97 protein-coding genes (1 of these 97 running past the window's edge) are annotated in these 115,343 nt (G+C 38.9%); 45 read left to right on the top strand and 52 right to left on the bottom strand.

Features of this window, described 5'->3' with window-relative positions:
* Positions 1–1,559 carry the 5' portion of a GMC family oxidoreductase gene (locus PGN18_RS00485; protein WP_293788491.1) on the bottom strand. It extends 178 nt beyond the left edge of the window, so 1,559 of the gene's 1,737 nt are visible here — the first part of the coding sequence; it begins with the start codon at positions 1,557–1,559; its stop codon lies beyond the left edge, outside the window.
* Positions 1,560–1,849: 290 nt separating this feature from the next.
* Between PGN18_RS00485 and PGN18_RS00480 the strand changes: the two genes are divergently transcribed.
* The gene (locus PGN18_RS00480; protein ID WP_335317391.1) at positions 1,850–3,031 is read left to right on the top strand and encodes a class I SAM-dependent methyltransferase; all 1,182 of its coding nucleotides are present in this window, start codon (positions 1,850–1,852) and stop codon (positions 3,029–3,031) included.
* Positions 3,032–3,232: 201 nt separating this feature from the next.
* Here the strand turns inward: PGN18_RS00480 and PGN18_RS00475 are convergent, their stop codons facing one another.
* The gene (locus tag PGN18_RS00475) at positions 3,233–3,592 is read right to left on the bottom strand and encodes a DUF1304 domain-containing protein (RefSeq protein WP_335317389.1); all 360 of its coding nucleotides are present in this window, start codon (positions 3,590–3,592) and stop codon (positions 3,233–3,235) included.
* 532 nt (positions 3,593–4,124) lie between these two features.
* On the opposite strand from PGN18_RS00475, the gene dnaK reads away from it, so the two are divergent.
* Positions 4,125–6,032, top strand: coding sequence for a molecular chaperone DnaK (gene dnaK / locus PGN18_RS00470; protein ID WP_335317388.1), 1,908 nt, complete (start codon positions 4,125–4,127; stop codon positions 6,030–6,032).
* 605 nt (positions 6,033–6,637) lie between these two features.
* Here dnaK and PGN18_RS00465 read toward each other — a convergent pair.
* The 6 genes from PGN18_RS00465 to PGN18_RS00440 form a co-directional block, all read right to left on the bottom strand.
* Positions 6,638–7,537: a nucleotidyltransferase family protein gene (locus tag PGN18_RS00465; RefSeq protein WP_335317387.1), complete on the bottom strand. Its 900-nt coding sequence runs from the start codon at positions 7,535–7,537 to the stop codon at positions 6,638–6,640.
* A gap of 118 nt (positions 7,538–7,655) precedes the next feature.
* Positions 7,656–9,230: a helicase HerA-like domain-containing protein gene (locus tag PGN18_RS00460; RefSeq protein WP_335317386.1), complete on the bottom strand. Its 1,575-nt coding sequence runs from the start codon at positions 9,228–9,230 to the stop codon at positions 7,656–7,658.
* Positions 9,231–9,330: 100 nt separating this feature from the next.
* Complete coding sequence (locus PGN18_RS00455; protein WP_335317385.1) at positions 9,331–9,630, bottom strand: chaperone modulator CbpM; 300 nt, start codon at positions 9,628–9,630, stop codon at positions 9,331–9,333.
* A 5-nt stretch (positions 9,631–9,635) separates the two neighbouring features.
* Complete coding sequence (locus PGN18_RS00450) at positions 9,636–10,529, bottom strand: J domain-containing protein (protein ID WP_335317384.1); 894 nt, start codon at positions 10,527–10,529, stop codon at positions 9,636–9,638.
* Positions 10,530–10,718: 189 nt separating this feature from the next.
* Positions 10,719–11,135, bottom strand: coding sequence for a DUF1801 domain-containing protein (locus tag PGN18_RS00445; protein ID WP_335317383.1), 417 nt, complete (start codon positions 11,133–11,135; stop codon positions 10,719–10,721).
* Between the two features lie 99 nt (positions 11,136–11,234).
* Entirely contained in the window at positions 11,235–11,360 is a 126-nt protein-coding gene (locus PGN18_RS00440; RefSeq protein ID WP_335317382.1) for a hypothetical protein, read from the bottom strand.
* A 225-nt stretch (positions 11,361–11,585) separates the two neighbouring features.
* Between PGN18_RS00440 and PGN18_RS00435 the strand changes: the two genes are divergently transcribed.
* The 4 genes from PGN18_RS00435 to PGN18_RS00420 all read left to right on the top strand — a co-directional run bounded on the left by PGN18_RS00435 (position 11,586) and on the right by PGN18_RS00420 (position 14,444).
* Complete coding sequence (locus tag PGN18_RS00435) at positions 11,586–12,662, top strand: PAS domain-containing sensor histidine kinase (protein ID WP_335317381.1); 1,077 nt, start codon at positions 11,586–11,588, stop codon at positions 12,660–12,662.
* A 40-nt stretch (positions 12,663–12,702) separates the two neighbouring features.
* The gene (locus PGN18_RS00430) at positions 12,703–13,353 is read left to right on the top strand and encodes a response regulator transcription factor (RefSeq protein ID WP_335317380.1); all 651 of its coding nucleotides are present in this window, start codon (positions 12,703–12,705) and stop codon (positions 13,351–13,353) included.
* 125 nt (positions 13,354–13,478) lie between these two features.
* A complete protein-coding gene (locus tag PGN18_RS00425) occupies positions 13,479–13,997 on the top strand; it encodes an RNA polymerase sigma factor (protein ID WP_335317379.1) in 519 nt (172 codons plus the stop codon).
* Between the two features lie 75 nt (positions 13,998–14,072).
* The gene (locus tag PGN18_RS00420) at positions 14,073–14,444 is read left to right on the top strand and encodes a response regulator (RefSeq protein ID WP_335317378.1); all 372 of its coding nucleotides are present in this window, start codon (positions 14,073–14,075) and stop codon (positions 14,442–14,444) included.
* 141 nt (positions 14,445–14,585) lie between these two features.
* On the opposite strand, the gene PGN18_RS00415 is transcribed toward PGN18_RS00420, so the two are convergent.
* Together PGN18_RS00415 and PGN18_RS00410 are read right to left on the bottom strand one after the other, a co-directional pair.
* On the bottom strand, positions 14,586–15,080 hold the full coding sequence (locus tag PGN18_RS00415) for a hypothetical protein (RefSeq protein ID WP_335317377.1): 495 nt from the start codon (positions 15,078–15,080) through the stop codon (positions 14,586–14,588).
* Entirely contained in the window at positions 15,070–15,528 is a 459-nt protein-coding gene (locus tag PGN18_RS00410) for a hypothetical protein (protein ID WP_335317376.1), read from the bottom strand. The genes PGN18_RS00415 and PGN18_RS00410 overlap by 11 nt, the downstream gene beginning before the upstream one ends.
* 151 nt (positions 15,529–15,679) lie before the next feature.
* Here PGN18_RS00410 and xth point away from each other — a divergent pair, with 151 nt between their 5' ends.
* A complete protein-coding gene (gene xth, locus PGN18_RS00405; RefSeq protein ID WP_335317374.1) occupies positions 15,680–16,456 on the top strand; it encodes an exodeoxyribonuclease III in 777 nt (258 codons plus the stop codon).
* On the opposite strand, the gene PGN18_RS00400 is transcribed toward xth, so the two are convergent.
* The 7 genes from PGN18_RS00400 to PGN18_RS00370 form a co-directional block, all read right to left on the bottom strand.
* Positions 16,457–16,867 (bottom strand): PAS domain-containing protein, encoded by a 411-nt coding sequence (locus PGN18_RS00400; RefSeq protein ID WP_335317373.1) that lies wholly within the window; start codon positions 16,865–16,867, stop codon positions 16,457–16,459.
* A gap of 225 nt (positions 16,868–17,092) precedes the next feature.
* Positions 17,093–17,359, bottom strand: a complete 267-nt coding sequence (locus PGN18_RS00395) for a hypothetical protein (RefSeq protein ID WP_335317372.1) — start codon at positions 17,357–17,359, stop codon at positions 17,093–17,095.
* A complete protein-coding gene (locus PGN18_RS00390; protein WP_335317371.1) occupies positions 17,359–18,474 on the bottom strand; it encodes a M42 family metallopeptidase in 1,116 nt (371 codons plus the stop codon). Before PGN18_RS00390 ends, PGN18_RS00395 begins: the two co-directional genes overlap by 1 nt.
* A gap of 64 nt (positions 18,475–18,538) precedes the next feature.
* Positions 18,539–18,952, bottom strand: a complete 414-nt coding sequence (locus tag PGN18_RS00385; RefSeq protein ID WP_335317370.1) for a GNAT family N-acetyltransferase — start codon at positions 18,950–18,952, stop codon at positions 18,539–18,541.
* A 2-nt stretch (positions 18,953–18,954) separates the two neighbouring features.
* On the bottom strand, positions 18,955–19,548 hold the full coding sequence (locus tag PGN18_RS00380; RefSeq protein WP_335317369.1) for a hypothetical protein: 594 nt from the start codon (positions 19,546–19,548) through the stop codon (positions 18,955–18,957).
* 14 nt (positions 19,549–19,562) lie between these two features.
* The gene (locus PGN18_RS00375; RefSeq protein WP_335317368.1) at positions 19,563–20,729 is read right to left on the bottom strand and encodes an MFS transporter; all 1,167 of its coding nucleotides are present in this window, start codon (positions 20,727–20,729) and stop codon (positions 19,563–19,565) included.
* 127 nt (positions 20,730–20,856) lie between these two features.
* The gene (locus tag PGN18_RS00370; RefSeq protein ID WP_335317367.1) at positions 20,857–22,398 is read right to left on the bottom strand and encodes an acyl-CoA carboxylase subunit beta; all 1,542 of its coding nucleotides are present in this window, start codon (positions 22,396–22,398) and stop codon (positions 20,857–20,859) included.
* Positions 22,399–23,550: 1,152 nt separating this feature from the next.
* Between PGN18_RS00370 and PGN18_RS00365 the strand changes: the two genes are divergently transcribed.
* The 3 genes from PGN18_RS00365 (at position 23,551) to can (ending at position 26,310) form a co-directional block, all read left to right on the top strand.
* The gene (locus PGN18_RS00365; RefSeq protein WP_335317366.1) at positions 23,551–23,901 is read left to right on the top strand and encodes a hypothetical protein; all 351 of its coding nucleotides are present in this window, start codon (positions 23,551–23,553) and stop codon (positions 23,899–23,901) included.
* Positions 23,902–24,043: 142 nt separating this feature from the next.
* Positions 24,044–25,651, top strand: a complete 1,608-nt coding sequence (locus PGN18_RS00360) for a SulP family inorganic anion transporter (RefSeq protein WP_335317365.1) — start codon at positions 24,044–24,046, stop codon at positions 25,649–25,651.
* Positions 25,652–25,653: 2 nt separating this feature from the next.
* Positions 25,654–26,310 carry a carbonate dehydratase gene (gene can, locus PGN18_RS00355; protein ID WP_335317364.1) on the top strand — a complete coding sequence of 219 codons (657 nt, stop codon included), beginning with the start codon at positions 25,654–25,656 and terminating at the stop codon, positions 26,308–26,310.
* A gap of 200 nt (positions 26,311–26,510) precedes the next feature.
* Here can and pruA read toward each other — a convergent pair whose 3' ends face one another.
* From pruA to PGN18_RS00310, 9 genes are all read right to left on the bottom strand, one after another.
* Positions 26,511–28,145, bottom strand: a complete 1,635-nt coding sequence (gene pruA, locus PGN18_RS00350; RefSeq protein ID WP_335317363.1) for an L-glutamate gamma-semialdehyde dehydrogenase — start codon at positions 28,143–28,145, stop codon at positions 26,511–26,513.
* 250 nt (positions 28,146–28,395) lie between these two features.
* Entirely contained in the window at positions 28,396–28,851 is a 456-nt protein-coding gene (locus PGN18_RS00345) for a 4'-phosphopantetheinyl transferase family protein (protein ID WP_335317362.1), read from the bottom strand.
* Entirely contained in the window at positions 28,841–29,101 is a 261-nt protein-coding gene (locus PGN18_RS00340; RefSeq protein WP_335317361.1) for an acyl carrier protein, read from the bottom strand. Before PGN18_RS00340 ends, PGN18_RS00345 begins: the two co-directional genes overlap by 11 nt.
* Positions 29,094–30,371 carry a beta-ketoacyl-[acyl-carrier-protein] synthase family protein gene (locus tag PGN18_RS00335; protein WP_335317360.1) on the bottom strand — a complete coding sequence of 426 codons (1,278 nt, stop codon included), beginning with the start codon at positions 30,369–30,371 and terminating at the stop codon, positions 29,094–29,096. Before PGN18_RS00335 ends, PGN18_RS00340 begins: the two co-directional genes overlap by 8 nt.
* On the bottom strand, positions 30,364–30,810 hold the full coding sequence (locus tag PGN18_RS00330; RefSeq protein WP_335317359.1) for a 3-hydroxyacyl-ACP dehydratase FabZ family protein: 447 nt from the start codon (positions 30,808–30,810) through the stop codon (positions 30,364–30,366). The genes PGN18_RS00335 and PGN18_RS00330 overlap by 8 nt, the downstream gene beginning before the upstream one ends.
* Before the next feature lie 24 nt (positions 30,811–30,834).
* On the bottom strand, positions 30,835–31,887 hold the full coding sequence (locus PGN18_RS00325) for a type III polyketide synthase (protein WP_335317358.1): 1,053 nt from the start codon (positions 31,885–31,887) through the stop codon (positions 30,835–30,837).
* Positions 31,884–32,597 carry a methyltransferase domain-containing protein gene (locus tag PGN18_RS00320; RefSeq protein ID WP_335317357.1) on the bottom strand — a complete coding sequence of 238 codons (714 nt, stop codon included), beginning with the start codon at positions 32,595–32,597 and terminating at the stop codon, positions 31,884–31,886. The genes PGN18_RS00325 and PGN18_RS00320 overlap by 4 nt, the downstream gene beginning before the upstream one ends.
* The gene (locus PGN18_RS00315) at positions 32,598–33,728 is read right to left on the bottom strand and encodes an NAD(P)/FAD-dependent oxidoreductase (protein ID WP_335317356.1); all 1,131 of its coding nucleotides are present in this window, start codon (positions 33,726–33,728) and stop codon (positions 32,598–32,600) included. It lies immediately after the preceding gene.
* A gap of 346 nt (positions 33,729–34,074) precedes the next feature.
* Complete coding sequence (locus PGN18_RS00310) at positions 34,075–35,214, bottom strand: sterol desaturase family protein (protein WP_335317355.1); 1,140 nt, start codon at positions 35,212–35,214, stop codon at positions 34,075–34,077.
* Positions 35,215–35,737: 523 nt separating this feature from the next.
* Between PGN18_RS00310 and PGN18_RS00305 the strand changes: the two genes are divergently transcribed.
* From PGN18_RS00305 to PGN18_RS00290, 4 genes are all read left to right on the top strand, one after another.
* Complete coding sequence (locus PGN18_RS00305; RefSeq protein WP_335317353.1) at positions 35,738–36,895, top strand: carboxypeptidase-like regulatory domain-containing protein; 1,158 nt, start codon at positions 35,738–35,740, stop codon at positions 36,893–36,895.
* 334 nt (positions 36,896–37,229) lie between these two features.
* Positions 37,230–38,291, top strand: coding sequence for a tetraacyldisaccharide 4'-kinase (gene lpxK, locus PGN18_RS00300; protein WP_335317352.1), 1,062 nt, complete (start codon positions 37,230–37,232; stop codon positions 38,289–38,291).
* The gene (locus PGN18_RS00295; protein WP_335317351.1) at positions 38,263–39,078 is read left to right on the top strand and encodes a purine-nucleoside phosphorylase; all 816 of its coding nucleotides are present in this window, start codon (positions 38,263–38,265) and stop codon (positions 39,076–39,078) included. Before lpxK ends, PGN18_RS00295 begins: the two co-directional genes overlap by 29 nt.
* Position 39,079: 1 nt before the next feature.
* Positions 39,080–41,086 carry a putative porin gene (locus PGN18_RS00290; protein WP_335317350.1) on the top strand — a complete coding sequence of 669 codons (2,007 nt, stop codon included), beginning with the start codon at positions 39,080–39,082 and terminating at the stop codon, positions 41,084–41,086.
* 74 nt (positions 41,087–41,160) lie between these two features.
* Here the strand turns inward: PGN18_RS00290 and PGN18_RS00285 are convergent, their stop codons facing one another.
* Positions 41,161–41,901, bottom strand: a complete 741-nt coding sequence (locus PGN18_RS00285) for a porin family protein (RefSeq protein ID WP_335317349.1) — start codon at positions 41,899–41,901, stop codon at positions 41,161–41,163.
* Positions 41,902–42,167: 266 nt separating this feature from the next.
* Complete coding sequence (locus PGN18_RS00280) at positions 42,168–43,349, bottom strand: asparagine synthetase B (protein ID WP_335317798.1); 1,182 nt, start codon at positions 43,347–43,349, stop codon at positions 42,168–42,170.
* A gap of 231 nt (positions 43,350–43,580) precedes the next feature.
* Between PGN18_RS00280 and PGN18_RS00275 the strand changes: the two genes are divergently transcribed.
* Positions 43,581–44,042, top strand: a complete 462-nt coding sequence (locus PGN18_RS00275; RefSeq protein ID WP_335317348.1) for a peptidylprolyl isomerase — start codon at positions 43,581–43,583, stop codon at positions 44,040–44,042.
* A 137-nt stretch (positions 44,043–44,179) separates the two neighbouring features.
* Positions 44,180–44,719: a DUF5606 family protein gene (locus tag PGN18_RS00270; protein ID WP_335317346.1), complete on the top strand. Its 540-nt coding sequence runs from the start codon at positions 44,180–44,182 to the stop codon at positions 44,717–44,719.
* 57 nt (positions 44,720–44,776) lie between these two features.
* Here the strand turns inward: PGN18_RS00270 and PGN18_RS00265 are convergent, their stop codons facing one another.
* Positions 44,777–44,902 (bottom strand): hypothetical protein, encoded by a 126-nt coding sequence (locus tag PGN18_RS00265; RefSeq protein WP_262502298.1) that lies wholly within the window; start codon positions 44,900–44,902, stop codon positions 44,777–44,779.
* Between the two features lie 85 nt (positions 44,903–44,987).
* The gene (gene rlmH / locus PGN18_RS00260; RefSeq protein ID WP_335317345.1) at positions 44,988–45,461 is read right to left on the bottom strand and encodes a 23S rRNA (pseudouridine(1915)-N(3))-methyltransferase RlmH; all 474 of its coding nucleotides are present in this window, start codon (positions 45,459–45,461) and stop codon (positions 44,988–44,990) included.
* A gap of 109 nt (positions 45,462–45,570) precedes the next feature.
* On the opposite strand from rlmH, the gene PGN18_RS00255 reads away from it, so the two are divergent.
* Complete coding sequence (locus PGN18_RS00255) at positions 45,571–47,385, top strand: MutS-related protein (protein ID WP_335317344.1); 1,815 nt, start codon at positions 45,571–45,573, stop codon at positions 47,383–47,385.
* Positions 47,386–47,473: 88 nt separating this feature from the next.
* Here PGN18_RS00255 and PGN18_RS00250 read toward each other — a convergent pair whose 3' ends face one another.
* Positions 47,474–50,014, bottom strand: a complete 2,541-nt coding sequence (locus PGN18_RS00250) for a PKD domain-containing protein (RefSeq protein ID WP_335317343.1) — start codon at positions 50,012–50,014, stop codon at positions 47,474–47,476.
* Between the two features lie 98 nt (positions 50,015–50,112).
* Here PGN18_RS00250 and PGN18_RS00245 point away from each other — a divergent pair, with 98 nt between their 5' ends.
* Together PGN18_RS00245 and PGN18_RS00240 are read left to right on the top strand one after the other, a co-directional pair.
* On the top strand, positions 50,113–51,450 hold the full coding sequence (locus PGN18_RS00245; protein ID WP_335317342.1) for a GH1 family beta-glucosidase: 1,338 nt from the start codon (positions 50,113–50,115) through the stop codon (positions 51,448–51,450).
* A gap of 51 nt (positions 51,451–51,501) precedes the next feature.
* Entirely contained in the window at positions 51,502–51,939 is a 438-nt protein-coding gene (locus tag PGN18_RS00240) for a putative signal transducing protein (protein ID WP_335317341.1), read from the top strand.
* A gap of 439 nt (positions 51,940–52,378) precedes the next feature.
* Here PGN18_RS00240 and PGN18_RS00235 read toward each other — a convergent pair whose 3' ends face one another.
* The 7 genes from PGN18_RS00235 to PGN18_RS00205 form a co-directional block, all read right to left on the bottom strand.
* Positions 52,379–54,658, bottom strand: coding sequence for an aconitate hydratase (locus tag PGN18_RS00235; RefSeq protein ID WP_335317340.1), 2,280 nt, complete (start codon positions 54,656–54,658; stop codon positions 52,379–52,381).
* Positions 54,659–54,850: 192 nt separating this feature from the next.
* Positions 54,851–57,616 carry a bifunctional aconitate hydratase 2/2-methylisocitrate dehydratase gene (locus PGN18_RS00230; protein WP_335317339.1) on the bottom strand — a complete coding sequence of 922 codons (2,766 nt, stop codon included), beginning with the start codon at positions 57,614–57,616 and terminating at the stop codon, positions 54,851–54,853.
* Between the two features lie 331 nt (positions 57,617–57,947).
* Positions 57,948–58,355: a hypothetical protein gene (locus PGN18_RS00225; protein ID WP_335317338.1), complete on the bottom strand. Its 408-nt coding sequence runs from the start codon at positions 58,353–58,355 to the stop codon at positions 57,948–57,950.
* A gap of 678 nt (positions 58,356–59,033) precedes the next feature.
* A complete protein-coding gene (locus tag PGN18_RS00220) occupies positions 59,034–60,491 on the bottom strand; it encodes a beta-1,6-N-acetylglucosaminyltransferase (protein ID WP_335317337.1) in 1,458 nt (485 codons plus the stop codon).
* Between the two features lie 21 nt (positions 60,492–60,512).
* A complete protein-coding gene (locus PGN18_RS00215) occupies positions 60,513–61,442 on the bottom strand; it encodes a glycosyltransferase family 2 protein (RefSeq protein ID WP_335317336.1) in 930 nt (309 codons plus the stop codon).
* 432 nt (positions 61,443–61,874) lie between these two features.
* A complete protein-coding gene (locus PGN18_RS00210; RefSeq protein WP_335317335.1) occupies positions 61,875–62,195 on the bottom strand; it encodes a hypothetical protein in 321 nt (106 codons plus the stop codon).
* Positions 62,186–62,686, bottom strand: a complete 501-nt coding sequence (locus tag PGN18_RS00205; RefSeq protein WP_335317333.1) for a hypothetical protein — start codon at positions 62,684–62,686, stop codon at positions 62,186–62,188. The genes PGN18_RS00210 and PGN18_RS00205 overlap by 10 nt, the downstream gene beginning before the upstream one ends.
* 180 nt (positions 62,687–62,866) lie before the next feature.
* Here PGN18_RS00205 and PGN18_RS00200 point away from each other — a divergent pair, with 180 nt between their 5' ends.
* The 3 genes from PGN18_RS00200 to PGN18_RS00190 are packed head-to-tail and all read left to right on the top strand — an operon-like array spanning position 62,867 to position 66,506.
* Positions 62,867–63,391: a cysteine peptidase family C39 domain-containing protein gene (locus tag PGN18_RS00200; RefSeq protein ID WP_335317332.1), complete on the top strand. Its 525-nt coding sequence runs from the start codon at positions 62,867–62,869 to the stop codon at positions 63,389–63,391.
* Positions 63,388–65,184 (top strand): peptidase domain-containing ABC transporter, encoded by a 1,797-nt coding sequence (locus PGN18_RS00195; protein ID WP_335317330.1) that lies wholly within the window; start codon positions 63,388–63,390, stop codon positions 65,182–65,184. Before PGN18_RS00200 ends, PGN18_RS00195 begins: the two co-directional genes overlap by 4 nt.
* On the top strand, positions 65,184–66,506 hold the full coding sequence (locus tag PGN18_RS00190) for an HlyD family secretion protein (RefSeq protein ID WP_335317329.1): 1,323 nt from the start codon (positions 65,184–65,186) through the stop codon (positions 66,504–66,506). Before PGN18_RS00195 ends, PGN18_RS00190 begins: the two co-directional genes overlap by 1 nt.
* A gap of 116 nt (positions 66,507–66,622) precedes the next feature.
* Here PGN18_RS00190 and PGN18_RS00185 read toward each other — a convergent pair whose 3' ends face one another.
* Positions 66,623–67,279, bottom strand: coding sequence for a polysaccharide deacetylase family protein (locus tag PGN18_RS00185; protein WP_335317328.1), 657 nt, complete (start codon positions 67,277–67,279; stop codon positions 66,623–66,625).
* An 81-nt stretch (positions 67,280–67,360) separates the two neighbouring features.
* On the opposite strand from PGN18_RS00185, the gene PGN18_RS00180 reads away from it, so the two are divergent.
* From PGN18_RS00180 to PGN18_RS00165, 4 genes are all read left to right on the top strand, one after another.
* The gene (locus tag PGN18_RS00180; RefSeq protein ID WP_335317327.1) at positions 67,361–68,701 is read left to right on the top strand and encodes a TolC family protein; all 1,341 of its coding nucleotides are present in this window, start codon (positions 67,361–67,363) and stop codon (positions 68,699–68,701) included.
* A 110-nt stretch (positions 68,702–68,811) separates the two neighbouring features.
* On the top strand, positions 68,812–70,152 hold the full coding sequence (locus tag PGN18_RS00175) for an efflux RND transporter periplasmic adaptor subunit (RefSeq protein ID WP_335317326.1): 1,341 nt from the start codon (positions 68,812–68,814) through the stop codon (positions 70,150–70,152).
* Positions 70,153–70,367: 215 nt separating this feature from the next.
* Positions 70,368–71,366: an NAD(P)H-dependent glycerol-3-phosphate dehydrogenase gene (locus PGN18_RS00170; protein ID WP_335317325.1), complete on the top strand. Its 999-nt coding sequence runs from the start codon at positions 70,368–70,370 to the stop codon at positions 71,364–71,366.
* A gap of 1,511 nt (positions 71,367–72,877) precedes the next feature.
* Positions 72,878–73,219 carry a hypothetical protein gene (locus PGN18_RS00165; RefSeq protein ID WP_335317324.1) on the top strand — a complete coding sequence of 114 codons (342 nt, stop codon included), beginning with the start codon at positions 72,878–72,880 and terminating at the stop codon, positions 73,217–73,219.
* Positions 73,220–73,282: 63 nt separating this feature from the next.
* Here PGN18_RS00165 and PGN18_RS00160 read toward each other — a convergent pair whose 3' ends face one another.
* The 7 genes from PGN18_RS00160 to rpmB all read right to left on the bottom strand — a co-directional run bounded on the left by PGN18_RS00160 (position 73,283) and on the right by rpmB (position 77,606).
* On the bottom strand, positions 73,283–73,789 hold the full coding sequence (locus PGN18_RS00160; RefSeq protein ID WP_335317322.1) for a hypothetical protein: 507 nt from the start codon (positions 73,787–73,789) through the stop codon (positions 73,283–73,285).
* Between the two features lie 228 nt (positions 73,790–74,017).
* On the bottom strand, positions 74,018–75,346 hold the full coding sequence (gene rimO / locus PGN18_RS00155) for a 30S ribosomal protein S12 methylthiotransferase RimO (RefSeq protein ID WP_335317321.1): 1,329 nt from the start codon (positions 75,344–75,346) through the stop codon (positions 74,018–74,020).
* Between the two features lie 63 nt (positions 75,347–75,409).
* The gene (locus PGN18_RS00150; protein WP_335317320.1) at positions 75,410–75,784 is read right to left on the bottom strand and encodes a GxxExxY protein; all 375 of its coding nucleotides are present in this window, start codon (positions 75,782–75,784) and stop codon (positions 75,410–75,412) included.
* A gap of 77 nt (positions 75,785–75,861) precedes the next feature.
* Positions 75,862–76,824: a signal recognition particle-docking protein FtsY gene (gene ftsY / locus PGN18_RS00145; RefSeq protein WP_335317319.1), complete on the bottom strand. Its 963-nt coding sequence runs from the start codon at positions 76,822–76,824 to the stop codon at positions 75,862–75,864.
* A gap of 83 nt (positions 76,825–76,907) precedes the next feature.
* Complete coding sequence (locus PGN18_RS00140) at positions 76,908–77,063, bottom strand: DUF4295 domain-containing protein (RefSeq protein ID WP_010599808.1); 156 nt, start codon at positions 77,061–77,063, stop codon at positions 76,908–76,910.
* Positions 77,064–77,145: 82 nt separating this feature from the next.
* Positions 77,146–77,328 carry a 50S ribosomal protein L33 gene (gene rpmG, locus PGN18_RS00135; protein WP_010599807.1) on the bottom strand — a complete coding sequence of 61 codons (183 nt, stop codon included), beginning with the start codon at positions 77,326–77,328 and terminating at the stop codon, positions 77,146–77,148.
* A gap of 44 nt (positions 77,329–77,372) precedes the next feature.
* Positions 77,373–77,606 carry a 50S ribosomal protein L28 gene (rpmB, locus tag PGN18_RS00130; RefSeq protein ID WP_025145121.1) on the bottom strand — a complete coding sequence of 78 codons (234 nt, stop codon included), beginning with the start codon at positions 77,604–77,606 and terminating at the stop codon, positions 77,373–77,375.
* 290 nt (positions 77,607–77,896) lie between these two features.
* Between rpmB and acs the strand changes: the two genes are divergently transcribed.
* Positions 77,897–79,792, top strand: a complete 1,896-nt coding sequence (acs, locus tag PGN18_RS00125) for an acetate--CoA ligase (protein WP_335317318.1) — start codon at positions 77,897–77,899, stop codon at positions 79,790–79,792.
* A 70-nt stretch (positions 79,793–79,862) separates the two neighbouring features.
* On the opposite strand, the gene PGN18_RS00120 is transcribed toward acs, so the two are convergent.
* Genes PGN18_RS00120 through PGN18_RS00110 form a run of 3 tightly spaced genes read right to left on the bottom strand, consistent with a single transcriptional unit; the run spans position 79,863 to position 84,347 of the window.
* Positions 79,863–80,570, bottom strand: coding sequence for a RagB/SusD family nutrient uptake outer membrane protein (locus PGN18_RS00120; protein ID WP_335317317.1), 708 nt, complete (start codon positions 80,568–80,570; stop codon positions 79,863–79,865).
* Positions 80,539–81,243, bottom strand: coding sequence for a RagB/SusD family nutrient uptake outer membrane protein (locus PGN18_RS00115; RefSeq protein ID WP_335317316.1), 705 nt, complete (start codon positions 81,241–81,243; stop codon positions 80,539–80,541). The genes PGN18_RS00120 and PGN18_RS00115 overlap by 32 nt, the downstream gene beginning before the upstream one ends.
* A gap of 14 nt (positions 81,244–81,257) precedes the next feature.
* Complete coding sequence (locus PGN18_RS00110; protein ID WP_335317315.1) at positions 81,258–84,347, bottom strand: SusC/RagA family TonB-linked outer membrane protein; 3,090 nt, start codon at positions 84,345–84,347, stop codon at positions 81,258–81,260.
* A gap of 200 nt (positions 84,348–84,547) precedes the next feature.
* Here PGN18_RS00110 and PGN18_RS00105 point away from each other — a divergent pair, with 200 nt between their 5' ends.
* Together PGN18_RS00105 and PGN18_RS00100 are read left to right on the top strand one after the other, a co-directional pair.
* The gene (locus PGN18_RS00105) at positions 84,548–84,733 is read left to right on the top strand and encodes a CsbD family protein (protein ID WP_090501239.1); all 186 of its coding nucleotides are present in this window, start codon (positions 84,548–84,550) and stop codon (positions 84,731–84,733) included.
* A 68-nt stretch (positions 84,734–84,801) separates the two neighbouring features.
* A complete protein-coding gene (locus PGN18_RS00100) occupies positions 84,802–85,851 on the top strand; it encodes a glycoside hydrolase family 130 protein (RefSeq protein ID WP_335317314.1) in 1,050 nt (349 codons plus the stop codon).
* Between the two features lie 374 nt (positions 85,852–86,225).
* Here PGN18_RS00100 and PGN18_RS00095 read toward each other — a convergent pair whose 3' ends face one another.
* Complete coding sequence (locus PGN18_RS00095; RefSeq protein WP_335317313.1) at positions 86,226–87,281, bottom strand: hypothetical protein; 1,056 nt, start codon at positions 87,279–87,281, stop codon at positions 86,226–86,228.
* A 313-nt stretch (positions 87,282–87,594) separates the two neighbouring features.
* Here PGN18_RS00095 and PGN18_RS00090 point away from each other — a divergent pair, with 313 nt between their 5' ends.
* From PGN18_RS00090 to PGN18_RS00060, 7 genes are all read left to right on the top strand, one after another.
* Positions 87,595–87,903 carry a hypothetical protein gene (locus tag PGN18_RS00090; protein WP_335317312.1) on the top strand — a complete coding sequence of 103 codons (309 nt, stop codon included), beginning with the start codon at positions 87,595–87,597 and terminating at the stop codon, positions 87,901–87,903.
* Between the two features lie 220 nt (positions 87,904–88,123).
* A complete protein-coding gene (locus PGN18_RS00085) occupies positions 88,124–89,101 on the top strand; it encodes an NmrA family NAD(P)-binding protein (RefSeq protein ID WP_335317311.1) in 978 nt (325 codons plus the stop codon).
* Complete coding sequence (locus tag PGN18_RS00080; RefSeq protein ID WP_335317310.1) at positions 89,098–89,553, top strand: DUF2147 domain-containing protein; 456 nt, start codon at positions 89,098–89,100, stop codon at positions 89,551–89,553. Before PGN18_RS00085 ends, PGN18_RS00080 begins: the two co-directional genes overlap by 4 nt.
* Positions 89,554–89,583: 30 nt before the next feature.
* A complete protein-coding gene (locus PGN18_RS00075) occupies positions 89,584–90,504 on the top strand; it encodes a helix-turn-helix domain-containing protein (protein ID WP_335317309.1) in 921 nt (306 codons plus the stop codon).
* Between the two features lie 979 nt (positions 90,505–91,483).
* Positions 91,484–94,795, top strand: a complete 3,312-nt coding sequence (locus tag PGN18_RS00070; protein WP_335317308.1) for a hypothetical protein — start codon at positions 91,484–91,486, stop codon at positions 94,793–94,795.
* Between the two features lie 6 nt (positions 94,796–94,801).
* On the top strand, positions 94,802–98,215 hold the full coding sequence (locus PGN18_RS00065; protein WP_335317307.1) for a DUF6443 domain-containing protein: 3,414 nt from the start codon (positions 94,802–94,804) through the stop codon (positions 98,213–98,215).
* 3 nt (positions 98,216–98,218) lie between these two features.
* Positions 98,219–98,683, top strand: coding sequence for a hypothetical protein (locus tag PGN18_RS00060; RefSeq protein WP_335317306.1), 465 nt, complete (start codon positions 98,219–98,221; stop codon positions 98,681–98,683).
* Between the two features lie 342 nt (positions 98,684–99,025).
* Here PGN18_RS00060 and PGN18_RS00055 read toward each other — a convergent pair whose 3' ends face one another.
* Positions 99,026–99,634 carry a hypothetical protein gene (locus PGN18_RS00055; RefSeq protein ID WP_335317305.1) on the bottom strand — a complete coding sequence of 203 codons (609 nt, stop codon included), beginning with the start codon at positions 99,632–99,634 and terminating at the stop codon, positions 99,026–99,028.
* A 601-nt stretch (positions 99,635–100,235) separates the two neighbouring features.
* Here PGN18_RS00055 and PGN18_RS00050 point away from each other — a divergent pair.
* Positions 100,236–100,592 carry a hypothetical protein gene (locus PGN18_RS00050; protein WP_335317304.1) on the top strand — a complete coding sequence of 119 codons (357 nt, stop codon included), beginning with the start codon at positions 100,236–100,238 and terminating at the stop codon, positions 100,590–100,592.
* Between the two features lie 118 nt (positions 100,593–100,710).
* The gene (locus PGN18_RS00045) at positions 100,711–100,944 is read left to right on the top strand and encodes a hypothetical protein (RefSeq protein ID WP_335317303.1); all 234 of its coding nucleotides are present in this window, start codon (positions 100,711–100,713) and stop codon (positions 100,942–100,944) included.
* Positions 100,945–102,098: 1,154 nt separating this feature from the next.
* Here PGN18_RS00045 and PGN18_RS00040 read toward each other — a convergent pair.
* On the bottom strand, positions 102,099–105,032 hold the full coding sequence (locus PGN18_RS00040) for a M16 family metallopeptidase (protein ID WP_335317302.1): 2,934 nt from the start codon (positions 105,030–105,032) through the stop codon (positions 102,099–102,101).
* A 222-nt stretch (positions 105,033–105,254) separates the two neighbouring features.
* Between PGN18_RS00040 and surE the strand changes: the two genes are divergently transcribed.
* From surE to PGN18_RS00005, 7 genes are all read left to right on the top strand, one after another.
* A complete protein-coding gene (gene surE / locus PGN18_RS00035) occupies positions 105,255–106,094 on the top strand; it encodes a 5'/3'-nucleotidase SurE (RefSeq protein ID WP_335317301.1) in 840 nt (279 codons plus the stop codon).
* Positions 106,095–106,102: 8 nt separating this feature from the next.
* The gene (locus PGN18_RS00030; protein ID WP_335317300.1) at positions 106,103–106,372 is read left to right on the top strand and encodes a stationary phase survival protein SurE; all 270 of its coding nucleotides are present in this window, start codon (positions 106,103–106,105) and stop codon (positions 106,370–106,372) included.
* An 81-nt stretch (positions 106,373–106,453) separates the two neighbouring features.
* Positions 106,454–107,557 carry a lipid-A-disaccharide synthase gene (gene lpxB / locus PGN18_RS00025; RefSeq protein WP_335317299.1) on the top strand — a complete coding sequence of 368 codons (1,104 nt, stop codon included), beginning with the start codon at positions 106,454–106,456 and terminating at the stop codon, positions 107,555–107,557.
* Between the two features lie 230 nt (positions 107,558–107,787).
* Positions 107,788–108,792, top strand: coding sequence for a LacI family DNA-binding transcriptional regulator (locus PGN18_RS00020; protein WP_335317298.1), 1,005 nt, complete (start codon positions 107,788–107,790; stop codon positions 108,790–108,792).
* Between the two features lie 345 nt (positions 108,793–109,137).
* Positions 109,138–112,176: a SusC/RagA family TonB-linked outer membrane protein gene (locus PGN18_RS00015; RefSeq protein ID WP_335317297.1), complete on the top strand. Its 3,039-nt coding sequence runs from the start codon at positions 109,138–109,140 to the stop codon at positions 112,174–112,176.
* A gap of 11 nt (positions 112,177–112,187) precedes the next feature.
* Positions 112,188–113,843 (top strand): RagB/SusD family nutrient uptake outer membrane protein, encoded by a 1,656-nt coding sequence (locus PGN18_RS00010; RefSeq protein ID WP_335317296.1) that lies wholly within the window; start codon positions 112,188–112,190, stop codon positions 113,841–113,843.
* Positions 113,844–114,296: 453 nt separating this feature from the next.
* A partial coding sequence (locus PGN18_RS00005) for a glycoside hydrolase domain-containing protein (protein ID WP_335317294.1) occupies positions 114,297–115,343 on the top strand: 1,047 nt, incomplete at its 3' end.

The following is a 115,343-nucleotide window of genomic DNA, read 5'->3' as shown; positions in this document are numbered from 1 at the left end:
TCATCGCCCATGCGTATGGTACCTACTTCATGGATGATTTTTCCAGGGTTGAGTAAACCGTAATTGGTATCTGCGCCTTGAATTTCTGATGTGACCACTGCACCCATTTCCTTCATAATCGAAAGAAAAGTTTCCTGCATGTGTTTCGCCTGTAGAATTTCATCTTTATCCCATTTGTAGTTAAACCTTAAAACCGGAATCCCATATTTATCTACCGTGTTTGGGTCAATTTCGCAATAGTTACTTTCTCTCGCAATGGCGGTACCGCGACCTGCCATACCCACACCAGTTCCATAAAAACGGCGGTAATCATCTTTTAGTGATTTTCCATAACCCCCGGCTTCTTTCATTTTGCCATCTCTGCCAGGTACCATACCATTCATTTGAGCCACGCCGCCGCCAAAACCATAAGCTGGCATTCCCATTCCGCCCCAATATTCGATGTGGTAACCACGCGGGAAGTTGAGTTTACGATTATCTAACCACCATGGCGAGTAAATGTGCACACTGCCAACACCATCCTCATTATAACGTTTCCGATCCATTAATTGCGGCAGAAAGCCCGAAACACTTGCCCCAGTAGAATCATGAAGGTATTTACCTACTACGCCACTGCTGTTGGCCAGGCCATTTGGGTGTGAAGTTGATTTTGAATTTAATAATATACGCGCTGATTCGCAGGCACTCGCACCTAAAATAACCAGCTTACCGTTTACCTGATATTCCTGCAGATCTTTTCGGTTTACATAAGAAACACCTTTTGCAGTCCCGTCCTTATCCGTGATCACCTCACGTACCATTGCATCTGTAATAACAGTGAGGTTTCCTGTTTTTACTGCAGGATTTACCAGGCAAGATGATGATGAAAAATCGCCATACACTTTACAGCTTCTGCCGCATTGGCCACAGTAAAAACAAGGTGCTCGGTCATTGTTATTCGGTAAGGCTTCTGTTAATACAGACCCACGACCAGTAATGACTTTTACTCCCGCTTTTTCAGCCCCTTTTTTAATGAAAAGCTCGTTTAACCTGGGTTTAGGTGGTTTCATAAAAATTCCATCAGGTTCATTTTCTAAACCTTCAGCTGTTCCATAAATACCAATCATGCGGTCAACTTTATCGTAAAATGGTTTTACATCGGCATAGGTTATGGGCCAGGCATCTGTTAAACCATCTTTAGGCTTAAAATCATCCGGACCCATGCGCAAAGAAATCCTGCCCCAGTGATTGGTACGGCCACCGAGCATGCGCGAACGGAACCATTCAAATTCACTTTTGTTTTTCTGGGTATATGGCTCGCCTTCTAATTCCCAGCCGCCATAAGAAGCATCAAAATCACCAAAGGGGCGAACGGTTCCTGCACCGCGACGTGGTGATTCCCAAGGCCATTTTAATTGATGTGAATCTAAGCGTGGATCAAAATTTTGACCGGCCTCAAGCATTAAAACCTTTTGACCTGCATGCGCCAGCACATAGGCTGCCATTCCACCACCTGCACCCGAGCCAACAATAATGGCGTCATAAACGGTAGGCGATTTTTTTATTTGAAAGTCACTCATGTATTGTGATTTGCTATTTAAATATCCTAATCTAAAGTTTAATTTTTTGAAAAAAAAGTGTTCAGCTACTTTGGAATCAATATAGATAATGATGTTACGGTGTGTTCCTAAATCGTATTATGTCAATTATTTATTTAAAATAGCATCAGCGATTTTTATGGTTGAAGATTGCAATCCATATTTACATTTTCCTTCTTCATCTTTTATAATGGTCGCTCTATTGTTACATTATTCATTGTATGTTCAGCTCCGGATAAACTTGATTATCTTTGCATTTCAAATCCATAACAGTGTCAGAATATATCAACCAGTTTATTACCGCGTTAGAAGCCAGTTTAAAAGAAGAAACTTTTGTGAAAGTTTCTTTAGGGAATTATAAAGGGGCGGAAGAAGCCTTAAAGCAATTGCTCATCCGCAAGGTGATCATCAAACGTGAAGATAAATTAGCCGTTACCTATCGTTACAATACACGCGATGTGGTGAAAAACTATACGATTGATGAGGCCCTCAATCTAATGGAGAATTATCTGATGACCGGATTTAAAATAGCTACCCTGTTTACAACAGAAAACGATCTGATATTGGAAGAACTGAATAATGGAAAAGTTGTATTACGTAAAGGTAAACCATCTAGTGCGGCAGCGCCATCTGCCAGTCATGACAAAGAAAAAGCCAGGCTGATCAGACCTGATTCTAAATCATACTTAGCTGAATTGAAGATCACTGATGCAGAAGGCAAGGTTTTTAAAAATGCACAGGATAAATTCAGGCAGATCAACCACTATATTGAAATTTTAAGCTCCCTGATAAAAGAATTACCTGAAGGCACGATTAAGAAGGTTGCCGATATGGGGTCTGGTAAAGGTTATTTAACTTTTGCACTTTACGATTACCTGCATGATGTTTTAAAATTGGAAAGCGAGGTGATAGGAGTAGAGTACAGGCAGGATATGGTTGAGTTGTGTAATCAGGTTGCAGCTAAATCTGCTTTCGATAAATTGAATTTTGTCCAGGGAACCATTGAAGATTTTAAGGCAGATGATGTTAACCTGTTAATTGCACTACATGCCTGTGATACCGCAACAGACGATGCCATTTATAAAGGAATTAAAGCCAATGCCGAACTGATTGTGGTTGCACCCTGTTGCCATAAACAGATTCGCAGGGAGATTGAACAAAACAAAGTAAAGAACGATGTTTCTTTTCTAACCAAATATGGAATCTTTTTGGAACGTCAGGCCGAAATGGTTACCGATGGTATACGCGCTATGATTTTGGAGTATTTTGGCTATAAAACCAAAGTTTTCGAGTTTATTTCTGATGCACATACGCCTAAAAATGTTCTTGTGGTGGGAGTGAAGGGCAAAGCAATAAGTGCAGAGCGAAAAGCCGAAGTTTTGATGAAAATTAAAGCCAGCAAAGAATACTTTGGAATTGGTTACCATCATTTGGAGAGATTGTTGGAGCTTTAATAATATTCGTCATTCCTAACTTGATCCGATAGCTAGCTATCGGACTTGTTTCAGAATCCTTCATGTCAAGACCCTGAAACGGGTTCAGGGTGACGATCGCCTTACTAAGTTGATCACGAAGAGTGGGAGCTTTATGCATACAATATCATGGCGCTAGTATTTATTATATTAGTCGGTGCGACACCGACCGATAGAGTTTAATTAAAGATGCAATAAAATCAGCGCCACTAAAGCCGGTATAGACTGCACATATAAAATTTTCTTACTTGCGGTTGCTGCACCATAAATACCTGCAATAATTACGCATACCAAAAAGAATATGGCTACGTATATTTTCCATTGATGATCGTTTATGCATAATGACCAGATTAGACCCGCTGCTAAAAATCCATTGTATAAGCCCTGATTAGCAGCTAATGTTTTTGTTGGTACAAATAAGTCTTTAGGAATGGTTTTAAATACCTTGGGCGCTTTGGTTGTCCAGGCGAACATTTCTAGCCAAAGGATATAAATGTGGATAAAGGCTACTAAGCCGATTACGATTTGTGCTGCTGTTTGCATTTTATAATGGATTACTCAGACGTAAATGATTACACCGATTGATTTAGCTTTTAAAGATATAAAACTTTAAGCTCTTTTAACCTAACTCCTGATTATTGCGGTAAGCGTTTTCGTCGTTTTGTTTTTATTCGCTTTGCCTGGCCAACCCTAAGTTTTTTGTACTAATTGCATTTGATAAACCCGATAGCAGCGGAAAACCCGGAGTGCCGATTCTTCATCGGCGCAAGGATTGGAGCAAATAGCGGGGCTGGTGCTCCCGACGAGATTCGAACGCTCATTTTTAGATCGCTTAAAATAACTTCTCTTTAAGCTTTAGTCTTTCTGCTTTCACATTTGGTCTTTAGCCTCCCTTATTTCCATCTTCCATCCCACCTATTTCAACATTCTCTGTCATGCTGTCAGTATCAAATCTGATTGTTTTTTACATTTTATCAGTCTTTTACTCATATTCTCTGCCAAAACTCAATTGGCACAAGCATTGTTTAACAAGAGGAGAAATTATAATACTTTAAAAAGAGAAAATAAAAATACAATGGGAAAAATTATTGGAATAGACTTAGGAACAACAAACTCTTGCGTGAGCGTAATGGAGGGCAATGAGCCTGTAGTTATCGCAAACAGTGAGGGTAAACGTACTACACCGTCTATTGTTGCTTTTGCAGAAAACGGTGAGCGTAAAGTTGGCGAGCCTGCTAAACGTCAGGCTATAACCAACCCAACAAAAACGATATATTCAATTAAACGCTTTATGGGTAGCAGCTACGACGAAAGTGCGAAAGAAGCTGGACGCGTACCTTATAAAGTAGTAAAAGGTGATAACAACACGCCACGTGTTGAAATCGACGACAGAAAATACACTCCACAAGAGATCTCTGCAATGATTTTGCAGAAAATGAAAAAAACTGCTGAAGATTTCTTGGGTCAGGAAGTTACTGAAGCGGTAATTACAGTACCAGCTTATTTTAACGATGCACAACGCCAGGCAACTAAAGAAGCTGGTGAGATTGCAGGTTTAGCTGTAAAACGTATCATTAACGAGCCAACTGCTGCTGCTTTAGCTTATGGTTTAGATAAAGCACACAAGGACATGAAAATTGTGGTGTTTGACTGTGGTGGTGGTACTCATGACGTTTCTGTATTGGAATTGGGCGATGGCGTGTTTGAAGTAAAATCTACTGATGGTGATACGCACCTAGGTGGTGATGACTTTGACCACATCATTATTGATTGGTTAACAGAAGAGTTTAAATCAGAAAACAACATGGACCTTTCTAAAGATCCAATGGCGTTACAACGTTTAAAAGAAGCTGCTGAGAAAGCTAAAATTGAGTTATCAAGCACAACTTCAACTGAAATTAACTTACCATACATTACCGCTGATGCTAGCGGCCCTAAACACTTGGTACGTACATTATCTCGTGCTAAATTTGAGCAATTAGCTGATAGCTTAATTAAACGTACTATCGATCCTTGTAAATCTGCTTTGAAAAACGCTGGTTTAAGCACAGGTGATATCGACGAAATTATCCTGGTAGGTGGTTCAACTCGTATTCCTGCAATCCAGGAAGCGGTTAAAGCTTTCTTCGGTAAAGAGCCAAGCAAAGGCGTTAACCCTGATGAGGTTGTAGCGATCGGTGCTGCTATTCAAGGTGGTGTATTAACCGGTGATGTGAAAGATGTATTGTTATTAGACGTTACTCCTTTATCATTAGGTATTGAAACTATGGGTGGTGTAATGACTAAATTAATTGAGTCTAACACCACAATCCCAACTAAAAAATCGGAAACTTTCTCCACTGCAGCTGATAACCAACCTTCAGTAGAAATTCACATTTTACAAGGTGAGCGTCCGATGGCTGCTCAAAACCGTACAATTGGCCGCTTCATTTTAGATGGTATTCCACCAGCACCTCGTGGTGTACCTCAGGTAGAAGTATCATTTGATATTGATGCCAATGGTATTTTACACGTAAGTGCAAAAGATAAAGCTACTGGTAAAGAGCAAAAAATCCGTATCGAAGCATCTTCTGGTTTAACTGATGCTGAGATCAAAAAAATGAAAGAAGAAGCTGAAGCTAATGCCGCAGATGATGCTAAGCAAAAAGAAGAAGCTGATAAAATCAACGGAGCTGATGCTTTAATTTTCTCAACTGAGAAACAGTTAAAAGAGTTTGGTGATAAATTGTCTGCTGATAAAAAAGCACCAATTGAAGCTGGTTTAGAGAAATTAAAAGCAGCACACTCATCACGTAACTTCGCAGATATCGATGCGGCTTCGGCTGAATTGCAAGCTGCATGGAACGTAGCATCGGAAGAAATGTATAAAGCTGGTGAGCAGCCTCAAGGTGGTGAACAACCACAAGCTGATGGTCAACCTCGAGGTGGCGATAACGTTACTGATGTTGATTTTGAAGAAGTAAAAGAAGACGATAAGAAATAGTCTGGAGTCTGAAGTCCTGAGTCTTAAGTCTTGGGAGCATAAAATAGAAAGCGTTTCTGATTAAGTTCAGGGACGCTTTTGTATTTTATCGTCATTGCGAGAAGGCTTTTTCAGCCGACGAAGCAATCTTTAGAGCAACGGACGCTAACATAATAGATTGCCAGCCTGTTGCCGGCAGGCTTCGTCGTTCCTCCTCGCAATGACGACCTTATTTTGGAGTCTATCAATGGTTGGTACGAAGCATCTTTTTCTCTGTGCATTTAATTGGTATTCAAGCTAATTTTTAAAAATCTAAATTAACCAAATGGCTTTGAGGTCTTCAGTAGATATTCCACTCAGGATCTCTCCTGGCAGAAAGGATTCCGAGACACCCGTCCGACTGGCCGGGCGGAAGTTCAGCATGACGATCGCGTTTGGAGAAAGAGGTAAAATTGATTGCAAATATAAGAGCTAATCGAATTAAAGTTAAAAAAAACCTGCTATTTGCTTCTTGAGGAGGACTTGTTACTATGTTAGTTTATTAAAACGCCGCAGGCTTTTATAAATCTGCGGCGTTTGCTTTTAGCGATCGTTTTAGTGATCTTCTAAAACTTCGGAATCTAAATTTAGCTCCATAGTTTTTCCGGATATGTACCATTCTTTACCAACTGGTTGATACTATCCTGAACGTAAGGTTTATCTTCTTTGTAAGTTACCCCGAACCATTTGTTTGAAGTAGGTATTACTTTAAAGGTTGCAGTATTGTTTTTAACGAGGGTTTCGCCAATTAATGGAATAAAAAATTCTGCTTTAGGTTTATCTTTATTTGCTTCCGCAAATTCCCTGAACATTTCTTCTGTAATTTTAAAAACAGCTGGTGTAAAACCCCAGAAATTCATTGAAACGGGTGTCTCGTAAGCTAAAGGAAACTCCTCTCCATTTTCTTCGTAAAAAATCTTGCCATCTTTAGGGTAAACCTTTGTACGTTCTATAATTTCTTCGAGGTTACCAGCGGCATCTACCTTACAAACACCACGGGAAACTGCGCCAAATTCTGATAAAGTTTTTCCGATCTGGTAACCGATGATCGAGTAATTGCTGTCCGTAACTTCCGTAGTTAAGAAATCGACCATTTTTTTAAAGGCGTCAAAGCCATAATAATCGTCAGCATTAATTACGCAGAATGGTTCTTTAACAACCTCTCTGCCTGATAAGATTGCATGTGCAGTACCCCAGGGCTTTTCTCTGTAAATTTCTTCTTCTATACCAAACTGCTTTAGATCGAAATTTTGAAAAACATAATCTACTTCAATTCTTCCAGCAAGTTTAGGTTCAAAAATGGCTTTAAAATTATCTACAAACTCTTCTTTGATGATAAATACAACTTTACCAAAACCGGCATTTATTGCATCATATATTGAATAATCGATAATTGTTTCTCCATTAGGGCCAAAACCGTCAATCTGTTTCATGCTTCCATAGCGGCTGGCCATACCAGCTGCCAATATCAATAGGGTTGGTTTCATTTACTGTTTATTATTTGATTTATAAGTTGAGAACTTGATGGTAAAATTAATTTATATACCATCTCAGTTGCAAACTGTGAAATTAGTTATTTAGCGCTTTGTTAATTAATAAGTTTTTTTAAAATCCGAAAAGTCCACCCCCGGTTTTTGAACGCGTTTTTTTACCGGTAAGCATGCCAAATATACCGCGGACAATCTCTTTACCAATTTGCCGCGTTATGGTGGCACCCATTACCTGTTCAACAAGGCTTTTTTCGCCTGGTTTTGGTTTGCTTTCTTTTTCGGTTTGTCTTTGTGCTTCAGCTTCTTGTTTCTCTTGTTCAGCTGCTGCCATTTGTTCATTAATCCGTTTAGTCAAAATTTCGTATGCACTCTCACGGTCGATAGGTTCTTTATATTTAGCATACATCGGGCTGGTACGTACAAGCTGATCGAAATCGGCCGCTGTAAGCGGTCCCATTACCGCTCTGGGTGGGGTAAGCATGGTTGCAGATACTTCAGTTGGAATACCTTTCTCATTTAATACAGTAACTAAAGCCTGTCCGGTACCTAAAGAAGTTAATACCTGATCGATCTGATAAAATTCTGATTTTGGGTAGGTATTAACCGTTTTTTTTAGGGCATCTACATCATTTGGAGTAAAAGCCCGAAGTGCATGTTGTACACGGTTACCAAGCTGTCCCAACACACTTTCCGGAACATCAGTAGGTGCCTGAGTACAGAAGAAAACACCAATGCCTTTAGAACGGATTAATCTGATAATAGTTTCTATCTGTTCTAAAAATGCCTTTGAAGAATTTTTAAATAATAAATGGGCTTCATCAAAAAAGAATACCAGCTTTGGTTTGTCTAAATCGCCAACCTCCGGCATGGTATTAAATAACTCCACCAATAAGCTTAATAAAAAGGTAGAGTATAAAACCGGCTGGTTTTGAACATCAGAAATGTTCAATAAGCTTATAGCACCTTTGCCATCAATCCGTTCAAAAAGATCTTCAGCATCAAACGATTTTTCGCCAAACATCCCACTCAAGCCCTGTTGTTCTATGGCCACTATTTTCCTCAGCATGGTCCCAGCTGTAGAGGTAGAAATGCTACCATAACTACTTTTAATTTCTACCGCACCAGGCCCTTCTGAAAGATATGATACCAATTTTTTTAAATCATTTAAATCAATTATGGGTAGTTTATTATCATCAGCGTATTTGAAGATAACGGCTAAAACACCCGCCTGTGTATCGTTTAAATCTAAAATTTTTGATAATAGTGTAGGCCCAAACTCTAAAACGGTTGCACGCATCTGCGCACCCATTTTGCCTGAAAGGGAGTAGATCTCAACGGGGAAACCTGTTGGTGAGAAAGCTTTGTTGAGTTGTTGTGCCCTTTCTTCTATCTTTGGATTAACCGAACCTGGTTGGTTTAGCCCGGACAAATCGCCTTTAACATCTAACATAAAAACAGGAACACCAGCGTCTGACAGTTGTTCTGCGAATAGCTGTAGCGTTCGTGTTTTACCTGTTCCAGTTGCCCCGGCAATCAAGCCGTGTCTGTTCATCATTTTTAGTGATAAATTAACTTCGGCTTCGCTATAAACCTGTCCATCTAAAATTCCGGCGCCTAAATAAATATACGAGCCCGAAGGAGCATAAGATGATTTTATTTTTTCGATGAATTTTGAAGAAAGATCGCTCATTTTTTAAAATTAGATTGCCAATTTAAGAAACATATCTTGTAATGGTTATGTTTTTTTGTTAGCATTTAATCTATACTAGTAGGCAAGGGGTTGTTTATTGTTATTGATTAAATTGCTTGTAATAATTTAGCTCGTTCTGCAATATTGTTATTTCCTGTTGCATATTTTGCAGTTGATTGAGGAGGTGCGAAACAGCATGAATGCCTTCCAAATTAATCTGAAGATCGTTCGCCAAACGCAGGTACTGCTCCAGTTTAGCCAGTTCGTCAACAGGCAAAAAGACAGACTGCTTTTTAACAGTTGTCTGGATCAGCCCAAAATCTTCCAGCGAATGGATAAAGTTGATTTCAACATGGTGATAAGAGCAAATATCTTCTACGGGTATTAGATAAGTTTCCATAATGGTTAGAATTTGGAAAGTTTTTCAAATAGTTCTTTTTGTTCAGCATTTAAATTGGTGGGTATTTTAACCTGCCATTTAATATATAGATCGCCAAATTGGTTATCTTTTTTGTAAACCGGAAAACCTTTGCCTTTCAATCTTAAAGTGGTATCAGGCTGGGTACCTTCAGGTACTTTAAGCTTAACTTTGCCATTTAAAGTTTCTACAATTTTTTCGCCCCCTAAAATGGCCGTATAGAGATCTATTTCTTCCTGAATATAAATATCGTTGCCTTTCCGTTTAAATTTAGGGTCATCGCTAATGTTGAATTTAATATACAGATCGCCAGGAGGACCATTATTAACTCCTGGAGCACCGTAACCGGGAAGTTTAATCTTTTGACCGTTTTCTACTCCTGCCGGAATGGTAATCCGAACCTGTTTGCCATTAACTGTCAAGGTTTGTTTGTGTGTATTATAGGCATCAAGCAAGTTCAATTGTAAATCGGCACTGTAATCCTGGCCTTTAAATGGCGAATTTCTGCTGCTTCTGCCACCACCACCACCAAACATGGAAGAAAAGAAATCAGAGAAGTCTTCGCCACCAAAACCTCCAGAATAGCTATTGCCACCATAACCTTGTCCTTGCGACTGGTACTGCCTTTGTTGTTGTTGAGCATCCAGTTGATCGGCATGCTGCCAATCTTTGCCATATTTATCGTATTTCTTTCTTTTTTCAGGATCGCTTAAAACTTCGTTAGCCTCATTAATTTGCTGAAACTTTTTGTTGGCTTCCTCATTATTAGGATTAAGGTCGGGATGGTGTTTTCGGGCTAATTTTCTATAAGCTTTTTTAATATCCTCTGTTGTTGCATCTTTTTTTAAATCGAGGATTTTATAATAGTCTATGTAGTCCATAATGGCTTAACAAATTAATAATGGGAATGTTCAATTTTATTGTATAAATGTAAGGTTTTAGTGTGGAATGGATATAGAGAAAGTAAGGGGTGGCAAAAAGATTGAGGGGTAAATGGTGTTTTAAATGATGTGTGGTTATCCATTTAACTAAGTTTAAGATCGCTGTTAATCCATCTTACATTTCCATTTTCAGGGATACAAACTGTTAATCTTCGCAACAGAATGCTCAATCATTTTTTTCAATACTTCCACATTAATATCACTCAATTTTTTAATGTACACGCAGGCTTTAGCTGTTTTGTGTTTGCCTAGTTTGGCTAGTAAGGCTTCACGATCTTTAAAATCTGACGATACGTATAAGGCTATGGTATCTTTCCTTGGTGAAAAACCAACCAAAGGCGCGTCGCCTGCTCTGCCACTATCATATTTATAATGGTAACTGCCAAAGCCAATAATGGCGGTTCCCCACATTTTTGCCGGAAATCCTGTGGTTTCAGCTATGATATTTAGGAGATTAAAACAATCGATCCTTTTATTTATATCAGGAACGGTATTTAAAAAATCATCAACGCTTAAATCGTTTTCTGTAGTTTTATTTTGTGCCATTTTTTTTGAATAAAGAGGTGTATGGTCGAATTTAGTGATGAATCTATTACCATATCAAACCAATTCAAGTAAACAAGCAGCTTGACAGGAAGATAATTTTTAATTCGCACAGATATAAATAAAATAGCCATCTTTTATGATGGCTATAGGTAAGAAGATCGTATCTTCCTTATGGTGTGCCTGCCCTCCGCGGATCTCCCGCTCACAGGACTTTTTTATCTTCATTTTATGTTTAACAATTTAGGTAATAGTTAGTTTTAGTAGTGCAAATAATTTTAAACAATATGTGGAAAATGTTAATATCTCTGGTATAAATAATCATTGTCCAGATCTTTAAACTTAAAATAGTTTTCGGCATTTATATATAAAACATTTTTTACTCGTATGCTGTTTGTGATGTGACTGCTGATTAATTATTATATTATTATAGGCAATTTCAAACCTTAAATCATGGTCGAATTGAATAAAGAACTTTTTTGTAATCTGGGTGACCGTTCTGTTGATGGATATTTTATTTTCAACTACACCGCGCAAAATTTTTTATATCTAAACAAACCTTTAACGAATATCTGGGAGCTTGAGTCCGATGAAGGGGTGAAAGATCCAAAGTTGTTTTTGGAACGGGTGCATCCTGAAGATTTGGCGCATGTAATGGCTTGTTATACCGAATGCGTCAATGAAGAAATGGAAAATAAATATGAATTCCGTTTACAGTTTCCCGGAAGGGAGAAATATGTTAGGGTTTCTGTATTTTCTATTACTGATGGAACAAATAAACTTTTGGTGGGTACGGTAGAGGATACCACCGCAATTCGACATAATAAAATCCACATTGAACAGATCAACGCCAGAAAAAACATAACACTGGAGGTACTGGCGCATGATTTAAAGGAACCGCTGGGTATGATGAAATTAATTGCTTCATCAATGAAAGAGGGCGTTGCACAAACAGGCGATGAGCGCATGATCAATTCGCTGGCTTTTATTCAGGACATGTGTGAGCGTAACCTGCTCTTGGTACGCAGCATGGTTAATAAAGAGTTTTTAAAATCATCTGTGGTCGAAATCCGCAAGGAGCGTGCTGATTTGGTTTGGGAACTTAGGGATGTTGTTCGTTTTTATAAGCGATCCAAACTGGGCAAAATGAAGCATATTAAATTTACAAGCGCTGCTGAACAGATCTATCTTCGTCTTGATAGCATGAAGTTTATACAGGTCATCAATAACCTCATTTCAAACTCCATAAAATTTACTGCTGATTACGGACACATTAACATACATGCCGAAGAACAGGAAAATACTGTTCTCATTACCGTATCCGATGATGGAATCGGGATTCCGGAAGAGCTGCATGCAGGTCTTTTTAACCATTTGCCTGAAACTTTGAGGCCAGGCCTTAAGGGCGAAGAATCGGGAGGATTTGGGATGGGGATCATCAAGGCTATTGTAGACTTGCATCAGGGAAAAATATGGTTTGAAAGCAAAACCGGTGTTGGAACAACCTTCTATATTGAGCTGCCTAAGTAGCCGTTTTTAATTTTAAAACGGCGTAAGTTATATTTGAATTATGATTAACATTATTCTTGCGGATGATCACCACATTATCCGGACCTCACTTAAAGCACTTATAGAAAAACACGAAGGCATCAATGTTGTTGCAGAAGTACCAGACGGTTCGGCGGTCTTGGAGCTTTTGGAAAAAGGAATTAAAGCTGATATCATTTTATCAGATCTTGTAATGCCGAAGCTTGACGGAATAGCCTTAGCCAATACGATTAAAGCGCGCGGGCACAAAACAAAGGTTGTGGTTTTGTCTATTTTAGAAGATGAAAAGTATGCCTCAAATGCTTTTATATCAGGAGCTTTTGCTTACCTGTCAAAAGATATTGAAGAGGATGAATTGCTGTTTTGCCTAAAGCATGTAATGAAAGGAAAACGGTACCTTTCTTCTAATTTATGCATCTCCATTTTAGAGCGTTTTAACATGGAGTTAAACATTCTTTCACGAAAAATGAATACCGAAATTAACTTTACAGAGCGCGAAATTAATGTGTTAAAACTTATCGCGGATGGATTAACGAACCAGGAAATAGCTGATAAATTGTACCTGAGCAGGCGAACCGTGGAGAGCCAAAGAGAAGCTCTAATCAGTAAAACCGGAACCAAAAACTCGGCATCTTTAGTTCGTTTTGCCATGCGAAATGGTTATGTAGACTAGCATTTTTGACCATTTTTTTGCCCTTTCCTGGGTGTTTAAAATAAACCGTAAAAAATCGGGTATTTCTACAAATAACATAAGGAGTTGTGGTTTGTTCAATATGGACATCAGCCTTAAAACGAATTATGGAAACATTAAATTTCAATTGCGACATTTATCAGTACAGACAACCACTTTTCGACCGAGCACTAGCGTATACACATGATGAAGATGATGCTGCTGATTTAGTTCAGGACACCTTTATGAAAGCGTTTAGGTTTTCGGCTAAATTTGAAATGGGCAGTAATGTGCGGGCATGGCTTTTTACCATTCTAAAAAATACCTTTCTTAATCATTATTACAAGGTAAAACGTAAAAACGAAATGATCCAGCAGGAAGAAGATTTAACTTCTGTTCAATTGGTTCCAAGTGCATCTTTAAATAACGGCGCTACAAAGTTTATAATGGAGGATATCCAACGATCGTTAAATGCTTTGCCAGAAGATTGTAGGTTTTGCTTTTGCCGTTACTTTGAAGGTTATAAATATCACGAAATTGCAGCCGAACTTGATATTCCTTTGGGCACTGTAAAAACTAAAATACATGTAGCGAGAGGATTGCTTAAAAAGATGCTCAAAAATTATAAATCGGGGCTAGCTGCCTAAAATTATTATTTCTTCGGGAAATTCAGGTATAAATACGCTGCATGAAATAACTCACTTGAACTAGATTTGTTGCATATGAGCAACGTGCTAGTTAAGAAGATTCTAATAGTTGATGATGATGAGAACATTCATGATATTATTAGGTTAATTTTTGAGGAGGAACATTATCATATAAAAGGTTTATTGAATGCTGATGATTTTGAATTAGGAGAAACGATCGATGATTTTAGGCCAGATGTAATTTTATTGGATATCTTTATTGGCCAACATGATGGTCGGGATATTTGCAATAGATTAAAGTTTAATTCTAAAACAGCATCTGTTCCGGTGATATTGCTATCAGCGGTAAATATGGATAATCTAAGCTGCTCACCTGATGATATCATTGAAAAGCCTTTTGATATTATAGACCTCCAACAGAAAGTTAAAGTATTGTTGGATCAATAAAGATATTAGGTATAAAAAAGGGATAGACTATCAGCCTATCCCCATATCTAAACTCAAACATGCGCTCAAACATGAATGAATCTTAACAACTAAACACTTCAGTTTAGTATTGGTTTTAACAAGACAGGTTTATCTGTATAGTTACCTAATCTTCTGCTTTAATTCTATCTTTAATTCTTTAAGTTGTTCTTTAATCTGTCTGTTTTCGAGGTAAAAATAAATGGCGAAGGCCAGAAATATCTTTCCCAATACAAAAACGGCAACAAATACCCATTTCCAGGCTTTGTTTATGCGCATCTGATTAGATTCTGATTCTACCTCTATATATTTTCCCTTTTTGTTTTCTTGGTGAGGTTTATCCTGAATGTACTCTGAATTCAAACTGGTTTGCAAAGCTTGGTTTTGGCGCTGTATTGCACTAATCTCATGTTCAATTTTAGCCAAGGTGCCTGCTGGTGGCTCAATCCCCATATCTTGCGCCAATACTTCCATATCATACTCCAATTGTTCCAAAGCAGCTTTAAATTCGGGATATTCTTTTTTTAGTGATAAGACTTTTTGTACCTCCTCTTCGGTGGCAATCCCCATCACATAGGTTTCCATTAAACCGCTCTCTATAATTTTATTAATTTCCACTTGCCCTCCTCATTTTATCGATTGATAATTTTAACTGATTGCGGATTTCGCTTTCATCACGTCCAATTGTTGCCGCAAGGTACTGAATTGATTTTCGGTGATAATATACTGCACAAAATATCTTTTTTTGTAAATCATCTAGCAAACACAGCCTACCTTTATATGTTGATTGGTTGACATTTACCTGATGATCTTCACCTGTATACAAAGTTAATTTACTTTGTGCATATTGACGCAATTCCAGCCAGATATTTAACCTGCTTTTTTCCTGCAAAACCATAACATCCTTCAAAAATGAAGTAAGAATAGCAACCAGATATTCTTCTGATTTTTGAGCATCTTGTACAATATCATTGATATAACCAAGCAGCATGGGAGCATACTGATCATAGAACCAGCGGATATCTTTTGGCTCGGCAGAAAGATTGTTTAAGACTGCTTTGAACATGGTTGTTTGAAAGGTTACGCTAAATGAGCGCGCAAGATAATGCCAAATTTTTAAATTATCTTTGATTACCGGATAAAATGTTACGATGAGGATTTTAAGATCAAAAATATAACAATCTTCTATTTTTGGATTTAATGCTGAGATTTATAAAATGAAAATAGCTACTTATAATGTAAATGGTCTAAATGGCCGTTTACCAGTACTTTTACGTTGGCTTGAAGAAACCCAGCCAGATGTGGTATGTCTGCAGGAACTAAAAGCTCCTCAGGAAAAATTCCCAGAGCAGGCAATTAAAGATGCAGGTTACAATGCTATCTGGCATGGACAGAAAAGCTGGAACGGAGTGGCTATACTCGCCAGAAATTTAGAAATTACTGAACTAAAGCGCGGTTTAGATGGAGATCCTGAAGATTTGCACAGTAGGTATATAGAGGCAATGGTAAACAATGTAGTAATTGGTTGCCTGTACCTGCCAAATGGCAATCCTGCACCAGGACCCAAATTTGATTATAAACTGCGGTGGTTTGAGCGCTTTGCTGCACATGCAGCAACTTTGTTATCGCGGAATATACCTGTAGTTTTGGCGGGAGATTATAATGTAATTCCTACAGAACTGGATGCCTATAAACCTGAAAGATGGGTTGAAGATGCCTTGTTCCGTCCCGAAACCCGACAGGCATTTCAAAATTTAGTGGCACAAGGCTGGACAGATGCGGTCAGGAAGTTATACCCAAAAGAAACAATATATACCTTTTGGGATTACTTCCGTAATGCTTACGGTAGAAATGCCGGGTTACGAATTGATCATTTTTTATTGAGTCCTCAGGTGAGCGATCGCTTAAAATCAGCAGGAGTGGATAGAAACGTTAGGGGATGGGAAAAAACAAGCGACCACGGACCTGTTTGGATAGAACTGGATGATCAGTAGCTAAGATGGAGATTGTTTGAAATCGGTAATATCTAAGGTTGTTCCGATCAATTTCAGCGATTCACCATCCTGTTGGGAAAGTATCCCATCGGCTTTGATCCATCTGATTTCTCCATCCGGACGGCGTATTCGGTACAGCACATCGTAATTTTTTTTTTCTTTGGTTACGGTAAGCTCTATTTCATCCTGGACATGATCGAGATCTTCGGGCAGGATTAAGCCTAAAACGGTTTCATAACTTAAAACGCCATCTGGTGGATAACCAAAGTTTTTTTTACAGGATCGGGTTGAACGCAATATACCGGTTGCTATACTAAGTTCCCAAAAGCCTAGACCAAGTTGGTCAAATACCACATCCCAGTGATCATCACAAATAACGGATAGATCAACATTTTTTTTGTTTGTGTTCATAAATAATAAGGATAACTATGAAGGTAAATTACACAAACAATGTGAAGATATACAGTGTATTAATAAAAATTAATGTAGGGCGTCGCGAAATAGGCTAAATAAAACAAAAACCTGCCAAAGGAACTACAATAATCGCATTAGTTCATCTGGCAGGTTGAGTAAAAACTGTGTTTAGCATAGACAAATCGGAAATTTTTATGATCACTTCCTCAGTTTTTTGCTATTCTAATGCCAATTGGTGTTTTTTGATCTCTTGATCAGTTCTTTTTGATTCATTAAGTCTTTATAATAAAAATAACTGCCAAATCCTAAAATGAGGATGATGTTGCTTACTTTAAAACTATGATCGAGCCAATAATCCAAACGCGGTACATGACTGCTAAAACTCTGTTTGATACTTGGCCAGGAGTTAAGAATAAAAATAACAACAACCATAAGCAAGACCCTTAACGAGGTGTTGATGATGATTTTCTGGTGATTTACTTTTTCCATTATTTAAACGATCTGAAATCCTGACCATTACTAATATTCAACAAGCTTTCATAAATCAGGCTGATTACATTGTCAACATCTTCCTTGTGCACCATTTCTACAGTGGTATGCATATAGCGTAGTGGCAGCGAAATTAATGCCGATGGTACGCCACCGTTAGAATAGGCAAAAGCATCGGTATCGGTTCCGGTAGAGCGTGAAGATGCCTGGCGTTGAAAGGGGATCTGGTTTTTCTCAGCCGTTTGGATTAATAGTTTATTCAAATTGGTTTGAACAGCAGGAGCATATGAAACAACCGGGCCTTTTCCTGCTGATAAATCACCTTGAACGTTTTTATTGATCATTGGCGTAGTGGTATCGTGCGTTACATCCGTAATAATGGCCACATTTGGTTTAATGCGCTGGGCAATCATCTCTGCACCACGTAAACCGATTTCTTCCTGTACCGAGTTTACAATATATAAACCGAAAGGAAGTTTTTTCTTGTTTTCTTTTAATAAACGGGCTACTTCGGCAATCATAAAACCGCCTACACGGTTATCCAAAGCACGCCCAACATAATAGCGGTCGTTCAAAACCATAAACTCATCTTCATAGGTAATTACACAGCCCACATGGATGCCTAATTGTTCCACTTCTTCTTTTGAGGTGCAACCGCAATCCAAAAAGATGTTTTTTAACTCTGGCGCTTGTTCTTTTTCTCCATGGCGGGTATGGATAGCCGGCCATCCGAATACTGCTTTAACCAAACCTTTCTCTGTATGGATGTTTACGCGTTTAGAAGGTGCAATCTGATGGTCAGAACCGCCATTACGGATTACGTAAATTAAACCATCGCTGGTGATGTAGTTTACATACCATGAAATTTCATCTGCGTGGGCTTCTATTACTACTTTAAAATCAGCTTGAGGGTTAATCACACCCACGGCAGTACCATAATTATCAATAAAATGTTCGTCGATATAGGGTTTTAAATAATCTAACCAAAGTTTTTGTCCTTCCCATTCATAACCTGTTGGGGCAGGGTTATTGATGTATTCTTCAAGAAACTGCAGCGATTTCTTGGTAACCACAGCAACATGTTTTTTCTTTTCTTCGTCTTTTTTCTTAGCCATATGTTATTTGTTTTATAGCATGGTGCAAAGCGCATGGCGTGATGCGTTTTCCCTGTTTTATTAATTATTGTGATAGTTCTTTTTCCATGATCACAAAATCATAACCATTCTTAAAAAAGGTTTTATCTGTTTCATGGAAGCCAAATTTAAAATAAAATTCTTTAGCATTTACACGTGCATTACACCATAGTTTTGTCGCTTTTTGAATTTTACAAAAATCGAGGATATAAGCCATTAATTGTGAACCCAAACCTGTCTTTTGAGCACTAGGTAGAATAGCCAGTTTACGGAACTGATACACATCTCCTTCATAAAATAAAGAAACTACACCTGTTAACTTGTGATCAAGGTATAACCCAAAATGGATGCCATCAAAATCATCGGCAAGCTTTACGCTGTCAAATGGTAATTCTGGATACATCGCCTCATGTCTGATCCGCCAGGTTAGTGAGGGGAATATTTGTTCAATTTGAACCATAATTATAATAAAAAACTAAAGCCTATTCTGCCACCAATTCCATAATATGTTGTGGTTTTATTAATGGAGGCAAGCGGACCCAGCGATAATTCAAAATTAACTTTTCTGCCAACATAGGTCTGAAATCCCCATTGCGGTAAAATATTGATCTGGGAACCATACGAGGTGTTACTTTGAGTAGGGATAATTGCTAATACATCAAGGCCAACATAACCAGCACTGTTATTCAATGTTTTTTTACCCTTTTTAATCCTTCTATCAAAATTGTAATAGTGTCTAAATCCCACGTTTAATGAAGGATAAACCTTAAAAACCGTTTCTCTATTGGTGTTGAAATTATAATTGTTATCCATTGTAATTTCGGTTTGGTAAATGAATGCGCCTTCTGCTCCCGCGCCAAAATAAACCGAAGTTGTTTTACCTACTTTTTGTTCTCTTTCGTAACCTACGCCCAAAAGGTTAAGCCTTATTTTATTGAGCGATTTTACTTCTGTTGGCTGTTCCAGCTTTGTGCTGTCTTGAGCTGTTGCCTTACCAAAAAAGGCCAGAGAGATTAATAATACTGAAAGTGTTTTGATTGCATTTTTAGATTTCATAAAATTTGTAAGGGTTATTTAAATGGTTGTTTTTTCTTTCCGTAAAACTGATAAATTAAAATATTAAGGACAATGATACCTGTCATGCCATAACAAAATAAAGCCCAACCACCCTGGTCCCAAAGCCATAAACCTAGTGCCGAGCCACAGCTGGCGCCAATAAAACTCACCGACATAAAAATGGTGTTCAGCCGGTTTCTGGCTTCTGGTATGAGGGTGTAAATGCGGGTCTGGTTGGTTACATGTATAGCCTGCTGGCCGATATCGATTAATACAATACCAATTACAAACAGGTACAAATGGTTATTTGTGAAATAAAACAAAGCGATACTGATAAGTTGTAATATAAAACCGATCATTAAGTTTTTACGCGGATTGTTGCCATCGCTTAATTTTCCAACCAGTGGCGCAGCCAATGCACCTGCTGCTCCGGCAATTCCAAATAACCCGATCTGCAACGTTTGTAAATTAAAGGGTGGGTTTGCCAGGAATAATACCATGGTGGTCCAGAAGGCACTGATAATGGCAAACGCCAGGAAATTAATTATCGAGGTTTCCCTTAAGGCAGGTTGGGTTTTGATGTAACCGAACATGGAACGCATGAGTTCTTTATACGAGCCTTTAAAATTAGGATAACTTTGCGGAAAGCGTTTAGCCATCAAAAATATAAGCAGGCCACAAATTCCTGCAGCCATGTAATAGACTGCTCGCCAGCCTAGCCAAAAGCCAATACTGCCGCTTACGGCGCGTGAGGCCAAAATACCGACCAGTAAACCGCTCATAATCATGCCAATGTTGGCTCCACGATTTTCATCAGTACTTAAATTAGCTGCCAATGGCAATATCAACTGAGGTACAATAGAGCAGGCACCGATTAAGATTGAGGCCACTTCCAGTATAAAGAAGCTTTGCGAGATCGCGGCAACAATTAAGGCAAAAATGGCAAGTCCGGTAATAACAAGAATCTGTTTTTTACGTTCAAACATATCGCCCAGTGGCACTAAAAGAAAAAGGCCTAAAGCGTAACCAATCTGCGTAAGGTAAGTAATCTTGCCCGCAACAGGTTCGGTAAGATCAAAATCCTTCGCAATTAAAATCACCAGTGGCTGGCAATAATAAATATTCGCGACAATAAGGCCTGTGCAAAAAGCCATCAGGAGGATATCTGCTCGTTTTAACATGTAATTTAATGTAAGATTTAACTATGTAAAATGGATGATGGGGTTTAAATAAATAAGATATGTAGTCTAAAAATGGACGATGTTGAGTTATTCCATTTACCATCTTTACCTTATCCATCTTCCATCCCTACAAAGGTATATTTCCATGTTTCTTTCTCGGATTATTTACCACCTTATTTTCCAACATTTTAAAAGCTTTAATCAACTTTACTCGGGTTTGAGAAGGCTCAATTACTTCATCAACAAAGCCCCGTTCGGCAGCGCGATAAGGGTTGGCAAAGATATCTGAGTATAATTTTTCTTTTTCCAGCCATTTCTCTTCAGGGTTTTCTGCTGCGGTAATTTCACGTTTAAAAATAATTTCTGCAGCACCTTTGGCACCCATTACGGCAATTTCTGCACTAGGCCAGGCGTAATTCATATCGGCACCAATATGTTTGCTGTTCATTACATCGTAAGCACCGCCATATGCTTTTCTGGTAATAACGGTGATACGCGGTACAGTGGCCTCACTAAAGGCATACAATAACTTAGCGCCATTGGTAATAATGCCATTCCACTCCTGATCTGTACCAGGTAAAAAACCGGGAACATCTTCAAATACCAGCAAGGGAATATTAAAGCAATCGCAAAAGCGGACAAAACGCGCAGCCTTAGCTGAAGAATTGCTATCTAAAACGCCTGCCAGGTAAGCGGGCTGATTGGCTACAATACCGATGCTTCTGCCTGCAAGTCGGGCAAAACCGACCACAATATTTTCTGCGTAAGCAGCATGTACTTCTAAAAAACTATCGGTATCGGCTACAATTGCAATCACTTCACGTATATCGTAAGGTTGTGAAGCATTTTCCGGCATAAGCGTGTTGAGTTGTGGCCGGCTTTCATCAGCTGCTTCATAAAATAGGTGATCGGCTATTTCCTCACAATTTTGCGGCATATAGCTCAATAATTTTTTCACATGGCTAATGGCCTCAATTTCATTGGCACAGGCAAAATGCGTAACACCTGATTTTGTGGCATGTGTACTGGCGCCGCCTAATTCTTCAGAAGTTACTTCTTCGTGTGTTACCGTTTTAACCACATTTGGACCGGTTACAAACATGTACGAAGTATTTTCTACCATCAAGATAAAATCAGTAATGGCTGGCGAATAAACGGCTCCGCCCGCACACGGACCCATTATGGCCGATAACTGCGGAATTACACCGGAAGCCTGTACATTTTTATAAAAGATATCGGCATAACCGCCCAAAGAAACCACACCTTCCTGGATACGTGCACCACCGCTATCGTTCAAGCCGATCAATGGAGCTCCATTTTTCATGGCCATATCCATCAGCTTGCAGATTTTCTCCGCATGGGTTTCAGATAGTGAACCGCCAAACACGGTAAAATCCTGAGAGAATACATAGGTCAATCTGCCATTAATTGTTCCATAACCTGTTACCACGCCATCGCCCAGATATTTTTCGCGTTCCATACCAAAGTCGGTGCTTCGGTGGGTCACCATCATGCCAATTTCTTCAAAACTTCCTTCATCCAGTAAAAAATGGATGCGCTCGCGGGCAGTAAGTTTACCTTTTTTGTGCTGATTATCGATCCGAACCTGTCCGCCGCCAAGGTTTGCCTGGTTTATTTTATCCCTAAGTAATGCTATTTTTTTGTCCATTGCCATGCGATGAGATTTTAAAATTAAAAATTACTGGTGGTAATGCAAGGTAAGCGAGCTATTATTTTATTCGAAGCATTGATGTTGAGTAAAGCGAATGGCGGGCTAGTGTACCTACTAAAAATTACCTTTCATTTTTAATTAAAATAGTTGATATGATTAGGAAACGGTTGGTTCTTTGCCCTTGGCAGCTTTGGCCCGCTTTCTGGTACGAGTTCCGATGAAGGATCAGAAGCTCTTCCCTACAATCGGATTTATTTAACTTAGGACGGTGCTCGGAAACAAACCGCTGTTGACTAAACCTGACAGAAGCGATATCCTTTTTGGTTTCGGTTGATTTGAATTTACCGCTAATTTTGCCAAAAAGATTTAGCATATGGCAGGGCTTCAGTACCTATGAAATCCTGACCGCTCATTTCCAAAAAAGAAAAAACATTAATCATTAGGAAATGGTTGGTTCTTCGCCCTTGGCAGCTTTTGTCCGCTTTCTGGTACGAGTTCCGATGAAGGGTCAGAAGCTCTTCCCTACAATCGGATTTATTTAACTTAGGATGGTGCTCGGAAACAAACCGCTGTTCACTAAACCTGACAGAAGCGATATCCTTTTTGGTTTCGGTTGATTTGAATTTACCGCTAATTTTGCCAAAAAGATTTAGCATATGGCAGGACTTCAGTACCTATGAAATACTGGCCAGTCATTTTCAAACAAAGAAAAATACTAATAATTAGGAAATGGTTGGTCCTGATCTTTTGGCAATTTCAGTCCCGCTTTTTGGTACGGGTTCCGATGAAGGATCGGAAGCTCTTCCCGACAATCGGGTTTATTTAACCTGGGCCGGTGCCTGGAAAACAAACCGCTCTTCACTAAACCTGACAGAAGGAACATCCTTTTTGGCCTCGAATAATCTTAATTTACAGCTAATTTGCCAAAAAAAATAGGCCCGCCTGCAGTACAGGAAGGGATGGCCGGGCTTAACTGACCGATAACAATATAAACTGCTGTTCTCCGGAACTTATAAAGTATGCTGTTTTAGCCTGACAAATATCAGCCTTTTACCTAAATTACATTTTTTTTACAGCTCAATGCATTGAAAAACCAATAATCCGTTTATTTTTGTATGGATAAGAATTAAAACAGCATTAGAATTCTAAATGTTTTTAAGAAAATACAAGTATTTAATCGTTGCTACATTTATGGTTATCTTCATGGCGAAGATGGGCATTTCTGGTGCACCTGTATTTTATACAAGTATCGATAAGGAAATTATGAATGCTGTCATCATGCAAATCGAGTTAGAGCATGAAGGCGGAAAAGATACCGCCAAAGACACCGCAAAATTTACTGATTTCAAACTCATCGAATTGAATCATCCCATTCTTTCTTATGAGTTCTCTTCCAGCCACTTCTTTTTGAAGAGCAGTTTTATAGAACACTTCAAAAGATATGTAGATCCATATCATCCTACTGTTCCAACACCTCCGCCTAACTTTATCTGGTCTTAATTATTTGGGGCAAAATTACCTGTTTAATGGTATTGAGCGTTATTGCGATGTTTAAATTAATGCAATACGTAAATGCTTTATGCAGCATATTTTAATCCCCTACGATTTTATTCGTTAAAATTTACCAGATTATTATATCGTTATGCAAAAAATTAACCCGGCCTTTTCAGGTTCGGATGTGAAAAAATATTTTCTCAAAAAGAACCTAAAGAAAGATTTACCCTCAAGTATTGTAGTGTTCTTAGTGGCCCTACCATTATGTTTGGGTATTGCCCTGGCTTCTGGTGCGCCACTATTTGCCGGTTTAATTACCGGAATTATAGGTGGAATTGTGGTCGCTTCTTTTAGTGGCTCGCAATTAAGTGTTAGTGGCCCTGCGGCAGGTTTAACGGTTATTGTTTTAGGTGCAATAACCTCATTGGGGAGTTATCCTACATTTTTACTTGCTGTGGTATTGGCAGGGGTATTCCAGCTGATTTTAGGACTGGTTAAAGCCGGCACTATTGGTAATTATTTCCCTTCAAGTGTAATTGAAGGGATGCTTGCCGCTATCGGACTGATTTTAATCTTAAAACAATTACCCCATGCATTAGGCGTTGATACCGATTTTACCGGCGATGAGGGTTTCTTCCAACAGGATCATGAAAATACTTTTTCTGCAATCACTGCGGCGATAGGCCATTTTAGTCTGGCTGCGGTGGTGATTAGTTTATTATCGATAGCTATCCTGATTTTGTGGCCGAAGTTTCCGAAACTGGCAATCGTTCCTGCACCATTGGTAGTAGTTACCCTGGGCATTCTTGGAACCCTGGTTTTCGCTGGAACCAATTATCCGCTACGCGCCGACCAAATGGTGAAGATTCCGGTGGTGAATGGCTTTAGTGAATTTTTGGGGCTATTTACAATGCCCGATTTCTCTCAAATAGCTAATAAAAACGTATACATCGTTGCCGTAACCATTGCGGTTGTAGCAAGCCTGGAAACTTTGCTCAGTATCGAAGCGGTAGATAAAATTGATCCGATTAAGCGTGTAACACCAACAAACAGGGAGCTGATTGCGCAGGGGATAGGAAATATAACCAGCGGTATGGTTGGTGGTTTACCTATGACATCTGTAATTGTGAGAAGTTCAGCCAATGTAAATGCAGGTGCAAGAACTAAAATGTCAGCTATTTTTCACGGCATTTGGTTGTTATTGTCGCTACTGTTTATTCCAGGACTCATTAACATGATTCCCTTGTCTTGTTTAGCCGCCATTCTGCTGGTTACCGGATATCGGCTAACAAGGATTGGTCTTTTTAAACACATGTACCACAAAGGATGGGACCAGTTTGTACCATTTGTGGTTACCGTTTTAGCGGTGTTGTTTACCGATCTGTTAAAAGGGGTAGCCGTTGGTATGTTGGTTTCTATTTTTTACTTACTGCGGACCAATATGCGTAACCCTTTCTTTTACAGGATTACAAATGAAGGTGACAAAAAGAATATCAGAATTAAATTGGCAGAGGAGGTTTCTTTTTTAAATAAAGCAGCGATACAGGTAGTTTTAACGAATATCCCAACAGAAACAAATGTAATAGTTGATGGTTCAAATGCCAGGTATATCGATCCTGATGTATTGGAAACCATTTACAATTATAAGCATAATGCCTATACAAAAGGCATTATCGTAACCCTGGAGAACATCCAGAAACATTATACAGTACCAAAATTAAATATTAAAGTAGAAGAAGAAATTAATAAATTATAATTATGTGCGCTAAAACAATAGAAACGAAAGATATTACTTATGATACCTTGTTACAAGGCAATAAAGATTGGGTTAAAGATACGATTGATAGCGATCCTGAATTTTTCGACAAATTGTCGGCAGGTCAAAGTCCGCCGGTATTGTGGATTGGCTGTTCTGATAGCCGCGTACCTGCAAACCAGATCACAAATACTAAACCGGGTGATATTTTTGTGCATCGGAATATCGCCAATGTAGTGGTGCATACGGATATGAATCTGCTTTCCGTACTGGATTATTCGATTAATGTATTAAAGGTTAAGCATGTAATTGTGTGTGGCCATTACGGTTGTGGCGGTGTAAAAGCAGCACTGGGTAATAAACAAGTTGGAATTATTGATAACTGGTTGAGAAATATCCGCGATGTATATCGTACCCACGAGCGCGAAATGGCAACAATCGAAGATCCTGATCAGCGATTTGACCGTTTGGTGGAATTAAACGCCATTGAAGGAGCTGCAAACGTAACCAATACATCAATCGTACAGAGTGCCTGGGCCAATGGACAGGAACTGGCGGTACATGCCTGGGTTTATAGTTTAAAAACGGGAATTATTAAAGACTTGAATGTAACTTGTACCTGTGTTGATGATGTTGCTCCTGCTTTCCAGGTGGGATAAATGCACCATTATTACGCCATTTTTTTAGTTGTTAGCAAAAGCCTGGGTTTATTCCAGGCTTTTATTTTTGTGGTAGATTTCGAGCTTTTGGTCATCATCGTTTTTTTGCAGATATTTTCTGCTTCTTAAGGCGGAGTCCTTTTAAAAAAAACAAAACCCCCGGATGTTTCCGGAGGTTTTGATACAAAGTTATTATCATATTAATCTTCCGCCAAAAATGGATAACGGTAATCAGTTGGGGGATTAAAAGTTTCTTTAATGGTACGAGGAGAAACCCAGCGCAATAAATTAATCATTGCCCCAGCTTTATCATTTGTACCTGATCCTCTTGCCCCGCCAAATGGTTGCTGGCCAACTACGGCACCTGTACATTTATCGTTAATGTAAAAATTACCAGCCGAGTTGCGTAATGCATAACTGGCTTTTTCTATAGCATATCTATCTTGTGATAAAATAGCTCCCGTTAGGGCATACGGTGAAGTGGTGTCGATTACTTCTAAAATCTGGTCAAATTCTTTGTCTTCGTATACATAAACAGATAATACCGGACCAAAAAGTTCCTCACACATGGTGCTATATTTCGGATCGTCAACTACTAAAATAGTAGGTTCGATAAAATAACCTTTGCTCTTGTCATAGTTGCCACCTGCAATAACTTCTACACCTTGGTCTTGTTTAGCCTGATCGATATATTTAGCCAGTTTATCGAAAGAACGCTCATCAATAACGGCATTAATAAAGTTGCCGAAATCTTCTGTTCCGCCCATTTTAAATGAGGCTAAATCTCTTAACATTAATTTTTTAATCTCAGGCCACAGGCTTTGAGGGATATAAGTACGGCTGGCTGCTGAACATTTTTGTCCCTGATATTCGAAGGCTCCCCTAACAATTGCAGTAACCGAAGCAGCAACATCTGCGCTTGGATGGACCAGGATAAAATCCTTACCACCAGTTTCTCCAACGATGCGTGGATATGATTTGTATTTATGGATGTTTGTTCCTATTGTTTTCCAGATTTCCTGAAAAACTTTTGTCGAGCCTGTAAAGTGAATCCCTGCAAAATCAGGATGATTGAAAACCACATCGCCAACTTCAGGGCCATCTGCAAAAATAAGATTGATTACACCGTCAGGTAAACCTGCTTCACGGAAAACCTGCATAATTACATTGGCCGCATAAACTTGGGTATCTGCAGGTTTCCACACCACAACGTTACCCATCATGGCTACACAAGCTGGTAAATTACCTGCAATTGCTGTAAAGTTGAAAGGTGTTAAAGCAAATATAAATCCCTCTAAAGGGCGTTGTTCTGTTCTGTTCCACATGCCATTTGGCGATACCGGCGGTTGTTGTCCGTAAATATCCTGCATGTAACTTACGTTAAAACGTAGAAAATCTACCAGTTCACAAGCAGCATCAATTTCAGCCTGATAGGCATTTTTACTTTGCCCAAGCATGGTTGCTGCATTAATTTGGTAGCGGTATTTTGTAGCGAACAAATCAGCAGCTTTCATAAAAATAGCAGCCCTATGTTCCCAGGCTAAAGCTTCCCAAGCTGCCTTGGCAGCTAGTGCTGCATCTATGGCTTGTTTTACATGGCTTTTATCACCATAACTAAAGGTAGCCAGTACATGTTGATGATCATGCGGAGCTACTACTTTCTTCTTATTTTCAGTATGTACTTCCTGGCCACCAATAAACATCGGAATGTCCAATTGCTTAGCACGAGCTTCTGCGATAGCTTCTTTTAAAAGCGAACGTTCTTTTGTGCCTGGTGCATAGCTGTTAATGGGTTCGTTTACCGGAGTGGGTACGTTAAAAAATCCTTTAAGCATGTTTTATTTTTTATGATTTGCACAAAGATAATGCTTTTTGGGCTTGGCCATTCCATTATTCTGTAAAGAAAACAGCGTAAACGTTCTGCTGTGTAAGAGGAGTGATGGTAAAAGTTAATTATCACTTTATTGTGGTTAAAATTTGGGTGTTTTTAGTGGAGTTGTTTTCTGGTGTCGGTTGTTAATTTGTGGTTCGTGGTGTCGGCTGTTACCAGCTGACACTAACCCTGAATCACAAGAGAAATGATAGTTAATATATCAAAGCCAAATACTGACCGTGATGGCTTACACTGCCAGGTTTAGTACTTTTATAATCATCTGGGTGATCAGGTATTTCATAAATAACTACTTCGACTGCATTCAACTTATCGTAAACAGGAGCAGCTATGGTATGTATAAACGATGCTTGAACATCGCTCTTGGTAAAATAGTTGTATCCATTAATTTTTACCTCACCATACGTATCTGCATGGATAGAACAGCTCAAACTTTTCGGTGCAAAATTCCGGATGCCCGTTTTACGATTGTGGATTTTATAGGCTGATTCTTTCATACTCCATAACAGCCATACCATTTCATCGGGATTATTTGCCGACGAGATTAATAACTGTTCTTCTGCGGTGAAAATTTTATCCAGGTAGTTTTTACGCCTCCAGTTACTTTGGATTTTGGCCAGATTCAGGTCAACGATATCGTTACCCAGCATGTGCTTCCAGTTTTTGAGCGATAATTTCGGTTGTAGCTTTTACCGTAAGCATTTTAGCCATGGACTCATTGTCTATTTCGATGTTGAATTTTTCTTCAACGTCCAGAACAATATCAACCAGATTGGCCGAATTTATTTTTAAATCTTTTATAAAATCGGTGTTTTCATCGATATGAGCCAATGCTGCTGCATCTTCACTATAAGGTTCAATAATCGTTTTCAGGGTTGCTATGATCTCTTCTTTATTCATAGGGATATTTTTTAAAAATAATACAGGCATTAATATCGCCAAAACCAAAACTGGCTTTTGCTAAAATATTTACTGGTTGATGAATTACTGTTTGCGGAATACATTTCGAATCAATTAAAGTGCTAATCTCAGGGTTTAAGTCTTCGCAATTGATATTCGGAAATATAAAACCCTCCGAAAGTTCCAATATCGAAGCCACACATTCTATACTTCCTGAGGCTGCAATACAATGACCAATCATACCTTTTAACGAATTGATGTATGGAAAATCGTGATCAGGTAGTTGTAAGGCTATTTTCCAGTTTTCTATTTCGAGTGCATCTTTGCTTGTTGCGGTAAGGTGGCCGTTAATCAGGTCGATTTCACGTGCTTCAATTTCGGCATTTTTTAATGCCGCCTGAATGCATCGTTGTACTGCTATAGGGTTTGGAGCAGTCATAGAGCCTAAACCCCGTTGACCGCCCGAATTGACATGGCCACCACACACTTCAGCGTAAATTTTAGCTTTCCTTGCCAATGCGCTTTCAAGTGATTCCAATACCAAAGCACCCGCACCACTTCCGGGTACGAAACCACTTGCGGTGGCACTCATTGGCCGGCTACCTTTTTCAGGATCGTGGTTATGTTTAAAAGTACAAACTTTCATGGCATCAAAACCACCCCAAATGTAAGGACCACTGTCGCTGGTACTCCCTGCCAACATTCTGGTAGCCTGGCCCGTTTTAATTCTTTCGTATGCCAGCAGTATGCTTTCTGCTCCGGTTGCGCAGGCCGATGAATTGGTGCTAATCTGGTTGCCTAAGCCAAGTTTTCCGCTGATAAAAGCGCTTATGCCACTGGCCATGGTTTGAATTACAACTGAACTGCCCAATTTTTTAATTTCGAGCGCATCTATTTTGTTAATTGCCCATCTGAATTTATCAATACCAGACGTGCCTGTCCCGAAAATGGTACCACTATCCCATTCGGGTTCGTTATTATTTTCAATGTTTAAACCCGCATCCTTCCAGGCCTCTAAACCCGCAATAACGCCATATATAATTCCTGTACTGTTTAGGTTCCGTAATTCAAGTGGTGTAAAATATTGGCCGATTCGCTCATCGCTAAGCAGTGGCTTACCAGCTATCTGGCAAGAGAAGTTTAAGGCTTTCAGTTCCGGCTGATGGCGGATGCCCGAAATGCCATTTTTTATGGCATCCGAAAACTCGTTAATGGTAGTACCATTGGGTGCACAAACGCCTAAGCCCGTAATGACCACTCGATTATCCATTTTCTTTCCGAATTAACATACCAGAAATATTTCCTTTGCAAACCACTTCTCCAGCTGCATTTTCCATTTTTACTTTGCAGCTGAGTTTATTAAACCTAAAATACACTTTCTCGCTGGTAACCATTACCTGCTCGCCCGGGCTGACTGGTTTTAAAAAATCAATAGCATTTGATGTCATGGCCAAGGATATATTTTGATCAGTTTTGACATCTCTGAGCAGATAAATACCCAAACAAACCAACCCGATCTGCGCCATGGTTTCCGTAAGGATTACTGCCGGAGTAATCGGGCGATTTTTTAAATGTCCCTCATAAAAAGGTAAATCTTTAGCATAAGTATAAGTGCCTTTTGCTCCATTTTCATCAATGTGTAATAACTCATCAACAAAAAGAAAAGATTTACCATAAGGCAGTTGATCTAATATTTCTAGTTTGGTCATGAGTAGATGATTAATGAATAAGTGTTACCATTGTAGAAGTATGCGTTGTGCTGAAAAACCAGGCCCAAAGCTTAACATCAGTCCTTTTTCTCCAGGCAATGGCTTTTGATCCATCATCCGCTCCAAAACACAAAGTACCGTGGCACTACTCATGTTTCCATAAAGCCTCAATACTTCTTTGGTGTCATTTATATTTTTGCCAAGCTGTCCGAATAATTCTTCAACAGTCTGGATAATTTTTTTTCCGCCCGGGTGGAAGATCAAATGATCTATATCGCTAATTTCGAATCCGTTTCTCTTTAGGAATGGATGGATGATATCGGGAAAATGATTGGCAATGGTTTCCGGAACGGCCACATCCAGTACCATTTGCAGTCCGGTATTGGTGAGTTTAAAACCCATCATCTCTTCCGCATCATAAAAGTGGTACATTTCTTCGGCCAAAATCTCCGGTCCAGTATCTTCTTGATCCGAGCTTAATAACACACAGGCAGCACCGTCGCCAAATATTGCCGCACTTACAATGTTGGCCATTGAAAAGTCGTTTAACTGAAAGGTTGCTGTTGGCGATTCTACCGCAATGACTGCTGCACGCTTGCCTGGATTAGCTTTCAGAAAATTCTTAGCGTAAATCATACCCGATACACCAGCCGCACATCCCATTTCGGTTACGGGCAAACGAATAATATCCTGTCGCAGTTTGAGCAAATTGATCAGATAGGCATCCAAAGAGGGGATCATGATTCCCGTGCAGCTTACCGTAATGATGTAGTCTAAATCCTGCGCCTGCCAGTTGGCCTTTTCAAGTGCACTTTCCAAACATTTGGCGCCCAGTTTTATGCCCTCGCGTACATAAATATCGTTTCGTTCCTCAAAGCTTAAGCTACTAAAAACATCTTCGGGCGACATGATCGAGTATCTTTTATCTACCGCGGCACCTTCAAAAATCTTTTTTACTTTCCTGATAAAGCGATCGTCCTGGTCTTTTAGCCAAACATCTAAAAATGGCAAAATGTCTTCGGTTGACCGCCAATAATCTGGTAAGGCTTTACTTACTGCTTTTATGGTTACGCTCATGTTGTTTTAATTATCCATTGGTAGCGGAAAGCCCATTTCCATTTTATGGAACTCGATTTTAAGTTTAATTGTTTTGTATACTTAAGTAAATCTGCCTTTTTAAATCCACGTAAAATAGATATTAGTCCATCTTCTCTAGACATATCATTTAACCGAAAAACATAACACAGCGCTTTAAACAGGTAATAGGCTATTGCACTTCGTTGCAGGTCGTTTATTACAATGCCCATTGTTGCCGATCTTTTAAAATTGTTTAACAGACCAATGATTTCTCCATCTTTAAAATGATGGAGTGTTAAGGTGCAAAGCATGATGTCGCAAGGTTCTGGTTTACTCAAATCATCAAAAATATCGCTGCAGGCATAGGTGATGTTAGGGTAGTTGGCAGATAAACTTTCAGCATGATTGATGGTAAATCTATTGGCATCTATGCCCTTTAAAATAAAACGTAAACCTTTCTTTTTTGCGTAATCGGCCAAAGTGCGCAACATATCTCCGTTTCCACAACCAATATCGGTAATACTGATGACCTGATCGGATGGTTTGCTGTCTGTTAAAATTTTAACACCATCTAATGTAACCTTATTACCACCAAGAAGTTGGTTAATGCTGGCTATTTTGTCAAGCGCATCGCGCAATATCTCGCCTTCCATGGCGAAATCATCCATAATCTCTGGTGCTGTGCTTCTAAATTTGGTATCTACTGGCATTTATGATGAAACTGTGATGGGCTTGCCATGGGTTCTTTTAATTATTGTACTTAACACAAAGGGCATTTTAATTAATGTATTAATCGCTAAACTTTCCAATTTGGTGTTCCTTAACAGAGAAGATAACATTCTTCCCATTTTCAATCGGCTTTTAAATTCGTTGTTCCAATGTGCAGTATAACTTTCTTCCAGTACCTCACGCGAGTTGATTTTGTCTTCGATCCTTTGATGCAAAAGTTCTGAAGCAACTTTGGCAGCGTGGATGGCCATAGCCATACCGTTACCGCAAAGCGGATGGATTAAGCCCGCAGTATCGCCAACCATTAAAATATGATTATAAACAGGCTCTTTACGTTCAAAAGAAACCTGGCTGATGGTTATAGGCGCGTCAAATAAACTGGTTGCATTTTCCAGGATATCCTTAAGGTAACTGTTTTTATACAGCACGTTTTCCTGAAAGTCAGATAGATTTTTGTGCTTTTTAAAATGTTCATAATTTGCCAGGTAACAGATATTTAACCGATCGTTTTCAACCTTGGAAACGCCACAATAGCCACCTTCAAAATTGTGCAGGCTAACCAGATGATTAGGGAAATTGGCTTGGTAATGTGCTTTAACGGCCAGAAAAGGCGATTGCTTATTCATAAAACTCCGATTTAGCTTCACATCAATGGCCGATCTTTTTCCATATGCGCCAATTACGTAAGGGGCGTTAAAGGTATGATTTGTAGTGGCTACTTTGAATTGGTTGTTGGCAAAATTTATATCCACAACGCGATCGTGGATTATTGTTATCCTTCTGTTGATGAGTTCGGTATAGAGATAATGATCAAGCGTATATCTGCTCAAACCAAAACCGCCCAATGGCAATTGAGTCTGAATACTTTTCCCAAGGTTTGAGGTAAAAAGTAACTCGCTGATAAATGTTGGCGCCAGACTTTCAATATCCAGGCCAAGCCATTCAAAATAGGGGGCTACTTCGTTTGAAATATATTCACCGCACACTTTATGGTGGGGATAAGTATCTTTCTCAATCAACGTAACCACTAAACCCAACTTATTTAGATGAAGTGCAGCGGTTAAACCTGCCAATCCACCCCCAATAATTAAAATTTCCGTTTCGGCCTGCATAAAATAAGATGGAACACTAATATAACGAATTAATAAAGCGTTTGTTCCATGTTTGTGTTTTTAACCACAGAGTGAATGGAGAAAAAAACACTGAGGATCCTGCTTGCGCTCGTTTCCAAACGAGTGCGGAAATAGCTTTACGATTACATCGTAAAATGATTTTTGCTTAGCCACAGAGATTATTGAGAGAAACACCAAGCACACACAGCGCTGGGTTTATAATATTGTGCGCGATCAAATGTTGACATCTGAGGGTTTTTGTTTGTCTCAACAATAGTTTACAATTACATCGTTTAAAACGATGGGTTATTCAATGCTCGTTAGAAACGAGCGTTAGCTTAATCCATTATCTATCACTTTTTTCTTCCATATTCAGATCTGCATCAAACGGACTTTTCGTAAAAGGATAAACAGTTTGTTTAACGAAACCTTTCGGATAAGAAGCTTCATGCACACCCGTTCCGGCAGGCCATTCTTTGCCTGGCAAATAGTAGGTGCCAAAAATCATGTCGATAAATGGAAAGATCGAAGCAAAATTATGTCCATAATATTTAGGGTCTTCGCAATGGTGCCAATGGTGGTATTGAGGCGTGGTAAATATGTATTTCAACGGACCAAAGTTAATTCGCGTATTCGCATGAATTAGCACGGCGTGGATGGCGATAAAAATAATGTAGACATTGAAAACCGTAGCCGAAAAGCCCAAAATGTATAGCGGAATGAAAGTCATGGCCCTGGTGAAAAAGATATCGATAAAATGGGTACGGCTTCCGGCCAGCCAATCCATATTTTGGGTGGAGTGGTGGATGGAATGGAAACGCCATAAAGGCACCCAAGTGTGAAAAATCCGATGTGCCCAATACTGAAACAGGTCGGTAGTGAAAAAAGCTAGAAACAAAGCGAGTACAAATGGCAGGCTTTGTACCCAGGTATGCAGCTGATCTAAACCCATCCAGCCAAAAAATAGTACAGCAGGTTTCTGGGTTACAATGCCAAAAAACTGGATAAATAAATGGCTCACTACAAAATAGGTTAAGTCGGTCCGCCATTCTTCATGAAATTTGGTCTGGTTAGTATTTTTCGGAAAAAATAATTCTAGCGGAACAAAAATAGCCACCATGAGCAGCAAATCTAAAATCATCCAGTCTAAGCCAAAATGCCAGCTAGATTTGGCAACATCCCTACCCTGAACCGTTACCGCACCCAATAAAACTGCCAGAGCAGTCAACAAAAAGCCTGGCCAGGCCCACTTTAATTTTTTGCTTAAAACAATACTCAATGCCGAAAAGAAAAGGGCTGCAATAACACCGCCCAACATTAAAACTTCAACACTTTCTTTGGTATAAACTTCACGAAACTCCGGGGTGGTAAGCTTTTCTGGATAGTGAAAACAAAGGATGCCGAGTAAAACTAAAACAGCTAAAAATATAGAAATGTAGCCACTAATCTGACCCTGACCGATTACTAATCGCTTATTTGGAGACATTAAAGTATATTTTTGGTAATTGGCAATAATAATAAAAAAAACGTGAATAACTGTTAACTGGTTTAATCAATGAATTGTTTGAATCAGTTAGTTGATTTTAACATATTGCTTATTAACCTAAGTTCGTTATGTCGTGCTGATTGGATTTATTTTACAAGTAGAAATAGCCTTTTCAATTGCCTTGTGCCTACTACATGGTCAGCATCTTATTTTGCAGGAAAGACCCTGAAATGAATTACCTTCGGTGAGTTCGCGAATGCTCGGTTCAGGGTGATAACCCGTTTATATAAATATTCATGTAGAAGAATAAAAGCGCATTATTATTCGAACTCAGGTATTAAATTTCAAACTGAAACTGCTAAATGATTCTAGATGCTTTGGCAACTGCAAAGTGCAAACTGTTAACTAGGTAAATTGGTTAACTGACTCCTACCATCCTTCTTTTATATTTTTGTTATTAAAATAGAATAATTACTTTACGGTTAAATAATCAGATATTACTAAATAACGCTATAAATCTCTTATGTTATACCGCTCAAAAATCATATTGCTAATCACGATAGCTAGTCTTTTTACTTTTCAAAGCGCATGGTCACAACAGCTTATCAAAGGGCAAGTAATTAATGAATCCAATAAAGGTATTTCATCCGTATCTATCTACAGCAAGCAGAAATTAATAGCCCTAAGTGATCCCGAAGGTAACTTTAGTTTCAAAATAGACTCCTTAAATAAAGGTCAGTTGCTTTTTTTCAGTTCGGTGGGTTACGAAAGCCGCTCTTTTGAAATTAATGAGCAAAGCACTATCGGCGAGTTAAGAGTTAAGTTAAAAGACAAATACATTAAATTGGACGATGTGCATATTTATGCCGCCAATTTCGCTGCTACTTTGATGAAAAATGCTGTTGTGCACCTTGCCGACACTGGCGTGGTAAGTGAAAAATTGTTGTGCAGGCAGTATATGGTAAAAGACGGCAAATATTATAGCTATGCCGAGGGATTATTTAATCTTCACACTGATGAATATAAAAATGATATCAGGTTACAGCTTGAAGGGTTACGAAGGCTGAAGGAACTTAAAAAAACAGGAAGTGTAAAGATCAATTATGCAGTTGATTTAAGAGTGGAGCTAAAATCTTATTTTGTCAGTAATCTCAATGAGAATATGCTAAGCGAGGATAATGATTATGAAATTGAAGGGCAGGTTGAATATGAGGGAACCAAATGTTATAAGATCGCTTTCAATAGGACCAAGAATGTATTATACAAACGCAAGAATGGCTGGGTCTATATCACCGTAGATCAACACCTGATTAAAGGTATGGAAAGCAATATTGCCACAGTAAATAAAAGCATGATCTGGATCAACAGGCAAAACTATATCATCGAAAATGGTTTGTCGAAGTTATCTTCTACATATTTAAAGTGTAATGTAGTGGCGGGATTATTTTCTGAGGGAGAACCTTCAGCAGAGATGGAACTGGTCTTTCTAGAAAATATTGATCCTGAATTGAAAAATAGCGATAATTATTCTACCCTAAAAGTAAGACAGGATTTTTATCAATACCCTAAAAAGAACAATGCAGCGTTATGGACAGCACTCTATCAGAAGCATAACTTAATGATTCCAAAGATAATTGTTGAAACCTATAAATCTGATAAAGATATTTTGGAACAATTTTAAGTTTAAGATCATTTGCCATTTGTCAATTGTAAACTGCAAATTGAAAACCATTGATTAATCGACTTTAAACTTAATAAGTTGGTTTTCGATTATTTAGTTGTAACTGTAAACTGCAATTTGTAAACTGTTAACCGGAATAATCTGGTCACAACTTGACAAGTCGATTTGCCTTTAGTTTATCGCTACTGTAAACTGGCAGTTAAAAACTGCCAACTTCAAACTAAATCTCCCTCCTACAAACCATTTCAGTCGCTCAGTGGTTGCTTTAAGTGGGCATGAGCCTAAGTTATGCCGTTCTTTTTTAAATAATCAGTAATTTTGAAAACACGACACTATGCTAGTTAATTATCTACGTCTTTTATTGCTCCCTTTTTCATTGGTTTATGCCATGGCCATTACACTCCGGAAAAAACTTTACGATTGGGGAATTTTGCGCAGTGTATCGTTCGATTTACCTATTATTTGCGTGGGCAACCTCGCTGTTGGCGGCTCTGGAAAAACACCAACCACCGAATACCTTGTCAGGTTGCTATCAGGATATAAAGTAGCTATTTTAAGCCGGGGTTATGGCCGTAAAACCAAGGGTTTTATTCTAGGCGATGATCATGCTACAGCCGAAACAATTGGTGATGAACCTCTACAATATTACCAGAAGTTTAAGCAGGTTACCGTAGCCGTATGCGAAGACCGTGTGGCAGGAGTAAAGCAGTTGCAAAACAATCATGATGTAATTATCCTGGATGACGCTTTTCAGCACCGCGCCATTAAAGCCGGATTAAATATTTTGCTTTTTGAGTTCAGGAAATTAGGTACTTTGCAGTTTTTACTGCCCGCGGGTAATTTAAGGGATATCTTTTCCTCGCGCAAAAGAGCTGATGTACTTTTGGTTACCAAATCGCCAGTGCCTTTACTGCATGTGGCCCAACAGGCTTCGGTAAATGAATTGCAGCCAGATGTCGATCAGCTAGTTTTGCATTCTTATTTAAAATATGGCGATCTGATCCATTTATACAGTAATGAATATCAAACGCTTGAGTCAATTAAAGATTTCGAAATTTTTCTGCTTACCGGAATCGCAAATCCCGATCCTTTAATCGAAGAGCTTGAAAAATACGCAGAAAGCATTAAACACGAAAAATTTCCTGACCATTATGCTTTTAAAAATGATGATCTTAAGAAGTTTAAATCGGCTTTTATGGCCAGCAATAAAAAAGATAAAATCATTATCACAACAGAAAAGGATAGCAAACGTTTAAGAGCTACCGGATTTAAAGATTTACTGGTAGATTTACCTATATATTATTTACCTATCGAGGTTGAATTATTTGAAGAAGATAAGATTATCTTTGACGAACTCATTTTAAATTATGTTAAGAGCAATAGAAGAAACCGTTGAATATATAAAACGTAAAACAGAGAACTTTAAGCCAGAAATAGGTATCATTTTAGGTACCGGCTTAGGTGGCCTGGTAAAAGAAATTGAGATTGAACATCAACTGATGTATTCTAATATTCCCAATTTTCCCATCTCTACTTTAGAGTTCCACAGCGGCAAACTGATTTTCGGAACATTAAACGGTAAGAAAATTATAGCCATGCAAGGCCGCTTACATTATTACGAAGGGTATAGCATGCAGCAAATCACCTTTCCGGTTAGGGTAATGAAAGGTTTGGGTATCGAAAACTTAATTGTATCCAATGCTGCTGGCTCCCTAAATCCCGAATTTAAAAAAGGTGATTTGATGGTTATCGATGATCATATCAACTTACAGCCGGATAATCCATTGCGTGGTTTAATCGAGAGTGAATTAGGTCCACGTTTCCCGGATATGAGCCAGCCCTATAAACGCGACATCATAGGGAAAGCATTAGAGATAGCTAAAAGTGTAGACATTAAGTGCCATAAAGGGGTGTATGTAGCTGTTTCCGGACCGAATTTAGAAACCAAGGCCGAATACAGATACCTGCGTTTAATTGGTGCTGATGCAGTAGGCATGAGTACAGTGCCTGAAGTTATTGTGGCCAACCATGCAGGTCTGCCCGTTTTTGCCATTTCTGTATTAACAGACGAGGGTTTTCCGGAAGATCTGCAGCCTTTTGATTTGGATGAAATTTTAGCCGCTGCAGCTAAAGCCGAACCGAAGATGACCGAGATTTTAACCCGCTTAATTTCTGAACTATAAGATGCATAAAGCTGTTAAGATCTGTTTTTATCTCCTGCTGCTGTTAGGCATCAACAAAGCCTTTGCTCAAGATTTAAAAACAAGTGTTGGTACCAATAAAGAACTTGATTCAGTTAGGAAAAAGCTTGATGGGGGTAAAGATTCTGTAGTTTTTACAGCCAAGTATATTCGCTTTACCAAGCTGTCTTTAACCAAAGATAGCATTGTGCTGTTACCACTGGATACCTCAACTGTTAATATTCAGAATTATAGCCCGCTTTTACAACCTACCCACCCAACCATTAACAATGGTAACATGGGGCTTTCGGCCCGCCCCTTACTGTACGAGCCCAGTAAGCGGATTGGTTTCGATGTGGGCTTCCATTCACTCGATTATTATGCTTTAACGCCTGATGATATCATTTACTATCAGGCCAGAACGCCTTACACCAGCCTGTACTTTGTGAGTGCAGGTCAAAAAGAACAGCTTTTTAGGGCTACTCATACACAGAACATAAAAAAAAACTGGAACGTTGGGGTTAATTTTAACCGCGGCGATTCTAAAGGATTTTATTCGAGGCAGCGTGGAGATAACCTGAATGTTGCCATATTTTCATGGTACCAATCGCCCAATAAACGTTATAATATGTGGGCATCGGCAATTTTCAATACCATGCGTGCCTATGAGAATGGTTCTACGGTAGCTACAGGATTATTTGAACCTAATTACACCAAAATTTCCAGAGAAGCAGAACCCATAAATTTATCAGATGCCAGAAATTTGTACCGAAAGAACACCATTTTTCTGAAACAAACCTATTACGTAGGCAGGATAGATACCTCTGTAAATGTTAATAATGCGGTTTTACCTACCAATAAGGTTTCGTACACGTTTGAGTATAATAACAATAGTTATGATTTTTACAAAAACGGAACGGATGCAAATAATGTGCTGCCTCCAGGAATAGCGAGTACAACATATACCGACGATTCTACCCACGTAAAACACATCAAAAATGAATTTATTTATAGTTTCTTTCTAAGGCCAAAAAATAGTTCGGTTATTAAAAATGAATTAAAGGTTGATGCAGGTATAAGGCACGATTATTATACACATGAATATCTGGGGTTAAAACAAGATGGCACCAGTTATGAACAGAGTAGGTTTGCTTATCAAAACATTACCATTTTAGGCTCCGCGGGTTATCGGTTTTCTAATAACATAGATTTTAATTTAGATGTGCAGCAAATTTTGCAGGGCGAAAATGCCGGTGATTATTTATACGAAGCCAAAAGCAAAATTCTTTTAGGCAAAACCATCGGCAGGATTGAGTTGGGGGCCTATGCGCAGAACCAAACACCGGCAGCTATTTTTAATTATTACCATGGCAATCATTACCAATGGACAAATAATGATTTTAAAAACACTAAAATTGCCAATTTATCCTTCAACTATATCAATGATAAGTATGGTTTTACTGCCGGAGCCAAATATTACTTAACCAGTAATTATCTTTATTTTGCTGCAGATTTGAGCAATAATACTACTTCTATTTTACCAAAACAGGCTACTGCTGATATTAGTTTGATCAGGTTGGATGTATCTAAGAAAACCCGGTTTGGTAAATTTGTAATGGAAAACTATGTTGCTTATCAGAAAACAGATAAAAATGCGGTATTAAGAACACCGGATTTTTATACTTACAATAGTATTTATTTTGATAATACCTTTTTTAAGGTATTAAAAGCCAATGTAGGATTTGATGTGAGGTATAATTCCGAATATGCAAATTACTTATATTCACCAGCTACTGCCCAGTTTTATATTGATGAGCGTAATCCAATAAAACTACAATCAAGACCAATAATTGATGTCTTTTTTAAAGCAAATTTAAAAAGGGCCAATATTTTTGTCAAATATGATTTTGTAAATCAAGGTCTATTCCAACCAGGTTATTATACTGTAAACCGATATCCAATGCAAGACGCCTTGTTGAAATTTGGGGTAAGCTGGAATTTTTACGATTAGTGCTTAGTCACTAGCATAAAAAAACCCTTCCCGATTTTTCATCGGGAAGGGTTTTTTTTCATAGGTATTTTCCCTTAGAATGAATAACCTACTGAAAATCCTAATACACGGTTGGTTAATTTTGCATCAGAGTTACCGCGGCTATCTTTAGGAATTAAATTCGAAAGTCCTAAACCGTAGTTAGCACCTACCAAGAAACCAGAATTTGTACGGTATGCTAAACCAAAGTTTGCACCAAAGTCTGTGCTACCATAATTTTTATCACTTGCACTACCAAAAGAAAGGTCTCTATCGTTAGAATTGGTTACCGTAGCACTAGTATTGTTGGCATTGTTAACCGTTGTAACTGTGGTTTGTCCCTTGTCTTTACCTGAGATATTAAATCCAATATATGGACCGGCACTAATTTGCACTGCACCTGCATCACCTGTAGGGATTCTGAACACTGCATTAACCGGAACTTCAATGGCCATTAAATTTGTTTTAACAGATGATGTAGTGGTTATGGTGTTGTTACCTACTGTCGCTGCACTAGTAGATTCAAACTTATTACCTTTGTTCTGTAATGATACGCCCGGTTGGATGAAGAAATTGTTTCCTACACCGAAATCCGCAAATGCTGTTACATTAAACCCAACATTATCCTTTGCATTGTCATTGAAAGATGTGCTGCCATCAGTACCGCTTGAGTGAAATCTTGCCAAGTTAACGCCGGCTTTTATTCCAAATCTCGCGTCACTACCTGTCATGGTGTTTTGAGCGAAAGCACCGGTTGCTAATAAAACTACTGAAGCACTTAATAATAACTTTTTCATGATATTTTTCTTTATAAAATTCTTATTTAAATTTTAGGTGTTACCCTATTTGTTAATTGCCAGTGCTATTCCAAAAGCTGTGCCAAAGTATCAGTTGTGTTACATTTTTTGAGTTAAATTATTGGTTATCAGTGCGATTTTAATAGGCATTGGGTGAGGTTAGTATTCAATCGAAATTTTGCGTACGAAGCCATTTACTGTACACATAACAGGAATGCAGCAGGAGGTTGGATAATTTTAAACCTGAATAATGCCAGAATTTGAATCTAAGTTTTTTGAGGCTTCTTTTTGGCTGCCGGAAAAAGTACATTGTTTAAGATCAGTCGGTACCCCGGCGAATTTGGATGCAAACTTAAATCTGTAGGTGGATCGCCCACAGCATGCTGATAATCTTCCGGATCGTGCCCGCCATAAAAAGTAAACTGTCCTTTGCCAATTTCGCCGTGTAAATACCTTACCTCTGCTGCACCCTTGTTTTCCCCCAGAACGGTCACGCTCGTTTTCACTAAGCTTTTTTTAAAAGCGGTAGTTTGTCCCATAAAACCTTTAATCACTTTATCATGGTCCTGGGTAAGCATGGTTGGCACCAAATCCCACTTCGCCGAAAAATCGAATAAAGTAAAGTAATCATTGGCTTGATTCAGCGTACGGGTTTGGGTCACATCAATATCCGAAAATTCGTAATTCATAGGGTTGTTATCAAGCCTGAAGTTCTGAAAAGCGAGCGTTTTGCTAAAATCCAATTTCGATTGTGCATTGGGGTCGGCGGGATCCCCGTCAAACATCTGGGCACAAATATCAACGCCTTCTGCAGCAAGGGCAATGTCGAAACTATCTGTGCCAGAACACATGGCAAACAGGAAACCGCCTCCGGCACAGTATTCCTTAATGTGTTTGGCTACGGCCAATTTCATTTCTGAAACTTTCTTGTAGCCCATACGTTTGGCCAATGCTTCCTGGTTTTTAACATCTTCCTGGTACCAGGTGGCATACCTGAAGTTAGCCCAAAAACGGCCATACTGACCTGTAAAATCTTCATGATGCAGGTGTAGCCAATCGTATTTATTCAATTTATCCTGAAGGATATCGTCATCATAAATGACATCGTATGGAATTTCTGCGTAGGTTAAAACAAGTGTAACGGCATCATCCCAAGGCAGTTTGCTTTTTGGGGAGTAAACGGCAATTTTGGGTGTCTTCTCCAATTTAACCATTTCCATATTTACAGCAGGGTCGCTGATTTCATTTAAAAGGCTGCTTACCTTTCCATCGGCCATTACTTCGTAAGATACACCGCGGATTTTAAGTTCATCCTCAACTGTTTTATTATATTTAACTAAAAAGCTGCCGCCACGATAATTTAAAAGCCAATCAACCTCCAATTGTCTGCTGACGGTCCAATAGGCAATACCGTATGCTTTGAGGTGGTTTTTTTGGTCTTCATCCATATAAATTAATAGGGAAGAAGCCCTAAGCCCAAGAGAGCAAAGCAGGCAGATGAACAGGATATAATATTTCTTTGTCAAATCGGTATGCTTAAAACACTAAAATACCGCATTTAAACTGGATTGAAAAATTAATGGTGTTATAAGTTATACAATTTTGTTATTTTTGACCTCTACTGAAAAAATATGATTTTTTTTGGTGAACAAAATTTTAAAATTAGTACCGATATAAATATGAGTAAAGCAATAATAAAAACAGAAAAAGGTGATATGACCGTAGAATTCTACGAAAATGATGCGCCGAAAGCCGTTGCAAACTTTAAAAAATTAGCTAAAGAAGGCTTTTATGATGGTGTAACTTTTCACCGTGTAATTCCTAACTTTATGGTTCAGGGCGGATGTCCAAATTCAAAAGATCCGGCTAAGGCTCATTTAGCAGGTACTGGTGGCCCAGGTTATAAAATTGATTGTGAACTGGACGGGGAAAATCAATATCACGATCGTGGTGTTTTATCAATGGCTCATGCTGGCCGTAACACTGGTGGGTCACAATTTTTTATCTGCCATAGCAGAGCAAATACTGCTCATTTAGATCGTAACCATACTTGCTTTGGTAAAGTTATTGAAAATGTAGATCTTGTTGATGATATTCGTCAGGGTGATAAAATTGTAAATATTGAAGTTGTAGAAGATTAAGAGCGCAGGGCATTTGGCGATAAGCGTTTAAAGCGCTATTCCCAGCGTTCAATAAAGAGTTTTTAAACGTAAATATATTATGCGCTTGGCGGTAGACGATCTATTGCGCTAAACCCCAACCGCTAAACACACAAGATATGAATTTAAGAGGAATTGTTGCCGTATCTGGCAGACCAGGTTTATTTAAATTGGTTGGACAAAATAAGGTGGGTTATATTTTAGAAGGCTTAGATGCGCAAAAAACTAAAATTGTAGCCAACATCACCAACACAAAATTAGCTTCTTTAGAAGATATTACAGTGTATGGTGAAGAGGAGGAAATCAAATTAGCTGATATTTTTGCAAAAATTTCTGCTAAAGGAAGTACTCCGGATCTAAAAGGCGATTTACGTGCTTTCTTTTTGGAAGTTGCTCCTGGCCACGATCAAGAAAAAGTTTATGCTTCGGATATGAAAAAAATCATTACCTGGTATAATCTTTTAAAAGATCTGCCTTTGTTTACAGAAGATGCACCTGAAACCCCGGCTCCAGCTGCAGAAGCGAAATTAGCAGAAGAAAAAGCTGCTGATAAAAAAGTGAAAGCTACCGGCGCTAAGCCAGCAGCAAGTGCAAAAGCAACCACTAAAACTTCAGCTCCGGCTAAAAAAGCCAATATGACCAGTAAAAAAGGCGTTTAAACTCTATATTAGAATTAAAAAAACATCAGGCAATTTGTCTGGTGTTTTTTTATGTACCTAGCCGAAATACCAAATCAATCCGCCAATAATCAGTGAAATGATAATGCTTACCCATAGGTATTTATTGCTGCCACGCTGGTTGCTCTTGTACCGGTATTCCCGTTTATATTTATCTAGTATCATGGTTTCTTTTATTTAATGATGATTTTTATTTCCGTTTTCCATATCACATCCACATAGTCCATCTTACCTCAAACATTTTTCATCACTAAGCGTGATGATAAGGCTCTCCCTTCAAGATACTAAATCCGCGGTAAAGCTGCTCCACGAAAAATAACCTGATCATCTGGTGAGAAAAAGTCATATCAGATAGTGAAATTAGGCCATTTGCCCGTTTGTAAATACTTTCGTCAAATCCGTAAGGACCGCCAATAATAAAGATTAAATGTTGAACACTGCCAATCATCTGTTTGTTTAAATAATTGGAAAACTCAACCGATGAATATTTCTTGCCCTTTTCATCTAGCAAAATTACCATATCGCCATTGCTGATCTGTTTGTGTAAGAGTTCAGCTTCCTTCGTTTTTTGTTGCGCTTCACTTAGGTTTTTAACATTTTTGACATCAGGTATGGCCAAAAAGCTAAAATTAATATAATGTTTAAGGCGGTTGATGTATTTATCAATTCCCTCAATTAAATATTTATCTTCGGTTTTGCCAATGGCAATCAGGGTAATCTTCATTTAATATTTTGCCTATCTTTAGGATTTCGAAATTCAAACTTAGAGAAATTGTAACAAAAAAGACAAACTATCGATCTGATACCTTCGGAAATATATACATAATAAAATCATGCAGCGACAACGAGAAGAAATAATAGACGGTTACCAGAAGAAAATAAATGAGGCTACTGCAGACATAGATCGAACAAAAAAATTAATCGATCAGCTTTCTTTCCTACGCATAGGCTTGTTTCTGACCGAAATTTTATTTTTTATTTTGCTGCTGCGCTCGGCAGATGACAGCTTGCGGACATTGATCCAAATTTGTTTAGTATTACCGGTAATTGCTTTCGCCATTGTTGTGCGCAGACAAAGCCAACTGGATCGCGAAATTGATTATAAAAAACAACTTTTATGGGTTTACCAGAACGAATGGGGTATTTTACAAGGTACCGCTAACGGATATGATCATGGTAAAGCTTTTGAATCTGAACAGCATCCTTATACTTCCGATCTTGATATTTTTGGTGCCTCGTCTTTGTTTTCGCTCATCAACCGTTGCAGTACCAAAACCGGTAACAGGCTGCTGGCTAAAAATTTTGCAGAAAAATCAACCACGGATAGGATATTACACCGCCAGGAAGCGATAAAAGAAATAACGCACAAGATAGCAGAAACCTACAGTTTTAGGGCTAACCTTCATGGTTACAATCCCGATAAAATAGAACAGATTAAAATACAGTTAAAAAGTCAATTAGGCAATCAGTTGGGTTTTGTTAATGGATCTTTTATGCGGTTTTATGTGAAAATCGTACCTTATATTTCTATCGCCGTAATATTAGCCGCACTTTTGGTCAGTAGCATTTTTTGGAAAGTATTGGCCATTCTGGTTATCATCCATATCGGGTGGAATGTATTGCTGGCCTCAAAAATCAACAAAGTATTTTATAGCTTCGGTGGAAGTTCGAATCTGCTAAACGGATATGCAAGTGCTATTTTATGGACAGAGAGCCAGAACTGGAAAAGCAGCTATACACTAAGCTTATTCGATTCGGAAATTCCGGTGAATAAGGAAATTAAAGGTCTTACTAAAATTATCGAGAATTTTGATGCCCGACTGAATATTATCGTTGGCGGGGTACTAAATGCCCTTTTACTTTGGGATTTAAAATGTTGCATCAATTTAGATAATTGGTATAAATCATCCTCAAAACATGTAATTGCTGCGCTTGATCATTTGGGTGATTTTGAAGAATTGATTTCGCTGGCTACAACGGCTTACAATCAGCCAGATTGGGTATTCCCGATTATTACCGATCAATTTGAACTGGTTACTACTCAGATCGGGCACCCGCTTATTCATGAACAAGTAAGGGTAAATAACGATTTTCGAGTGGAGGTAAAACCAACGGTTGACATTGTAACAGGCTCTAATATGGCTGGAAAGAGCACTTTTCTGCGCACATTGGGGATTAATATGGTCTTGGCTTACGCCGGTGCACCTGTTTGTGCTAAAACCATGCAATTAGCCGTCTTTTCGATTAATACCTATATGCGGATCAAAGATTCGCTGAATGAAAGTACCTCTACCTTTAAGGCGGAACTCAATCGTTTGAAAATGATCCTGGATAATGTGGTGAAAGATAAGGATACTTTTGTATTGATTGATGAAATGCTTAGGGGTACCAACAGCCGCGATAAATATTTAGGGTCAAAGGTTTTTATCCAGAAGCTTATTGCTGAAAAAACACCTGCTCTTTTTGCAACCCACGATTTGCAACTGGCCGATCTGATTATCGATCATCCTGAAAAAGTTCGCAATTTCCATTTCGATATCCAGATCGCGGATGGTGAAATGAGATTTGATTATCTGCTCAAACAGGGTCCGTGTAAAACTTTTAACGCAGCTATATTACTGAAAGAGATTGGTTTGACTTTAAATTGATAGTTGGTGATATTTGTGATGTCAGATGTTTCCATCTGGCACTTATTTAAATCAGTTGGTTGGTAACAGAGCATGAACTTTAAAACAGTTACCTCATTAAAGTTATTGAACCAGAATATTTAATTATGGTATTCGATAGGTTAGTACCAAATATTACATAATAATATACCCCAACAGGGAGATCGTTACCCTTAAAAGTGCCTTTCCAATTTTCGAATATGTTATTGGTAGAGAAAACCAGGGTGCCTAAACGGTTGTAAATCTGTATTCTATATTTTTTGAGGTTAGTTACGCCAATAACCCATTCGTCATTGATCCCATCACCATTTGGCGAAAATGCATTTGGAACAAATGTAGATGTATTCTTCTTGATCATAAGATCGCCCTGGGTAATTGCATTTGAGCAGCCGTTTTTGGAAAATGCCGTTAACGTAATTCGGAATACTCCATCGGTTTGATAAATATGGGTAGGATTTTGTTCTGAAGAGGTAAAACCATCGCCAAAACGCCATTCATAAAAATCCGCATCAAGTGATGTATTGATAAAGGTAATGGGCACAGGAATAGAAAATTTTACATTAAAAGAAGGCTCGGTATAAAAGTTAGCGGCTGGAATTTTGGCAATGGCCGGGATAACGACAGTTGCGGGATCGGAGCTACAAGACCCTGCTGTTAATACAATCTGATACGTTCCTGCCAGTTTAAAATCTGTCACCGGAATCTCAATGGCATTGGTTGTAGCAGAATAATTGTTTGGGCCACTCCATGCATAGGTAATTCCTTCCTGTGCCGGTACCGATAATTTTATAATATCCTTTAAACAAAAAGCAGGTTGATTAATACTTATTTCTGGTTTTTGCGGCTTCACTTCAACTAAAATGTCTTTTGTAAAAGTTGATAGACAGCCATTGTTGGTTTCAACGGTTAGCGTAATGGTTTTAAGTCCTGGCTCAGTAAAGGTCAATATTTTACTGTCGTTACTAGAGGCAATCTGACTTTTTATTCCAGGACCAAGATCCCAGGTAAGTTTTTTATAATTTTTAGAAGCATTGATAAAAGAAAACGATTGATCGGTTTCGCACTTATTATTCACCTCAATCGAAAACATTGCTTCGGGTTTTAAATCGACCGATAAAATTTCCAAGGAATTTATTTCACTAATACAATCTCCAACCTGAACATAAAGCTTGTATGTACCAACTACTTCTGGTCCGCTTGCTGGGATTTCAGGGTTTTGGCTTGTCGAATTAAAATTATTTGGTCCCGACCAATGGTAGCTGGCTAAATTTAAAAATGGTGTGCTTAATTTTAACACATCTCCCTGACATAAATTAATCTTTGAAGCGCTTATTGCAGGTTTTTCGGGGGTGTTAGCTACAATAAAAGTCTGTGTGGTAACTACATTACAACCATTTGTGCCTTTGGCTTCTAAAACCACAATTTTCTCTCCGGGTGTACTGTATGTTACGGTAAATGGCCCTGCAGTGGTGGCCGAAGCCAGGCTTGCCCCTTCACCAAAAGACCATTTTAAGGTGGCAAAGTTTGATGCTTTGCTTTCAAAAATATACGCCTGGTTATTGGTACATGGCTTTAATTTTTTAACATCAATTTCGGCAGTAGGACCTGAGAAATCTGCCATGCCACCAAATTCCAAAGTAAATCCATTATTCCCTCCCGAGAAATTATCGATGAGTAGTGCATAAACATGATCCTGTTCGAGGTCTACATATTTAACAAAGCCATTTTGACCAGCCGGACAGCCTGATGCTTCAGTTAAATCCGTTTCGGTCATACTCAGGCCTGTTTTGTAATAGGAAGGCGTACATTCTACACCACTGCCCGATGCACAACGTATGGCTGTTGCACCGCTTATTTTACTACAGTCTCCATTCACACCCAAATCGTAAAAAATCCAGTCAATATCGTTTGAGGTTACCGTAGGTGTGATGACAAAAGTAAAATCACCTGGTTTGGAAGCCTTAAACATATACCAGGCAGAGTTCGATTCTGTACCCAGGCATGTTCCGGCAGATTCATGATTGTTTGCACCAGCTCCGGTTACATTTAGCTGGGTAAAGGTTTCTTTTGTGCATAGTACCGAGAAGGTCCCGCAATCTTGTCCTGGTTGAATTGGTGGGAAATAATTATCGATACACAGTTTAAAGGTGCCCGTAACATCATTTGCAGCACTTACCCGAATATAATAAACTTGTCCTACCGTTAAAGTACCTTTATATAGAGAAACAACATTATTTGATTGGGCCTGTGTGCCGGGCTGCTCGGTAATTAAGCCAGTTGTGGCATCATAGGAATATAAGGCAAGCAGTGGGTCTGTTAAGGTACCTGTACTGCTGTTATTAATTTTTCCGCTAACAGAAATATTTACTGCAAATTTTGTAGCCGTAAACTTATACCATACATCTTTTCCAACAGCCGGCCAGTTTAAAGCTTTATTATAATTGCTTGATGTAGCTTCTAAATTGTTAAATTCGGCATCTATGCTACAATATGCGCTCGTATTGGTAATATTTATGGCATTTATGAGTTCATCATTAACGGGCGCTGCAAATTTTCCAAAGGCATTGAGATTTAGTAATACCAATAGGAAAGAAATTAATGAGTAGCGCATAGGTAAAAATATCAAAAATTGTTTTTATTTCGAATCATTTTGATTATTAATGATTTGTTAATATTAAACTCGCAACTTATGGCAAATAATCGATAACAATGATTAAGGCAAGCGATTTCGGTTCGGATTTTTTGTGGGGTGTAGCTACCGCTGCAGCGCAGATAGAAGGAACGGCAACTCAGTACGGTAAGGGGCCTTCTATCTGGGATACTTTTACAGCGAAAAATGGTAAAGTAAAGAAGAATCATAAATTAGATCCTGCCTGCGATTTTTATCATCGTTATGCTGAAGATGTTGCACTGATTAAACACTTAGGTTTTAAGATTTTTAGGTTTTCTATCGCTTGGTCGAGGATTTTACCAAGCGGAAGGGGAGAAATAAATCAGGAAGGGATCAGGTTTTACCATAATCTTATCGATGAGTGTTTAATAAATGGAATTATACCTTATGTTACACTTTATCACTGGGATTTACCACAGGCATTAGAAGATGAGGGCGGCTGGACAAGCTTTAGCATTAATGTTGCCTTCAATGACTATGTTCGTATCTGTGCAGCAGAATATGGCGATAAGGTAAAAAATTGGATCGTTTTGAATGAACCTTTTGGTTACACTTCTTTAGGTTATATGCTTGGGGTACATGCCCCAGGGAAAACAGGTTTGAGCAATTTTTTTCCTGCGGTTTTACATACGGCTTTGGCACAGGCTGAGGGTGCTAAAATTTTACGTGCCGAGGTAGCCAATGCTAACATCGGGACTACCTATTCCTGTTCTGAAATAATTCCTTATACTGAAAGCGATAATGATGTATTGGCCGCAAAGCGGATAGATTGTTTAATGAACCGTTTGTTCGTAGAGCCTATATTAGGCATGGGCTTTCCGACGGCAGATTGGGACGTGTTGGAAAAGTTCCAGATCGAATATGGTACCTGGCGATTGCAGGAGAGGATGAAATTCGACTTTGATTTCATCGGTCTTCAAAACTATTTTCCGTTGACGGTGAAATACAATGCTTTCATTCCGATCATCCAGGCTTGGGAAGTGAAAGCCAAAAGCAGAAAAAAGCCACATACAGCAATGGGCTGGGAAATTAATGCCGATAGCTTTTATAATATTGTAAAACAATTTGCCGCTTATCCGGCCATTAAAAATATCATCATCACTGAAAACGGCGCAGCTTATCACGATAAATTGATTGATAAAAGGGTAGAGGACCCCGAACGGATCGAATACTTTAAACTTTACCTCGCAGCCCTGCTCAAACTCAAAAATGGAGGAATTAAGGTTACGGGGTACATGGCCTGGACATTAATGGATAATTTTGAATGGGCAGAGGGTTTTACAGCGAGGTTTGGTCTAGTCTATAATGATTTTAAAACCCAGGAGCGTACCATTAAAGATTCGGGGTACTGGTGGAGGGGATTCCTAAGGAGTTAGTTCTTAGATCATTTTTTTGCTATCTTTATTGATAAATTATTCGCTTAACGTATGAATGATACAACTGTAGTTTATAGCACCTTTTATAATCCAATGGAGGCTAATATCATAAAAGCCAAATTGGAAGATAGTGGATTTGCCTGTTTTCTGGCCGATGAAAATGTTTCTACCATTCAGCCGCTTTACAACCAGGCCATAGGCGGTGTTAAGCTCATTGTTTTTGAACGAGATGTGGAAGCCATTAATGCATTATTGGCTGAAGACAATAGTTTAGATTTTGAATCATCACACGAAATTGTTGATGAAGAAGAATCAGTAGAAAGTAAAACGGTATGTGAAAAATGTGGCTCTACCAACGTGGGCTATGGCATGGCAACCGATAAAAAATATAGTCTTTGGGCTACTATATTAGCTTTTCTAACATTTACTACCCCAATTAAAGCCAATAAATGCCATCATTGTTATGATTGCGGGCATGAGTTTGAATAGATTTATCTTGTTATCTATCCATCGTAACTACTGGCAACCATTTTTAAAACACAAAGGGGTTAGAACGAACAGGATAAGCTTTAGGGAAACGTCATTTCGAGCGGAGCGCAACGGAGTGGAGAAATCTGTGTAGGTGGATTTCTCTCTGTCTTAAAGTGCAAGTAGGGAAAAATTACTAAATTTCTAACATAATTAGCGAAAAGAAATGACCATCAACGATGCGGCTATTATTGGTAAGAAAGTTGAGAACTAGACAGTGATCAGCGAAGCTAAATCCCATTAAATAGATCTCTCCCCGCCTGTACGGGCAGGCGTTTCACTGCGTTTCAGTCGAGATGACGATTATTTTATGAAACAAAAAATCCCGTCTTGCCTTAACAAAACGGGATTAATCTCCTATCTACATCCAGACTTCGGACCTCCGACACCGGACTTCAGACTATAGTGCGGCTTTTGCTGCAGCTTCGGCCCTGATGATGTTCAAGGCACCGCCAGCTTTAAACCATTCTATTTGTTGCGCATTGTAGCTGTGATTAACTGCAAACTCCTCAGTCGTGCCGTCTGCATGGTGTAACACCAGTGTTAACGGTTGATCAGGAGCAAACTCAGTTAAGCCTAAAATATCGATCGTATCGCCTTCCAAAATTTTATCGTAATCATCTTTATCGGCAAAAGTTAAAGCCAACATACCTTGTTTTTTTAGGTTGGTTTCGTGGATACGGGCAAAAGATTTTACCAATACCGCGCGAACGCCCAGGTGACGCGGCTCCATAGCCGCATGCTCACGTGATGAGCCTTCGCCATAGTTTTCGTCGCCCACTACAATTGAACCTAAGCCCGCTGCTTTATAATCACGTTGCGTAGCCGGCACAGGACCATACTCGCCCGTTAGTTGATTCTTAACGGTGTCAGTTTTGTCGTTGAAATAGTTTACTGCACCAATTAACATATTGTTGGAAATGTTATCCAGGTGACCACGGAATTTTAGCCATGGTCCAGCCATCGAAATATGGTCGGTTGTACATTTACCTTTCGCTTTGATTAATAGTTTTAAGCCTGTCAGGTCAGTGCCTTCCCAAGGGGCAAACGGATCTAACAACTGCAAACGATGTGAAGTTGGCGAAACCAAAACCTGTACTTGCGAACCATCAGCTGCCGGAGCCTGGAAACCTGCATCTTCTACTGCGAAACCTTTGGTTGGCAGTTCGTAACCGGTAGGCGGGTCTAATTTTACCTGTTCGCCCTTATCGTTGGTTAAGGTATCGGTTAATGGGTTAAATCCTAAATTACCCGAAATGGCAATGGCAGCAACCATTTCTGGCGAAGCTACGAATGCATAAGTATTCGGATTGCCATCGGCACGTTTCGCAAAGTTTCTGTTAAAGGAGTGTACAATGGTGTTTTTTTCAGCTTTTTCTGCACCTGTACGGTCCCACATACCAATGCACGGACCACAGGCGTTGGTAAAGATTGTTGCATCTAAATCTTCGAAAGTTTTTAAATAACCATCACGGTCTGCAGTGTAACGCACTTGCTCAGAACCCGGGTTAATGCCAAACTCCGCTTTGGTGGTTAAACCTTTTGCAATCGCCTGGTTGGCAATGGAGGCCGCTCTTGATAAATCTTCGTACGAAGAGTTAGTACAAGAACCGATTAATCCCCATTCTACTTTTAACGGCCAGCCATTTTTTTCTGCTTCTGTTTTCATTTGCGAAACAGGAGTAGCCAAATCGGGTGTAAAAGGGCCATTTAAATAAGGTTCCAAAGTATCTAAATCAATCTCTATTACCTGATCAAAATAATTTTCAGGATCAGCATAAACTTCCGGGTCGCCGGTTAAATATGCGGCAATTTTATTTGCTTCATCAGCCACTTCGTTTCTGTTTGTCGCACGTAAGTAACGCTCCATGCTCTCGTCGTAACCGAAGGTAGAGGTAGTTGCGCCGATTTCGGCACCCATATTACAAATGGTACCTTTACCCGTACAACTCATGGAAGTAGCACCATCCCCAAAATATTCTACGATGGCACCGGTACCACCTTTTACGGTTAAAATACCAGCTACTTTTAGAATTACATCTTTCGCAGCAGTCCAGCCGTTTAACTTGCCGGTTAGTTTTACACCAATCAACTTAGGGAATTTTAGTTCCCATGGTAAACCTGCCATTACATCGCAGGCATCAGCACCACCAACGCCGATAGCTACCATACCTAAACCGCCGGCATTTACCGTGTGCGAGTCGGTACCAATCATCATTCCACCCGGAAAAGCATAGTTTTCCAGCACAACCTGGTGGATAATACCGGCACCTGGTTTCCAGAAACCGATACCATATTTATTGGATACAGAGGATAAGAAATCAAAAACCTCTGCGCTTTCTGTTCTGGCGTGAGGTAAATCTATGGCAGCACCTTCTTTAGCTGTAATTAAGTGATCGCAGTGTACGGTAGAAGGTACTGCAACCTGCGGACGCCCCGCTTGCATAAACTGCAATAAGGCCATTTGGGCAGTAGCATCCTGCATTGCTACGCGGTCCGGTGCAAAGTCCACGTAATCAGAACCACGCTTAAACGCCTTTTTAGGATCTCCATCCCAAAGGTGTGCATACAATATTTTTTCAGATAATGTTAAAGGCCTGCCAACTACTTTACGCGCAGCTTCTACGCGACCACCGAAGTTTGCGTACACCTTTTTAATCATGTCTATATCAAAAGCCATACTTTAATTTTTATAATTATTAACAATAAGGTACTATCTAAAGTAAACAATTTTAAACAGAATTATTTTTGAGATTTGTCATAATATTTTATTTAAAACCATTCTATCTAAGTGTTTATACAAAGAAAAGGGCTACCAGATTTCTCCGATAGCCCTTTTTAAGATTTAACAAATAATATGCTTTTTTGTTTCTTATTGTTTTGTAGAAATAGGGGTGAACTTGGTTAAGTTGATACCATCTACTGCCACTTTATATTCTTCAATGCTTGGAATACGCCCCAAAATGGCTGAAAGTACCACTACCGGTGTAGAGGCCAATAAAGATTCGCCTTTCTTGCCATCTCTGTCTTCAACCACGCGTCCCTGGAATAAACGTGTCGAAGTAGCCATTACGGTATCGCCTTTAGCGGCTTTCTCCTGGTTACCCATACACAAGTTACAACCTGGCCGCTCTAAATACATGATGTTTTCATATTCGGTACGGGCTACGCTTTTAGGCAAGGCATCACTAAACTCAAATCCTGAGTATTTCTGTAAGTATTCCCAGTCACCTTCTGCTTTCAGTTCATCAATGATATTGTAAGTAGGGGCGGCCACCACCAACGGCGCTTTAAATTCTACTTTACCGGTTTGGTTCTCTACGTTTTTCAATAATTGCGAAACGATTTTTAAATCGTCTTTGTGTACCATGCAAGAACCTACGAAACCAAGGTCAACTTTTTTATCGCCACCGTAATAAGTTAAATCCCTGATGGTATCATGCGTATACCGTTTAGACACATCGGCATTGTTCACATCCGGATCGGCAATCATCGGTTCGTTAATAATGTCTAAGTCAATAATTACTTCCGCATAATATTTGGCATTTGTATCAGGCATTAAAGCAGGTTTAATACCAGTTTTAATTTCCTCAATACGTTTGTTTGCTTTGTTGATCAATCCCTGAAGCACCTGGTTATGGTTGTCCATACCTTTGTCTATCATGATTTGAATACGGTTTTTAGCAATTTCCAGCGACTGGATTAACGTATCATCCTGCGAAATACAGATAGATGCCTTTGCTTTCATCTCAGCCGTCCAGTCGGTAAAAGTAAAAGCCTGGTCAGCCAGTAAGGTGCCGATGTGTACCTCAATGATCCGGCCTTGAAATACGTTTTCGCCATCAAACTGTTGCAACATCTGCAATTGTGTAGCATGAACCACATCACGGAAATCCATGTGTTCTTTCATGGCGCCTTTGAACGTTACCTTTACTGATTCGGGAATCGGCATAGATGCCTCGCCGGTTGCCAAAGCTAAAGCTACTGTACCAGAATCAGCACCAAAAGCCACACCTTTTGACATACGGGTATGCGAATCGCCTCCAATGATGATTGCCCACTCATCAATCGTGATATCATTCAATACTTTATGGATAACATCTGTCATTGAATGATAAGTGCCTTTAGGGTCACGGGCAGTGATTACACCAAAATCATTCATGAATTTCATCAGTTTAGGGATGTTGGCCTGCGCTTTTTTGTCCCAAACAGATGCTGTATGGCAACCTGACTGGTAAGCCCCATCAACAATTGGCGAAATTACTGTAGCAGCCATAGCTTCTAACTCCTGAGCGGTCATTAAACCGGTCGTATCCTGCGAACCTACAATGTTTACTTCTACACGCACATCAGAGCCTGCATGTAAAACTTTTCCTGGTGCTAGACCTACTGCATTTCTGTTGAATATTTTTTCTACCGCTGTTAAACCCTGGCCCTCAATAGATACTTCTTTTGCCGGAGCAAATACAACCGGGGCTTCCATGCCTAAAGTTTTTGCCGCAAAAGTTTGGATCTTTTTACCGAAAACGATGGCATAAGAGCCACCCGCTTTGATGAATTCCATTTTTTGGGGCGTTAAGGCCTTTGAAATATCAATCAGCTCCTGGTCTCCGTGATATAATTTTTTAGTTCGGGTATTAATGGTCAGCACCGTTCCCGTTGCTACTGAATATACTTCCTCTAAAACAGGTTCATCATTTTCATTACGGACAACATTGCCATACTCATCGGTTTTCTTTACCCAGTTTTTAAGGTCGATACCAATGCCACCTGTCACATCAACCGTGGTCAGGAAAATAGGCGAAATACCATTGGTGCCACCAACGATTGGAGCGATGTTAACAAACGGCACATAAGGACTTGATCGTTTACCTGTCCAAAGTGCCACATTGTTTACGCCCGACATACGAGAAGAACCTACGCCCATGGTGCCTTTTTCGGCCACCAGCATCACACTTTTATCGGGATGTTGTGCCTGGAGGTCTTTAATGGCCTGTTGCGCCTCAGGTGTGATCATGCATTTACCATGTAATTCACGGTCTGAACGTGAGTGCGCCTGGTTGCCCGGAGATAGTAAATCTGTTGAGATATCTCCAATACCGGCGATAAAGGTTACCACTTTAATTTCTTCAGCAACTGGAGGCAATTCAGTAAAGAATTCAGCTTTAGCGTAACTTTCCAATATCTCTTTGGCAATGGCATTACCGTTGTGGTAGGCCTCTTTTAAACGGTCGGTATCGGCATCGTATAAGAATACCTGCGTTTTAAGCACATCAGCAGCTTTTTTGGCTTTATCGCCATTATCAGCCAAAGCAATATCCAATAAAACCTTAATAGAAGGTCCGCCCTTCATGTGTGATAGGAGTTCGAAAGCAAAATCAGATGTAATTTCTGGAACAACAACTTCAGCTGCGATAATTTCTTTTAAAAACTGGGCTTTAACACCTGCGGCAGCCGTAGTCCCCGGTAGGGTATTGTATATGAAAAAATTAACAGCGTCTGCCCTGTTAAAATTGTTTACATTTTTGATCTGGTCGATGATTTCGCTCAATAATTCGGCGCTATCAATAGGTTTAGGATGAAGACCTTGCGTTTTACGTTCTTCTATCTCCTTAATATAATCGTTATAAATACTCATCTTAGCTATTTATTCTTTTTGGCGGAGTATTATGCAGTAAATACAACTTCTTAAAAGAATACTATTAATTGTGATTAATTTGTGGTTATCAGCCAAAAAAGTGAATTTTTTGGATAAAACAAAAATAATAAAAAGCAAGGTTTGAAGGGACTTTAGGTGGGCGATTCCGTAATTTGGAATTGTTCTAAATTAAACGGTCTGTCTTCAACGCTAATTTTGTAGTTAAATTGTTAAAGGTTATAAAAAGGTACATTTCACTAATGTTACTTAACCTTTTCGGATTAAAATAAAGCCAATACATCTGCCGTTTACTTTTTAGAAAGATATTAGCTTAGTTATTAATTGTATTTTGATGAATGATTTGGATGGGTATCAAATAATTATAATGAATCTGGTCAGCACCTTTAACTAAGTTTAAATGCGATTGCTTATATCTGCTTTCTGTAGGTTTTAGGTTTATACGGGTATATTTAATCCACTTTACTGTTGCTTTAACAATAGCATATTCATTAAAAGGAGGAATAGGTTTGGGTAAAGCCGTAAAATTGGAAAAGTTTAATGCATTTAAATAGGAAATATTTTTGTCAAAATCAGAAATGCTTATACCATCTTTAGTACAATCTATAAGGGCACCACCGTTTGCCATTAAATCATCTATAGAAGTAATGAACATTCCATTAAATTGGTTTGGCCGATCTCCTGTAATCGTTTTTAATAGATCAGGCGCCGTTTGGTTCAAATCATAGATGGTGATTAATTTTCTGTTATCATCAACGGGTGCTTTTAGCTTATCCTGTTTTGTCTTTAACTGTATAAAAATACCGGCATGGTTACGGTGTCAGTTTTAACTTGCGCAGCTACAACAATTGAGCATATCAACAATAAGATAAATGTAAGGATTTTGCAGGTTGAGGGAGTGATTCGATAGAACATAATTGTTAGATTAGATAAAATAGTTAATGAAAGCCTGTTAAATTTGTTTGTAGTAGTTCTATTGTCGAAGGTTTAGCAATAATTTTAGATGATTTTATTAAGAGGTCATAGATTAGCAAAATCTTCTATCATGGTCAGGCAGGCTAATATATTCTGCTTTGCGTTTAATAACAACCTAAACTATGTAACCGGACGTTTTATTATTCTTTTCACAAATTGCTCCCCAAAGTTTATCATTAACGATATTATATAGATGCCATACAGCGTATCTTTTCATATCAACATAAGTAATAGTACTGCTTGCTATTATGGGGAATGGAGTGTGATTATCCTTATAAGAAACAAAAAGTAGTTCTCGTGAGGGCAACCATACTATTTAACTCCTTTCGCTTTAATAGTTTTAGGTAGATTGATATAACAATATATTAATATAGATTACTTGCTTTTTATCTTTATCGGAATTGTTTTTTGAGTAGGTGTGTCTCTACTCTTTTATATTTATATTTTGAAGGTTGAATCCTGCTTTGTTTAAAAGACTTGGTAAAAGTACCTCATGATGGCCCGACCAACCTGCAGAAAGGCAACAATGTATAAATTCCAGTGCCGAATTGGAGATTCTATAAATGGTATTATCTGATTTAATTAGTTCCTGATCAGATAACGGTTTTAACTTATAAATTAGACTTTGCCACCAAGGCCAATCCTTTAATTCTTCGAGGCTTTTAAAAGACAGAGAAAGAAAATCTGCATCAGATTGTTCAATGTCTAGGAAAAAATGATTCAATTCATTAACTGAATAAATTTCTGAATTTATAATCCAATAATATTCATAGTCTGGATACTCCAGAAAAAATCTGAGCAAGGGAAAATGCGTATTTGCAGGAAATATATCTTCTGAAATTGCAAAATATCCGAGGTTATGAAGTATCTCATTGCTAAAAGCAACATAGTCTTTAATTGGCCAACCTTTACGAAGTTCGGGATTGCTATCCTGATGATAGAGCAACCGAGTTGCTTTGGACGCTGAAAATTTTTTGTCGTAAATAAAAGGGCTTTTATCATTTCCAGAAATAATATATAGAAATACCTCCCTGTTGTTATCATCAGATTGCCCGTCGGGAAGTTTTTCTTTTTTTAAGAATGTCTCGTCTATCGCTTTTAAAATTGACCTGGATTCGATAATATCAAATTTTCTGGCAAAAAGTGCTTTACTTCTGGTTATAATTTTTTTGTCAGAAAAAGTTAACATCCTTGGATGCATAAAAGGTGCATCCCACCGCATCATCTTTAAACAAGAATTGACTAGATTTTGCTTAATGAAATTTTCAGTTGAATTTAAAAGCAAGGTTTGAAAGAAGCTCTCATCCGGTAAATACACCTGTTTGAAGTAATAGATATAATCGGGATGTGCTTCCAGGAAATTTAATATATAGTGGATTAAGTTTATCGGAAATGACCACCATTGAGATCCAGAATATAGGTTCTGAATATATTGAGGTTTCGGAATTTTAGGAAATCTCATCAAACCGCCCCCAAGTCTTTTTGAAAAGGGCAATTTTACATAGTTTATGAAAATTTTATCTCTGTTTGCCGAAAAATATGAATGGATATGTTTAAATGATTTAATAGGATAATCCTGCCCACTTAATAATATAATTCTATCTGTTGTTAGGTTATTTAAGATGAATTGAAAAGCATTAAGGCACGCCTGAATCATATCATAACTTGCCCAGCTGCTTTTAACCCTCTCGTCCAAAAAATATACTTGTTTATTATTCCTGAGTACCTCAGTAAAATCGTCAATAGAAACTGATGCATCGATATGTATAACGGAATTCACATCGGGACCTTCAAGTGCATTGATCAGACGACTGATTTGCAAGGGCATCTTATGCGCCAAAATCAAGTAGGTGATCTTGGTAAAACGAGAGTTAGCTGTCATGATGAGATGCGTTATTTAATCCTATTCGTCTATCCCACAATAAGACTTCAGAATCTCCTTTCTGAAATTTTCGAGCCATTCGCTGGAATATTGCTGTTTTAAGCTTTTAGAGGCAAAAATTTTATCATACCATTTCTTTAATTCAGCTACGCTCACTGTATCTCTAAATTTAAAGTTTCCCATTCCAAAACAAACAGATCCATGCAACATGAGTTCCTTAGCATTATGTTCCACAGCAATTTTATCTAATTCTCTGGACATGAGTGATAACACAGAAGTTTTTAGCATTGCTTGATTTTTGCTGCAGCTGTTATTGACGTGCCATCTATAACTTAAATAAATTCCTTTTAGATTGGTTACTTTAGAAACTTCTGAAAACCTTGTCCATAATTCATGATCTTCGCAATAAGGAAATTTGGTGCTGTATTTTAGCTTTGTTGCGATGTCAGTACGCATTGTTATTGCTGAATGATGAAACTGGTTTCTAAACATCAGCGAAAGCTTTAAAAAGTCAGGGTCATTTCGGGTATAAACGGTATCTCTGTAGATGCCGCTTCCATCCATAATCTGATAACTTCCTCCAATCATTCCAAAATCGGGGTTATCCTCCAAAAATTCAATTTGCTCTGTCAATCGGTTCCCCAGCATAACATCGTCAGCATCCATGCGGGCAATGTATTTTCCTTTCGCCAGTTTAAGTCCACGGTTTAGCGTAGGCACGATTCCTGAATTACGTTTATTTTGATAATATCGAAGATTCGCAATACCCAGTGATCTTATAACTTTCTCTGTTTGATCAGTACTTCCATCATCAATAAGGAGTATTTCGTAATCATCATAATTTTGGCGTAAAATACTTCCTAAGCATTCCAGCAGGTAATTCCCACAATTATAGGATGGAATAAGAATAGTGGTTTGAGGCGTTTTAGATTTCATTATAGTAAGCGTCATTTATTGCTTTTCTCGAATAATTCGGCACCGGAGTTTTTTATAATTTCAACAAATCTCTTAAAAAGACTAAAAACAAAAACAATACAAACTGAATAATAAACAATCTAACAGTAGATCTGCTTTTTTTTTCACTTATAGGGAAAGAGTAATCGTCATTATCTCCCTTCTTTTTAAATCTAAAAATGTAAAAAATAATAATGTAAGCTAAAATCGACTGAATTATAACGTAAACATACAGCCATGGTTTTTCAAAATGAGTATCAATTGTGCCTGGCCATAATATATCTAAAATGACTGTAAGACATGATAACGTTATCATTAACATAAGCGAAAACACCATGGATGCCCAAAATATGGGTAAGTTTGCTATACCCATCTTTTTTTAAAAAAAAAATTAAATAGCGCCTGATAATACGTTTCTAGATTAAACATCTAATTGTCTCTTTTATATTCCCAAAGTTCCCATGCTGCTAATATTATACCCCCGGCTACAATAGTTACTGGTCCTCCAGCGAAAATTAAAGCAACACCTAAAACTGCTTGTCCACCATCTTCTACGTTTTGTAACATTGATTGTTTACTATCTGTAATTTCTAATACATTACTTGCCACATCCAGATAGCCAAATATTTTACCTGCTGTGGCAAATTGCGCAGCAACCTCAAGTTTTGCCGCAATTGCGCTTGCCTGAGCCCATGAGTTAGCTGTTCCAAGTGACGTATTCATCATGCCTGCGACATCAATTAGAGACATTTGCGAGGGACCGGTTGCTGTAATTTTATAGGAATAAGGAGTGTATCATTCGAACTTTGGCCACCAAGAGAATAAATCGCTCCGCCGCCGCCCCCGCCTCCAGCAAAAATTCCATTGCTGTTATAGCCATTGCTACTGTACCCGTTACTGTTATATCCATTACTATTGTAACCCGTACTAGAATATTGCCCGGTATTATAACCGGTGCTAGATGTTTGATTTTTCCAGTATAGATAATCGCTGTACATATTGTTTAACGTACTATTGCCATTACTCGTAACGGTTACCTCGTTCAATGGATTAAAGGCAGTCCATGTAGTTTCACCTTCGTATTTGTAATAGAAGTTTCCTTGTGAGTCTATTCCCCAAATGGTACTGCCATCACTACCGGTACCCCCAAGATACTGAGTTGTTTCTTCTGGCATAAGAAGTTCCATTTCTTTTTCTAACATTTCGAATGCGAGCCTTGCTTTAGATTTTTTTATCATCATATTAATTAATTAAGTGCTATTAATTTTTTAGTTGATGTAAAGCTAAGCACACTTATATCACGGTGAATTTGCATATTTTAACCGATACCTATTAGATATTGACTTTTATTCTGATCTGGAATACTTTATTTGGTAATCATCAGCTTAAAGTAACACTTTTGTGCTATCTAATTTAACGCCATGAAATATAGTGCTTTCCCTTCTGATCGTCAAATGGATATGATGGACTGTGGTCCATCCTGTTTGAAAATGATCGCCAAACATTATGGAAAATTTTATAGTTTACAATGCCTCCGTGATAAATGCGGATTAACCAAAGAGGGTGTTTCTTTTGCAGATCTTAGTCATGCTGCGGAAGAAATTGGCTTGAGAAGTTTATCCTTAAAATGTAGCATTGATGATTTGTTATATAAAGTTCCATTACCGGTTATTGTCCATTGGGATAATAGTCACTTTATTGTTGTCTACGAGGCTAAGGCAAAAAGAACGAATAATAATACAGAGAACCTAAACCCTTATGATCATGCTGATGGTACTATCTATGTTTCTGACCCGGCCAAAGGCCATCTTAAATATTCGGCAACTGAGTTCGCCTCAAAGTGGTTAAAGAAAGAAGCTATAGTAAATACTGCAGGTGTTTATGAAGGGGTTCAGGCTAGTAGGGGGCGTATTAATGGCCATAGAACCTATGGCCGATTTTTATGAACGGAGCGATAGCGAAAAAACAGAACGTAAAAGACCTTTCAGAATTTTATAGGCTACTTTCATCCGTACCGAAAAAATTTTGCAAACCTGTTTATCGTGATGCTCCTTGTTACTATACTTCAAGGGTCCTGCCATTTATCAGTAAGTCTGTTATTGATGTAGGGATACAGACACATGATCTTGATTTCATCAATATTGTATTATTAGCCAATATCGCCATTATAATAAGTGTATTGTTAAGTAACATGGTGCGTGACTGGATTCTGCTTCACGTAACTTCCCGTGTTAATATTGCGCTTATTTCTGATTATCTAATTAAATTAATGCGATTACCCATAACCTTTTTTGAAAATAAAATGGCGGGTGATATCCTACAACGGGCACAGGACCATGAACGCATCAGGGCTTTTATCATGAACAATTCGTTAGGTATGCTTTTTTCTGCTCTGACATTCGTGGTTTTTGGGGTCATCATGTTTATTTATAATACCAGCATCTTTTGGATTTTTCTGGGCGGTAGTACGATTTATGTGCTTTGGGTAATGGCGTTTCTAAGTATTCGCAAAAAACTTGATTGGGAATATTTTGAATTGGTTAGTAAAAACCAAAGTTATTGGGTAGAAACTATTGGTAGCATACAAGATATTAAGATTAACAACTATGAGAAGCAGAAAAGATGGAAGTGGGAAAATATTCAGGCACGGCTTTATAAGGTTAACCTCAGGGTTTTGAGTATTACCAACACACAAAATTTAGGAGCTCAGTTTATTGATCAGCTAAAGAATCTTTTTATAACCTTTTATTGCGCCAAAGCGGTAATTAATGGTCAGATTACTTTTGGGGTAATGATTTCAACCCAATTTATTATAGGAATGCTTAATGCGCCAGTGCAGCAATTCATACAGTTTATCATTTCTTTTCAGTTTGCAAAATTGAGTTTTCTACGCCTCAATGAAATTCATCAACTTGAAGACGAGCATGATCATGTTGGCACAAACCATGTAGAGCTACCAGAAAATAAAAGTTTGATCGTTAATAATGTTGCTTTTCAATATACACCCGTAGGAAAGTTAGTTTTGCAAGGTGTAAGGCTTATTATACCTGAAGGTAAAGTAACTGCAATAGTTGGAGATAGCGGAAGTGGAAAATCTACGTTATTGAAACTATTGCTGCGTTTATATAAACCAAGCTATGGAGAAATCAAAATTGGTGATATGAATATCAACAATGTGAGCCTCCGGCAATGGCGAAATAAATGTGGCGCCGTAATGCAGGATGGAAAAATTTTCAATGATTCTATCCTAAACAACATTGTATTGGATGATGAACATATAGATTATGAAAAGTTAAAAAAAGCCTTAAGTACCGCTAATATCGCACAGGAGATCGAAGCTTTGCCCTTAGGTTATCAGACCATGATGGGAGAACAAGGGCGTGGTTTAAGCGGAGGTCAAAAACAAAGAATTTTAATCGCCAGAGCATTATATAAAGATCCGGATTACCTTTTTTTTGATGAAGCAACTAATTCTTTGGATACCATCAATGAGAAAAAAATAACCGACGCACTTGATGATGTTTTCAAAGGAAAAACAGTTATCGTGGTCGCACACCGTTTGAGTACGATAAGAAAAGCAAACCAGATTATCGTTATGCAGGGAGGTATGGTTGTGGAGATTGGGAATCATGAGACACTGATGGAAAGGAAAGGTCGCTACTTCCAGCTCGTTCAATCTCAAATTGCAGGACTCGAAGGCTTTGAAAACTTAATCAATACACCTGTAATCTCAATCTGATGGAAAATACTAAGTTAGATATAGCGCTTCAATCTGAAAGAAGTGAAGAAGTGCAGCATATTATAGAACGAATGCCTCACCGTTTCGGTATCTGGGTAACGCTGATCGTTCTTTTTTTGTTTATGCTTATGGCTATTTTCGGCTGGATAGTGCGTTATCCAGATGTAGTTCAAGGTCAGATTACCATTAATACTAATAGCGCACCATTAAAATTAGTTTCTAATACCTATGGTAAATTGAAAATACTGAATGTCAGATCTATGGATAATGTAAAGGCAGAACAAATTATAGCTTATATTGAAAATGCAACACAACCTAAAAATGTTGATTACATATCTAAACTGCTTAAAGATTATAATCCAAATGGCGGCAATGTGATGGAGCTGTTTAGTCATCTGCCTAAGAATTTTTCATTAGGAGACTTAAACGTTAAATATTATGCATTTACGTCAGCACTTCAACTATATATTAATTATCAGAAAGATGATCTTTATGATAAAAAAGATGCTAGCTTGAAAGAAATCTTAAACGAACAGGAAAAAGCAATTAAGGTCGCGAAACAAAGAATAACCATGTCCGAAAATAATTTGAATTTCACTCATAAATTTTTCAGGCGCGATTCTATTCTATTCACCAAGAAAGTAATTAGCGAAGCTGAATTAGACAAAACACAAATCAACTATATTTCGGCTAAAGACGCGTATCAGAGTGCCTTGAGTAATCTGGCCGGCCTAAGGCAAAACCTTCAGCAAACAACCAATCAATTAGATGAACTATATATTACAAAACCTGAAAAAGAAAAAGAGTTAAAAATAGCCCTTATTTCATCATATAATGATTTGTTAGATAACATTAAAGTTTGGGAACAAAAGTACTTATTTAAGGCCCCGTTTGATGGAAAAATACAGTTTCTTAAATTTTATACTGAAAATCAATTTATTCAAAGCGGAGAACAGGTTTTTACCGTTATCCCTAAACAAGATCAGCTGATTGGACAGTTAACAATTGCTTCCCAAGGCGCGGGAAAAGTAAAAGAGGGGCAAGAGGTCATTGTAAAATTAGATAACTTTCCATATAATGAATATGGTTCCGTTACGGGAAATGTAAAGTCTGTATCATTAACCTCAAATCTAACTAAAATGGAAAAAGGTGATTTAGAATCATATCAGGTTCTAGTTGATTTTCCTAACGAGTTAAAAACTAATTATGGTACAGCTTTGAAAGCCAAGCCTGAAACCAAGGGAACGGCAGAAATCATTACATCCGACAGGAAGTTAATTGAAAGATTATTTGATAATCTGAAATATGCTATATCCAAGTAATATTGTTCAAATTCGCACAGTATTGTCCATTTTTGAACAACTGACCGTTAAAGTTCTTACTAAATACCTGTTTGATCCTACTGAAACCGATATGCGAAACTCTGGCACATCAATCGCTAAAGCGAAGCGAAAGTGAAACCCTTTTCGGAGAAATGAGCTAAAACCCTGGGTAATGCATATTCCAAACGATCAAATGCTTTTAAACTATCGTGAAAAACAATGATAGAACCATTTTCAGTATGTTTGATCACGTTTTGATAACATTTTTCGGGCGAAAGATTGATGTCAAAATCACCACTAAGCACGTCCCACATCACAATTTGCAATTGGGAGTTGTCAGTGTGCAATTGGGATTCGTACTCTGGACTCCAGACTTGAGACTTCAGACTGCGGGCTTGGGACTTCTTAATCCTTCCATAAGGTGGGCGAAAGAGGTTAGACTGGGTAAGTTCCTGGCATTTTAGCGTATTTTCCAGATAGGTTTCATCATCGGTTTTCCACCCTTTTAAGTGGTTGAAAGTGTGGTTGCCAATGGCATGCCCGTCGGTTTTTACACGTTCAAAAACTTCGGGGTGTTTAACAATATTATCGCCGATGCAAAAAAATGTAGCTTTAGCATTAAATACTTTCAAAGTTTTTAATACAAAATCTGTAACATTGGGTATAGGTCCATCGTCAAAGGTCAGATAAATAACTTTTTCGGTGCGGGACTTATTCCATAACAGCGATGGATAATACCATTTTAGCAGAAGCGGTGATTTGATCAGGTACATGTAACACCAAAGTTAGTAAATGCCTGAACAGATTGAAAATGATTAAAAGTTGTTTATAAAGAATTGAAACAAATTATGAAGATGTTTACCAATAAAAAGTTAATTACCGGATCTGCATTACTAGTGGCATTAAGTTTTAGTCAGCAAATTAGGGCTCAGGAAGTGATCAGCATTGAAAAAGCGGTTGAAAATACATTAAAGAATAATTTAAACATCAAACAAGCCGCATTTAACGCCGCCATCAGCGAAGAAAATGTACGCCAATCTAAAAACGCTTTATTGCCTGCTGTAAATGGTTCCGTTAATCAGTCTATGCAATGGGGAAGAAGCCAGGTAACATCAGGTCTGTTTTTAAATACTCAAAATTATAGCTTAAGTCCGAATGTCTCTGCCAATATGCAGTTATTTGGAGGTGGTGCGCTTCTTAATCAGATCAGACAGAATAAATTATTATTGGCCGTAGATCAAACCAATGTTGAAAAGGTAAAAAACGATCTTATTTTGCAGGTGGTAACAGCATATCTCCAGGTTTTAAATAACCAGGATCAGGTTAAAGCTACGCAGCAGCAATTAGAAGTGGCCAATGCTACTCTAAAAAGAGAACAGGCACTTTTAGATGTAGGTAACAAAACTTTAGCTGATATTTCGCAGGCCAAATCGCAGGCGGCAACTGCAGAGCTTAATTTAACCAATGCGCAGAACCAATTGACCATATCTTATTTAACATTAGGGCAGTTAATGGAAATTCAGCCACCAATGACATTTAAAGTACAGCCGCCACTGGTTAGCGAAATGAACAACATCCAGAACACTTACGTACCAAATGATATTTACAATCAGGCATTAAATAGTTTCCCGGATATTAAATTAGCAAATTTAAATACGAAAGCAGCAGAAAAAGCTATTGATGTGGCTAAAGGCAGTTATTATCCGAAGGTTAGCTTTGGAGGGGGGGTAGGATCTTTCTATCAATATCAGTTTGCATTCCCTGGGAACAATCCATTTTTTAGTCAATTATCAGATAACTTTGGTAAATCTATTAATATGGGTATTTCAATCCCAATTTTTAATGGTTTTGCCACCCGATCAACCGTTAGAAAGGCCAAAATAGTATTCCAGCAGCGCAGAACCGATGAGCAGATTGCCAAAAATAACCTGATCAAGGTAATCAATCAGGCGGTTGCCGATTTAAATGCCGCACAAAGCAGGTATTCTTCTACCCAAAATGCTTTTCAGGCACAGAAAGATGCTTTTTATGTGATCGAGCAACGTTACGCCGTGGGTTTAGTAAACTCATTGGATTACAGCACAGCACAAACCAATAGAAATAAAGCCGAAATAGATTTTATCCTGGCCAAATACGATTTACTGTTCCGTGCCAAAGTCATTGATTATTATTTAGGAAAACAGATTGTTTTTTAAGACCAAAAACTAAGCTGAAAGTGAAGTAAATTTAGCATAAAATTTTTCAACCTTACAACTTCTAACCTTTCAACATTATACATTTAAAAAAACGAAACACAATATAAATTATGAAACTGAAGCATATTATTATTACCGTAGTTGCTATCGTGGCCCTTCTGGTTGTGCTAAAACTGACAGGAGTGATCGGTGGAAACAAAACTGAAAAAGTAACTACAGAAAAAGCATCAGATAAAACTGTTGTAGAAACAGTTACGGCAAGTGGAAAAATCCAGCCAGAAACCGAAGTTAAATTAAGTTCGGAGGTGTCTGGAGAGGTGGTAGAGCTAAAAGTAAAAGAAGGAGATATTGTTAAAGCAGGCCAATTGCTTTGTAAAGTTCGTCCGGATGTATTACAATCAGGTTATGAAAGAACGGTAGCTACTTTTAACGCACAAAAAGCCAGTGTAGCTGCAGCGCAACAACAACTTGCTCAAAACCAGGCTAATTTTATCAATGCAGAAGCTACCTACAAACGTAATGTAGAGCTTTTTAATAAAAAGGTGATCTCAGCTTCAGAATTTGATGCAGCCAAAGCGGCATTTTTAACTGCTAAAGCCAATTTAGCCAGTGCCAAAGAAAATGTAACCGGTGCCAAATTTACCTTAGAGCAAACCGGGGCAAATGTTAAAGAGGCAGGTGCTAACCTGGCTAAAACCACTATTTATGCACCGGTTGATGGTGTGGTTTCTAAACTGTCAATTGAGCTGGGCGACCGTATTTTGGGAACTTCGCAAATGGCCGGTACCGAAATCATGCGTATTTCTAACCTGTCATCAATGGAGGTAAATGTTGATGTAAACGAGAACGACATTACCCGTGTTAAAATTGGCGATAAAGCTTCGATTGAAGTGGATGCTTTTTCTGACAAAAAATTTAGAGGTGTAGTTACCGAAATTGCAAGTTCATCAACGGCAGTTGGAACCACCACCACTACTTCCGTTGATCAGGTAACTAACTTTTCAGTAAAAATCCGCATTACCGAAGAAATGGAAGGCAAACAGCAATCTATTTTCCGTCCGGGTATGTCGGCAACCGTTGATATCGAAAGTGAGTCGTTAACCGGGCTGGCCATCCCAATCCAGGCGGTATTTACCGATAATGCAAAATCCGGCGACAATAAAAATAACGAAGGCAACCAGGAAAATACCGATAAACAAAAATCGAAACTGACCGATAAAAAGGTAAAGCAATATGTTTATACTTATGATGCCAAAAGCAAAAAAGTCAAAAAAACAGAGGTGACAACTGGTATCCAGAACGATCAGTTTATCATTGTGAAATCAGGCATCAAAGCCGGTGAGGAAATTGTGACCGGTCCCTATTCGGCTATTCAGAACAAATTGAAAGATGGTATGGTAGTAGAAAAAACAGCTAAAGACCAATTGTTTAACAAAGACGGTAAGAAGTAGCCTTTTAAGGTATAAGGTTAAAAGTATGAGGTGTAGGCGATTGCCTGTTCGCCTCACACTTTTATCGTAAATGTCTATAAGAAATAGTAACTTGCCACCTTTAAGGTGTATTCCTACGGTTAGGGTGTAAGGTTTAGGTTTTAAGGCATTGGTTTTAAAACTTAAGTTTTACACCCTTTGCCTTACATCTTTTACCTAAAACCTTTTTTATAATCATGGTACCTAAAATAGCAATGATAGGGGGTGGGAGCTGGGCTACTGCCATCGTTAAAATGCTTGCTGATAATTTGTCTGAAAAAGAGATTTTTTGGTGGATGCGTAATGAGACAGCCATTGAGCACATTAAAAAATTCAAACATAATCCACATTATCTTAGTTCGGTTGAGCTAAAGCTTAATCAGGACCATATCTCGTCTGATATCCGTTCGATTATAGAATCAGCTGATTTTGTAATTTTAAATGTACCGGCTGCATTTTTAAAAGAAACCCTCGCAACCATAACCCCTGATGATCTGAAAGGGAAAAAATTAGTATCGGCTATTAAGGGGATTGTGCCGGAAGACAACCTGATTATCGGCGAATTTTTGCACGAGAAATACAATATCCCATATCATGATATTCTGGTGGTAAGTGGTCCCTGCCATGCTGAAGAGGTGGCCTTTGAAAAACTCTCTTACCTCACCATAGCCTGTACCGATGTCGAAAAAGCAACTGTATTTGCCTCTCTTTTAAGTACACGCTACATCAAAACCAATGTCTCTGACGATATTTTCGGTACCGAATACGCTGCGGTTTTAAAAAATATCTATGCGGTAGCCAGTGGCATTTGTCATGGCTTAGGTTATGGCGATAACTTTCAGGCCGTGCTTATTAGCAACGCCATAAGCGAAATGAAGCGCTTTGTCGATGTGGTTCATCCAATAGACAGAGACATCAAAGAATCAGCCTATCTGGGCGATTTGCTGGTTACGGCTTACTCTCAGTTTAGCCGCAACCGTACCTTTGGCAACATGGTGGGAAAAGGCTACACCGTAAAATCGGCACAGCTGGAAATGAATATGGTGGCCGAAGGTTATTACGCAGCGAAATGTATGCATATCAAAAATCAAGGTTACAATGTGGATATGCCTATTTGCAAAGCTGTTCATAACATTATTTACGAAAAACGGTCTCCACAGATTGAAATGAAGTTATTAGCCGAAAAGCTGAGTTAAAAAGGGTAAACTGTCGGATTTATTTCGTGGGCTTTACTGCTAAATAAATGTTGATTATTCAGTTTTTTTGTAAAGCAGGTTTCATTGCCTTTCGGTTGGTGCAGTCCTTCTTTCCGCTATTATCTTTTTGCAAGGGTTGAGTAGGCATATTTTGGTTTCTGCACCAAAAAGGATAGCCGCTTCAATAAGGTTTATTGAACTTGAGGCAGTTGAGGAAACCAAGTAGCGCTTTGAATATTATTAGCCATCTTGCATAAACAGTATTATTTGGCATTGCGCTCCGAAAAGAAATGATTTTTAGCCCGGAGTTCGATAAACTTACATAGTGGCAGCTTAATCAGCTTATTTAAAGTAGCCGTCACCCTGAATTTATTTCAGGGTCTTTACTATTAGAGAAATGCCGACGAATCAGGGTTTCTGTAAATCAGGGTTTATTGCCTTTCGGTTGGTACAGTCCTTCTTTCCGATATTATCTTTTTGCGAGAGTTTCGTAGGCATATTTCGGTTTCTGCACCGAAAAGGATGACCGCTTCAATAAGGTTTATTGAACAGGGGCCTGTGTAAGAAACTAGGTATAGCCTTGCATATCATTAGCCATTTTGCACTTTCTTGTTTTGCAGTAACCTTGTTTTTAGCCCTGGGCGAAGCGGCATCCCTGAAGCGCAGCGGAGGGATATAGCGGAGAACGGGAACAAACTTTAATAGTTGCGACAGGCATTGCGCTCCGAAAAGAAATGATTTTTAGCCCGGAGTTCGATAAACTTACATAGTGGAAGCTTAATCAGCTTATTTAAAGTAGCCGTCACCCTGAATTTATTTCAGGGTCTTTACTATTAGAGAAATGCTGACGAATCAGGGTTTCTGTAAATCAGGGTTTATTGCCTTTCGGTTGGTACAGTCCTTCTTTCCGCTATTATCTTTTTGCGAGGGTTTCGTAGGCATATTTCGGTTTCTGCACCGAAAAGGATGACCGCTTCAATAAGGTTTATTGAACAGGGGCCTGTGTAAGAAACTAGGTATAGCCTTGCATATCATTAGCCATTTTGCACTTTCTTGTTTTGCAGTAACCTTATTTTTAGCCCTGGGCGAAGCGGCATCCCTGAAGCGCAGCGGAGGGATATAGCGGAGAACGGGAACAAACTTTAATAGTTGCGACAGGCATTGCGCTCCAAATTGAGCATAATATTTTGTAAATCAGGGTTTATTGCCTTTCGGTCGGTACAGTCCTTCTTTCCACTATTATCTTTTTGCGAGGGTTTAGTAGGCATATTTTTGTTTTGCACCAAAAAGGGTAGCCGCTTCAATATGGTTTATTGAACAGGGGCCGGTGAAGAAACCACCCCGAATTAGGCTAAGCAGACTTTTGTAAGATAAATTTTTATTAAATAATAATATACTTTGGCTTATCTGCTTAAAAAATAATATTTAAAACTTGATCTTTATTTATGTAACAGAAATAAAACAAATGTTACCATCAACTGTTATCAGTTTAAATAAAAAATATAGCTGTCATGAAAAAGAAATTAGTAATGGGTTTATTAACAATGGCCTTATTTGGCGGTGTAACCCTTAGCGTAAATGCACAAGAGAAAAAAACTGAAGTAGGTAGAGCATTAGACAAAACCGGAAAAGCCATTGGTAAAGGTGCTAAATCGGTAGGTAATAAAACGGCTGAAGTAGCGGTAAAAGGCAGTTCAAAAGTGGCTGATAAAACCTGGAAAGGTAAAATGGCACCAGATGGTTCTGACGTGTATATTAACGGAAAGAACGAAAAATATTATGTAAACGCTAAAGGTGCCAAAATTTGGTTAAAACCAGGTCAGATTAGAAACAGGCCTGAACCTAAAAAATAGCATAAAAATCCCGATGACTTTTCATCGGGATTTTTTTATACAAATCAGCTTACAAGTGGAAATTTACTCTTTAAATTTTAAGGTATAAATACTGTTAAGGTACTCAATGTTAGTATTTGGAAGTTCTTTAGGAGCATCTGTTTTATTGATGAGTAGTTTTTCAACCGTTCGGTTATTCACCTTTAAGTTAAGTTCATAAAGTTTTTCTCCGAGCTTGAGATAAAAGGTATTATCAATGCTTTTCGCTTCACGGCTTATGTCAACAGAAACTAGCTGATAATAATCCATTTTCAAATTATCTGCATAGGTAAAGGGCTGGCGAATGTCAAAATTGATTTTTTTAATTGCATCATTGGCATCTTTGGAATAAAGCTGTATCTGAGTTTTATTTAAAAAACCTGCAGTTTTAGGGTCAAGAAGATCCGCATCTGTATTGTTCTTAATCACAAGGCCTAAGCTTGTGTCATAAGTTATAGGTGAGCAGGCACATAGTCCGCCCCCATTAATTATTTTTTTGCAACCTAAATTGGTAATGAAAATTAATACGAGAACAAATAGAATTTTTTTCATTTAGCTTAAATTATTGAGTTATACCGTTAGGTTTAAAGGCATGATTTTTTGTTTGCAATTAACGGTAATGATTTGATCAATCAGGTTTATTGCGTCCATACCCTTTTTTATTCACTAAACGACGTTGTGGTGGTATTCGCTACAGCTGAAAGGAAATATTTAAGTGTGTATAAAAGCAAAAACCCCAAAAGCAATACTTCTGGGGTTCGTGTTTTTGTGAATGTTTATTTAAACAATTGTTCCGTATAAATCGAAATCTTCTGCTCTGTCAACCTTTACCTGAACAAAGCTTCCATTAGCGGCATAACCGGTTGCTGCATCTATCAACACTTCATTATCCACTTCTGGCGAGTCAAATTCGGTTCTGCCTATAAAGAAATCTCCTTCTTTTTTATCTACCAATACTTTAAAGGTTTTGCCTACTTTCTCCTGATTAATATCGAATGAAATGCCTTGCTGTATTTCCATGATATCATCTACCCGTTGTTGTTTTACTTCTTCAGGGATATCGTCGACCAAGGTATGGGCATGTGTTTTTTCTTCATGCGAGTAGGTAAAGCAGCCTAAACGATCAAATCTGGTTTCGGCAACCCACGCTGCCATTTCTTCAAAGTCGCGTTCAGTTTCACCCGGATAACCACAGATTAATGTGGTACGCATGGCAATATTGGGCACTTTATCCCTAATCTGGTTAACCAGGTCGATGGTTTTTTGCTTGGTGGTACCACGTCGCATCGATTTCAGCATGTTATCAGTGATGTGCTGCAGTGGCATATCCAGGTATTTGCAGATGTTTTCCCGCTCATTCATGGCATCTAAAATTTCCATCGGGAAACCAGAAGGGTAGGCGTATTGCAGGCGGATCCACTCAATGCCCGGTACATCTGATAAGCGACGCATCAACTCGTCCAACTTGCGCACACCATAAAGGTCTAAACCATAATAAGTAAGGTCCTGTGCGATTAAAATCAATTCTTTGGTGCCGTTTTTGGCCAGTATTTTAGCTTCATTAACCAATTCTTCCATAGGCTTGCTCATGTGCTTGCCACGCATTAAAGGGATGGCACAAAACGAGCACGGACGGTTACAGCCCTCGGCAATTTTAAAATAAGCAAAATGTGATGGGGTAGTGAGCAAACGTTCGCCAATCAGTTCATGTTTATAGTTAGCTCCTAGCTCGTGCAAAATGTTTTGTAAATCATTGGTGCCAAAAAATGCGTCTACGTTGGTAATTTCCGACTCCAGCTCAGGCTTATAACGCTCGGAAAGGCAGCCTGTAACCACTACTTTACCTATTTTACCCGCTTCTTTCAACTCGCTAAACTGCAGAATGGTATCAATTGATTCTTGTTTGGCATTATCAATAAAACCGCAGGTGTTAATCACCACGATATCATCTTTACCCATTTTGTCTGATTCGTGGGTAACGTTGAGGTTGTTGCCGCGCAACTGGCCCATTAATACTTCCGAATCGTATATATTTTTTGAACAGCCTAATGTAATTACATTGATTTTAGGTTGTTTAATGGTTGTTTTTTTTATTGTTTTGGTATTCATGTTATGTGTGATAGCACCGATATAAAATGATTACACCGATTTAGGTGAGTACCGATGATATATTTAAACGGACAGTCGTTTTACTTCGCATTTTGTGTTGCCAAAGTTAATCAATAATCCTGTTTTAATTTTGCTGGCTTTTAAGTATGATATAAGTTGACTTTGAAATAACTTAGGTTGGTATCCCGTCACGGATTTCAATTCTACGATTACTTTATCTTCAACGAACAGATCGCCTCTGAATTTCCCAATAATAATATGCTCAAATATTACATTAAATTCCTTTTCTGCAATGAAGTTTAAACTTGCTTGCTGGAGTTTAATTTTTAATGCATTCGCATAGATTTTCTCTAAAAAGCCTGGGCCTAACTGAGTATGAACTTCATAACAGCAGCCGATAATCTTTTGTGTTAGCGTATCTTTTTCATATTCGATCATACATAAATCTATATAAAAATCTGTGAAATCCACTAATCGGTGTAATCTCCTAAATCAGTGGAATCATACACGAAGTGCTACTTAAACAAACTATTCACAAAATCTTTTTTATCAAAGAGTTGCAAATCGTTTATTTTTTCGCCTACGCCAATATATTTAACCGGAATTTTAAACTGATCGGAGATGCCTATTACTACACCGCCTTTCGCCGTTCCATCTAACTTGGTAATGGCCAATGCATTCACATCAGTTGCTTCGGTAAATTGTTTGCATTGTTCAAAGGCATTTTGACCGGTAGAGGCGTCTAATACCAATAAAATTTCGTGCGGTGCTCCCGGTACTACCTTTTGCATCACCTGTTTAATTTTTCCTAGCTCGTTCATCAAACCGATTTTGTTGTGCAAACGTCCTGCTGTATCAATAATCACTACATCCTCGCCATTGGCCACGGCCGATTGCAGGGTATCAAAAGCAACTGATGCAGGGTCTGAGCCCATGGCCTGTGCTACCACCCTAACACCTACACGTTCGCCCCAAAGTTTAATCTGGTCAACGGCTGCAGCCCTAAAAGTATCAGCAGCACCTAAAACAACCTTTAAACCCGATTCTTTAAGTTTATGGGCCAATTTACCAATGGTAGTGGTTTTGCCCACACCATTTACACCCACCACCATAATTACATAAGGTTTATGATCGCCATATTCAAACTGACGGAAATCATTGCTGTTATTTTCTGATAGCAACAATTGGATCTCATCGCGTAGAATAAAATTAAGCTCGGTGGTGTTCAGGTATTTATCTTTGGCCACACGCTCTTCAATTCGTTTGATGATTTTTAAGGTGGTACTTACGCCCACATCAGAAGTAACCAAAACCTCTTCCAGATTATCGAGTACTTCATCATCAACAGAAGATTTTCCTGCTACGGCTTTGGTAATTTTATTAAAGAAACCGTCTTTGGTTTTCTCTAAACCTTTATCCAGTGCTTCCTGTGCTTCAGGTGCAGTTTCTTTCTTTTTGAAAAAATCGAATAAACCCATGTTTAAAATTTGATATAACAAAAAAAGCCCTTCCGGTTAAAAACGGAACGGCCTGTAATATTTTATATTAAAAAATATTAACCTTATTTAGATGCAATAGCATCTTTTACGTGGTCGTTGTGTACGATAAGTTCTTTGAATGAGTAAGCACCTGTTTTTGGTGATTTCACCATTGTAATTACTTTCGAATATTCTTTACCTGTACCTGTTTTAAGGGTTGCAACTACTTTCTTTGCCATGTTCTTATAAATTTAATGATTGAATGATAGAAGGATTGGATGAATGGTTAAACCCTCAACCTTAAACCTTTTACCTTCAGCCTTATTTAATCTCTTTATGTACGGTTACTTTTCTCAATACTGGATTGAATTTTTTCAATTCTAATCTTTCAGTCGTATTTTTACGGTTTTTGGTAGAAATATATCTAGACATACCTGGCATGCCACTTTCTTTATGTTCAGTACATTCTAAAATAACCTGAACTCTGTTACCTTTTTTTGCCATTTTAATATAAATTGAAAACTGTTAATCTCAACAGTTAATGTTTTTTACAAAAATCCTTTTTTTACGAAACGGTTAATTGCTTCGCTGATGCCCACTTTATTGATGGTTTTGATCGCTGAAGTAGAAACTTTCAGCGTAATCCAACGGTTTTCTTCAGGGATATAAAATTTCTGAAGTTGTAGGTTTGGGTAAAATTTGCGTTTGGTTTTAACGTTCGAGTGAGAAACGTTGTTACCTACCATTGCTTTTTTTCCTGTTAAATCACAAACTCTTGACATGACTTGTAAATATAGTTGTTAATATCGTCCGCTTAATTTTTTTAAGAGTGTGCAAATATCTGAATAATAATTGTAAACAGCAATAGCCTAGCCAATTATTTTTTACAATTAATATTAAAAGTTGGTAAAGGCCTATGCCGTATTTGTTATCCCGAATATTCGAATCATCAGCTCTTTAAAATAAATAGTCTGCTTAACATTTGATCTCCATTTTGATACGATAACACTATTTCTCATTGGTATTATTTATTTAAATTAGCTGCCACTAATCCTAAATATAAAAACGAGCGATGCAAATTACATCTTTTAAGCAATACGAAGAAGATTATAAGAAAAGCGTAGAAAACCCTGAGCAGTTTTGGGGCGAAGTGGCGCAAAACTTTCAATGGCGCAAACCCTGGTTTAAGGTATTATCCTGGAACTTTAACGAACCCAATATCAAATGGTTTGAAGGGGCAAAGCTTAACATCACCGAAAATTGTTTAGACCGGCACCTCGCCACCAATGGAGATAAACCGGCCATTGTTTGGGAACCGAACAACCCGGAAGAAGAAAGCGTTACCTATACCTATAAAATGTTGCATGAGCGGGTTTGCCGTTTTGCCAATGTGTTAAAACGCAATGGGGCAAAAAAAGGCGACCGGATTTGTATTTACATGCCCATGGTGCCGGAACTTGCGATAGCAGTTTTAGCCTGTGCACGTATTGGTGCCGTACATTCGGTTATTTTTGGTGGCTTTTCTGCTAAATCCATTGCCGATAGGATTAACGATTCGCAGTGTAAAGTGGTAATTACGGCTGATGGTGCTTACCGCGGCAACAAACAGATTCCTTTAAAAGATGTAATTGACGATGCACTGATCGGTTGCCCAACCGTAGAGAAATGTATCGTGTTAACGCATGTGCGTACGCCTGTTTCGATGTTGAAGGGACGCGATGTATGGTGGGAGGATGAAGTTAAACACGTAAACGATGTATGCGAAGCAGAAGAAATGGATGCTGAAGATATGCTCTTCATTTTGTATACCTCTGGTTCTACCGGGAAACCCAAAGGAGTAGTGCATACCTGTGGCGGTTACATGGTTTATGCTGGTTATACTTTTGCCAATGTATTTAATTATCAACCTGGCGAAGTTTATTTCTGTACAGCTGATATCGGCTGGATCACCGGACATTCATACATCGTATACGGACCGCTTTCGCAAGGTGCAACATCTGTATTGTTTGAAGGTATCCCCACTTATCCCACACCCTCACGTTTCTGGGATATTGTAGAAAAACATAAAGTAAATACTTTATACACGGCCCCTACGGCCATCCGTTCTTTAATGAGTTATGGTGATGATCCGCTTAATGGTAAAGATTTAAGCACTATCCGCGTTTTAGGCTCGGTAGGAGAGCCGATTAATGAGGAAGCCTGGCACTGGTTTGATGAAAAAATAGGTCGTGGCAAAGCGCCTATTGTTGATACCTGGTGGCAAACGGAAACAGGCGGGATCATGATTTCGCCTATTGCAAGCGTAACGCCGACCAAACCTAGTTTTGCTACCTTGCCCTTGCCCGGCATCCAGCCGATTTTGGTAGATGAAAATGGCAATGAAATTAAAGGAAACGGGGTGATGGGAAATCTTTGCATTAAGTTCCCGTGGCCAGGTATGCTGCGGACCACCTATGGTGACCATGAACGTTGCAAGCAGACTTATTTCTCTACCTACGAGAATTTGTATTTTACCGGCGATGGCTGTTTACGCGATCAAGACGGTTATTACCGGATTACAGGCCGGGTGGATGATGTGTTAAACGTTTCAGGACATAGAATCGGTACTGCAGAGGTAGAAAATGCCATTAACATGCATGCCGGTGTGGTAGAAAGTGCAGTGGTAGGTTACCCGCATGATGTAAAAGGCCAGGGCATTTATGCTTTTGTTATTTATCCTGATATGCATGGCGAAGCAGAATTATCTAAAAAAGATATTTTGCAAACGGTTACCCGTGTAATTGGAGCCATCGCCAAGCCTGATAAAATATTGTTTGTATCTGGTTTGCCCAAAACACGTTCGGGCAAAATTATGCGCCGGATTTTACGCAAAATTGCAGAAGGCGATACCAGTAATTTAGGCGATACCTCTACCTTGCTTGATCCGGGTGTGGTAGAAGAAATTATCGAAGCTGCTAAAAAACTCTGATGTAAACCCATTTAACAACAAAGCCTCCTGATTTAATCTGGAGGCTTTGTTGTTTATTGATGGGCCAGTGTTAGTAATCAGCGTTTTGAATTAAGTTTTTGTTCGCATCAATTTCCCGTTGCGGAATCGGGAACACCAATTTGGTTGAGTTCCACGGTAAACTGCCGATGTTAGTCTGCGTTCGTTTTGCGTCATGCAGTGAAAAACCTTCAAATGCAAATTCAAGTTTTCTTTCATTAAGAATATCGCTTAGTGTAGCGGTATTGGTTGTTAAGCCGGCCCTGCTTCTAATGGTTGCTAAATCCTCAAGCGGTGTTACACCGCCAATTGGAGCTGCTGGTGCCAAACGTACATTACTCTCTGCCCTGATTAAATACATTTCAGCAAGTCTGATTACCGGTACATTTCCGTATTGATTGCCGTATTTAGCGGTAAATAAGTCATCATCGTCATAAAAAGCATTAATCCTGTCATCATCTGCCGAATAAGTTTCATCAATCCAATCTTTTGAAATCACCGCATCTCCACGGCCGCCAAAAGTTGATGAACCATAAAATTCATTAAAACCATTAAATCCCGTTAGCGTGGTTACCTGCATAGCAAAAACATCTTCTTTTGTATTGTCGCCAGGTTTTGCAGGTTTTCCACTTTCTGGCATTTTAGGGAAGGCGCCCAGATAAGTACTTGACAGTTGGTAATTTCCCGAAGTAATTACTCGGTTTGCAGCAGCAGCAGCAGCGCTATAATTACCCATTTGCAGGTATATTCTGGCTAACATTGCGGCAGCAGCAGATTTGGTTGCAAAAAAAACCGTTTGTTGCTGGTAGCTTGGCTTCCGCATCCGTTAAATCTGTGATGGCCTGATTGTAAACTGCTGCTACAGTAGCCCTGCTTACATAATTAGCCTCAGTAACAAGATTGGTTGGTGTTAATACGATGGGTACACCCGGATTTGTAGTTGGCGAGCCATCATTGTATGCTTTTCCAAACAGCCTAACCAGTTCAAAGTATGCCGCTCCCCTAATAAATTTGGCTTCTCCTTCCACTCTGCTCTTTTTTGCAGCATCCACTTTGTCTATTGCCGAAATTACATTGTTTGCATCGTTGATTGCGGTGTATCCTGCGGCCCAAACATTATCAACATAAACATTTGTTTTTAAAAGTGATTTGTTAATGGCTTGGGTTAACTCTTCGTACGTGCCAAACCACTCAATGGCATCTGTATTGGCTAAGAAATCAGTCATTAAAAAGGGGCGTCCACCAAAGAAATTACGACTTCCAAGATCAGCATATGCACCTACTAATGCGCCCTCTACATCTTTCGAGGTCAGTAATGCATTTTTTTGCTCAATGGTATCAACAGGGTTTATCTCCAATGCTTTTTTGCACGATGAGATAACTATCAGCAATAGGAAAGCAAATAGGATGCGATTTATATATATCTTTTTCATTTTGATTTTTTTAATTATAGGCCAATGTTTATTCCAAATGAAATTACGCGTGGCTGAGGGGCAGAATAAAAATCAACCCCCTGATTAATGTTGGTTGATTGGTAATCTGCGTTAACCTCCGGATCCCAGCCTTTATAACCTGTAATGGTGGCTAAGTTTTGAGCTGTAGCGTATAACCTTAATTTACTCAGTTTAATTTTTGTTAAAACCGAGGCTGGGAATGTATAACCGAGCGTTAATGTTTTTAAACGAAGGTATGAACCATCAGATATATATCGGGTAGAATTACCTACACCGTTTCCAGCAAACAAACGGGGTTCAGGAACCATGGTAATATCGCCTGGTTTATCCCAATAAGACATTTGATCTGCAGTTTGGTTATCATAACCGTTTGATGCATTGGCACTCATATACTGGCCCCCTGAATTAAAAATTTTATTGCCTTTTACACCCTGAAAAAATATGCCCAAATCGAAATTTTTGTAAGAAAAGGTATTGTTTATTCCGAAAGTGTATTTAGGATTGGGATTACCTGCAAATATTCTTTGCGCTTTATTAATATCAGTAGTGGTAGAGCGGTCTATATTGCCTGAATCATCAATGGTGTTTTTGTAATATAAAGCGTCTCCATTTGCCGGATTTACCCCGGCATATTCAGGAAGATAAAATACACCGATTGGTTGACCAGAAATAGCCGCATTTATTTCATTGCTGTTTAAAATCTGTCCACCCAGGTTGGTAATCTTATTGTTGTTAATTGCCCCGGTTATTGCAGTTGACCATTTAAAAGCACCTACAAAATTTTCTGTATTAATGCCCAATTCAAACCCTGTGTTTTTTAACGAACCTAAGTTTTGGGTTTTAGTAGAAAATCCTGTGGTTTGAGGAATCGGCACATCTAACAGCAGGTCTGTTGTGTTTTTTTGATAGAAATCAAAAACGCCTGTAATCCTGTTTTTGAAAATACCAAAGTCAAAGCCAATGTCCAGCTGTTTGGTTTTTTCCCAGGTTAAATCCGGGTTCGCAATTCTCGATGGGCTTTGGCCTGGTAAGCCACCATAGGCACCTGTGCCACTATATAAGCCGCGTGCAGAATAATTCCCTATTTCAGCATTACCGGTTAAACCATAACTTGCCCTTAACTTTAATAAACTGATGGTTTCGCTTTGTTTTAAGAAATCTTCTTCTGAAGCAATCCAAGCCAATGACCCGGCTGGGAAATAACCATACCTGTTATTTGCGCCGAAACGTGAAGAACCATCTGCTCTTAAGCTAAAACCAACTAAATAACGGTCATTGTATTTGTAATTGGCCCTAAAAAAGTAAGATAGAAAGCTAAATGCACTTTCGTTACTGGTAGCAATTACTTTTGTTGCTGCAGATCCCAGTTTAATATAAGAATCACTGGGGAAATCCTGCCCTTCTAAAGTGCTATACTTAGTGGTCGATTTTTGATAACTGGTACCAAGCACAAAATCAAAGGCACTTTTGCCAGCTGTTGTATTGTAGCTAAAAAAGTTATTGGTATTGGTATTGATTACGAAGGTAGATATATTCTGTCCGTCGCCATTTGAAGTGCCCGTATTCCTAAAAGTTAATGAACCGTAATAGCTTTCCTCATTTTGGTTCAAATTATCCATCGAAAAATCGGTGCTGAATTTTAATCCCTTTGCAATGTTAATATTGGCGAAGGCTTTACCTATCGTTCTGTAAACTGTTGCCTTGTAAAAAGCATTATCTACACTGATAAACGGGTTATAGTAAACAGGGTAGTTTGAGGCTGCCCCAGGCAAAGTTCCGCTGATTAACCCTGACCTTGGATCGATAAACGGTGTAATGGGCGAAAGCGCTACCGATTGTAAAGGACTCGAAAAAGCATTATCATTAGATAGCCTGTTGTTAATGCTGTTTGAAAAATTGAGGTTGATACCCACTTCTAAAAAATCGGTTACTTTATTGGTCAGGTTCAATCTTCCGCTGTAACGTTTATAACTGTTACCAATTACAATCCCCTGCTGATCTAGGGCCTGGCCACCCATATAAAATTTAGTCTTTTCATTTCCTCCGGTTAAATTAAGGTCGTATTGTTGCGTAACCGGATTATCCTGAAATGAGGCTGCCTCCCAGTTGGAGTTTACCTTATAGGTTTGATAATCATTATTACCGGCCGAGTATCTGTTTAAACGGGCTTCAACGCTGGCGCTATAATCATCTAGCGCTTCCTGTAAAGTCGCATAATCTCCATTCAAGAAATCCTGATTAGCCGCGCCTTGCCCTGCCCTCCTTAATATCTTAACATACTGTTCGGCATTTAAAAATTCACGATGGTTTGAAGGACTACTGATGCCTCCTAGCGCATTAAATTGAATCAGCGTTTTTCCTGCTTTTCCCTGTTTAGTAGTGATGAGTACAACACCATTCGAAGCCCTTGCACCATAAATAGCAGATGCCGAAGCATCTTTCAGTACCTCTATAGATTCAATGTCGTTTGTATTCAGATCTGCCAGGGCGCTTGTTGGCGCAGTAGTGCTTGAAAAGTCGCCAGAAGTGATCGGAATTCCATCTACAATGTAAAGCGGCTCACTACCTGCAGTTACCGATGCGGCTCCCCTTACCCTTACCGTTATACCCTGGCCCAGCTTTCCATTCTGTGCGGCTATCTGTACACCTGCCGCTTTACCCTGTAAGGCCTGTTCAAAACTGGTTACCGGTAAGTTCTCCAGATCTTTAGCTTTAACCGAAGCTACTGATCCTGTCACATCCCGTTTATTTTGTGTACCGTAACCCACCACCACCACGTCTGATAAGGTGTTGTTCTCTTCATCAAGGTTTACATTTAGGGTTGGCCCGGTGATGGGCACTTCTTTGGCCTTGTAGCCGATAAAACTAAAAACAAGCGTTTTAGCATCATCAGCAACCGTCAATTTAAAAGCCCCGGTGGCATCGCTCTGCGTGCCATTGGCTGGCGAGCCTTTTACAAATACGCTAACGCCCGGAATTGGTCCCGAGGCCGACGTTACCTTCCCGGTAATGACTTTGCCCTGTGCGAAAGCAAATGAAATTAAACCAAGAGATAAAAGCATACTAAAGAGTAGTTTTTTCATCAAATTGTTAGTTTTAGTTGATAATGTTTAATAGTGGATAGAAATTATACCCTTAATATAGCTAAAAACAGATATAAAACCTCTGGGAATATGATAAAATAAGCTAATAATTAGCCTCCTGCACTAAAAATCAAACAAACTGGGGTTGAAATTGTTACCTCTATTGTTAAAACAACAGTATTCACCATAAAAATACGAGTATGGATAAGTTAGAATTAAAAGGAAAGTGGAACGAAATAAAAGGAAAAGTTAAACAAGCCTATGCTGATTTAACCGATGACGATTTAAAACACGAAGAGGGGCAAGATGATGAGTTATTGGGCCGGCTGCAACAAAAAACAGGTAAAGGAAGAGATGAACTGGTAAAGTGGATCAACTCTTTATAATATCCATTCAATAGCAAAAACAGGCGATCAAAAAAAATGGTCGCCTGTATGCGTTAAAAACATTTTTTATGGCCGATATTGCCCAACGTTTTCCGCAAAACCCCATACTCGCACCTCAAAATTTGCCACCCAGCAGAGCAGGACTGGAAATTGCCTGCCTGCTCAATCCGGGTGTTTTTAACTTTGACGGGAAAATATGGTTATTGATCCGGGTAGCCGAAAGGCCTAAACAAAGCCCTGGTATTATCTCTTTCCCCATTTTAACGCAAAACGGCATAGAAATCCTGGCCGTTGAAGAAAATGATCCTCATGTAAATGCCACTGACCCAAGGGTGATTAATTACAAAGGCGCCGATTATTTAACCACCCTATCTCATTTAAGGTTGGTTTGCAGTGAGGACGGAATTCATTTTCATAAACCCGAAGGTTACCCTTTGTTACAGGGCGAAGGTAAAGATGAAACCTTTGGCATTGAAGATTGCCGCGTAACCTTAATTGGCGATACCTATTATTTAACTTATACAGCTGTTTCGGCCCATGGTGTGGGGGTGGGGCTGCGCACCACTACCAACTGGAAAAAATTCGAACGCCATGGCATGATCATCCCTCCCCATAATAAAGATTGTGCCTTGTTTGAAGAACGGATTAATGGTAAATTTTACGCCCTGCACCGCCCCAGCAGCGTGGCTTTAGGGGGTAACTACATCTGGCTGGCCGAATCGCCTGATGGTATCCATTGGAGCAAACACCAGTGTATTATTAAAACCAGGGCCAACCTTTGGGATAGTGCCCGTGTAGGCGCCGGCGCAGCGCCCATTAAAACCACAGCCGGCTGGCTCGAAATTTACCACGGTGCAAACGAAAAACACCAGTATTGCTTGGGCGCTTTTTTAATGGATTTAAATGATCCCGCTAAAGTATTGGCCAGAACGGAAGCGCCGATCATGGTACCCCAGGAAGATTACGAACTACACGGTTTTTTTGGCGAGGTGGTATTTACCAACGGTCATGTGGTTAATGGCGATGAACTCACCATTTATTATGGCGCTGCCGATGAGTTTGTGTGCGGGGCGAAGTTTTCGGTTGGGGAGATTTTGAGTAAGTTGACCTACTTTTAGTGCTGGGATACTGTTCCCGCTAAATCTTAAGTCAACCTGCCCTTTGTAAGGCTTAACCACAGCTTACACGCTTTTGTTCGTGTTGTATAATTGTTCAGTTTAATACCGTATGATGATGACGGTTTGGCTGAAATGATATCATACTCCATTATAGTATATACCATGGGGTAAGATAATAATAGTTCGTCAGGCTCAGGAATTGGCGTTACTCACTGGTTTGGATGTTGACTTCAGCCAAAACCCATACTAAAAGCGTTTAAGTTATAAAAACGATCGGGTAAAGACTTATTTGAGATTTACAGTTGATGGCAGGCATTTATGAGCTCAGCAGGAAAATCCTGCAATCCTTACTGTTGGCAAGCCTGGAGAAGTTATTATTGAAGTTTGATGATATAAAGTTCATCCCAATTACCGGAATAAAGCGCAAAACCATGTTCCGAACGGTAAAATGCGGGTTCGTAAATCCGGGCCGCCCCGCCCGGTTCCGTCACAGTATACAAACGCGTTTTAAACCTGTCATATTTTTCTTTCTCCACCACCAGCTGATCTACCTGGAAAGAAAAACTCCTTCCGGCAATATCAGTTGAAAAAAATCCTTTGCCACGCCAGTTCGTAGCTGAAGAAGGGAGCGTTCCTCCTCCAAGTACGTGTTTATATTCCATTTTTTCTTCGGGGTAGAAATGTATCAGCCTCACGTCTTCAGGTATCACCGGATCGGGTGTTCCCGTATGAAATACATCTGAACGATAACGATAGCCCGAATCCTCATCAGCAACCTGTGTATAACCCGGCATCTTTTCCCAAAGCATGTACCATTGCTGCTGTTCGTAAAACGCCATCCATCTAAAGTCTTTTCCATGATCCCTGAAAGCACTGAAGAAGTAATAGTTGCCACTTTTTTCCACCGCCCTGATTTTTTGATCAATCCTGTCCTTTGGCCAGCTAAAGTCGGCGTTTAAGCTAACAAAGTGATGCCGGGTCGTATCTCCATCCAGCGGCCAGGTGGTGTAATAGGCCTTTTTTTCGGTACTGAAAACCATAAAACGGTCTATAAATTTTGGCCAGTAACCTTCATATTTGATATAAAGAGAATCTACCAGCTTTCCCTGCTGATCCAATTTATAATAGCGGTAATCATGTTTCGTTTCTTCGTCTACCTTAGGATCCGCATCAATAATCAGTTGTTGGTTTACAGTCGGGAATACACGTATGGGCTCAGGTGATGAGGCACTGCGCATCGATACGGTACAAAGTCTTTCGATTTTGAACAGGTTTGACTGGTAGTGTTCGTTAATGGCCTGAAAATCCACGTATGCCTGTTCCAATGGTAACTTATTGCGTTCCAGTACACTGGCATTTTTCCATCTGATCAGGTAAAATACGGCTACTACAATCACCATTCCTATCGCTATCCACATCCAGTTTTTCATGATTTTAATTAACAGTTTTTTTTCCAGAAAGCCGCAGGATCTGGCATCTGATTTTGCAAATTATCATTTTTTTGGTTTAAGGAACAATAAAGGAACATTTTCCTGATTATTTAAGCACCAAAAGATGAACCAGGAAATTTTTATCATCTTCGTAAACAAAGCGCTGCTCAGACCAGCATGTTAGTTAGTCTGGCAAACTTATCGTGCTGTGGCCAACCCTACCGGCTGAATGGTAAGGGCAAAATTAGTACTATATTTGTGGTGTTGACTGCAAAAACCAGGAATATTGAATCTGCTTTCTTAACCGGATATCATGGAAATAATCATCTTAATGCTCATACTGTTGTTTTTACGCCGGATGTTCAATTCGTTTTTCGGTAATAAAAAAACTGAACCTGGTTTATCTAAAGCAGATTATTGGGAAGCTTTTGAATTGCATGCGCTTTTTGATGACCTGAACAAGGTAAAGACTGTTCTGGAACATACATACGATACCCGGATTGATTTTATCGCTTTTAAGGATGAGTTTTTGGAAGAATTGGGCGAACTTGAAGGGGAAAATAACCCCGATTTTTCAAGGGTCGGCGCATGGCTTGCACCAAATGCCGAATGGACAGGCTGATGGGGCGACGGGGTCGGGTACTCAGTACGTCTGTTTTCAAAAGGGCTGACTGGTGGAAACGCAACCAGTAGTTGCATCAGGCTTATTCATACAATTTCTAGCATTCAGTATTTCGCTGCAAAGTGTATCAGCGTGTTTTTGAACACAAGAAAGGTGGATTCGAACACGCTGCGAAGATCAAATTGACTGAAATTGCACCATAAATAAATAGCAGGTCAATATGAAAATAGTAGTAACAGGTTCATTAGGAAATATCAGCAGGCCGCTGGTGTTGCTATTGATTGAACAGGGGCATCAGGTTACCGTAATCAGCAGTTCGGGCGCAAGGAAAGCAGCAATAGAGCAGCTGGGTGCGCAGGCTGCGATCGGAGATTTAGGGGATCGCATTTTTTTAAGTAACACTTTCGATGGCCACGATGCCGCCTACTGTATGATTCCACCCTTTAACTTTTTCGGGAAACAACCGCTTGATTATCAGCAAAAGGCATTAAACATCAGTACAAATTATGTTGAGGCGATTCAAAACGCAGGGATAAAAAGAGTAGTACACCTCAGCAGTGTGGGTGCCGAGAAGTCAGTTGGCGCCGGGGTCCTGGTTTTTCACCATATTGCAGAAAGCGTTTTTAAACAACTTCCTCAAGATGTTTCCGTTACCCATCTTCGCCCCGGATCTTTCGATTACAATCTGTATGCCTTTATGGACATGGTTAAAGGCAAAGATTTTTTAGCAGGTATCATCGGTAAATTGCTTTACCTCAGGCATTATGGCTTTAAAGGTCTTTTAAAAGGATATTCAGGCACTATATTGTCTAATTATGGTGGAACCGACAAAATAGCCTGGGTATCGCCCTCCGATATTGCCTCCGCCATTGTAGAAGAAATGTTTGCCCAACAAGGAGGAAAGGTTGTGAGGTATATTGCCAGTGAAGAACTTACCTGTCAGGAAATAGCCTCTGCTTTAGGAACAGCCATCGGAAAGCCATACCTGAAATGGGTGCTGATCAGTAACAAGCAAATGACTGATGCGTTTATGCAAATCGGGGCATCAGCTAAAATAGCCAAAGAATTTACCGAAATGAATGCGGCGATGCATAATGGTAGTCTGTTTGAGGATTATTTCAAAAACAGGCCCATTTTGGGTAAAACAAAAATAAATGATTTTGCGAAAGCATTCGCCTTAAAATATAACGAACAATGAGAAACCTATTTTTAACCATCCTTTTTCTAAATTTTTCCACCATGTTATTTTCACAGTCAAAAGCCGATGATATTGTTGGGCTATGGTACAGTCCGGTAAAAGAGGGCAATGTACAGATATATAAAAGCGGTAACCATTATTATGGCAGGTTAACCTATTTAAGACATGCTCTCGATCATGAAGGTAAACCTGTTTTAGATGTCAATAATCCCGACAAAGAAAAACGTAAACGGCCCTTAGCCGGGATTTTGTTATTAACAGACATTACTTTCAACGATAAAAAGAACGGCTGGAAAGGAAAGCTCTATGATTATGATGGACAAAAGGGAAATACCTATGATTCTTATCTCACCATTACCAAAAGTGGCAGCCTTAATATCAAAGGTTTTTGGGGACTTTCTTTCTTCGGATTAAACCGCGGGCTGACTTTGGAAAGAGTTGATGTGGAATAATCTTATCTTTAGAACTTGTAAGCTACCCGAATGAATGTGCAACAGCCCTACAGAATAAAAACCATCAAGGAATATCATAAAATTCTCGGCATTGGCCATCCTGAACATCCTATGATCAGTGTGATCGATCTGGCCGAAATTACACCTTACAGAAGCGAGGAAAGTATCAGGGTGGTGTTTGATTTTTATATGATCTCGCTCAAAAAGGTGGATGCCGGAGATGTACAGTATGGCTATGGGCAGCAAAAATACGATTTTGATGAGGGCATATTATTCTTTATATCTCCCAATCAGGTATTTTCATTCAAAGCAGATGATGATTTCAGGAGTTCGGGAACAATGCTGCTCATTCATCCTGATTTCCTGTGGGGAAATCCATTGGCCAACGGTATCAAAAAATATGAGTTTTTCAACTATTCGGTAAATGAAGCGCTGTTTGTTTCTGAAAAAGAAGAAATGGTATTGAAAAGTTTTATCCGGAATATTGAGCAGGAATATCATTCCCACATCGATAAATTCAGTGAGTCCATCATCATCTCTCTAATCGAATCGTTCCTCAACTATTCAAACCGGTTTTACATGCGTCAGTTCCTTACCCGGAAAATATCCGGAAGTCAAATCGTGGATAAACTGGAGAAAATTTTAGACGACTATTTTGAGGATGAAAACATCATTAATAAAGGATTGCCAACCGTACAATATATTGCGTCACTTCTCAATTGTTCCCCCAACTATCTAAGCGGAATGTTGAAGGCACTTACGGGTCAGAATACACAGCAACACATCCACGGGAAAATTATTGAAAAAGCAAAAGAAAAACTTTCCACTACCACACTTACCGTTGGGGAAATTGCTTTCGCACTGGGATTCGACTATCCCCAATCGTTTAGCAAATTATTTAAAAGTAAAACCGATTTCACTCCGGTTGAGTTCCGGGCGTCCTTCAATTAATCTTAAATTATTGCTGATAACGGGAATACCAGGACCAAACCGTTGCGTAATTTTCATTTGACAGGATTAAATTGCGCAGATAACTCAAATTATGATTCAAAGCAGGCTAAAGGATTAGCTAACTGCCTTTCGTTATGGGAATTTGCTCAACCAGCTCATTCGCTTTCAATTATAAAGTCCTTGTGGAGTCATAATATTCAATAAGCAATACCTATCTGGTATGGTAATATACAAAGCGATTATTGAATAATAATCATAAATCAAAGTTAGTTATTATACAGACAAAATAATTTTTTAAGTAGAATCAAAAAGCTATGTAAATTTTAATAGTTTTGGAAAATCGTTTTAGTTTTAATATGGTTAGTGTTAATTTGTATATGATGTCATACAAAAATACTGGACTGAGTTGAATAAACTCCGCTTAGATATTAAAATAAATCACCAAAACTTAAATTATGAAATTCAAATCTATTATTAACGTCCCTCCATCTTGCAGCCAATGTATCGGCCGCAGAACTTTTCCTTCTTCAGGTAGCTTCAGCTTAGGCACATTAGACGCTACGGCCACTCTTAACGTTTTCACTATCGGAATACCACTATGTTACCATTGACCTTGATCTGTCCCAATTTTCATATCATTTGAATTATGGCATAATCCAGTCTGGCAATTTAACCTAGACGTCAGTATATCAATCGAAAAAAGCAAACATTACAGGAATCTGAATGATAGTGCGAGATGATACTTAAATCATTTTAGAGACTTGCATTAAGCATAAGTTATTTAAACGATTTTATAAATCTTAAAAGGTGAACGCTTAGTCAAGAATGTCTAAAAAAAAGGTTTACCGCGCAGAAAATTGCAAGAATAAAAGCTTAAACTGATATCTTCTTTATTTTCTTATGGATCTGTAATCAGGTACGAAGGCGAAATCGAACATCCCGAAATATTATTATATCTTAAATAAAACGCAATTACCTTATGTTATCTACACTATTAAAGAAACAACGTAGCCTGGTTTCGCTGCTGTTTTTTCTGTTTGTTGCACCGTCTATGCGAGCACAGACTACTACCTTAACACCGAGCATTGAAAATGTGGTACCCCCCTCACCAAATGTGAGCGCCATTAATAAATTTGGAAATATTCCTGTTGGCCAGTCCACTGGTATTCCCAGCATCAGCGTGCCCATTTACAACTGGAATGGAAAAAACTTCGGAAAATCCTTTGCTATCTCTCTGGATTACCACAATGGTGGAATCAAGGTAGACGAAACCGCCTCCAATGTCGGACTGGGCTGGGCACTGAATGCAGGTGGGGTAATCTCCCGTACCATGCGTGGGTTATATGATGAACTTCCCGATGATGGCTTTCTTTACAAGGCCATGCCGGCCACCACCTATGATGGAAATACACCTGGAGTCTTAAATCACGATAGATTGTTCTACCATATGAATTCAAATAATGTTGATACACAGAACGATATATTTAGTTATAGTTTCAACGGACGGAGCGGTAAGTTTGTGTTGGGGAAAAATGGAGATATTCTTTTTTTGGAACAGACCAAACTAAAAATAGAGCGTTTTATCAACAATATTAACGGCAAGCCGATGTTTTCCAAATTTATCATAACTGATGAATATGGTTATAGATATGTGTTTGAGGATTATGAGGTCACTACCAGGGTAGGCGTTCAGGGATGGAGCAATTCTTACACCTCCGCCTGGTATCTGACCCGGATCTATAATCCAACAAATAATGATTGGGTGGAGTTTACATACGAGAGTTATTGGTTCAGACAGGATTCTGGCGTAAGTGCGACTCACGCTATGCCGCTGTATGGGGATGGGCTTTGCTTGCCAGCCGATATGAACGGAGGGTCTGTACAGGATATTTATGGTAAAAGATTAAAAAAAATCGTGTTTCCTGATGGTAACAATGTCGATTTCCTGTATAGTACCTCGCAAAGGCAGGATTTAGCTTCAGATTTTTTACTGCAGAAAATTAAAATGAGCAAAGGAAGCGCAAGCTTCGGCTTTTTGCTTGCTCACGATTACTCGTTGTCTGGGCGTGCAACGCTCCTGAGTGTTACTCCTTTCGGGGGAACGGATGAGGTTATGGATAAGCCTTATACATTCGAATACCTTTCCAATCCTGTTCTTCCGCCCAAATTTAGCGCGAGGCAAGATCACTGGGGTTATGCAAACGCCAATACAGGAGGTTTTTTTCCACACGAATACGTTCGGGCACCAGGCGGGCAATATGACCCATGGCGTGAATTTGGCGGAGGCAACCGCGACACAGATCCGGAGATGGTAAAGGCCGGATCATTATTCAAAATGACCTATCCAACCGGTGGCTATACCCAGTATGATATGGAAGCCAATATGGCAAAGGATAATTGGTTGGAACAGAATGAAACCGTAACAGTTACCAACCCGCCGTACACCGATAGAAGCATGAATGAAGGGCTGAACAGCGATAATTATCCTGCTGCCAATATTCCTTTTACCTTTCAGGGAGAAAGCAATACCAATACACCTTTTGAAGTAACCATCAATCCCTTAAGTGGAAACTGCAGTTCGGGTTGCGCGATAAAACTGGAGTTCTACAGCAGCTCTAATGTATTGTTGGCAACTCAACAGATTAATTTTACCGATCCTTCACCAGATCCTTACCAAATTACCAAACAGTTTACCCTCAATCACCTTGTAAAGAACCAAACATATTACATTAGGGCCTATACTATAAATTTAACGGGTTATTATGACTATATGCAGGTGAAATGGCGGGAAACGAATCAGGGAAGCAATTCTACGGTCACCCTAAGTCATGTTCAGCCATACGTTGGCGGCCTGAGGACGAAGAAAATTTCCGACTATACTGCGAATGGCCAGGTTCCTGCGCAAACAAGGGAATATGAATACATCAATGAAGACGGGGTAACCTCTTCAGGATCTTTAGGTTTTCGGCCGGTTTATACTTATCTGGTACATTATGATTATAAATGTTGTCCGGACTTGCCTGAAGAACCTTCATACAGTGGAAATTTTAATTACAACTATGCAATTCGCACAACCTCAACTGTTAATGATATTGCCTATGCCAATAGCAGTCCGGTTACCTATAAGCGTGTAATCGAGAAAACGACTGCTAATGGGGTGAGTTTAGGAAAGACGGTACGCTATTTTACCAATTTTAAAGATTCCCCTCCGGTTACTCAAGATGTTTTTCCCGCTATACCTACCCAGTATACCCCCTGGAGTTTGGGGCTTTTGGAAAAAGAAGAAATCTACAACAACGCAAACGCATTATTAAAGAAAACGGTTAATACCTATGCTTCACATGCAGATAGTTATGCAAGCAACCCTGTTCGGGTCGAAAATTTCAGATCCATTAGCATTGCGCCGGTCAAAATGCTTTGGGAAGGTCCGTTAGCTTCCCCACATATTGTTCCGAATGCGGACCCGCATTACTTTCTAATGTCCAGTTTTACGCCTGTAGCCGGTCGTTCGGAGCTGATCAAGAGTGTAATCACCGAACCTCGGATAGGATTACCCGATCTGGTCACTACTATTGATCATGTTTACGATCAGCAAGAATATTACCTGAAAGAGCGCAAAATGACCAACAGCAAAAATGAAGAGCGTAAAACGATAACTGAATACCCTAAAGACAGGGCAGTTACCGGCCCTAACGCAGGCGTATTTTCGAGCATGTATGCAAAAAATATGATTAAAAATGTTATAGGGGAGAAGCAATATATTGGCAATACGCAATTGATGTACCAGCGCAAGGACTACAATGCCTGGGCGACAGATCTTTTTGCCCCCTCTACGGTGTATACCCAAAAATTAAATGACACCGAGGAAGCCCGTATCCAGTTTACAGAGTACGATGCACACGGGGCGGTGGTGGCCGTTCAACAGGTGAGTGGTGTGCCAATCTGTTATGTTTGGGGATATGGAGGAGACTATCTGGTTGCCAAAATCACAAATGCCAATTATGCTGCGGTTAAGAACATACTTGGGGGACTAATTGCTATCGAAAACTTCAGAAACGATAAGGCTCCAAGTGATGCCAGCGTAGAAGCGCTCACAAACAGTTTAAGAAATAATCTTCCTGAGGCGCAAATAGAAAGTTTTACCTATAACACGTTATTCGGCGTAACCAGCCAGATTGACATAAAAGGTGAAAAAACTACTTTCATTTATGATAACTTCGGCCGCTTAAAAACAGTTAAAGACCAGAACGGTCACATTTTAAAAGTCAACGATTATAATTATAAAAACTAACGCCTCATGAAAAGTTTAAAATATCTAATCACCATTGGCGCAATGTTGTTGCTCTATGGCAGTGTCCGGGCACAAAAGACGGTATCGGTTTACCAGAACGAAAGCCAGATCAGCGATCCGGTCAGTGTAACGCTTACTGACGGCTTTTATGCCCCTGCCGGGAGCAACCTTAGGGTGTTCACCGGAAAAAGCTATCAGCAATGCAATCCCTTTGTTTCGCTACCGAGCAACAACCAGAACTATATCAGTACCCGGATCTTTAAAAAACCAAATGTAACTGAGCAGAACCTTAACGATCAGCGCAGCACCTGCGAGGTAAACCAAACCATCCAGTACTTTGATGGGCTTGGGCGTGCTTTACAAGCCGTGCAGGTTCAGGGGAGTCCGGGCTTTAAAGATATTGTGCAGCCTTTCGAATATGATGTTTTTGGTAGAGAAGTAAAAAAGTACCAACCTTATGCGGAGAAGGATAATGCCAATGGTAGTTTTCGTGAAAATGCTATTGTGCAACAAGGGCTCTATTACAGCGATCCGTTATGGGATCCACACGTAAATAAAAATAATTATCCATTCAGCATTACTGTTTTAGAGGCCAGTCCGTTGAGCCGCATTCAGAAACAGGGTTTTCCGGGTGCAGACTGGCAGCCACTTGCTACAGGAGATGATCATACCTTAAAGACTGACCATTCAGTAAATATTGCAAATGAGGTAAAGCAATGGGTTTTAACACCTGACGGTGCAGAATCAACCAAAAGTTATGATCCGGGAAAATTATACAAGACCATATTGCAAGACGAGAACTGGAGGGCTGTAGACGGACAGGTTGGAACCACAGAGGAGTTTAAAGATTTTGAGGGGCATGTGGTACTCAAAAGAATGTTCAATAAAAGGGCTGACCAAAGCCTGCAGCAGTTGAGTACCTATTATATTTATGATGACTTCGGTAACTTACGTTATGTGCTGCCACCTGCGGTAAATGAGAATAGCGACCGATCGACAGAAATATATCACTTTAATGAGAGTCAAACAGTATTCCTGGATTTTATCTATGGTTATCACCATGATGCACGGAATAGGGTAGTGGAAAAGAAAATTCCAGGCAAGGGCTGGGAATTCATGGTTTATAACAAATTGGATCAGGTGGTGATGAGCCAGGACGCCAACCAGCGGAACAAAAGCCCGCAGGAATGGAACTTTACCAAATATGATGCCTTTGGCAGGGTGGTAATTAGTGGACGTTACACGGATAATCTTCATAACGGACAGTCGGGTACCAATTTTAGGGTCGCTTTTCAGGATATTGCAAACGGAACTGCTGCTTACGAAAAACGTGATGGGTCAAATATGGAGATTGGCTACAGCAACGATGCCATTCCTCAGGGCAGTATAGGGGATTATTATGTGCTGAACTATTATGATAATTATGATTTTCCGGGTAATACCTTTGGCCAGCCCGGAACAGGCCAGGCGCCTAAGGAAAGGGCCAAAAGCCTACTTACGGGTACCAAGGTGAAAATTCTGGGTACAGGTTCCATGCTACTTACCGTAAACTATTACGACCTGGAAGGACGCATTATACAAAGCAAGAGCAGCAACCACCTGAACGGTACGGATGTGGTAGACAATATCTGGAACTTTGATGGGAGCTTGAATGCCAGCACGCGTACCCACACGGTTGGCAGTACGGTGACCACCATTGCCAACCGTTACGAATACGATCACTTAGGTCGTAAGATCGCTACTTTTGAAAACATTAACAACCAGGGAGAAATTGCACTAAGCCACCTCGAATACAACGAGATCGGCCAATTGAGCAAAAAGAACTTGCACAACGATAGCCAGGCCACTACCTTTGCTTATAACGAGCGTGGTTGGATGAAGAATATTACTTCTGATCAGTTCAGCATGGAGCTGAAATATAACGATGGTAGCCTACCACAATTTAACGGTAACATCTCTGGCCAGAATTATTCCAACGGTACGGCCAATACCTTTAGTTACACTTACGACAGGCTGAACCGCTTAACCAATGCTGCTGCAGGCAATAACCTGGGCGAAGCCATCAGTTATGATGTAATGGGCAATATTACCAGCTTAAGGCGTGATAATTTTGGTATAAACAACTACAATGGCTACAATGGAAACAGGCTGACCAGCATCGGTGGTTTTACCAATAGTAATTATGGTTACGATGCTAATGGTAACCTGACCAGCGATAGCCAGAAGAACATTACACTGGGCTACAACTTCCTTAATCTGCCACAAACGGTAAGTGGGAACCAGAATTTAATCTATACCTACAATGCTGCTGGAGAAAAATTGCAAAAACAGGCAGCTGGCAACGTTACCAATTATATTGAAGGTATCCAGTATACCAATAACAGTATCGATTTCATCCAAACCGAAGAGGGCTTGGCTCGCAGAAGCGGAAACAATTATAGTTATGAATATAACTTAAGCGACCATTTAGGAAATGTAAGAGTCACTTTTTACCAGAATCCAACTACCAACCAGCTTGAAGTCCTGCAACGCGATGATTATTATGCTTTCGGTTTAAGAAAAGAACCTGTTGCAAAAGCAGGGCTTAACAAGTATCTTTACAATGGCAAGGAGTTGCAGGAAGAACTTGGACAATACGATTACGGGGCAAGATTTTACGATCCGGTGATAGGGAGATGGAATGTTGTAGACCCGCTTGCGGAGAAAGATAGAAAGACAAGTCCTTATGTTTATGTCTTTAATAACCCGGTACGATTCATTGATCCTGATGGTATGGAAGGGGAAGATCCGCAAATGAAGGTGAATACCGTAGTAACTAGTGAAGAAGACAAAAAGAATAAGCTTCATGTAACTCAGACTACGACTACTACAAAAATTGTTAAAACGGAAACAGGAAGCGTTACAACAAAGACTATTATGTCTTCAACAAATATAATATCAAATAGTGATACTGAAGCAACTAAATATGGAAATGTGACTACAAAGACTAGTGTAACCACTGTTGATGGGGATAAAGTGTCTACGGTAAATCAAGGAGCAACTACTGTCAGTAGACAAGATTCCAAATCGGATCTATCAGCATTAAATACCATCAGTAAATCATTAGAAAATTTTAGAAATGATCACGGAATGCAATTTAACTCATATGTAAATAAAGAAGGTACTTCAGCTCTTTCCCTAAGCGTTGGAGGTGCAGCAGCACCATTTGGAGGATTGGCAAGCTTATCAACATTAGCTACGAACATAGGAGGATGGGCGCCTAGTCTTGTAAGAGCCCTAGGTTTCGGCGGGATGCCAACTAGCGTCGGGCCTGGTTTAGCAAGCAAAGCTATTAATGCAAGTGGTGTTTTAAATGGATCAAAGGTCATTTTTGTTTCATCTAATGGCAGAGTTATTTCCAATATGTTACCTAAAAGATAGTTTATGAAAAAAAACTATATTCTTTATATATACATTGGAATAGTATCTATTTCTATATTGGTTTATATCGGTTTTGTTGCTTATTCATTCTTTATTAAACAATGCCAAAATAAGTATGGGTTATCCTATAATAATAAGAGAAAAGAATTGGGTATTCCTCTTATCCCATCTAACTGGAGTATTAAAGAAAGAAACGAGGAATACATTGGTTGGTCAGGAAATGAAAAAATTATTGGACACAAGCGCAAGGAGATCACTTTTTCTGGATGTGATATTGAAGGTGAATTAGATATATTTAGACTTTCTAAGCAAAATGGGGAGGAAAGATTGTTAGAAATGGAGTACACTTATCCAAAGAAAACTAAAATTCCAGTTGTAAGTTATACTTATCAGATTGGGCATTACGCCAAGTCTATTTCTAAAATTACAGCAGATAGTCTGCTTAATGCTGAAAATATACAGAGGTAAAGAGCCCCATCAGTTTTAGCGATACGCTATGAAAAAAATGTAACTTACGAAACATCGCCCGGCAGTTTTAAAAGTGCTGGGTTTTTGTTATTTCTGTACCAGTCCAGGTTTGATTAGCCCAGCTACAAAATGTACTAGTTTTTCAAGATTGGCATATAATAATTGCGGAGTGATACCCTCTGTACAGTTTATACAAAAAATGAACTCGCTGAGTTCATTTAGGTTTATAGGTACTGATGTCGTTGATGGCGATGTAGCACCATGAATCGGTCTCGGATATGCTGGATTCTCTGATAAAAAACATTTTTCTCATATGGAAGAAATAAAAAATCTGTCACGTTGTTAGGTATCTACCTGAGCCTTCTTCCATTTAATATACTTAGGAAGTTTGACGAGTTCTATCAATTCTTCTCTTTTCGTATGAGTATTGAGACTTTCAATCTCTAAATGGCCAATATGTAATGCGTTTGACCTTTCTCCCAAAATATTGTCTAAGAGTAAGTAAGACGCGGTTAAAAAATCCTTTAGGTTAGCTGGGTCGTAATCCTCTATATAAAGTCTTATGCCGATTTTTTTTGAAACATTACTGCGTAGCGGGATAAAGTATATTGTATGTGGATCGAGTATAATTTCATTGTATTCAATGGTACCATTTCCAATAGCTGGTTTAAGCGCAATTAAATTCCAGTATTCTAACAAAGGTGCTTGATTTACAAGTGTTTCAACTTTGTCGAAAAGAGCGCTGTTACCTTCTGCGGTAATAATGAGGTCTTGCTTGTCATTTGGATGACCACCAATTTCAAAAAACAATTGGTCGCAATATTTGTGTAGATGATGAAGAAATTCTTCTAAAATCCTCTCCTCCTCATTAGTATCACTAATCTGATTAAGAAAAAAAAACTTGGCTTCATTTGCTTTAAACCAATCCCAAAATAACTGTTCTTTGTTCATTGTATATTGATTTATGCTATCATGGTTTTACTGGGTTGACATTCTGTTTCATTGAGTTTGCAGATTGAGGAATTTGTCTTTAACAAGGCTAGCTATTTAATTCGTTCAAGTTTTAGGGAAACAGTTTGTTAAATTTTGTCTTTCCACCTTCCCTAATAAGATAGTAGCAACAATTTCATTACATTTCCATGGTTTTATCTATATCAACTAATGGTGAAACCTTGGTTCACTTTCGTAAGTGACAACGATCTCATGTGATAATCATGTCTTGAGTTCTGACATTTTTTCTTGTTATGAACAAGACTTTTATGTTACGATGTTTTAAAGAATGTTAATACTTAATTGAAGTTCAAAGATAAAGAACAATTTAATAAAAAAATGATTACTATAACTAGTTCTTAGGCTTTGGCTGAGACCAGATTGGTAATACGTTAGATGAATTTTACTTTAAAAATATAATTTAGCCTGGCCTTTGTGCCAATGCTTCTACAGTGATATAAGTTGGAATTAAGGTAAGTAGGGTACATTGATGTTTAATTTGAATAAAATAAACTAACAACCTAAATTTACATTTAATGAGGGCGCAAGTCAGAAATATAAGATGGTGAAAAAATATTATTACCAGGTTCATTTAGAGGTCGTTTTAAATGGATCAGATTTTGTTTTTGGCTTTATTAATATCTCTCATATTCCTTATGAGAAGTTTGAGGAACTTTTTTTCGATCAAATCAAGAATGAAAGATTTTTATTTGATGACGCAATGAGTTACTTTATTGAACTAGACCTGTACAATAAACACAAAGAATTTTTTGACAATGAGATACCCTTCACTTTTAATTTCGATTTATTCGAATATAGTGTTGCGCTAACTGGCGATGATTTTGATAAGCTAAAACCTAACTATTATGAGGAATTACCTCCTATGTTTGAACGAGATGATAGTGAAGTAGAAAAGTAATAAATAGTAGTAAATTTTCCCTTTTTGTAATGAGATTTCAGCATGGAGGATCTGCGGGTAGCATAAACCAATTGTGTTTAACTAATTGCTCTAATTTTAAAATTTGCGAATACCAGTTATGAATAGTGAACTACACAATGTCTCGCTTTCAAAGGAGTATTATCCGCTTGGAGATCGTTATCAAATGGCAAACCCTATTATCGTTCAGCGTAAGGCAGTAGGTGCGCTCCCGGCGCAGCCTGTCGTGTGGACACATTTTTTTAAGAATTTTTTTGGCAGCGCGCTAGCTGACCCTAATAAACCACAGTCTTTACCGAAGGACGCGGTCAATCCCAAGTGGCGGGAGAATTAAAAAAACAGGTGCACACTGGCCCAAATAGCATTACCAAACCTGAAACGCAGTGGTTTTGTGTTCATTAGCATTGAATTCAAAATTTAATATAAATTGAACACAAACCCCGAAGGGCTCAATCAGCCCAAAGAAACCGAAAACAACACATTGCTGGATTGATAAAGCGCTTTGGGTACTTTGGCGCTCCAAAATGCGTAGCATTCTTGAGCACTGCTAAAAAAACTACGACAGCGAAAAACTATCATGCCCCGCGGCAAAGAGCGGAAAAAAATCGACATTTATTCCCAAAACTATTGCTTCTTAAGGAATGAGGATCAGTTAATGGCGGGAAAGATGCTGACCACGAAGTAGCTACAAGGCAATTGAAAACCATATTTCTACTTGTAAAATAAATTCAGCATGACGATCGCCTTAGGAAAATGTGCTATAAAAAATAAATGCAGCCAATAGAAATGTGTCTACACGATAGGCCTGCGCGGGAATGACGGAAACACGGAATAAAATACTGCCTTTAACTGGTAGATTTTACTTTTGATACAGATCACTTAAAGCGCGCATTGGGCGGGCGCGGCATTCATCTATCGGTGTCATTGCTGCAATAGATATCCTTAATGTACCCGGTAAAGCTTTCAACTTGCGGGATCAGCAACCCTGATGGATAACCAGATTTTATGAATAAAAATGCCGGATTTGTTTATCCCCCGCTTTACCTGTTGTTTACCCTTTGGTGGTACCAAGTTTACCCCTGGCTTACCCTTTGTTTACCTATTCGTTACCCTTTGGTTACCTATTGTTTACCTATTGATTACCTAAAAGGTAAACAATAGGTTTTTTTAGGGTAAACAATTAGGGTATTTCTGGTGATGTTGCAACAAAGCAGGTCCCTTGCTTTTGTCTCCTGTTTTAACCGGTCTGGTACAATCGGCAACGCTCATTTTAACGTTTGCATTTGCTTCAGATTACCTGGTTAACTTACGGTTGAAAGCAATTAGAAAAGCGCAATCGAGGATTGCATAACGTATGGATTCAACAAGTGTTGCGGTAACTTAAAATCCAACAAAAAAGCGATCCCCGTTTCCGGGAATCGCTTAAGCATTTAGCTTTCAGGCTTTGGGTTTCACCTTCAACCCTCTACCTTACTCCCTTCAACCTTTCTAGTATCCAAAAATCTGCTCCAGCGTTAATTTGTTTACCGGGCCAAATTTAGCTAAATCGGCCATGTTTATTTTCTTTTCCGAAGCCACAACGCAGTAGTTGTAAGGTTTACCTGAAAGGTAACTCTGGTGGAATGATTTGATATCATCAAACGTAAGCGGTTTTAGGTTGGCGTATTCATCGATGCGTGAATCGTGATCGAAACCTAGTTTTTTATCAGCCAGGTAAGTAGCAATGATATCATCTTTAGTAATGCGGCTGGTTTCGATACCATTTAATGAATTGGCTTTAGAAAGTGCAAATGATTTATCAGACTCGGGTAACGTAGTCAATAAATCGTTCATGCCGGCTACGGCCTCGTTCATTTTATCGGCCTGGGTACCTACGTAGGCCACAATGGCATTCTCTTTATCTTTACTGTTTGGCGATGAATACACGGCAAAGGTAGAATAAGCCAGGGCTTTAGATTCGCGGATGGTTTGGAATACGATTGAACCCATGCCACCACCAAAATAATTGTTGAACAGAGCAATTTTAGCAGCATTGGCAGGATCATACAAACCACTGTTGCGTATCCAGCGGATCTCGGCCTGTACCATATCGTAATCGGCAAAGTAAACTTTGTTCGAATCGGTTTTGGTGTACACGAATTTTTTGATCGGGGCGGCATCGGTAAATTCTTTTGCCAGTGGATGTGCCTTTACAATATCGGCAGAAAATGCGGCTAACGTTTTAGGGCCGTAATAGGTAATGGTGTGTTTGTAATTGGTAAGGTTGTGCAAAATGTAAAACAGATCAGCTGATTTCATGTTTTTGATTTCATCGTTGGTTAAGCCGTAATTGAAAGGATTATTGGCGCCAAACTGTGCATAACTCATTAAACCGCTTAAAATGGATGATTTATTTAATTTGGCATTCTCTCTTGATTTTAACAAACGGCCTTTTAAATCTTCTAAAGCTTTTTCGTTTGGTTTGCAATGGGCCAGCACATCTTCAACCAAAGTCACCGCTTTATCGAAATTTTCTTGTAAACCGGTAATGGAAACCGTGGTTACATCAGTACCTACGTTAACGTTATAGTTGCAGGCAATGTTATAAAATGCTTTACTGATCTCTTCAGCCGAATATTTATCGGTACTTAAAAATGATAGGTATTGCGCAGCATAAGGCAATAATTTATAATTGTAAGAACCCATATCAAAACGGTAACTCATGCGGAAAATGCCATTTTCGGTATTTTGGATGGCAATTACGTCGGCAATGCCGGCTTTGCCAAAATTAAGATCTTTGGTATAATCCAAAAACTTAGGGGCAATAGGTTTTACCGGTGCATCAATAATGGTTTTGGTAAATGGCGAAACTTCGTTAGTGTTGGTTTTTACGGCTGTAATGGTTGGTTTTTCTACTTTAATGATGCTTTTATCTTCACCTTTGTGTTTTAAGATAACCGCATAGTTATTGATGAAAAACTTATTGGCAAAATCTACAATCTCTTTTTTGGTTACTTTGCCCATATCATCGGTTGAGGATAGCATTTTATCCCATTCCGTACCACGGTTTAAAATAAAGGCATTCATGGTAGCGTTGGCACGTACATCGTTATTATCAAAACCCTGCAGTTCAGCAAATTTAATGTTGGCCACGGTAGCTTTGATCAGGCTTTCATCAAACTCGCCTTTTTTAAGCAGTTCTACCTGCTCTAACAATAGTTTTTGTGCATCTTCTAAACTTTGACCTGCTTTTGGCGAGCCTGATAAAATGAACATCCCATAATCTTTCATGGAGTTATAACCTGCACCTGCACGCAACATTTTTTGTTTTTGGTTGATGTTGATATCCATTAAACCGGCTTTGCCGTTTGACAGGATGCTACCGATGAGATCTAACAATAAACTCTGGCGGGTATTTTGCGCAAAGCCCCTGTAGGCAATATACAGGTTTTCAGCACTTGGACCGTAGATATCAACTTTTTGCACCTGTGTTAACGGTTTTTCTGGTGCCGGGTTGTAAAGAGCAAGCGGCTTGGGAACCATGTAGGCAAAATCTTTATCGATTTTTTTGATCAGCTGATCGTAATTGATATCACCGCTCATGATTAAGGCCATGTTATTGGGCACATAATATTTGTTGTAATATTTTCTGATTTCAACCAATGAAGGGTTTTTTAAATGCTCAATGGTACCAATGGTAGTCTGCTGCCCATAATTATGGGTTGGGAACAAGGTATACAGCATTTTCTCGTACATTTTACGGCCATCGTTATCCATACCAATGTTTTTCTCTTCGTACACGGCTTCTAACTCGGTGTGGAAGATGCGGAAAACAGGGGCGCGGAAACGCTCTGCCTGTACGGCCAGAAATTTATCGATGGCGTTTGATGGAAGGTCTTCTTCGTAAACGGTTTCTTCTACCGAAGTATGGGCATTGGTAGAGTTACTGCCGATTGATTTCATCATTTTATCGTATTCATTGGCAATAGCATAATTGGAAGCCTCACCCGAGGTTTTATCAATTTCTTTATAAATCTCTTTACGTTTGGCCGGATCGGTAGTTTTGGTATAGGTTTCGTAAAGTGCTTCGATCTTATCTAGAAGAGGTTTTTCTTTGGCATAATTTAGTGTGCCAAACTTATCGGTTCCTTTAAACAACAGGTGTTCCAGGTAGTGCGCCAAGCCGGTATTGGTACGCGGATCGGTATTACTGCCCGCCCTTACCGCCATTTTATAGGTGATATTGGGCTCTTTGTTGTTTTGAGATAAAATGACCGTTAAACCGTTTTTTAAGGTGTAGAAACGTGTTTTGGTTGGGTCGTTGGTTACGTATTTGTACGTGTAACCACCAGATGTGCCCGTTTTCCATTGATAGGTGTTTTGCGCCATGGTTGCAGCACCTGTAATGAGAAAACAAGCCAATGTAAATAATTTAAATTTCATTGATTTGTTTTTGGTTTATGACAATGAATATGTATTTGAAGCTTTAAGGCCGTGGTTAAATACTGTATTCATTTTTAATAAGTTATTTGTTCAAATATAAATGCTTTATTGCAGGGAAAGAAATAATTTTGGTTTAGAAACTAAAAATGCAGTAATAAATGATTTTTGCATATAAATGCCGGTTTATTGTGCCTTGAAATTATAATCTGTATTTTTACCGGCATGACAAAACAGGGCACAAAACCAACCATTTTGGTTGTAAATGACGACGGGATTACCGCTACCGGAATAAAAAACCTGATGGAGGTGATGCAGGAACTGGGCAATGTGGTGGTAGTGGCACCCGATAGCCCGCAGAGTGGGATGGGGCATGCCATTACCATAGGCAAACCGATCCGTTTTGATAAGGTGGAGCTTTATGAGGGGGCAGAGATGTATAAGTGCAGTGGCACCCCGGTTGATTGCGTTAAAATTGCCGTAAATAAGATTTTTAAGGGTAAAAAGCCCGATTTATGTGTTTCGGGAATTAACCATGGTTTAAACAATTCCATCAATGTGCTGTACTCGGGTACTATGTCGGCCGCGGTAGAAGGTGCGATAGAAAAAATTCCTTCCCTCGGTTTTTCGCTTGATGATTTTGCGGCCGATGCCGATTTTAGCCACACCAAAAAATACATTAAAAATATTTGTGAGCAGGTTTTGGCAAATGGTTTGCCCGCAGGTACACTTTTAAATGTGAATTTTCCGAAGGGCGAAAACTTAAAGGGAGTTAAAGTTTGCCGCCAGGCCAATGCCAAGTGGATGGAGGAGTTTGATGAGCGCACCGACCCCTACAAACGCCCGTACTATTGGCTGACCGGTGTTTTCGAAAATTTTGACAAAGGAGAAGATACCGATGTTTGGGCATTGGAACACGGTTATGTTTCGATAGTGCCGGTGCAATTTGACTTAACGGCCCACCATGCCATACAGGCCTTAAACAGTTGGGATTTTATTGGGGGCAGCCATTCGAAAACTGCAGGCAACCAGGTAAGCGCGCCGGATGGTATTAATTTAGGTTAGCTGTAATAATGGAGCGCTTAAGGAGATTAAATAATTCGGTATGGATGGGTTTGGGCATTGGTTTGCTGATACCGGCCGTTTGCTGTTCCATTGCCTGGTATATTATTCACCATGTGGCATCGTTGGCCAAAGCCGATTTGTTATATATTGGTGGCATTGCGGTAAACGCTTACACCATGCAAACATTTTTTAAATACAATAAAGAAAATATTGGCAGGGGCATATTGGCCGCAACATTTTTATGCGCTTTTGTGTTTTTTGCCTATAAAGTCTTTTAAATAAAGGTAAGGTGGATTATGTAATATGGATAATTTAGTTGCCAATTTCCATTATCCATCTTCCATCATACATCACAAATTATGAAGTACTACCTCGTAGCCGGCGAAGCATCAGGCGATTTACATGGCGCCAATTTAATGAAAGCCTTAAAAGCTGAGGATGGCGATGCGGTATTCAGGTATTTTGGTGGCGATAAAATGCAAGGCGAAGGTGGGGAGCTGGTTAAACACTATGCCGATATGGCCTTTATGGGTTTTACCGAGGTAATTTTAAATTTGCGCACTATTTTTAAAAATCTTAAAGCCTGTAAGCAAGATCTGATCAAATGGCAGCCTGATGTACTGATTTTGATTGATTTTCCGGGTTTTAACTTAAAAATAGCCGAATTCGCAAAGGCCAACGGCATAAAAGTATGTTATTATATCTCGCCAAAGGTTTGGGCCTGGAACCAGAAACGGGTGTTGAAGATTAAAAAGGTTGTGGATCATATGTTCTGCATCCTGCCTTTTGAAGTAGCATTTTACAAAGAATGGGGCATGGAGGTAGATTACGTGGGCAACCCGTTGTTAGATGAAATTGCGCAGTTTACGCCAGATCAAGATTTCCGTGTAAGCCACCAGTTAGGTGATGAAAAAGTTATAGCCCTGTTGCCAGGCAGCCGCAAACAGGAAATAGAGCGATTGTTGCCGGTAATGCTAAGCATTACAGCACATTATCCCGGTTATACATTTGCCATTGCTGCTGCTCCAAATTTTACTGAAGCCTATTACCATCAGTTTATTGGAGATAAAAAAGTAAAATTGCTTTTCAATAATACTTATAATTTACTGCATCATGCCCATGCTGCAATTGTAGCCTCGGGCACGGCTACGCTTGAGACAGCCCTGTTTAAAGTGCCGCAGGTAGTGGTTTACAAAGGTGGAGCCATTTCTATTGCCATTGCACGGCTATTGGTGAAAATTAAGTTCATCTCATTGGTTAACCTGATCGTGAATAAAAAAATCGTTACCGAACTCATCCAGGAGGATTGCAACACACAACAAGTAAACGCGGAACTTAACCCGATTATGGATGGGGCAGGCCGCGATGAGCTGTTAAAACATTACGATGAACTGCTTTTACTGATGGGAAAACCAGGTGCTTCAGCAAAAACAGCGCGATTGATTGCCAGCTATTTAAAATAAGAATGCTGAAATGAAATGTTGCAGAATACCAAAAGCCAGAACTATTTGATATAAGAGGGCTTGAATGTCCTTCCCTTATTTCAGCCGATAACGCTTTGCAATCTTTTAATAAACGTTTCTATAACGATTAATGCAAAAAATGTTAAATTGCGCCTTTATAAATGGTAAAATTTAAAAGCTACATTTTTTATTTAGCTTTGAATTGATTAACTTACAGAAATTCCAACCAAATGAAATCGCTTTCTATAAAAGATATAGCCGTAAAAGCAAACGTATCCATTACCACAGTTTCGTTCATTATTAATGGTAAAGCAAAAGAGAAGTCGATCAGCGAAGCAGTGATAGAAAAAGTAAAAAAAATTATCGAAGAAAGCGGTTATAAGCCCAACCAAATTGCCAGAAGTTTAAGAACGGGCAATTCTAACATCATTGGCCTGATCATAGAGGATATTTCCAATTCTTTTTTTTCAAGGATTGCCCGGTTAATTGAGGATAAGGCCTATAAAAGAGGTTATAAAATTATTTATTCCAGTACAGAAAATAACATAGACAAAGCCAAGGAGCTGATCAACCTGTTCAAATCGCGAAAAGTTGATGCCTATATTATCTCTCCGATAAAAGGGATAGAAGAGGATGTGCAGATGTTGTTGGATGATGGCAACCCGGTAATCTTTTTCGACAGAAATTTGCCAGACGTTAAGACCAGTTATGTGGGCGCCGATCATTTTAACGCTTCCTATCAATCCATACAAGGATTTATTGATCAGGGCAAAAAAAATATTGCCCTGGTAACTACCGATATCAATGTAGCGCAGATTACAGAACGCCACGATGGCTATAAAAAAGCGCTTGAAGATAATGGAATTACTTATGACGACAGCCTGGTGTTAAAGATTCATTTTAACCAGGAAGAAAATGAAACCATTGAACAGATTAAAGCACTGTTCGAACATAGAAAAATAGATGCCGTATTATTTGTGACCAATTATCTGGCCATTAGTGGTTTAAAAGCACTTAAGCAGATCGATAAAAAAATTGGCGATGATTTTGCCATTATTGCCTATGATGACCACGAAGCATTCGAATTGCATACCCCCCGCATTTCAGCTATCCAACAGCCTTTGGAAGAAATAGCCGAAGCTATTATCAAATTGATTTTGAACCAACTTTCTTCAAAAGGGAAATTGCCTGCTGAAGAGCTGATTATCCCCACCCGCTTGGTTCTTAGAGACTAGTTAACAAACTTCTTCCGGTTAATCTGTAATATTTTTTTTACATACTAAATCGTTTTATTTTGATTAATAATCGCTATTATTGATGCGCTAAAACGTTTTAGGCTAACCAACTGATTTTTCATGAAAAATACAGCAGCTCCTTACAAAATTTTAACGGGCTTTAAAAAATCTACCAAATAGAATTGCTTGTTTTAATTCGTTTATGTCGTCATCCAATCCAAACTCTTAAATCATATAACATCCTAAAATGTTCGGCAATTGATCAGGTCCGGTCATTTTAAACACAGATAAAATATTACCAGGAAAAAAAATAACTAAATCATTTATAATTTAACAAAACCGTTGATGAAAATTAATTTACTTAAAATTACGGGGCTGTCGGCTGCAATTGTACTGCTGAACAATCCTGCGTTTTCAATGAACACAAAATTGGGAGTCGAAGGAGGGCGATCGGGCGAGAGCAGGCTGGCAAAGCATGTTTTGGCAAGAAAGGTGGTTTCCGGGACTATCCTCGATGAAAACAATCAGCCAGTACCAGGCGTTGGTATCAAGAATATAACATCAGGTAAGGGTGTTGTAACTGATGGTAACGGAAAATTTAATATAGAGGCAAATGAAGGCGATGTGCTTAGGATCAGTTATGTAGGTTATATCACTCAAAACATTACAGTCGCAAATCAAACCTCACTAAATATTAAGTTAGCAGTATCATCTGATACCAAGCTGGATGATGTTGTGGTGGTAGGCTATGGTAGCCGCAGTCAAAGAGAGTTAACATCTGCTATCACCAAAGTAGATACCAGTCAATTCAGACAAAGTGGTGCCAGAAATGCCCTCGATTTATTGCAGGGTAAAGTTGCTGGTTTACAAATTACCAGGAGTAGCTCAAACCCAAATACCGGCGTAGCCATTCAACTTCGTGGTGTTACATCCATTTCAGGTACAGCGAGCCCGCTTATCGTAATTGATGGAATTCCCGGCGGTAATTTGGATTTGTTGCAACAAGACGATATTGAATCTTTTACTGTATTAAAGGATGGTTCTGCGGCAGCAATTTATGGTACAAGGGCTAACGCCGGTGTAATTTTGATTACCACAAAGAAAGGCCGTAAAGGTGCTGCTCAATTCAGTTACAATGGTTATGTAAAACACGAAACATTGTACAAACGCCCTGATTTTATGAATGCAACTCAATTCAGAGAAAAAATTGCAGCCGGGCAATACATTGCTAAAGATTATGGCGGTGATTTTGATTATTTCGACGATCTGATCAATAAAGATAATTTTACCAATTATCAAAATTTATCGGTTTCTGGTGGGAGCGATAAATCAAACTACCGTGGATCATTTACTTACAATAAGTTAGATGGTTTTGCTAGAGAAAACAGCAGAGAACAATATCAATTTAGAATGAGCTTAACACAAAAGGGCTTTAAAGATAAGGTTACTGCTATGTTTAATGTTGCTTCCAACCTCAATAGAGCCAATTTACTAGGTGGTGGTGGCTGGGAAGCTGTTCTAACCAAAAATCCTACAGAATCTTATTATAATCCTGATGGTTCTTATTTATTTACCAGAAATATTACCAATGAGATTGCGCGTTTAGCACAAGAGACCAGTAAAAGAAATCAGCAAACTTATTCTGTTGATGGTAAGATCGATATTGACATTGTGAAAGATCTGAAAGCATCAGCATTTGTGGCTTATCAGCGAAATCAATTTATTGATAATCAATATCGTTTACTTGGAAGTCAAAACTCGGTAGAGAATGGTGATGCTCCGGGTGGTGGTTATGCTTACAAAGGGACCGAATTAAACGAAAACTTCAACTTTGAGCCAACAATCGAATATAGTAGAACGATTAAAGATAAACATCGTTTAACGGGTATGATCGGTTATTCTTACCGTTATGAAGTAAACGAATCGTTCAGCGCAAATAACCGGGGCTATACAAACGATATTTTTCAGGAAAACAACTTAGGCAGTGTGCCGGTTGCCGTAAACAGAATCGGTATTGGCAGTAATAAAAACGATAATACCTTAATCGCTTTATTTGGTCGTTTGCACTATACTTTTGATGGTAAGGTTAACTTCGAGGCTGTATTAAGAAGAGAGGGATCGTCAAAATTTGGTGCAAACAATAAATGGGCAAGTTTCCCGGCAATTTCCGGATCATGGGAAATTACCCGCGAAAAATTTATGGAAAATGCCAAATGGCTTAATTTCTTAAAAATCAGGGCAGGATACGGCGAAACGGGTAACTCAGGCTTTGCAAACTATGCATCTTTGGTAACCCTAAGTACAGGTAATCTTTACCCTTTCCCTGGAGGCCAGTGGTTACAAACTTATGGCCCTTCACGTAATCCAAATCCAAATTTAAGATGGGAGCGTAAAAAGGAATATAACTTAGGTTTGGATTTTGCCATGTTCAACAATAAGTTGAGCGGCTCGGTAGACGTTTTCAAACGTGATATTGTAGATTTACTATATACTTATACGTCTCCGCAACCTCCGTATGTTTCAAGTCAAATTTATACCAACGTAGGTACGATTTCTGCAAAAGGTATTGAATTAACGTTGAGTTATGCTGCAATAAAGAACAAAGACTTTTCATGGAATGTTGATTTTGCAGGAAGTACGATTGACAACAAGTTGGTTACTTTTTCGAATGACGAGTTCAGAAGAGATATGGAACAATTTGGAAGTATTGGTGGTGCTGGTGACTTAGGTAACGCATTCCGTACTTATGAAGGCCGTAACATTGGTGAATTCTGGGGTAAACGTTTTAACAGCTTTACACCGGATGGTAAATGGTTGTTTACGAATCGTGCCGGCCAGGCGGTTCCAAATTCACAAATTAATACTTCGCCTTTCCGTGATCAAACTGATTTGCAGAAGCTTGGGAATGCAATTCCTAAATATTACTTGTCTTTAGGAAATACTTTTACTTACAAGCAATTTGATTTAAGAGTTTTCTTAAGAAGTAAATTAGATTTTGATGTATTAAATACCGTTGCATTATCTTATGGAAACAAATTTGGAACACAGGGTAACTTATTAAACAGTGCTTTTACCAAATATGCCGAAATCAACGATACGTATATGTACTCTGATTATTATCTTGAAAGCGGAAGTTTCCTGAAAGTTGATGAGGTAACTTTAGGTTATACATTCAAATTTAAAGATAAGGCGTTTAGAAGCTTACGTGTATATGCCGTTGGCCAGAACCTGGCATTATTAACGGGTTATACAGGTAACGACCCTGATTTGATTCAGGACACTGGCTTAGGTCAGGAAATTAACGGGCGTAGTTTAGGTATTGATACCAGAAGTCCTTATCCATCAACCAGAAGCTTTGTGTTCGGTGTTAATTTTGGATTTTAATAATAAGAAAAATGAAGACATATAAAAAAATTATGCTATTGGTACTCTTAGTTACGCCTGTATTATTTAATGCATGTACTAACTTAGACGAGAAGATATATAGTCAGCTAATCACTGATAATTATTACAATAACAAAAACGAAGTTTTATCTGCGGTTTTAAGACCATATACTCATGCGAATGCCTGGGCAACGCCATCTGGTCAGGATGGATGGTGGAGACCATCAGAACTTTCTGGCGATCAACTGGCCTGGCCAACAAAGGGACGGCATGGAGAAGATGGTGGCAAATGGAAACGTTTACACTATCATACCTGGTTGGTTGATGATGGACCATTGAATAATGCTTGGTCGTTAATTTATGGAGGTGTTGGATACTGTAACGATCCGATCGAAAACTTAGAAAAGCGTAGCCTGGCACAAATGGGCATCACCCAAACAGAAAAAGATGGTTATATTGCTGAGTTAAAGCTATTAAGAGCCTATCATTATCTAAAATTGATGGATCTTTTTGGAAACATCCCAATAGTAACTCAGGTGGGTACTCCTACAAAACCAGAGACGAGACCGCGTACTGAAGTCTTTGCCTTTATAGAAAAAGAAATCAAAGAAAATATTGATAAGGCGCCAAATTTATCAAGAAACATGATTGGCCGAATGACTAAAGCCGGTGGTTACGCCATGTTGGTTGAACTTTACCTAAATGCTGAAGTTTGGACAGGAACTGCCCGTTGGGATGATTGTATAGCTGCGGCTGATAAATTAATCAACAATGAAGCTGGCGGACAAAATGGAAATATGCAACTTGATCCGAATATTACCGATCAGTTTAAAAGCACAAATGACCTATCTAAAGAAGTGATTTTTGCTATTGCTTATGAATTCAGAATAGCGAATTCGCAGCCATCATGGACAGGTGAATTTTTCCATTTCCAACAGGACAGAATTTATGGAGGCTCCAGAAATGGAAATAATGGAGTGGTAATGGTGCCAGGTAACTATACAAAGTATAACAATGATGATTTGAGAAAAACAACCTGGTTATTGCAGGGACCTCAGGTTAGATTTGACAATGGGCAGCCAGCACTTGCTTCTGGTGGTAATGAATACGATGGACAGCAAATTAATTTTGTTGATGAAATTCGCCGTGCCAAAGTAGGCTCTACAGTGTCTAACATGAGTGAAGGCGAAGAAAACAGCGGCGTTCGTTTTAATAAATATAAATTAGGGAACAACGTTGCTGGTACAGTAGGCGGTGTACCGGTTGCCGTTGATCTTAACTATAATTGTACAGACTGGAATTTATACCGCTTAACCTGGGTGTATTTTGCAAAAGCCGAAGCCTTAATGCGTAAAAATGGTGGTGTAGCAAATGCTCAGGCTGTACAGTTGGTTAACGAATGCAAAAAACGTGCATTTACATCAGCCAACTGGCCTGCAAATGAATATACAACTGCAACTTTAACACTTGATGAGTTATTGAATGAAAGAGGTAGAGAATTTGTATTTGAGGGTTTCCGTCGCGATGATTTAATCCGTTTTGGAAAATTTACTACAGCTACCTGGTGGGATCACACCCCTTCTGCAACATTCAGAAATCTGTTTCCCATTCCTCAGGTTCAGCGTACGCTTAATGCGAACTTAGCACAGAACCCTGGCTACAATTAATAAATAATTTAGCTGAAAAAAGCCGCATCATAAGTCAAATTATGATGCGGCTTTTTCATTTAAATGGGTAGTAACAGCTATTGTTTTCTAGGTTTGGTAAATGTAATCTATATGTTACAAAATGATAGCGTGCAAACTGTTTAATTTTTTACTAATATTGAATTGGTAAAACGTTTTACTTTGCAATGGACTACCAAACAACTATAACCCATTGAACCAGCGATCATTTGATGGTTTTCTTTCTTTGGAATTTGGATATTAGTAAATAGTGTTTAGTTAAAACGATTTATATGCGTAACCAAATATTAGTGATGAGAAAATTTTCCCTTAGTTAAGCCTAGTTATTTTTTAATTGCAAAAATCAAAAATATCGGCGCTTACTTGTCTATTAATTTGATATTGCGCTTTTTTCAATTTCGCCGGCCAAGTATTTATGAGAAAACCTACAAACAAATGAAACTTAAATTAATCGCATCCGTTTTATGCTGCCTTGCTGCCAAAGGTTTACTGGCACAGCAGAAAAATTGGGTTCAATATGTGAACACTTTACAGGGAACCAATTCTAAACATGAACTTACGCGGGGCAACACCTACCCAACAACGGCGCTACCATTCGGCATGCATACCTGGACACCTCAAACCGGTAAAAACGGTGATGGTTGGAAATATCAATACTTCAAAGATAAAATAAGAGGCTTTCAGCAGGCACACCAATGCAGCTCGTGGACGAGAGATTATGCCGTATTCTCTTTAATGCCTATGGTTGATGAATTGGAAGTAAACGAAGATAAGCGGGAAGCTAAATTTAGTCACCAGGATGAGATCGCTAAACCAAACTATTACAAAGTTAAATTCGAAAATGATATTACTACCGAGATTTCACCATCAGAGCGTGGTGCACACCTTAGGTTCAATTATCCAAAAGGCAAAAGAAGCTTTTTAATTTTAGATGGATACACCAGACTCAGCGGCGTTCAGATTCATCCAAAGGAAAATAAGATAACCGGTTGGGTAAACAATGGTGAAGGCTTTAAAAAAGGTTGGAAAAGTTATTTTGTTGTTCAATTTGATCAACCAATTAAAGCTTACGGAACCTGGGAAAACAAACGGAATACCATTTTAAAAGATTCCACTACAGCAGAAGGTTGGGGTAAAGGTGCCTTTGTACAGTTTGAACCTGGAGCAAAGGTTCAGGTAAAAACAGCTTCATCTTATATCAGTTTAAAACAGGCGGAACTCAATTTAAAAAGAGAGTTGGGTAATGATCAGACTTTGGAAGATACGAAAGCCCATGCAGCTGCAGTTTGGAATAAATCGCTAGGCAAGATCGAAGTTGAAGGGGGATCTAAAGCAGATATGGAAACTTTTTATTCTTGCTTTTTCAGGGCAAGTTTGTTCTCCAGGAAATTTTATGAAATCAACGAAGCCGGTAAACCTTATTATTTCAGTCCGTATGATGGTAAAGTGCATAATGGCTATATGTTTACCGACACGGGTTTT

It is taken from the genome of Pedobacter terrae, from assembly GCF_036946585.1.
Lineage (GTDB): Bacteria > Bacteroidota > Bacteroidia > Sphingobacteriales > Sphingobacteriaceae > Pedobacter > Pedobacter terrae_C.
This window is presented reverse-complemented; position numbering and strand designations above follow the sequence as displayed.

Coding starts and splice junctions, on each gene's coding strand:
- PGN18_RS00085 (WP_335317311.1), top strand. CDS start 88,124: ATGAAAATAGTAGTAACAGGTTCATTAGGAAATATCAGCAGGCCGCTG.
- PGN18_RS00030 (WP_335317300.1), top strand. CDS start 106,103: ATGGAGCGCTTAAGGAGATTAAATAATTCGGTATGGATGGGTTTGGGC.
- PGN18_RS00435 (WP_335317381.1), top strand. CDS start 11,586: ATGGTCGAATTGAATAAAGAACTTTTTTGTAATCTGGGTGACCGTTCT.
- PGN18_RS00055 (WP_335317305.1), bottom strand. CDS start 99,634: ATGAACAAAGAACAGTTATTTTGGGATTGGTTTAAAGCAAATGAAGCC.
- PGN18_RS00400 (WP_335317373.1), bottom strand. CDS start 16,867: ATGAACACAAACAAAAAAAATGTTGATCTATCCGTTATTTGTGATGAT.
- PGN18_RS00230 (WP_335317339.1), bottom strand. CDS start 57,616: ATGAGTATTTATAACGATTATATTAAGGAGATAGAAGAACGTAAAACG.
- PGN18_RS00060 (WP_335317306.1), top strand. CDS start 98,219: ATGAAAAAAAACTATATTCTTTATATATACATTGGAATAGTATCTATT.
- can (WP_335317364.1), top strand. CDS start 25,654: ATGTGCGCTAAAACAATAGAAACGAAAGATATTACTTATGATACCTTG.
- PGN18_RS00065 (WP_335317307.1), top strand. CDS start 94,802: ATGAAAAGTTTAAAATATCTAATCACCATTGGCGCAATGTTGTTGCTC.
- PGN18_RS00285 (WP_335317349.1), bottom strand. CDS start 41,901: ATGAAAAAGTTATTATTAAGTGCTTCAGTAGTTTTATTAGCAACCGGT.
- PGN18_RS00330 (WP_335317359.1), bottom strand. CDS start 30,810: ATGACCAAACTAGAAATATTAGATCAACTGCCTTATGGTAAATCTTTT.
- PGN18_RS00410 (WP_335317376.1), bottom strand. CDS start 15,528: ATGTTCAAAGCAGTCTTAAACAATCTTTCTGCCGAGCCAAAAGATATC.
- PGN18_RS00115 (WP_335317316.1), bottom strand. CDS start 81,243: ATGAAAAAGATATATATAAATCGCATCCTATTTGCTTTCCTATTGCTG.
- surE (WP_335317301.1), top strand. CDS start 105,255: ATGACAAAACAGGGCACAAAACCAACCATTTTGGTTGTAAATGACGAC.
- PGN18_RS00165 (WP_335317324.1), top strand. CDS start 72,878: ATGAAAAAGAAATTAGTAATGGGTTTATTAACAATGGCCTTATTTGGC.
- xth (WP_335317374.1), top strand. CDS start 15,680: ATGAAAATAGCTACTTATAATGTAAATGGTCTAAATGGCCGTTTACCA.
- PGN18_RS00195 (WP_335317330.1), top strand. CDS start 63,388: ATGAACGGAGCGATAGCGAAAAAACAGAACGTAAAAGACCTTTCAGAA.
- PGN18_RS00335 (WP_335317360.1), bottom strand. CDS start 30,371: ATGGATAATCGAGTGGTCATTACGGGCTTAGGCGTTTGTGCACCCAAT.
- PGN18_RS00120 (WP_335317317.1), bottom strand. CDS start 80,570: ATGTTAGCCAGAATATACCTGCAAATGGGTAATTATAGCGCTGCTGCT.
- PGN18_RS00180 (WP_335317327.1), top strand. CDS start 67,361: ATGTTTACCAATAAAAAGTTAATTACCGGATCTGCATTACTAGTGGCA.
- PGN18_RS00215 (WP_335317336.1), bottom strand. CDS start 61,442: ATGACGCTTACTATAATGAAATCTAAAACGCCTCAAACCACTATTCTT.
- PGN18_RS00295 (WP_335317351.1), top strand. CDS start 38,263: ATGTTAAGAGCAATAGAAGAAACCGTTGAATATATAAAACGTAAAACA.
- PGN18_RS00440 (WP_335317382.1), bottom strand. CDS start 11,360: ATGAAGATAAAAAAGTCCTGTGAGCGGGAGATCCGCGGAGGGCAGGCA.
- PGN18_RS00110 (WP_335317315.1), bottom strand. CDS start 84,347: ATGAAAAAACTACTCTTTAGTATGCTTTTATCTCTTGGTTTAATTTCA.
- PGN18_RS00275 (WP_335317348.1), top strand. CDS start 43,581: ATGAGTAAAGCAATAATAAAAACAGAAAAAGGTGATATGACCGTAGAA.
- PGN18_RS00425 (WP_335317379.1), top strand. CDS start 13,479: ATGGAAACATTAAATTTCAATTGCGACATTTATCAGTACAGACAACCA.
- lpxK (WP_335317352.1), top strand. CDS start 37,230: ATGCTAGTTAATTATCTACGTCTTTTATTGCTCCCTTTTTCATTGGTT.
- PGN18_RS00190 (WP_335317329.1), top strand. CDS start 65,184: ATGGAAAATACTAAGTTAGATATAGCGCTTCAATCTGAAAGAAGTGAA.
- PGN18_RS00380 (WP_335317369.1), bottom strand. CDS start 19,548: ATGAAATCTAAAAATGCAATCAAAACACTTTCAGTATTATTAATCTCT.
- rpmG (WP_010599807.1), bottom strand. CDS start 77,328: ATGGCAAAAAAAGGTAACAGAGTTCAGGTTATTTTAGAATGTACTGAA.
- PGN18_RS00460 (WP_335317386.1), bottom strand. CDS start 9,230: ATGAGCGATCTTTCTTCAAAATTCATCGAAAAAATAAAATCATCTTAT.
- PGN18_RS00240 (WP_335317341.1), top strand. CDS start 51,502: ATGAATGATACAACTGTAGTTTATAGCACCTTTTATAATCCAATGGAG.
- PGN18_RS00365 (WP_335317366.1), top strand. CDS start 23,551: ATGTTTTTAAGAAAATACAAGTATTTAATCGTTGCTACATTTATGGTT.
- PGN18_RS00395 (WP_335317372.1), bottom strand. CDS start 17,359: ATGGAAAAAGTAAATCACCAGAAAATCATCATCAACACCTCGTTAAGG.
- rimO (WP_335317321.1), bottom strand. CDS start 75,346: ATGAATACCAAAACAATAAAAAAAACAACCATTAAACAACCTAAAATC.
- PGN18_RS00345 (WP_335317362.1), bottom strand. CDS start 28,851: ATGCTGGGTAACGATATCGTTGACCTGAATCTGGCCAAAATCCAAAGT.
- lpxB (WP_335317299.1), top strand. CDS start 106,454: ATGAAGTACTACCTCGTAGCCGGCGAAGCATCAGGCGATTTACATGGC.
- ftsY (WP_335317319.1), bottom strand. CDS start 76,824: ATGGGTTTATTCGATTTTTTCAAAAAGAAAGAAACTGCACCTGAAGCA.
- PGN18_RS00290 (WP_335317350.1), top strand. CDS start 39,080: ATGCATAAAGCTGTTAAGATCTGTTTTTATCTCCTGCTGCTGTTAGGC.
- PGN18_RS00375 (WP_335317368.1), bottom strand. CDS start 20,729: ATGTTAAAACGAGCAGATATCCTCCTGATGGCTTTTTGCACAGGCCTT.
- PGN18_RS00010 (WP_335317296.1), top strand. CDS start 112,188: ATGAAGACATATAAAAAAATTATGCTATTGGTACTCTTAGTTACGCCT.
- PGN18_RS00465 (WP_335317387.1), bottom strand. CDS start 7,537: ATGAAACCAACCCTATTGATATTGGCAGCTGGTATGGCCAGCCGCTAT.
- PGN18_RS00185 (WP_335317328.1), bottom strand. CDS start 67,279: ATGTACCTGATCAAATCACCGCTTCTGCTAAAATGGTATTATCCATCG.
- PGN18_RS00175 (WP_335317326.1), top strand. CDS start 68,812: ATGAAACTGAAGCATATTATTATTACCGTAGTTGCTATCGTGGCCCTT.
- PGN18_RS00200 (WP_335317332.1), top strand. CDS start 62,867: ATGAAATATAGTGCTTTCCCTTCTGATCGTCAAATGGATATGATGGAC.
- PGN18_RS00140 (WP_010599808.1), bottom strand. CDS start 77,063: ATGGCAAAGAAAGTAGTTGCAACCCTTAAAACAGGTACAGGTAAAGAA.
- PGN18_RS00245 (WP_335317342.1), top strand. CDS start 50,113: ATGATTAAGGCAAGCGATTTCGGTTCGGATTTTTTGTGGGGTGTAGCT.
- PGN18_RS00045 (WP_335317303.1), top strand. CDS start 100,711: ATGAATAGTGAACTACACAATGTCTCGCTTTCAAAGGAGTATTATCCG.
- PGN18_RS00235 (WP_335317340.1), bottom strand. CDS start 54,658: ATGGCTTTTGATATAGACATGATTAAAAAGGTGTACGCAAACTTCGGT.
- PGN18_RS00325 (WP_335317358.1), bottom strand. CDS start 31,887: ATGAGCGTAACCATAAAAGCAGTAAGTAAAGCCTTACCAGATTATTGG.
- PGN18_RS00385 (WP_335317370.1), bottom strand. CDS start 18,952: ATGGTTCAAATTGAACAAATATTCCCCTCACTAACCTGGCGGATCAGA.
- PGN18_RS00090 (WP_335317312.1), top strand. CDS start 87,595: ATGGAAATAATCATCTTAATGCTCATACTGTTGTTTTTACGCCGGATG.
- rpmB (WP_025145121.1), bottom strand. CDS start 77,606: ATGTCAAGAGTTTGTGATTTAACAGGAAAAAAAGCAATGGTAGGTAAC.
- PGN18_RS00280 (WP_335317798.1), bottom strand. CDS start 43,349: ATGGATGAAGACCAAAAAAACCACCTCAAAGCATACGGTATTGCCTAT.
- PGN18_RS00320 (WP_335317357.1), bottom strand. CDS start 32,597: ATGCCAGTAGATACCAAATTTAGAAGCACAGCACCAGAGATTATGGAT.
- PGN18_RS00265 (WP_262502298.1), bottom strand. CDS start 44,902: ATGATACTAGATAAATATAAACGGGAATACCGGTACAAGAGCAACCAG.
- PGN18_RS00430 (WP_335317380.1), top strand. CDS start 12,703: ATGATTAACATTATTCTTGCGGATGATCACCACATTATCCGGACCTCA.
- PGN18_RS00020 (WP_335317298.1), top strand. CDS start 107,788: ATGAAATCGCTTTCTATAAAAGATATAGCCGTAAAAGCAAACGTATCC.
- PGN18_RS00450 (WP_335317384.1), bottom strand. CDS start 10,529: ATGGACTACATAGACTATTATAAAATCCTCGATTTAAAAAAAGATGCA.
- PGN18_RS00340 (WP_335317361.1), bottom strand. CDS start 29,101: ATGAATAAAGAAGAGATCATAGCAACCCTGAAAACGATTATTGAACCT.
- PGN18_RS00075 (WP_335317309.1), top strand. CDS start 89,584: ATGAATGTGCAACAGCCCTACAGAATAAAAACCATCAAGGAATATCAT.
- PGN18_RS00220 (WP_335317337.1), bottom strand. CDS start 60,491: ATGACAGCTAACTCTCGTTTTACCAAGATCACCTACTTGATTTTGGCG.
- PGN18_RS00095 (WP_335317313.1), bottom strand. CDS start 87,281: ATGAAAAACTGGATGTGGATAGCGATAGGAATGGTGATTGTAGTAGCC.
- PGN18_RS00370 (WP_335317367.1), bottom strand. CDS start 22,398: ATGGACAAAAAAATAGCATTACTTAGGGATAAAATAAACCAGGCAAAC.
- PGN18_RS00070 (WP_335317308.1), top strand. CDS start 91,484: ATGTTATCTACACTATTAAAGAAACAACGTAGCCTGGTTTCGCTGCTG.
- PGN18_RS00445 (WP_335317383.1), bottom strand. CDS start 11,135: ATGGCACAAAATAAAACTACAGAAAACGATTTAAGCGTTGATGATTTT.
- PGN18_RS00305 (WP_335317353.1), top strand. CDS start 35,738: ATGTTATACCGCTCAAAAATCATATTGCTAATCACGATAGCTAGTCTT.
- PGN18_RS00250 (WP_335317343.1), bottom strand. CDS start 50,014: ATGCGCTACTCATTAATTTCTTTCCTATTGGTATTACTAAATCTCAAT.
- PGN18_RS00475 (WP_335317389.1), bottom strand. CDS start 3,592: ATGCAAACAGCAGCACAAATCGTAATCGGCTTAGTAGCCTTTATCCAC.
- PGN18_RS00160 (WP_335317322.1), bottom strand. CDS start 73,789: ATGAAAAAAATTCTATTTGTTCTCGTATTAATTTTCATTACCAATTTA.
- PGN18_RS00015 (WP_335317297.1), top strand. CDS start 109,138: ATGAAAATTAATTTACTTAAAATTACGGGGCTGTCGGCTGCAATTGTA.
- PGN18_RS00360 (WP_335317365.1), top strand. CDS start 24,044: ATGCAAAAAATTAACCCGGCCTTTTCAGGTTCGGATGTGAAAAAATAT.
- PGN18_RS00050 (WP_335317304.1), top strand. CDS start 100,236: ATGGTGAAAAAATATTATTACCAGGTTCATTTAGAGGTCGTTTTAAAT.
- PGN18_RS00390 (WP_335317371.1), bottom strand. CDS start 18,474: ATGGCTAAGAAAAAAGACGAAGAAAAGAAAAAACATGTTGCTGTGGTT.
- pruA (WP_335317363.1), bottom strand. CDS start 28,145: ATGCTTAAAGGATTTTTTAACGTACCCACTCCGGTAAACGAACCCATT.
- PGN18_RS00270 (WP_335317346.1), top strand. CDS start 44,180: ATGAATTTAAGAGGAATTGTTGCCGTATCTGGCAGACCAGGTTTATTT.
- PGN18_RS00105 (WP_090501239.1), top strand. CDS start 84,548: ATGGATAAGTTAGAATTAAAAGGAAAGTGGAACGAAATAAAAGGAAAA.
- PGN18_RS00150 (WP_335317320.1), bottom strand. CDS start 75,784: ATGATCGAATATGAAAAAGATACGCTAACACAAAAGATTATCGGCTGC.
- PGN18_RS00455 (WP_335317385.1), bottom strand. CDS start 9,630: ATGGAAACTTATCTAATACCCGTAGAAGATATTTGCTCTTATCACCAT.
- PGN18_RS00205 (WP_335317333.1), bottom strand. CDS start 62,686: ATGATGATAAAAAAATCTAAAGCAAGGCTCGCATTCGAAATGTTAGAA.
- PGN18_RS00255 (WP_335317344.1), top strand. CDS start 45,571: ATGCAGCGACAACGAGAAGAAATAATAGACGGTTACCAGAAGAAAATA.
- PGN18_RS00170 (WP_335317325.1), top strand. CDS start 70,368: ATGGTACCTAAAATAGCAATGATAGGGGGTGGGAGCTGGGCTACTGCC.
- PGN18_RS00315 (WP_335317356.1), bottom strand. CDS start 33,728: ATGCAGGCCGAAACGGAAATTTTAATTATTGGGGGTGGATTGGCAGGT.
- PGN18_RS00100 (WP_335317314.1), top strand. CDS start 84,802: ATGGCCGATATTGCCCAACGTTTTCCGCAAAACCCCATACTCGCACCT.
- acs (WP_335317318.1), top strand. CDS start 77,897: ATGCAAATTACATCTTTTAAGCAATACGAAGAAGATTATAAGAAAAGC.
- PGN18_RS00040 (WP_335317302.1), bottom strand. CDS start 105,032: ATGAAATTTAAATTATTTACATTGGCTTGTTTTCTCATTACAGGTGCT.
- PGN18_RS00210 (WP_335317335.1), bottom strand. CDS start 62,195: ATGTCTCTAATTGATGTCGCAGGCATGATGAATACGTCACTTGGAACA.
- PGN18_RS00420 (WP_335317378.1), top strand. CDS start 14,073: ATGAGCAACGTGCTAGTTAAGAAGATTCTAATAGTTGATGATGATGAG.
- rlmH (WP_335317345.1), bottom strand. CDS start 45,461: ATGAAGATTACCCTGATTGCCATTGGCAAAACCGAAGATAAATATTTA.
- dnaK (WP_335317388.1), top strand. CDS start 4,125: ATGGGAAAAATTATTGGAATAGACTTAGGAACAACAAACTCTTGCGTG.
- PGN18_RS00080 (WP_335317310.1), top strand. CDS start 89,098: ATGAGAAACCTATTTTTAACCATCCTTTTTCTAAATTTTTCCACCATG.
- PGN18_RS00310 (WP_335317355.1), bottom strand. CDS start 35,214: ATGTCTCCAAATAAGCGATTAGTAATCGGTCAGGGTCAGATTAGTGGC.